Origin of the sequence: Enterobacter quasiroggenkampii, from assembly GCF_043972695.1 — a bacterium.
GTDB lineage: Bacteria > Pseudomonadota > Gammaproteobacteria > Enterobacterales > Enterobacteriaceae > Enterobacter > Enterobacter quasiroggenkampii.
Window position 1 is genome coordinate 2469069 of record NZ_CP143745.1, and the last position, 112359, is coordinate 2581427.

At 55.3% G+C, this 112359-nt stretch carries 115 protein-coding genes, 2 tRNA genes, 1 other RNA gene and 1 other annotated feature (1 of these 119 cut by a window edge); of the genes, 64 read left to right on the forward strand and 54 right to left on the reverse strand.

Annotated elements, in window-relative coordinates:
- Positions 1 to 41 precede the first annotated feature (41 nt).
- Positions 42 to 974: a 6-phosphofructokinase II gene (gene pfkB / locus V1572_RS11795; protein WP_395299988.1), complete on the reverse strand. Its 933-nt coding sequence runs from the start codon at positions 972 to 974 to the stop codon at positions 42 to 44.
- Positions 975 to 1269: 295 nt separating this feature from the next.
- Here pfkB and V1572_RS11800 point away from each other — a divergent pair, with 295 nt between their 5' ends.
- A complete protein-coding gene (locus V1572_RS11800) occupies positions 1270 to 2028 on the forward strand; it encodes a YdiY family protein (protein ID WP_021241081.1) in 759 nt (252 codons plus the stop codon).
- Positions 2029 to 2108: 80 nt separating this feature from the next.
- On the opposite strand, the gene yniD is transcribed toward V1572_RS11800, so the two are convergent.
- Both yniD and yncL read right to left on the reverse strand, forming a co-directional pair.
- On the reverse strand, positions 2109 to 2216 hold the full coding sequence (yniD, locus tag V1572_RS11805; RefSeq protein ID WP_008500658.1) for a small membrane protein YniD: 108 nt from the start codon (positions 2214 to 2216) through the stop codon (positions 2109 to 2111).
- A gap of 98 nt (positions 2217 to 2314) precedes the next feature.
- Positions 2315 to 2407, reverse strand: a complete 93-nt coding sequence (gene yncL / locus V1572_RS11810) for a stress response membrane protein YncL (protein ID WP_021241082.1) — start codon at positions 2405 to 2407, stop codon at positions 2315 to 2317.
- A 324-nt stretch (positions 2408 to 2731) separates the two neighbouring features.
- On the opposite strand from yncL, the gene thrS reads away from it, so the two are divergent.
- The 14 genes from thrS to selO all read left to right on the forward strand — a co-directional run bounded on the left by thrS (position 2732) and on the right by selO (position 15369).
- Entirely contained in the window at positions 2732 to 4660 is a 1929-nt protein-coding gene (gene thrS, locus V1572_RS11815; protein WP_008500657.1) for a threonine--tRNA ligase, read from the forward strand.
- 3 nt (positions 4661 to 4663) lie between these two features.
- Complete coding sequence (gene infC, locus V1572_RS11820) at positions 4664 to 5206, forward strand: translation initiation factor IF-3 (protein ID WP_023616141.1); 543 nt, start codon at positions 4664 to 4666, stop codon at positions 5204 to 5206.
- Between the two features lie 97 nt (positions 5207 to 5303).
- A complete protein-coding gene (gene rpmI, locus V1572_RS11825; protein WP_001124225.1) occupies positions 5304 to 5501 on the forward strand; it encodes a 50S ribosomal protein L35 in 198 nt (65 codons plus the stop codon).
- A 49-nt stretch (positions 5502 to 5550) separates the two neighbouring features.
- Entirely contained in the window at positions 5551 to 5907 is a 357-nt protein-coding gene (gene rplT, locus V1572_RS11830; protein WP_000124850.1) for a 50S ribosomal protein L20, read from the forward strand.
- A 117-nt stretch (positions 5908 to 6024) separates the two neighbouring features.
- Positions 6025 to 6149 (forward strand) — a sequence feature (Phe leader region).
- Positions 6030 to 6074, forward strand: a complete 45-nt coding sequence (pheM, locus tag V1572_RS11835) for a pheST operon leader peptide PheM (RefSeq protein WP_001386830.1) — start codon at positions 6030 to 6032, stop codon at positions 6072 to 6074. (Overlaps the previous feature by 45 nt.)
- Before the next feature lie 62 nt (positions 6150 to 6211).
- A complete protein-coding gene (pheS, locus tag V1572_RS11840; RefSeq protein WP_021241084.1) occupies positions 6212 to 7195 on the forward strand; it encodes a phenylalanine--tRNA ligase subunit alpha in 984 nt (327 codons plus the stop codon).
- Between the two features lie 15 nt (positions 7196 to 7210).
- Positions 7211 to 9598: a phenylalanine--tRNA ligase subunit beta gene (pheT, locus tag V1572_RS11845; RefSeq protein WP_111966868.1), complete on the forward strand. Its 2388-nt coding sequence runs from the start codon at positions 7211 to 7213 to the stop codon at positions 9596 to 9598.
- A gap of 4 nt (positions 9599 to 9602) precedes the next feature.
- Positions 9603 to 9902, forward strand: coding sequence for an integration host factor subunit alpha (ihfA, locus tag V1572_RS11850; protein WP_003857805.1), 300 nt, complete (start codon positions 9603 to 9605; stop codon positions 9900 to 9902).
- Positions 9903 to 10005: 103 nt separating this feature from the next.
- Positions 10006 to 10986, forward strand: a complete 981-nt coding sequence (gene btuC / locus V1572_RS11855; RefSeq protein ID WP_395299131.1) for a vitamin B12 ABC transporter permease BtuC — start codon at positions 10006 to 10008, stop codon at positions 10984 to 10986.
- Between the two features lie 22 nt (positions 10987 to 11008).
- The gene (locus V1572_RS11860) at positions 11009 to 11560 is read left to right on the forward strand and encodes a glutathione peroxidase (RefSeq protein WP_048027541.1); all 552 of its coding nucleotides are present in this window, start codon (positions 11009 to 11011) and stop codon (positions 11558 to 11560) included.
- Positions 11560 to 12315, forward strand: a complete 756-nt coding sequence (gene btuD, locus V1572_RS11865) for a vitamin B12 ABC transporter ATP-binding protein BtuD (protein ID WP_045910266.1) — start codon at positions 11560 to 11562, stop codon at positions 12313 to 12315. Before V1572_RS11860 ends, btuD begins: the two co-directional genes overlap by 1 nt.
- A 74-nt stretch (positions 12316 to 12389) precedes the next feature.
- A complete protein-coding gene (locus V1572_RS11870) occupies positions 12390 to 12854 on the forward strand; it encodes an NlpC/P60 family protein (RefSeq protein ID WP_008500650.1) in 465 nt (154 codons plus the stop codon).
- A gap of 294 nt (positions 12855 to 13148) precedes the next feature.
- Positions 13149 to 13865: an EAL domain-containing protein gene (locus V1572_RS11875; protein WP_048027544.1), complete on the forward strand. Its 717-nt coding sequence runs from the start codon at positions 13149 to 13151 to the stop codon at positions 13863 to 13865.
- Positions 13866 to 13926: 61 nt separating this feature from the next.
- The gene (gene selO / locus V1572_RS11880) at positions 13927 to 15369 is read left to right on the forward strand and encodes a protein adenylyltransferase SelO (RefSeq protein ID WP_395299132.1); all 1443 of its coding nucleotides are present in this window, start codon (positions 13927 to 13929) and stop codon (positions 15367 to 15369) included.
- Between the two features lie 42 nt (positions 15370 to 15411).
- Here the strand turns inward: selO and V1572_RS11885 are convergent, their stop codons facing one another.
- From V1572_RS11885 to V1572_RS11905, 5 genes are read right to left on the reverse strand one after another with little or no spacing between them, the layout of a single operon-like run.
- Positions 15412 to 16182, reverse strand: a complete 771-nt coding sequence (locus V1572_RS11885; protein ID WP_111966866.1) for a 3-hydroxybutyrate dehydrogenase — start codon at positions 16180 to 16182, stop codon at positions 15412 to 15414.
- A gap of 10 nt (positions 16183 to 16192) precedes the next feature.
- A complete protein-coding gene (locus tag V1572_RS11890) occupies positions 16193 to 17587 on the reverse strand; it encodes a GntP family permease (RefSeq protein ID WP_176252831.1) in 1395 nt (464 codons plus the stop codon).
- A 41-nt stretch (positions 17588 to 17628) separates the two neighbouring features.
- The gene (locus tag V1572_RS11895; protein ID WP_395299133.1) at positions 17629 to 18810 is read right to left on the reverse strand and encodes an acetyl-CoA C-acetyltransferase; all 1182 of its coding nucleotides are present in this window, start codon (positions 18808 to 18810) and stop codon (positions 17629 to 17631) included.
- 9 nt (positions 18811 to 18819) lie between these two features.
- Positions 18820 to 19476 carry a CoA transferase subunit B gene (locus V1572_RS11900; RefSeq protein WP_395299134.1) on the reverse strand — a complete coding sequence of 219 codons (657 nt, stop codon included), beginning with the start codon at positions 19474 to 19476 and terminating at the stop codon, positions 18820 to 18822.
- 2 nt (positions 19477 to 19478) lie between these two features.
- Entirely contained in the window at positions 19479 to 20186 is a 708-nt protein-coding gene (locus V1572_RS11905; protein ID WP_045910273.1) for a CoA transferase subunit A, read from the reverse strand.
- A gap of 140 nt (positions 20187 to 20326) precedes the next feature.
- Between V1572_RS11905 and V1572_RS11910 the strand changes: the two genes are divergently transcribed.
- Positions 20327 to 21220, forward strand: a complete 894-nt coding sequence (locus tag V1572_RS11910) for a LysR family transcriptional regulator (protein WP_032645461.1) — start codon at positions 20327 to 20329, stop codon at positions 21218 to 21220.
- Here V1572_RS11910 and V1572_RS11915 read toward each other — a convergent pair.
- The 8 genes from V1572_RS11915 to ppsR form a co-directional block, all read right to left on the reverse strand.
- Complete coding sequence (locus tag V1572_RS11915) at positions 21217 to 21996, reverse strand: heme ABC transporter ATP-binding protein (RefSeq protein WP_395299135.1); 780 nt, start codon at positions 21994 to 21996, stop codon at positions 21217 to 21219. The two genes, V1572_RS11910 and V1572_RS11915, sit on opposite strands and share 4 nt — an antisense overlap.
- The gene (locus V1572_RS11920; RefSeq protein ID WP_395299136.1) at positions 21989 to 22981 is read right to left on the reverse strand and encodes a FecCD family ABC transporter permease; all 993 of its coding nucleotides are present in this window, start codon (positions 22979 to 22981) and stop codon (positions 21989 to 21991) included. Before V1572_RS11920 ends, V1572_RS11915 begins: the two co-directional genes overlap by 8 nt.
- Positions 22981 to 23802 carry a hemin ABC transporter substrate-binding protein gene (locus V1572_RS11925; RefSeq protein ID WP_045910276.1) on the reverse strand — a complete coding sequence of 274 codons (822 nt, stop codon included), beginning with the start codon at positions 23800 to 23802 and terminating at the stop codon, positions 22981 to 22983. Before V1572_RS11925 ends, V1572_RS11920 begins: the two co-directional genes overlap by 1 nt.
- Complete coding sequence (chuS, locus tag V1572_RS11930; protein WP_353143842.1) at positions 23799 to 24827, reverse strand: hematinate-forming heme oxygenase ChuS; 1029 nt, start codon at positions 24825 to 24827, stop codon at positions 23799 to 23801. Before chuS ends, V1572_RS11925 begins: the two co-directional genes overlap by 4 nt.
- A gap of 47 nt (positions 24828 to 24874) precedes the next feature.
- On the reverse strand, positions 24875 to 26857 hold the full coding sequence (locus V1572_RS11935) for a TonB-dependent hemoglobin/transferrin/lactoferrin family receptor (RefSeq protein ID WP_196364716.1): 1983 nt from the start codon (positions 26855 to 26857) through the stop codon (positions 24875 to 24877).
- A 77-nt stretch (positions 26858 to 26934) separates the two neighbouring features.
- The gene (gene hemP, locus V1572_RS11940) at positions 26935 to 27117 is read right to left on the reverse strand and encodes a hemin uptake protein HemP (RefSeq protein WP_045910279.1); all 183 of its coding nucleotides are present in this window, start codon (positions 27115 to 27117) and stop codon (positions 26935 to 26937) included.
- A gap of 196 nt (positions 27118 to 27313) precedes the next feature.
- Complete coding sequence (gene aroH / locus V1572_RS11945; RefSeq protein WP_008500645.1) at positions 27314 to 28360, reverse strand: 3-deoxy-7-phosphoheptulonate synthase AroH; 1047 nt, start codon at positions 28358 to 28360, stop codon at positions 27314 to 27316.
- Between the two features lie 152 nt (positions 28361 to 28512).
- Positions 28513 to 29346: a posphoenolpyruvate synthetase regulatory kinase/phosphorylase PpsR gene (gene ppsR, locus V1572_RS11950; RefSeq protein ID WP_008500644.1), complete on the reverse strand. Its 834-nt coding sequence runs from the start codon at positions 29344 to 29346 to the stop codon at positions 28513 to 28515.
- Between the two features lie 335 nt (positions 29347 to 29681).
- On the opposite strand from ppsR, the gene ppsA reads away from it, so the two are divergent.
- The 3 genes from ppsA (at position 29682) to V1572_RS11965 (ending at position 36073) form a co-directional block, all read left to right on the forward strand.
- Complete coding sequence (gene ppsA / locus V1572_RS11955) at positions 29682 to 32060, forward strand: phosphoenolpyruvate synthase (protein ID WP_045910280.1); 2379 nt, start codon at positions 29682 to 29684, stop codon at positions 32058 to 32060.
- Between the two features lie 233 nt (positions 32061 to 32293).
- Positions 32294 to 33694 carry an MFS transporter gene (locus tag V1572_RS11960; RefSeq protein WP_395299137.1) on the forward strand — a complete coding sequence of 467 codons (1401 nt, stop codon included), beginning with the start codon at positions 32294 to 32296 and terminating at the stop codon, positions 33692 to 33694.
- 3 nt (positions 33695 to 33697) lie between these two features.
- Positions 33698 to 36073, forward strand: a complete 2376-nt coding sequence (locus V1572_RS11965; RefSeq protein ID WP_395299138.1) for a glycoside hydrolase family 3 N-terminal domain-containing protein — start codon at positions 33698 to 33700, stop codon at positions 36071 to 36073.
- Positions 36074 to 36078: 5 nt separating this feature from the next.
- Here the strand turns inward: V1572_RS11965 and rprA are convergent.
- An RNA gene (rprA, locus tag V1572_RS11970) (antisense sRNA RprA) lies at positions 36079 to 36186 on the reverse strand.
- Between the two features lie 209 nt (positions 36187 to 36395).
- Positions 36396 to 37511, reverse strand: coding sequence for an AI-2E family transporter YdiK (gene ydiK, locus V1572_RS11975; RefSeq protein WP_045910283.1), 1116 nt, complete (start codon positions 37509 to 37511; stop codon positions 36396 to 36398).
- A 325-nt stretch (positions 37512 to 37836) separates the two neighbouring features.
- Here ydiK and V1572_RS11980 point away from each other — a divergent pair, with 325 nt between their 5' ends.
- The 3 genes from V1572_RS11980 to V1572_RS11990 all read left to right on the forward strand — a co-directional run bounded on the left by V1572_RS11980 (position 37837) and on the right by V1572_RS11990 (position 41580).
- Entirely contained in the window at positions 37837 to 40893 is a 3057-nt protein-coding gene (locus V1572_RS11980; protein ID WP_395299139.1) for an FAD-binding and (Fe-S)-binding domain-containing protein, read from the forward strand.
- Complete coding sequence (menI, locus tag V1572_RS11985; protein ID WP_021241102.1) at positions 40890 to 41300, forward strand: 1,4-dihydroxy-2-naphthoyl-CoA hydrolase; 411 nt, start codon at positions 40890 to 40892, stop codon at positions 41298 to 41300. Before V1572_RS11980 ends, menI begins: the two co-directional genes overlap by 4 nt.
- 85 nt (positions 41301 to 41385) lie before the next feature.
- Positions 41386 to 41580, forward strand: a complete 195-nt coding sequence (locus V1572_RS11990; RefSeq protein ID WP_003857766.1) for a YdiH family protein — start codon at positions 41386 to 41388, stop codon at positions 41578 to 41580.
- Positions 41581 to 41625: 45 nt separating this feature from the next.
- On the opposite strand, the gene V1572_RS11995 is transcribed toward V1572_RS11990, so the two are convergent.
- On the reverse strand, positions 41626 to 42255 hold the full coding sequence (locus V1572_RS11995) for a helix-turn-helix domain-containing protein (RefSeq protein WP_045910285.1): 630 nt from the start codon (positions 42253 to 42255) through the stop codon (positions 41626 to 41628).
- Between the two features lie 77 nt (positions 42256 to 42332).
- Entirely contained in the window at positions 42333 to 42992 is a 660-nt protein-coding gene (locus tag V1572_RS12000; protein WP_048027559.1) for a winged helix-turn-helix transcriptional regulator, read from the reverse strand.
- A 422-nt stretch (positions 42993 to 43414) separates the two neighbouring features.
- Here V1572_RS12000 and V1572_RS12005 point away from each other — a divergent pair, with 422 nt between their 5' ends.
- Genes V1572_RS12005 through V1572_RS12030 form a run of 6 tightly spaced genes read left to right on the forward strand, consistent with a single transcriptional unit; the run spans position 43415 to position 49467 of the window.
- A complete protein-coding gene (locus tag V1572_RS12005) occupies positions 43415 to 43945 on the forward strand; it encodes a fimbrial protein (RefSeq protein ID WP_395299140.1) in 531 nt (176 codons plus the stop codon).
- Positions 43946 to 44002: 57 nt separating this feature from the next.
- Positions 44003 to 44680, forward strand: coding sequence for a molecular chaperone (locus V1572_RS12010; protein ID WP_262796121.1), 678 nt, complete (start codon positions 44003 to 44005; stop codon positions 44678 to 44680).
- Between the two features lie 42 nt (positions 44681 to 44722).
- On the forward strand, positions 44723 to 47260 hold the full coding sequence (locus V1572_RS12015; protein ID WP_395299141.1) for a fimbria/pilus outer membrane usher protein: 2538 nt from the start codon (positions 44723 to 44725) through the stop codon (positions 47258 to 47260).
- A gap of 1 nt (position 47261) precedes the next feature.
- Complete coding sequence (locus V1572_RS12020; RefSeq protein WP_111966852.1) at positions 47262 to 48209, forward strand: fimbrial protein; 948 nt, start codon at positions 47262 to 47264, stop codon at positions 48207 to 48209.
- Positions 48210 to 48220: 11 nt separating this feature from the next.
- Positions 48221 to 48733 carry a fimbrial protein gene (locus V1572_RS12025; RefSeq protein WP_277718641.1) on the forward strand — a complete coding sequence of 171 codons (513 nt, stop codon included), beginning with the start codon at positions 48221 to 48223 and terminating at the stop codon, positions 48731 to 48733.
- Positions 48734 to 48774: 41 nt separating this feature from the next.
- Positions 48775 to 49467, forward strand: coding sequence for a helix-turn-helix transcriptional regulator (locus V1572_RS12030; protein WP_395299142.1), 693 nt, complete (start codon positions 48775 to 48777; stop codon positions 49465 to 49467).
- Here V1572_RS12030 and V1572_RS12035 read toward each other — a convergent pair.
- Both V1572_RS12035 and V1572_RS12040 read right to left on the reverse strand, forming a co-directional pair.
- The gene (locus V1572_RS12035) at positions 49432 to 50070 is read right to left on the reverse strand and encodes a winged helix-turn-helix transcriptional regulator (RefSeq protein ID WP_072061296.1); all 639 of its coding nucleotides are present in this window, start codon (positions 50068 to 50070) and stop codon (positions 49432 to 49434) included. The genes V1572_RS12030 and V1572_RS12035 overlap by 36 nt on opposite strands.
- An 88-nt stretch (positions 50071 to 50158) precedes the next feature.
- Positions 50159 to 50821: a winged helix-turn-helix transcriptional regulator gene (locus tag V1572_RS12040; protein WP_048027568.1), complete on the reverse strand. Its 663-nt coding sequence runs from the start codon at positions 50819 to 50821 to the stop codon at positions 50159 to 50161.
- Positions 50822 to 51229: 408 nt separating this feature from the next.
- Here V1572_RS12040 and V1572_RS12045 point away from each other — a divergent pair, with 408 nt between their 5' ends.
- The 8 genes from V1572_RS12045 (at position 51230) to V1572_RS12080 (ending at position 58460) form a co-directional block, all read left to right on the forward strand.
- Positions 51230 to 51748: a fimbrial protein gene (locus V1572_RS12045; RefSeq protein WP_045910295.1), complete on the forward strand. Its 519-nt coding sequence runs from the start codon at positions 51230 to 51232 to the stop codon at positions 51746 to 51748.
- Positions 51749 to 51809: 61 nt separating this feature from the next.
- Positions 51810 to 52487, forward strand: a complete 678-nt coding sequence (locus V1572_RS12050; RefSeq protein ID WP_395299143.1) for a molecular chaperone — start codon at positions 51810 to 51812, stop codon at positions 52485 to 52487.
- A 40-nt stretch (positions 52488 to 52527) separates the two neighbouring features.
- The gene (locus V1572_RS12055) at positions 52528 to 55068 is read left to right on the forward strand and encodes a fimbria/pilus outer membrane usher protein (RefSeq protein WP_395299144.1); all 2541 of its coding nucleotides are present in this window, start codon (positions 52528 to 52530) and stop codon (positions 55066 to 55068) included.
- An 8-nt stretch (positions 55069 to 55076) separates the two neighbouring features.
- Positions 55077 to 56000 carry a fimbrial protein gene (locus V1572_RS12060; RefSeq protein ID WP_262805512.1) on the forward strand — a complete coding sequence of 308 codons (924 nt, stop codon included), beginning with the start codon at positions 55077 to 55079 and terminating at the stop codon, positions 55998 to 56000.
- 11 nt (positions 56001 to 56011) lie between these two features.
- Positions 56012 to 56521, forward strand: coding sequence for a fimbrial protein (locus tag V1572_RS12065; RefSeq protein WP_045910298.1), 510 nt, complete (start codon positions 56012 to 56014; stop codon positions 56519 to 56521).
- Between the two features lie 54 nt (positions 56522 to 56575).
- Positions 56576 to 57085 carry a fimbrial protein gene (locus tag V1572_RS12070; RefSeq protein ID WP_196346182.1) on the forward strand — a complete coding sequence of 170 codons (510 nt, stop codon included), beginning with the start codon at positions 56576 to 56578 and terminating at the stop codon, positions 57083 to 57085.
- Between the two features lie 43 nt (positions 57086 to 57128).
- The gene (locus V1572_RS12075; RefSeq protein ID WP_395299145.1) at positions 57129 to 57815 is read left to right on the forward strand and encodes an EAL domain-containing protein; all 687 of its coding nucleotides are present in this window, start codon (positions 57129 to 57131) and stop codon (positions 57813 to 57815) included.
- A 3-nt stretch (positions 57816 to 57818) separates the two neighbouring features.
- Positions 57819 to 58460 (forward strand): LuxR C-terminal-related transcriptional regulator, encoded by a 642-nt coding sequence (locus tag V1572_RS12080; RefSeq protein WP_395299146.1) that lies wholly within the window; start codon positions 57819 to 57821, stop codon positions 58458 to 58460.
- A 66-nt stretch (positions 58461 to 58526) separates the two neighbouring features.
- Here V1572_RS12080 and fdhF read toward each other — a convergent pair whose 3' ends face one another.
- The 4 genes from fdhF to ycgZ form a co-directional block, all read right to left on the reverse strand.
- On the reverse strand, positions 58527 to 60677 hold the full coding sequence (fdhF, locus tag V1572_RS12085) for a formate dehydrogenase subunit alpha (protein WP_262805516.1): 2151 nt from the start codon (positions 60675 to 60677) through the stop codon (positions 58527 to 58529).
- A 190-nt stretch (positions 60678 to 60867) separates the two neighbouring features.
- Positions 60868 to 61146 carry a biofilm development regulator YmgB/AriR family protein gene (locus tag V1572_RS12090; protein WP_023327185.1) on the reverse strand — a complete coding sequence of 93 codons (279 nt, stop codon included), beginning with the start codon at positions 61144 to 61146 and terminating at the stop codon, positions 60868 to 60870.
- A gap of 29 nt (positions 61147 to 61175) precedes the next feature.
- On the reverse strand, positions 61176 to 61496 hold the full coding sequence (locus V1572_RS12095) for a hypothetical protein (RefSeq protein WP_048222719.1): 321 nt from the start codon (positions 61494 to 61496) through the stop codon (positions 61176 to 61178).
- 4 nt (positions 61497 to 61500) lie between these two features.
- The gene (ycgZ, locus tag V1572_RS12100; RefSeq protein ID WP_008500634.1) at positions 61501 to 61740 is read right to left on the reverse strand and encodes a regulatory protein YcgZ; all 240 of its coding nucleotides are present in this window, start codon (positions 61738 to 61740) and stop codon (positions 61501 to 61503) included.
- A gap of 339 nt (positions 61741 to 62079) precedes the next feature.
- On the opposite strand from ycgZ, the gene V1572_RS12105 reads away from it, so the two are divergent.
- The 9 genes from V1572_RS12105 (at position 62080) to V1572_RS12145 (ending at position 71159) form a co-directional block, all read left to right on the forward strand.
- Complete coding sequence (locus tag V1572_RS12105; RefSeq protein ID WP_045910304.1) at positions 62080 to 63300, forward strand: diguanylate phosphodiesterase; 1221 nt, start codon at positions 62080 to 62082, stop codon at positions 63298 to 63300.
- A gap of 188 nt (positions 63301 to 63488) precedes the next feature.
- Positions 63489 to 64217, forward strand: a complete 729-nt coding sequence (locus V1572_RS12110) for a MerR family transcriptional regulator (protein ID WP_039266180.1) — start codon at positions 63489 to 63491, stop codon at positions 64215 to 64217.
- 313 nt (positions 64218 to 64530) lie between these two features.
- Positions 64531 to 64899, forward strand: coding sequence for a Fe-S cluster assembly scaffold SufA (gene sufA, locus V1572_RS12115; protein ID WP_008500631.1), 369 nt, complete (start codon positions 64531 to 64533; stop codon positions 64897 to 64899).
- 8 nt (positions 64900 to 64907) lie between these two features.
- Positions 64908 to 66398, forward strand: a complete 1491-nt coding sequence (gene sufB / locus V1572_RS12120; protein ID WP_021241107.1) for a Fe-S cluster assembly protein SufB — start codon at positions 64908 to 64910, stop codon at positions 66396 to 66398.
- Positions 66399 to 66407: 9 nt separating this feature from the next.
- Positions 66408 to 67154: a Fe-S cluster assembly ATPase SufC gene (gene sufC, locus V1572_RS12125; protein WP_048027583.1), complete on the forward strand. Its 747-nt coding sequence runs from the start codon at positions 66408 to 66410 to the stop codon at positions 67152 to 67154.
- Positions 67129 to 68400: a Fe-S cluster assembly protein SufD gene (gene sufD / locus V1572_RS12130; protein WP_262796128.1), complete on the forward strand. Its 1272-nt coding sequence runs from the start codon at positions 67129 to 67131 to the stop codon at positions 68398 to 68400. The genes sufC and sufD overlap by 26 nt, the downstream gene beginning before the upstream one ends.
- The gene (gene sufS / locus V1572_RS12135) at positions 68397 to 69617 is read left to right on the forward strand and encodes a cysteine desulfurase SufS (RefSeq protein WP_111966839.1); all 1221 of its coding nucleotides are present in this window, start codon (positions 68397 to 68399) and stop codon (positions 69615 to 69617) included. Before sufD ends, sufS begins: the two co-directional genes overlap by 4 nt.
- Positions 69618 to 69631: 14 nt before the next feature.
- Complete coding sequence (sufE, locus tag V1572_RS12140; protein ID WP_104948772.1) at positions 69632 to 70048, forward strand: cysteine desulfuration protein SufE; 417 nt, start codon at positions 69632 to 69634, stop codon at positions 70046 to 70048.
- Positions 70049 to 70145: 97 nt separating this feature from the next.
- Positions 70146 to 71159: a L,D-transpeptidase family protein gene (locus V1572_RS12145; RefSeq protein WP_126534380.1), complete on the forward strand. Its 1014-nt coding sequence runs from the start codon at positions 70146 to 70148 to the stop codon at positions 71157 to 71159.
- Between the two features lie 60 nt (positions 71160 to 71219).
- Here the strand turns inward: V1572_RS12145 and lpp are convergent, their stop codons facing one another.
- The 4 genes from lpp to V1572_RS12165 all read right to left on the reverse strand — a co-directional run bounded on the left by lpp (position 71220) and on the right by V1572_RS12165 (position 76083).
- Positions 71220 to 71456: a murein lipoprotein Lpp gene (lpp, locus tag V1572_RS12150; RefSeq protein ID WP_010430241.1), complete on the reverse strand. Its 237-nt coding sequence runs from the start codon at positions 71454 to 71456 to the stop codon at positions 71220 to 71222.
- Between the two features lie 309 nt (positions 71457 to 71765).
- On the reverse strand, positions 71766 to 73178 hold the full coding sequence (gene pykF / locus V1572_RS12155) for a pyruvate kinase PykF (protein WP_045284943.1): 1413 nt from the start codon (positions 73176 to 73178) through the stop codon (positions 71766 to 71768).
- Between the two features lie 377 nt (positions 73179 to 73555).
- Positions 73556 to 74701: a trans-sulfuration enzyme family protein gene (locus V1572_RS12160; protein WP_395299989.1), complete on the reverse strand. Its 1146-nt coding sequence runs from the start codon at positions 74699 to 74701 to the stop codon at positions 73556 to 73558.
- Positions 74702 to 74712: 11 nt separating this feature from the next.
- On the reverse strand, positions 74713 to 76083 hold the full coding sequence (locus V1572_RS12165; RefSeq protein WP_024909384.1) for a cystathionine beta-synthase: 1371 nt from the start codon (positions 76081 to 76083) through the stop codon (positions 74713 to 74715).
- Positions 76084 to 76483: 400 nt separating this feature from the next.
- Between V1572_RS12165 and V1572_RS12170 the strand changes: the two genes are divergently transcribed.
- The 4 genes from V1572_RS12170 (at position 76484) to fumD (ending at position 79323) form a co-directional block, all read left to right on the forward strand.
- Positions 76484 to 77506: a methionine ABC transporter ATP-binding protein gene (locus V1572_RS12170; protein ID WP_048222736.1), complete on the forward strand. Its 1023-nt coding sequence runs from the start codon at positions 76484 to 76486 to the stop codon at positions 77504 to 77506.
- Positions 77499 to 78167 carry a methionine ABC transporter permease gene (locus V1572_RS12175; protein WP_008500617.1) on the forward strand — a complete coding sequence of 223 codons (669 nt, stop codon included), beginning with the start codon at positions 77499 to 77501 and terminating at the stop codon, positions 78165 to 78167. The genes V1572_RS12170 and V1572_RS12175 overlap by 8 nt, the downstream gene beginning before the upstream one ends.
- Positions 78168 to 78190: 23 nt before the next feature.
- Complete coding sequence (locus V1572_RS12180; protein WP_008500616.1) at positions 78191 to 79003, forward strand: MetQ/NlpA family ABC transporter substrate-binding protein; 813 nt, start codon at positions 78191 to 78193, stop codon at positions 79001 to 79003.
- Between the two features lie 110 nt (positions 79004 to 79113).
- Positions 79114 to 79323 (forward strand): fumarate hydratase FumD, encoded by a 210-nt coding sequence (gene fumD / locus V1572_RS12185; RefSeq protein WP_023343959.1) that lies wholly within the window; start codon positions 79114 to 79116, stop codon positions 79321 to 79323.
- Here the strand turns inward: fumD and V1572_RS12190 are convergent.
- The 4 genes from V1572_RS12190 to V1572_RS12205 are packed head-to-tail and all read right to left on the reverse strand — an operon-like array spanning position 79304 to position 82398.
- A complete protein-coding gene (locus tag V1572_RS12190) occupies positions 79304 to 79990 on the reverse strand; it encodes an amino acid ABC transporter permease (protein ID WP_048030750.1) in 687 nt (228 codons plus the stop codon). The two genes, fumD and V1572_RS12190, sit on opposite strands and share 20 nt — an antisense overlap.
- On the reverse strand, positions 79974 to 80750 hold the full coding sequence (locus V1572_RS12195) for an amino acid ABC transporter permease (protein WP_048030749.1): 777 nt from the start codon (positions 80748 to 80750) through the stop codon (positions 79974 to 79976). The genes V1572_RS12190 and V1572_RS12195 overlap by 17 nt, the downstream gene beginning before the upstream one ends.
- Complete coding sequence (locus V1572_RS12200) at positions 80750 to 81565, reverse strand: amino acid ABC transporter ATP-binding protein (RefSeq protein WP_048222746.1); 816 nt, start codon at positions 81563 to 81565, stop codon at positions 80750 to 80752. Before V1572_RS12200 ends, V1572_RS12195 begins: the two co-directional genes overlap by 1 nt.
- A gap of 2 nt (positions 81566 to 81567) precedes the next feature.
- A complete protein-coding gene (locus V1572_RS12205) occupies positions 81568 to 82398 on the reverse strand; it encodes an ABC transporter substrate-binding protein (protein ID WP_080347292.1) in 831 nt (276 codons plus the stop codon).
- A 246-nt stretch (positions 82399 to 82644) separates the two neighbouring features.
- Here V1572_RS12205 and V1572_RS12210 point away from each other — a divergent pair, with 246 nt between their 5' ends.
- On the forward strand, positions 82645 to 82812 hold the full coding sequence (locus V1572_RS12210; RefSeq protein ID WP_032666818.1) for a hypothetical protein: 168 nt from the start codon (positions 82645 to 82647) through the stop codon (positions 82810 to 82812).
- 92 nt (positions 82813 to 82904) lie between these two features.
- On the opposite strand, the gene V1572_RS12215 is transcribed toward V1572_RS12210, so the two are convergent.
- The gene (locus V1572_RS12215) at positions 82905 to 83045 is read right to left on the reverse strand and encodes a hypothetical protein (protein ID WP_008500607.1); all 141 of its coding nucleotides are present in this window, start codon (positions 83043 to 83045) and stop codon (positions 82905 to 82907) included.
- A gap of 125 nt (positions 83046 to 83170) precedes the next feature.
- Here V1572_RS12215 and V1572_RS12220 point away from each other — a divergent pair, with 125 nt between their 5' ends.
- Both V1572_RS12220 and V1572_RS12225 read left to right on the forward strand, forming a co-directional pair.
- Positions 83171 to 83953, forward strand: coding sequence for an MBL fold metallo-hydrolase (locus tag V1572_RS12220; protein ID WP_395299147.1), 783 nt, complete (start codon positions 83171 to 83173; stop codon positions 83951 to 83953).
- Positions 83954 to 84025: 72 nt separating this feature from the next.
- Positions 84026 to 84661, forward strand: a complete 636-nt coding sequence (locus tag V1572_RS12225) for a carbonic anhydrase (protein ID WP_109844381.1) — start codon at positions 84026 to 84028, stop codon at positions 84659 to 84661.
- 28 nt (positions 84662 to 84689) lie between these two features.
- Here the strand turns inward: V1572_RS12225 and V1572_RS12230 are convergent, their stop codons facing one another.
- The 4 genes from V1572_RS12230 to mdtK all read right to left on the reverse strand — a co-directional run bounded on the left by V1572_RS12230 (position 84690) and on the right by mdtK (position 88090).
- A complete protein-coding gene (locus V1572_RS12230) occupies positions 84690 to 86285 on the reverse strand; it encodes an FAD-NAD(P)-binding protein (protein ID WP_262796131.1) in 1596 nt (531 codons plus the stop codon).
- 120 nt (positions 86286 to 86405) lie between these two features.
- Positions 86406 to 86482, reverse strand: a tRNA-Val gene (locus V1572_RS12235).
- 4 nt (positions 86483 to 86486) lie between these two features.
- A tRNA-Val gene (locus V1572_RS12240) sits at positions 86487 to 86563 on the reverse strand.
- Positions 86564 to 86716: 153 nt separating this feature from the next.
- Positions 86717 to 88090 (reverse strand): MdtK family multidrug efflux MATE transporter, encoded by a 1374-nt coding sequence (mdtK, locus tag V1572_RS12245; RefSeq protein WP_032622812.1) that lies wholly within the window; start codon positions 88088 to 88090, stop codon positions 86717 to 86719.
- Positions 88091 to 88315: 225 nt separating this feature from the next.
- Here mdtK and V1572_RS12250 point away from each other — a divergent pair, with 225 nt between their 5' ends.
- The gene (locus tag V1572_RS12250) at positions 88316 to 88957 is read left to right on the forward strand and encodes a riboflavin synthase (protein ID WP_008500602.1); all 642 of its coding nucleotides are present in this window, start codon (positions 88316 to 88318) and stop codon (positions 88955 to 88957) included.
- 31 nt (positions 88958 to 88988) lie between these two features.
- On the opposite strand, the gene cfa is transcribed toward V1572_RS12250, so the two are convergent.
- Positions 88989 to 90137 (reverse strand): cyclopropane fatty acyl phospholipid synthase, encoded by a 1149-nt coding sequence (gene cfa / locus V1572_RS12255; RefSeq protein WP_008500601.1) that lies wholly within the window; start codon positions 90135 to 90137, stop codon positions 88989 to 88991.
- 298 nt (positions 90138 to 90435) lie between these two features.
- Positions 90436 to 91635, reverse strand: a complete 1200-nt coding sequence (gene punC, locus V1572_RS12260) for a purine nucleoside transporter PunC (protein WP_045910322.1) — start codon at positions 91633 to 91635, stop codon at positions 90436 to 90438.
- A gap of 114 nt (positions 91636 to 91749) precedes the next feature.
- Between punC and punR the strand changes: the two genes are divergently transcribed.
- Entirely contained in the window at positions 91750 to 92661 is a 912-nt protein-coding gene (punR, locus tag V1572_RS12265) for a DNA-binding transcriptional activator PunR (RefSeq protein ID WP_039266192.1), read from the forward strand.
- 17 nt (positions 92662 to 92678) lie between these two features.
- On the opposite strand, the gene purR is transcribed toward punR, so the two are convergent.
- On the reverse strand, positions 92679 to 93704 hold the full coding sequence (gene purR, locus V1572_RS12270; RefSeq protein ID WP_008500597.1) for an HTH-type transcriptional repressor PurR: 1026 nt from the start codon (positions 93702 to 93704) through the stop codon (positions 92679 to 92681).
- Between the two features lie 297 nt (positions 93705 to 94001).
- Between purR and V1572_RS12275 the strand changes: the two genes are divergently transcribed.
- Both V1572_RS12275 and V1572_RS12280 read left to right on the forward strand, forming a co-directional pair.
- Positions 94002 to 94091, forward strand: a complete 90-nt coding sequence (locus tag V1572_RS12275; protein WP_008500596.1) for a YnhF family membrane protein — start codon at positions 94002 to 94004, stop codon at positions 94089 to 94091.
- Between the two features lie 163 nt (positions 94092 to 94254).
- The gene (locus V1572_RS12280; RefSeq protein WP_048030744.1) at positions 94255 to 95421 is read left to right on the forward strand and encodes an MFS transporter; all 1167 of its coding nucleotides are present in this window, start codon (positions 94255 to 94257) and stop codon (positions 95419 to 95421) included.
- Positions 95422 to 95459: 38 nt separating this feature from the next.
- On the opposite strand, the gene sodB is transcribed toward V1572_RS12280, so the two are convergent.
- Both sodB and V1572_RS12290 read right to left on the reverse strand, forming a co-directional pair.
- Positions 95460 to 96041, reverse strand: a complete 582-nt coding sequence (gene sodB / locus V1572_RS12285) for a superoxide dismutase [Fe] (protein ID WP_023292633.1) — start codon at positions 96039 to 96041, stop codon at positions 95460 to 95462.
- A 122-nt stretch (positions 96042 to 96163) separates the two neighbouring features.
- Positions 96164 to 96937 (reverse strand): C40 family peptidase, encoded by a 774-nt coding sequence (locus V1572_RS12290; RefSeq protein ID WP_023327204.1) that lies wholly within the window; start codon positions 96935 to 96937, stop codon positions 96164 to 96166.
- 338 nt (positions 96938 to 97275) lie between these two features.
- Here V1572_RS12290 and grxD point away from each other — a divergent pair, with 338 nt between their 5' ends.
- Positions 97276 to 97623: a monothiol glutaredoxin 4 gene (gene grxD, locus V1572_RS12295; protein WP_003832760.1), complete on the forward strand. Its 348-nt coding sequence runs from the start codon at positions 97276 to 97278 to the stop codon at positions 97621 to 97623.
- A gap of 75 nt (positions 97624 to 97698) precedes the next feature.
- Here the strand turns inward: grxD and rnt are convergent, their stop codons facing one another.
- The 5 genes from rnt to eptA form a co-directional block, all read right to left on the reverse strand.
- Positions 97699 to 98358, reverse strand: coding sequence for a ribonuclease T (gene rnt / locus V1572_RS12300; RefSeq protein WP_023618191.1), 660 nt, complete (start codon positions 98356 to 98358; stop codon positions 97699 to 97701).
- A gap of 94 nt (positions 98359 to 98452) precedes the next feature.
- Positions 98453 to 98860: a lactoylglutathione lyase gene (gloA, locus tag V1572_RS12305; protein WP_008500591.1), complete on the reverse strand. Its 408-nt coding sequence runs from the start codon at positions 98858 to 98860 to the stop codon at positions 98453 to 98455.
- A gap of 99 nt (positions 98861 to 98959) precedes the next feature.
- Positions 98960 to 100057 (reverse strand): alkene reductase, encoded by a 1098-nt coding sequence (locus tag V1572_RS12310; protein ID WP_039023853.1) that lies wholly within the window; start codon positions 100055 to 100057, stop codon positions 98960 to 98962.
- A 54-nt stretch (positions 100058 to 100111) separates the two neighbouring features.
- The gene (locus V1572_RS12315) at positions 100112 to 100711 is read right to left on the reverse strand and encodes a TetR/AcrR family transcriptional regulator (protein ID WP_262779453.1); all 600 of its coding nucleotides are present in this window, start codon (positions 100709 to 100711) and stop codon (positions 100112 to 100114) included.
- A 41-nt stretch (positions 100712 to 100752) separates the two neighbouring features.
- Positions 100753 to 102378 carry a phosphoethanolamine transferase EptA gene (gene eptA / locus V1572_RS12320; RefSeq protein ID WP_353145279.1) on the reverse strand — a complete coding sequence of 542 codons (1626 nt, stop codon included), beginning with the start codon at positions 102376 to 102378 and terminating at the stop codon, positions 100753 to 100755.
- 149 nt (positions 102379 to 102527) lie between these two features.
- On the opposite strand from eptA, the gene V1572_RS12325 reads away from it, so the two are divergent.
- The 3 genes from V1572_RS12325 to sodC all read left to right on the forward strand — a co-directional run bounded on the left by V1572_RS12325 (position 102528) and on the right by sodC (position 104311).
- Positions 102528 to 102767 (forward strand): DUF1289 domain-containing protein, encoded by a 240-nt coding sequence (locus V1572_RS12325; protein WP_008500587.1) that lies wholly within the window; start codon positions 102528 to 102530, stop codon positions 102765 to 102767.
- 48 nt (positions 102768 to 102815) lie between these two features.
- A complete protein-coding gene (locus V1572_RS12330) occupies positions 102816 to 103712 on the forward strand; it encodes an aldo/keto reductase family oxidoreductase (protein WP_021241132.1) in 897 nt (298 codons plus the stop codon).
- Between the two features lie 80 nt (positions 103713 to 103792).
- Positions 103793 to 104311: a superoxide dismutase [Cu-Zn] SodC gene (gene sodC, locus V1572_RS12335; protein ID WP_048030739.1), complete on the forward strand. Its 519-nt coding sequence runs from the start codon at positions 103793 to 103795 to the stop codon at positions 104309 to 104311.
- Here the strand turns inward: sodC and V1572_RS12340 are convergent.
- The 3 genes from V1572_RS12340 to V1572_RS12350 are packed head-to-tail and all read right to left on the reverse strand — an operon-like array spanning position 104290 to position 107422.
- The gene (locus V1572_RS12340) at positions 104290 to 106323 is read right to left on the reverse strand and encodes an FUSC family protein (RefSeq protein ID WP_048222777.1); all 2034 of its coding nucleotides are present in this window, start codon (positions 106321 to 106323) and stop codon (positions 104290 to 104292) included. The two genes, sodC and V1572_RS12340, sit on opposite strands and share 22 nt — an antisense overlap.
- Positions 106323 to 107183, reverse strand: coding sequence for an HlyD family secretion protein (locus tag V1572_RS12345; RefSeq protein WP_048030737.1), 861 nt, complete (start codon positions 107181 to 107183; stop codon positions 106323 to 106325). Before V1572_RS12345 ends, V1572_RS12340 begins: the two co-directional genes overlap by 1 nt.
- Before the next feature lie 2 nt (positions 107184 to 107185).
- Complete coding sequence (locus V1572_RS12350; protein WP_024909360.1) at positions 107186 to 107422, reverse strand: DUF1656 domain-containing protein; 237 nt, start codon at positions 107420 to 107422, stop codon at positions 107186 to 107188.
- Between the two features lie 186 nt (positions 107423 to 107608).
- Here V1572_RS12350 and slyA point away from each other — a divergent pair, with 186 nt between their 5' ends.
- On the forward strand, positions 107609 to 108049 hold the full coding sequence (gene slyA / locus V1572_RS12355) for a transcriptional regulator SlyA (RefSeq protein ID WP_021241135.1): 441 nt from the start codon (positions 107609 to 107611) through the stop codon (positions 108047 to 108049).
- Between the two features lie 35 nt (positions 108050 to 108084).
- On the opposite strand, the gene V1572_RS12360 is transcribed toward slyA, so the two are convergent.
- A complete protein-coding gene (locus V1572_RS12360) occupies positions 108085 to 109446 on the reverse strand; it encodes a GGDEF domain-containing protein (protein ID WP_063621460.1) in 1362 nt (453 codons plus the stop codon).
- A gap of 196 nt (positions 109447 to 109642) precedes the next feature.
- On the reverse strand, positions 109643 to 110110 hold the full coding sequence (slyB, locus tag V1572_RS12365) for an outer membrane lipoprotein SlyB (protein WP_008500578.1): 468 nt from the start codon (positions 110108 to 110110) through the stop codon (positions 109643 to 109645).
- A gap of 255 nt (positions 110111 to 110365) precedes the next feature.
- Between slyB and anmK the strand changes: the two genes are divergently transcribed.
- The 3 genes from anmK to pdxH all read left to right on the forward strand — a co-directional run.
- Positions 110366 to 111490: an anhydro-N-acetylmuramic acid kinase gene (gene anmK / locus V1572_RS12370; RefSeq protein WP_045910332.1), complete on the forward strand. Its 1125-nt coding sequence runs from the start codon at positions 110366 to 110368 to the stop codon at positions 111488 to 111490.
- 93 nt (positions 111491 to 111583) lie between these two features.
- Positions 111584 to 111907 (forward strand): C-type lysozyme inhibitor, encoded by a 324-nt coding sequence (gene mliC, locus V1572_RS12375; RefSeq protein ID WP_025758348.1) that lies wholly within the window; start codon positions 111584 to 111586, stop codon positions 111905 to 111907.
- Positions 111908 to 111964: 57 nt separating this feature from the next.
- Positions 111965 to 112359 carry the 5' portion of a pyridoxamine 5'-phosphate oxidase gene (gene pdxH, locus V1572_RS12380; protein ID WP_008500575.1) on the forward strand. 262 nt of this gene lie beyond the right edge of the window, so the window shows 395 of its 657 coding nt (coding positions 1-395); its start codon is at positions 111965 to 111967; its stop codon lies off the right edge, out of view.

Here is a 112359-nt window from a genome sequence, read left to right on the forward strand (position 1 = left end):
GTGATGACATTCCCCTCCATAAGGATGAAGGGGAACAGGGGTTAATTTCGGGACAGATAATCGACAATTTTTTGCGTATCGGCCAGCGAACAGAGACGCGTGCCCTGGTTGATGGTAGCGGCGCTACCCGCCGCCACGCCGTAGCGCGTCATCTCCAGCAGTGACGCGCCCTGCGCCAGCTTAAGCGTCATCGCGCCTACCATGCTGTCACCCGCGCCAACCGTGCTCTGGCTCTTCATTGGCGGAGGAACAACCTGAACGGACGACGTTTCATCGACGGCCAGTGCCCCCTGCGGACCAAGGGAAACCACCACGCGCCGCGCTTTGCCGCTGCGCACCAGCTCCTGCGCGGCGGTGCGCACATCGTCAGGCTGCGTCAAGTCGCGGTTGACCAGCGCGCTTAACTCTTTCTGGTTGGGTTTGACCAGTTCAAGATTGCCCGGCACTAAGGCCGCCTGCAGGGCCTCGCCGCTGCTGTCAACGATGCAGCGGATACCGCGTTGCTGCGCCGCCTGAATAAGCGCGGTTAATTTTTCCGTGCTGACGCCGGGGGGCAGGCTGCCGCTTACCACCAGCAGCGCGCCGCTTTCAATGGTCAGTACTTTCTCTTCAAGCTGACGAAACTCGTCATCGGTGAGTTTCGCGCCCGGCATGACAAACCGGTACTGCTCGCCGCTGGATTCAACGTGGACATGCAGGTTTTGCCGCGTCCAGTCTTTCGCCTCGACGGTCTCTACGGCAACCTGTTCATCTGCCAGCAGAGAGACCAGGTGTTCGCCGGTGGCACCGCCTGCGGGAAAAATGGCCGTGGCCTTGCCGCCGAGATAGGTAATGGCGCGCGCCACGTTGATACCGCCACCGCCGGGCTCAAAGACCGGGGCGCTACAGCGCAATTTACCTTCCGGGTAAATCTGCGGCGTCAGGGTGGCGGAATCAAGGGAAGGGGAGAGCGTCAGGGTGTAGATAGAAACCATCATTACCTCCTTTTAGCATGGGTTCCTTTTAGTCTGGCACCATTTGTCAGGAAGGCAACGTAAATAACAGTATGATTTTAAATATGAATACTGAATAAAAGTTAGACCGGAGATATATAAAATAAAACGCTTTTTGGGATCGTTCTTATTCAAAAAATGAAATAAGAAAACATTGCTATGTTATTTGCGGCTTTTTATAATTTGTTACCTTTCTCTGGACGCCTTGTCATTGATCCTCAAGAAAGATTCCGGGACCGTGTGGTCTCTTTTTTTGTTGTACGGACTCCTTAATAAAATGAAGCTTTTAAAGACAGTTCCCGCTGCACTGATGCTGGCGGGTGGCGTGTTTGCGGCTATGAACGCGACCGCCGATGATTCCGTTTTTACTGTCATGGACGATCCCTCCACCGCGAAAAAACCGTTTGAAGGTAACCTGAACGCTGGGTACCTGGCACAATCCGGTAACACGAAAAGCTCTTCTCTGACGGCGGACAGTACGCTTACCTGGTACGGTAATACCACCGCCTGGTCTCTGTGGGGTAATGCCAGCAATACGTCCGCTAATGACGAACGCTCTTCCGAGAAATATGCGGTAGGCGGACGTAGCCGTTACAACATGACCGACTATGATTACCTGTTTGGTCAGGCAAGCTGGTTAACCGACCGTTACAATGGTTATCGCCAGCGTGACGTGTTCACCGCGGGTTATGGTCGTCAGTTCCTGAACGGTCCGGTACACAGCCTCCGTTTTGAATTCGGTCCGGGTGTGCGTTATGACGAGTACACCAATGGCGATACCAAAACCCAACCGCTCGGTTACGCTTCCGGCACCTACGCCTGGCAGATGACTGACAACACCAAATTTACCCAGGGTGTTTCTGTATTTGGTGCCGACGATACGACGCTGAACTCTGAGACGGCGCTGAACGTGGCCATTAACGAACACTTTGGTCTGAAAGTCGCCTACAACGTGACCTGGAACTCTTCACCACCCGAGTCTGCACCGGATCATACCGACCGCAGAACCACTGTTTCACTGGGTTATAGAATGTAATGAAAACGGGCCGATGATCATGTCGGCCCGTTTATTCTGTCTGGTCTTGTGACGTCCCTTCTGATGAGCTGTATTCGCCCCTAACCCCAAATCATTGCCGCCCAACGGAGTAACAGCATTGCGCCGCAGATGGCGATCAGCACCAGCACCATTTTCCAGTGTTTTACGGCAAATCGTTTTGTTGGCATAACCTAATCCTTGTTCGTTGATACCCACAGTCTACCAAACAGGGCCGAAATATGCCCCTACTCAGGAACGATTGGGTTATGCCAGCGCAGAGTTCGGCTCAGAACCAGTGGAATCGTTCGGCGAGAATCAACAATAAACCGGTGGCGGAAAGGATGTTTAAAATCACAACCGTTCTACTGGATACGTTCATAGTATGCACCTTTGGGTTTAAAGACCTGTTCAAGATTAGCCCAGCATCTTTGAAATGCGAGCACCGGGATCATGCGACCTGCAAATTCATGCGAAAGTGCCAGCACATCAATCTGCCAGCAGAGGGTGCAATCTCCCTTTTGTTAGTGTTAACATTGCAAGGCTTGCCGTATATCCGGCGTTGTCTGATTTTCCGGCAGGTGAATGATGACGAACCAATTTGACGATTGTTGGTCAGATGGTGTCGTAATCTATTGTCAAATCACGATTATTTTCTTTGTATATGCTCTTATGTGTGGGGCATCACTGCAAATAAGGATATAAAATGCCTGTAATTACTCTTCCTGATGGCAGCCAACGCCATTTCGACCGTGCTGTTAGCCCAATGGATGTTGCCCTGGACATCGGTCCTGGTCTCGCGAAAGCGACTATCGCCGGCCGCGTTAACGGTGAGCTGGTAGATGCCTCCGATCTGATCGAAAACGATGCGACGCTTGCGATCATCACCGCAAAAGATGAAGAAGGTCTGGAGATCATTCGTCACTCCTGCGCGCACCTGTTAGGCCATGCCATCAAACAGCTGTGGCCAAACACCAAAATGGCGATCGGTCCGGTTATCGATAATGGTTTCTACTACGACGTTGACCTTGACCACACCCTGACTCAGGAAGATATCGACGCGCTCGAAAAACGTATGCACGAGCTCGCCGAAACAAACTATGACGTCATCAAGAAGAAAGTCAGCTGGCACGAAGCGCGTGAAACCTTCGTGAAGCGTGGCGAGAGCTATAAGGTCTCGATTCTTGACGAAAACATTTCGCATGATGACAAGCCTGGCTTGTACCATCACGAAGAATACGTCGACATGTGCCGTGGACCGCACGTGCCGAACATGCGCTTCTGTCATCACTTTAAGCTGATGAAGATCGCCGGCGCCTACTGGCGTGGCGACAGCAACAACAAGATGTTGCAGCGTATCTATGGTACCGCGTGGGCCGATAAAAAAGCCCTGAACGCCTACCTGCTGCGCCTGGAAGAGGCGGCGAAGCGTGACCACCGTAAAATCGGTAAGCAGCTTGACCTGTACCACATGCAGGAAGAAGCGCCGGGTATGGTGTTCTGGCATAACGACGGCTGGACCATCTTCCGTGAACTGGAAACTTTCGTACGCTCCAAGCTGAAAGAGTACCAGTATCAGGAAGTGAAAGGCCCGTTCATGATGGACCGTGTGCTGTGGGAAAAAACCGGCCACTGGGACAACTACAAAGATGCGATGTTCACCACCTCGTCTGAGAACCGTGAATACTGCATCAAGCCAATGAACTGCCCGGGGCACGTTCAGATCTTCAACCAGGGTCTGAAATCCTACCGTGACCTGCCGCTGCGTATGGCGGAGTTCGGTAGCTGCCACCGTAACGAGCCATCAGGTGCGCTGCACGGTCTGATGCGTGTGCGTGGCTTTACGCAGGATGACGCGCATATCTTCTGTACCGAAGATCAGGTTCGTGACGAAGTTAACGCCTGTATCCGTATGGTCTACGATATGTACAGCACCTTTGGCTTCGAGAAGATCGTGGTCAAACTCTCAACGCGTCCGGAAAAACGTATCGGTAGCGATGAGACCTGGGATCGCGCAGAAGCGGATCTCGCCGTGGCGCTGGAAGAGAACGGCATTCCGTTCGAATACCAGCTGGGCGAGGGCGCATTCTACGGTCCGAAAATTGAATTTACCCTGTATGACTGCCTCGATCGCGCATGGCAGTGCGGTACTGTACAGCTGGACTTCTCCCTGCCGCAGCGTTTAAGCGCCTCTTATGTTGGCGAAGACAACGAGCGTCAGGTGCCGGTAATGATTCACCGTGCCATTCTCGGTTCTCTGGAGCGCTTCATCGGCATCCTGACCGAAGAGTTCGCCGGCTTCTTCCCAACCTGGCTTGCGCCGGTGCAGGTGGTGGTGATGAACATTACCGATTCTCAGGCAGATTACGTTAAAGAATTGACGCAGAAACTACAAAATGCGGGCATTCGCGTAAAAGCAGACTTGAGAAATGAGAAGATTGGCTTTAAAATCCGCGAGCACACTTTACGTCGTGTCCCGTATATGTTGGTCTGTGGTGATAAAGAGGTGGAAGCAGGCAAAGTTGCCGTTCGCACCCGCCGTGGTAAAGACCTGGGCAGCCTGGACGTAAGTGAAGTGATTGAGAAGCTGCAACAAGAGATTCGCAGCCGCAGTCTTCAACAACTGGAGGAATAAGGTATTAAAGGCGGAAAACGAGTTCAAACGGCACGTCCGAATCGTATCAATGGCGAGATTCGCGCCCAGGAAGTTCGCTTAACAGGTCTGGAAGGCGAGCAGCTGGGGATTGTGAGTCTGAGAGAAGCAATCGAAAAGGCTGAAGAAGCTGGAGTAGATTTAGTTGAAATCAGCCCTAACGCCGAACCGCCAGTTTGTCGTATCATGGACTACGGCAAGTTCCTTTATGAAAAGAGTAAGTCTTCTAAGGAACAGAAGAAGAAGCAAAAAGTTATCCAGGTTAAGGAAATCAAATTCCGTCCTGGTACCGACGATGGCGATTATCAGGTAAAACTCCGCAGCCTGATTCGCTTTCTGGAAGATGGCGATAAGGCCAAGATCACACTGCGTTTCCGCGGTCGTGAGATGGCCCACCAACAGATTGGTATGGAAGTGCTTAACCGCGTCCGTGACGATCTGAGTGAACTGGCAGTAGTCGAATCCTTCCCTACGAAGATCGAAGGCCGCCAGATGATCATGGTGCTCGCTCCTAAGAAGAAACAGTAAGGCCTTCAAGCAGCAAAATCTGTGGAGCCTTCGGGTTTCATAGGTTTTGTTCGCCTATGTTTCGTTTATTTAACAATGCGAAGTGGAAGTTATTAAAATGCCAAAAATTAAGACCGTACGCGGTGCTGCTAAGCGCTTCAAAAAAACCGGTAAAGGTGGTTTTAAGCACAAGCACGCTAACCTGCGTCACATTCTGACTAAGAAAGCTACCAAGCGTAAACGTCACCTGCGTCCAAAAGCCATGGTTTCTAAAGGCGATCTGGGCCTGGTCATCGCGTGCCTGCCGTACGCATAAGTCGTTTCGTTTAACTTTTTTAACTTAGAATAGATACAGGAGAGCACACATGGCTCGCGTAAAACGTGGTGTAATTGCACGTGCACGTCACAAGAAAATTTTGAAACAAGCTAAAGGCTACTACGGTGCGCGTTCACGCGTATACCGCGTTGCCTTCCAGGCTGTTATCAAAGCAGGTCAGTACGCTTACCGTGACCGTCGTCAGCGTAAGCGTCAGTTCCGTCAACTGTGGATTGCGCGTATCAACGCAGCAGCACGTCAGAACGGTATTTCTTACAGCAAATTCATCAACGGCCTGAAAAAAGCCTCTGTTGAAATCGACCGTAAGATCCTGGCTGACATCGCAGTATTCGACAAAGTAGCGTTCACCGCTCTGGTCGAAAAAGCGAAAGCAGCACTGGCATAAGCCAGTTGAGAGAGGGGGCCTGGCTCCCTCTTTTCATATAACCCTGTAAGAAGATTGACATTTACCCGTGCAGGCTTTTCAATAAGGTCTCAACGGTTTTTACCCAACAAGGTAACGCAAGCATGAATGCTGCTATTTTCCGCTTCTTCTTTTACTTTAGCACCTGACTTCAGGGGGCTAGCGCGTGAAAGATGAAACGAAAAACAGCGCCAGATAAGCCTCCCGATGGAGGCTTTTTTTGTGCCTGAATTTGAGAGAATAACTCCACCAAATCGGTGTCTGCACCGACATAATGAGGAAAATCATGTCACATCTCGCAGAGCTGGTTGCCAGTGCAACAGCCGCCATTAATCAGGCCTCAGATGTTGCCGCGTTAGACAATGTCCGCGTCGAATATCTTGGGAAGAAAGGGCACTTGACCCTTCAAATGACAACCCTGCGTGAGCTGCCGCCAGAAGAACGCCCGGCAGCGGGGGCGGTGATTAACGAAGCCAAAGAGCAGGTACAGCAGGCGCTGAACGCACGCAAAGCCGAGCTGGAAAGCGCGGTGCTGAATGCGCGTCTGGCCGCAGAGACGATCGACGTCTCTCTGCCGGGTCGCCGCATCGAGAACGGCGGTCTGCACCCGGTTACCCGTACCATCGATCGCATTGAAAGTTTCTTCGGTGAGCTCGGCTTTACCGTGGCGACTGGCCCGGAAATCGAAGATGATTACCACAACTTCGATGCCCTGAACATTCCTGGCCATCATCCGGCACGCGCTGACCACGACACTTTCTGGTTCGACGCGACGCGTCTGCTGCGTACTCAGACCTCCGGCGTTCAGATCCGTACCATGAAGGATCAGGCACCGCCAATCCGTATTATCGCGCCGGGCCGCGTCTATCGTAACGACTACGATCAGACCCACACCCCAATGTTCCACCAGATGGAAGGCCTGATTGTTGATAAAAACATCAGCTTTACCAACCTGAAGGGTACGCTGCACGATTTCCTGAACAACTTCTTTGAGGAAGATCTGCAGGTTCGTTTCCGTCCGTCCTACTTCCCGTTCACTGAACCGTCTGCGGAAGTTGACGTGATGGGCAAAAACGGCAAATGGCTGGAAGTGCTGGGCTGCGGCATGGTGCATCCAAACGTACTGCGTAACGTGGGTATCGATCCGGAAGTTTACTCCGGCTTTGCCTTCGGTATGGGCATGGAGCGTCTGACCATGCTGCGCTACGGCGTGACAGACTTACGTGCATTCTTCGAAAACGATCTGCGTTTCCTCAAACAGTTTAAATAAGGGCAGGACAGAACAATGAAATTCAGTGAACTGTGGTTACGCGAGTGGGTGAACACCACGCTGGACAGCGACGCGCTTTCTAACCAGATCACCATGGCAGGTCTGGAAGTGGACGGCGTTGAGCCGGTTTCCGGCGCATTCAACGGCGTGGTCGTCGGCGAAGTGGTAGAGTGCGGCCAGCATCCTAACGCGGACAAACTGCGCGTAACAAAAGTAAACGTAGGCGGTGACCGTCTGCTGGATATCGTCTGCGGTGCGCCAAACTGCCGTCAGGGGCTGAAAGTGGCCGTGGCGACCGTCGGTGCGGTACTGCCGGGCGATTTCAAAATCAAAGCGGCTAAGCTGCGCGGCGAGCCGTCTGAAGGCATGCTGTGTTCCTTCTCCGAACTGGGTATTTCCGACGATCACAACGGCATCATTGAGCTGCCGCTGGATGCGCCAATCGGCACCGATATCCGTGAGTACCTGAAGCTTGATGACAACACCATCGAAATCAGCGTTACGCCAAACCGTGCCGACTGCTTAGGGATCATCGGCGTGGCGCGCGACGTTGCCGTGCTGAATCAGACCGAACTGAACGCGCCGGACATTGCGCCGGTTGAAGCGACCATCAGTGACGTGCTGCCTATTCAGGTTGACGCTGCGGATGCCTGCCCGCGCTACCTCGGTCGCGTGGTGAAAGGCATCAACGTTAAGGCGCCAACCCCGCTGTGGATGAAAGAGAAGCTGCGCCGCTGCGGTATCCGCTCTATCGACGCCGTGGTTGACGTGACCAACTACGTTCTGCTGGAGCTGGGCCAGCCAATGCACGCGTTCGATAAAGATCGTATCGAAGGCGGCATTGTGGTGCGCATGGCGAAAGAGGGTGAAACCCTGGTTCTGCTGGACGGCAGCGAAGCGAAACTGAACGCCGACACCCTGGTGATTGCTGACCACAGCAAAGCGCTGGCAATGGGCGGTATCTTCGGTGGCGAGCATTCTGGCGTCAACGACGAAACCCAAAACGTGCTGCTGGAGTGCGCGTTCTTCAGCCCGCTCTCTATCACCGGTCGCGCACGCCGTCATGGTCTGCACACCGATGCGTCTCATCGCTACGAGCGTGGCGTTGACCCGGCGCTGCAGTACAAAGCAATGGAGCGTGCCACCCGCCTGCTGATCGACATCTGCGGGGGCGAAGCGGGCCCGGTGATCGACGTCACCAACGAAGCCACGCTGCCGAAGCGTGCGACCATCACCCTGCGCCGCAGCAAGCTGGATCGTCTGATTGGGCACCATGTTGCCGATGCGCAGGTGACCGATATCCTGAAGCGTCTGGGCTGTGAAGTGACCGAAGGCCAGGACGAGTGGAAAGCCGTTGCGCCATCATGGCGTTTCGACATGGAAATTGAAGAAGATCTGGTGGAAGAAGTGGCCCGTGTTTATGGCTACAACAACATCCCTGACGAGCCTGTACAGGCCGGTCTGGTGATGGGCACCCACCGTGAAGCCGACCTGTCCCTGAAGCGTGTGAAAACCATGCTGAACGACAAAGGCTACCAGGAAGTGATCACCTACAGCTTTGTTGATCCAAAACTGCAGCAGCTGATCCACCCGGGTCAGGAAGCGCTGATCCTGCCAAGCCCAATCTCCAGCGAAATGTCCGCGATGCGTCTGTCCCTGTGGACGGGCCTGCTGGGCACTATCGTTTATAACCAGAATCGCCAGCAAAACCGCGTGCGAATTTTCGAAAGCGGTTTGCGCTTTGTACCGGATAATCAGGCAAATTTAGGCATCCGTCAGGATCTCATGCTGGCTGGCGCCATCAGCGGTAACCGCTATGAAGAACACTGGGACCTGGCAAAAGGCACGGTTGATTTCTACGATATGAAGGGCGATCTGGAAGCGATTCTGGATCTGACCGGTAAATTATCTGAAATTGAATTCCGCGCAGAAGCCAACCCGGCCCTGCATCCAGGCCAGAGCGCTGCCCTCTATTTAGACGGCAAACGCATTGGTTTTATTGGGGTTGTTCACCCTGAACTGGAGCGTAAACTGGACCTGAACGGCCGTACCATCGTGTTCGAGCTGGAATGGAACCTGGTGGCAGACCGCGTGATTCCTCAGGCTCAGGACGTCTCCCGCTTCCCGGCAAACCGCCGTGATATCGCGGTTGTGGTCGCGGAAAATGTGCCCGCAGCAGATATTTTGGCCGAATGTAAGAAAGTTGGCGTAAATCAGGTAGTTGGCGTAAACTTATTTGACGTGTACCGCGGCAAGGGCGTAGCAGAGGGCTTTAAGAGCCTGGCTATCAGCCTGATCCTTCAGGATACCAGCCGTACACTCGAAGAAGAGGAGATTGCCGCTACCGTCGCCAAATGTGTAGAGGCATTAAAAGAGCGATTCCAGGCATCATTGAGGGATTGAACCTATGGCGCTTACAAAAGCTGAAATGTCAGAATATCTGTTTGATAAGCTTGGGCTTAGCAAACGGGATGCCAAAGAGCTGGTAGAGCTGTTTTTCGAAGAGATCCGTCGTGCTCTGGAAAATGGTGAGCAGGTAAAACTCTCCGGTTTTGGCAATTTTGATTTGCGCGACAAAAACCAACGTCCGGGCCGCAACCCGAAGACGGGGGAAGATATTCCCATTACAGCCCGCCGCGTGGTGACCTTCAGACCCGGCCAGAAGTTAAAAAGCCGTGTCGAAAACGCAACGCCCAAAGCAGAGTAATATGAACTAACTAAAAAGGCCGCCCACGCGGCCTTTTTTCTTTGCGCTCTTTGGTAAACCCGCCGTAAAATCAATTACATCTCACGCTACTAAAACCGTACACATGCTTGATTATGCCCATCACCAGCACCGTTCCGATCGGCGTCGCCTGCTTTTGCTGGCGCTGCTGCTCATTATTGCCGCAGGCGTTAGCCTCTGCGCCGGTGACCGATGGATAGGGCCCGAAAGCTGGTGGGGGCCTGACGGACAGCTATTCGTCTGGCAAATTCGTCTGCCGCGGACCGTCGCGGTGATGCTGGTGGGCGCCGCGCTGGCGCTGTGCGGCACCATAATGCAGGCATTGTTTGAGAATCCCCTGGCGGAGCCCGGGCTGCTCGGCGTGTCCAACGGTGCGGGCGTGGGGCTGATTGCGGCGGTAATGCTGGGCGGAGGCGAACTCTCCGGATGGCGTATTAGCCTGAGCGCGATCCTTGGCGCATTACTGATAACGCTCATCCTGCTTCGTTTTGCCAGACGGCATTTATCGACCAGCCGTCTGCTGCTTGCCGGCGTGGCGCTGGGGATCATCTGCAGCGCGCTGATGACCTGGGCGGTCTACTTCTCGACCTCCTTTGACCTGCGGCAGCTCATGTACTGGATGATGGGCGGCTTTGGCGGCGTCGACTGGCAGCAGGGCTGGCTGATGGCGCTGCTGGTGCCGGTCATCGTGTGGGCTGCCCTGCAGGCGCAGCCGTTGAATATGCTCGCGCTGGGTGAAACCTCAGCCCGCCAGCTGGGCATGCCGATTGGGTTCTGGCGTAATGCGCTGGTGATCGCCATTGGCTGGCTGGTCGGCGTCAGCGTGGCCCTGGCGGGCGCGATTGGCTTTATTGGCCTGGTGATCCCGCACATGCTCCGTCTGTGTGGCCTCACGGACCATCGAACCCTGCTTCCGGCCTCGGCGGTTGCCGGGGCCGTCACGCTGCTGGTGGCTGATATCATCGCCCGGCTTGCCCTGACGGCTGCAGAGTTGCCTATCGGCGTGGTGACCGCCACGCTGGGCGCGCCGGTCTTTATCTGGCTACTATTAAAAACTGGACGTTAAATCGACAACCTGAGGAAATGCTATGCAGTCAGATATCCTGAATACTGAAGTGACCACCATTGATGGCGATAAAACCACGCTGGAAGGCTACAAAGGCAACGTGTTGCTGATCGTTAACGTGGCATCCAAATGCGGCCTGACGCCGCAGTACGAGCAGCTGGAAAACATTCAGAAGGCCTGGGAAAAAGACGGTTTCACCGTACTGGGCTTCCCCTGCAACCAGTTCCTGGGCCAGGAGCCGGGCAGCGAAGAGGAGATTAAAACCTTCTGCAGCACCACTTACGGCGTGACGTTCCCGCTGTTCAGTAAAATCGATGTCAACGGGGAAGGCCGCCATCCGCTGTATGCGAAGCTGATCGCTGCCGCACCGAAAGCCGTTGCGCCGGAGGGCAGCGGTTTTTATGAACGCATGGCCAGCAAAGGCCGCGCGCCGCTTTACCCGGACGATATACTCTGGAACTTCGAAAAATTCCTGATTGGTCGCGACGGCCAGGTCGTTCAGCGTTTTTCACCGGATATGACCCCTGAAGATCCGATCGTCATGGAATCTATCAAGCTGGCGCTGGCAAAATAATGTCGCTGCTGATGCAGCTCACGGACGTTGCCGAGAAGGGACGTCTGGAGCCGATAACCGGCACCGTCAATGCGGGAGAAATCCTGCATCTTGTCGGGCCAAACGGCGCCGGAAAGAGCACGCTGCTGGCACGGATGGCGGGCATGACTGCCGGAGAAGGGCAGATAACGTTGCTGGAGCATACGCTGGCCGACTGGTCGCCGGTCTCACTGGCGCATCGGCGCAGCTATCTCGTGCAGCAGCAGGTGCCGCCCTTTGCGATGCCGGTCTGGCAGTATCTGATGCTGCATTTGCACGACAAACACCGTACGGCGCTGCTGGCGGACGTGGCCGCGGCGCTGGGGCTGGAAGATAAACTCTCCCGGCATGTCAGCCAGCTATCCGGCGGCGAATGGCAGCGGGTGCGTCTGGCGGCTGTCATCGTCCAGATCCACCCGGCCGGTAACCCGCATGGTCGGATGCTGCTTCTCGATGAACCGATGAGCGGTCTGGATGTGGCGCAGCAGGCGGCCCTGGATACGCTGCTAAGCGCGCTGAGCCGAAAAGGCATCGCCGTGGTGATGAGCAGCCATGACCTCAACCACACCTTGCGACATGCCCATCGGGTGTGGCTGCTGGCGAAGGGGAAGATGATCGCCAGCGGCACGCGGGATCAGGTTCTGACGCCGCCCAATCTTGCCCGCGCGTACAACATGTCGTTCCGCAGGCTGGATATCGAGGGCCATAAGATGCTGATTTCGACCGGGCAGGAGTAAGCGTTTCTTGCCTGTGAGTACAGTTGCACGCTAAATTACGAAAAGAACAAAAAAAGCAGAGGATTCGTCTGAAAATGCGATTCTGGTTTCTCCTGATGGCCGCACTTTTTCTTGCGGGATGCAGTAGCCATCGTGCACCGCCGCCTAACCCACGGCTTTCAGATTCGATCACCGTCATCGCCAGCCTCAACGATCAGCTGAGCAACTGGCGCGGCACGCCTTATCGCTACGGCGGTATGAGCCGTGGCGGTGTGGATTGCTCCGGCTTCGTTCTGATGACCTTCCGCGACAAGTTTGATTTACAGCTGCCGCGCGAAACGCGCAAACAGGCAGAAATCGGCACGGAAATTGATAAAGACGATCTTCTGCCCGGGGACCTGGTTTTCTTCAAAACCGGATCGGGGGAAAGCGGTCTTCATGTGGGCATTTATGACACTGACAACCAGTTCATTCACGCGTCAACCAGCCGCGGCGTGATGCGCTCTTCCCTGGATAATGTCTACTGGCGTAAAAATTTCTGGCAGGCACGACGTATATAGTCTTCGTCGTATACCTCTCTTATGACGGCATGGAAACGAATAAAACATGCCGTTTTTTCTCAAATAAGATGATTAAAGTTAAATTTATCTAAAATTAGCGAATCCCGCATGTGTCTGTTTTATCTAAAACTGGCTATTATTCTGCAACCAGGATAAGATTATTTTAGATTCAGGGATAAATCTGAAAATTAATACGGAACTAATGAAATTAATCTTATTAAAATCAAGACAGTGGAATTGTGTCGGCAATTGCTCCAGGATGTCCTCTCTCATCTTTAATGCGGGGCGAGTGCAATGATAATTACGCTAGATAATGCTTACCAGTCTGAACTGCTGCTTCTGCCTGCCCGTAATAGCGCAGGGGAGCTTAAAGGTTTAGAAATTCTGGTTAACTTTACTGGCGTCGGCAGCGATGTGCGGATCCCCACTGAGCTTGTTATCCCACGACTTTCAGCGGCTGAAGAGTTAACGCTGTTTAACGAAAAATTGCAATTGCTTGATACCTGTAAACTGTTTTTTATTCAGCATCAGTTAATTGCATGGATCAATATTACACCTGCAATAGTTGAATTTTTATTAAGTAATGGAAACGCTGTTTCAATTCTTGAGCGTTATCCGTTTCTTGAGTTTACTGTTAATGAGAATTATCCAGGTTTAAATAACGGAAAGGACGATCTTCAGCTGGCGAGAATGGCGATCCATTTTCCGTTGGTGCTGGCAAACTTTGGCGCAGGCGCGGCATCGCTCAAGGCGGTCTACGATGGATTATTTAAACGGGTCATTCTGGATAAAGGCTTCATTCAGCAGCGTGCGGCGGAACTCTCTTTTGAGCCCTTTATGCGCGCCATCCTCTGGCAAATCACGCCGCACTGCCAGTCTGTGATTGTCTCAGGCATTGATGACCACGGCCTCTTGCAGCGCGTGCTGTCCTTTAATTTTGGCGCCATGCAGGGAACACTCTGGCCTGCCGTCTCGGCGGAACACGTCACTACGCTGGTTCAGCAGCGATAACCCTTGCTTTCGCCCGTGTTTAAGTCCGGGTAAACCCTCTACACTAAAAGCAGGAGGACTTATGACCCTGTCTTTTACTGCTCGCTGGCATGACGAGTTGCCGGGATTTTATACCGCACTCAAACCCACACCATTACAAAATTCACGTCTTATCTGGCATAACGATCGGCTGGCAGAAGAGTTGGCCATTCCGCCTGAGCTGTTTCAGCTTTCAGAGAGCGCTGGCATCTGGGGAGGCGAAACGCTTCTCGCCGGTATGCAACCCCTGGCTCAGGTCTATAGCGGACATCAGTTTGGCGTCTGGGCAGGACAGCTGGGCGACGGCAGGGGGATCCTGCTCGGTGAACAACAGCTTCCCAACGGGGAGACGGTTGACTGGCACCTGAAAGGCGCGGGCCTGACGCCGTATTCGCGGATGGGCGACGGGCGTGCGGTTCTGCGTTCAACGATTCGCGAGTGCCTGGGCTCCGAGGCGATGCATGCCCTGGGTATCCCCACCACCCGAGCGCTGTCGATCGTGACCAGCGACACGCCGGTTGTGCGCGAAACCGTGGAAAAGGGCGCTATGCTGATGCGTATCGCGCAAAGCCATCTGCGCTTCGGCCATTTTGAGCACTTTTACTATCGTCGCGAGCCGGAAAAGGTGCGCCAGCTGGCAGACTTTGCCATTCGTCACCACTGGGCGCACTGGCAGGACGAGGCGGATAAATACGTTCTCTGGTTCCGGGACGTGGTGGCCCGTACCGCCACCCTGATTGCCCGCTGGCAAACGGTAGGCTTTGCCCATGGCGTCATGAATACCGACAACATGTCGCTTCTCGGGTTGACCTTTGACTACGGCCCGTTTGGTTTCCTGGATGATTATCAGCCAGGGTATATCAGCAACCACTCCGACTATCAGGGGCGCTACAGTTTTGACAATCAGCCCGCGGTGGGCCTGTGGAACCTGCAGCGGCTTGCGCAAACCCTGTCGCCGTTTATCGACGTTGATGCCCTGAATGATGCGCTCGACAGCTATCAGGAGATCTTACTGCGGGAATATGGCACGCTGATGCGCAATAAGCTGGGGCTGGTGACGCAGGAGAAGGGCGATAACGACATCCTCAATGGCCTGTTTGCCCTGATGGCGCGCGAGGGCAGCGATTACACGCGCACCTTCCGAATGCTGGGGCAGACGGAGCAGCACAGCGCCGCCTCGCCGCTGCGCGATGAGTTTATTGACAGACAGGCGTTTGACGACTGGTTTGCATCCTACCGCGTGCGGCTGCAGCAGGAGCAGGTGGATGACGCGACCCGTCAGACGCAGATGAACGCCACGAACCCGGCGATGGTGTTGCGCAACTGGCTGGCGCAGCGGGCGATTGAGCAGGCAGAGCAGGGCGAGTACGACGAGTTACACCGTCTGCACGTGGCGTTGCGCACGCCGTTTGCCGACCGGGATGATGATTACGTCAGCCGCCCGCCTGACTGGGGCAAGCGGCTGGAGGTCAGCTGCTCAAGCTAGTCTTTTGGCCGGGGGGCGGATTCGCCTTACCCGGCCTGAACATCACTGCGCGACCCAGCCGCCGTCCATATTCCACGCGGCGCCGCGAACGTTAACGGCGCTGTCGCTGCACAAAAACAGCGCCAGTTCGCCCAGTTGCTCCGGAGTAACAAACTCGCCCGAAGGCTGTTTTTCCGCCAGAAGCTGTTCGCGAGCGTGCTCCGGCGGTACGCCGTCAGCGATACGTTTGTCAATTTGCTGCTGCACCAGCGGGGTCATCACCCAGCCGGGACAGATCGTATTGGCGGTAATGCCGGTGCGCGCGGTTTCCAGCGCCAGCGATTTCGTAAAGCCCACCACGCCGTGCTTGGCTGCCACGTAGGCCGACTTCTCTTTTGACGCGACCAGCCCGTGAACGGAGGCGATATTAATGATGCGCCCCCAGTTTTTCTCGCGCATGGCAGGGAGCGCCAGCCGGCTGGTGTGAAACACCGACGAGAGGTTAATGGCGATAATGTCGTTCCATTTCTCCACCGGAAACGCGTCAACCGGCGCCACGTGCTGTATGCCTGCGTTGTTGACGAGAATGTCCACGCCGCCAAACTGCGATTCGGCGTAGCGCATCAGGGCTTCAATTTGCAGGACGTCACGCAGGTCCGCATCGTGATAGCCCGGCTTTTTGCCCAGTTGCGCAATCTCAACAATTGCTGATTCGCTGTCGCCGAAACCGTTGAGGATCAGCTGCGCCCCGGCCTTCGCCAGCACGCGGGCGATCCCAAGGCCAATGCCGCTGGTCGAGCCGGTGACCAGGGCGGTTTTACCGTTCAGATTCATCTTTCTCTCCTTACACAATGCCGGTCAGATAGAACACGGCAATGACAAAAAGCACTGCCAGACTTTTAATAATCGTGATAGCAAAAATGCCGCCGTAGGCCTGGCGATGGCTCAGGCCAGTGATAGCCAGCAGGGTAATCACCGCCCCGTTATGGGGTAGGGTATCCATTCCCCCGCTCGCCATTGACGCCACGCGGTGCAGTACCTCAAGCGGGATATTGGCGGCGTGCGCGGCGGCGACAAACGTGTCGGACATGGCGGCGAGCGCAATACTCATCCCGCCGGACGCCGAGCCGGTGATCCCCGCGAGAACGGTCACGCTGATGGCTTCATTCAGCAGCGGATTCGGAATGGCCGCCAGCGCGTGGGATAACACCAGAAAACCGGGCAGGGCGGCGATAACCGCCCCGAAACCGTACTCCGAGGCGGTATTCATCGCCGCCAGAATGGCACCGCTCACCGCCGTCCGGCTGCCTTCTGCCAGGCGTCCCCGGATGTTGCGGAAGCCAAAAATCAGCACCAGCACGATACCGGCGATCAACGCCGCCTCCACGGCCCAGATGGCGGTGATCTTGCTCACCTCGGTCACGATCGGTTTCGCCAGACCGGGCAGGGTCAGCTCGTGGCTCGTGCCGTACCAGCCGGGGATCCAGCGGGTAAATAGCAGGTTGAGTATGCCCACCACCAGCAGCGGGGCGATGGCAATCAGCGGATGCGGAAGGTTAATGTTGTCCGGTGTCTCCGGTTCATTTTTCAGATCCGTGCCGTAACCCTCATTGTTGCTGAGCGCCTTGCGCCGCTGGCGTTCCAGCCAGAGCAGGCCAAAGACGATAATGAACAGAGAGCCGATAAGCCCCAGCCACGGCGCGGCCCAGGCGTTGGTACCAAAGAAGCTGGTGGGAATGATGTTCTGGATCTGCGGCGTGCCGGGCAGGGCATCCATGGTAAACGAGAATGCCCCCAGCGCTACCGTGGCCGGGATCAGCCGTTTAGGGATGCCGCTCTGGCGGAACAGTTCCGCGGCGAACGGGTAAACCGCAAACGCCACCACGAACAGCGACACGCCGCCGTAGGTTAACAGCGCGCACACCAGGACAATCACCGGGATGGCGTGGCGACGGCCGAGGATCTGAATCGCGGCGGCGACGATGGAGCGCGAGAAGCCGGAAAGCTCAATCAGTTTGCCAAACACCGCCCCCAGCAGGAACACCGGGAAGTAGAGCTTGACGAAGCCCACCATTTTTTCCATGAACAGACCGGTAAACGTCGGGCCAACGGCGCCCGGATCGGTCAGCAGTACCGCACCGAGCGCCGCAATCGGCGCAAACAAAATCACGCTATATCCGCGATAGGCCGCCAGCATCAGCAGCGCCAGCGCCGCCAGGGCAATTAATACACTCATCACGACTCCTCACTGTCATTATTATTCGGGTACCAACGAGATGTTTAACGCTCGACGGTGAGGGCAATGCCTTGCCCGCCGCCTACGCACAGGGTGACGAGCCCCTTTTTGACGTCACGGCGCTGCATTTCGTACAGCAGCGTCACGAGGATGCGGCAGCCGGAGGCGCCAATCGGATGACCGAGGGCGATCGCGCCGCCGTTAACGTTCACCCTGCGTTCATCCCAGCCGAGCTGCTGGCCCACCGCCAGCGCCTGGGCGGCAAAGGCTTCATTGGCTTCGATGAGGTCCACGTCATCGAGCGTCCAGCCCGCCCGCGCCAGCGCCGTCTGGCAGGCGCTGACCGGCCCGATGCCCATCACCGACGGGTCAACGCCCGTCACGGCATAGCTCACGATGCGCCCCAGAATCGGCAAACCGCTCTCCCGCGCCTTTTCGCCGCTCATCAGCAGCACCGCCGCGGCGCCGTCGTTGAGCGTGGAGGCATTTCCCGCCGTGACCGTGCCTTCCTCCTGCAAAAAGGCGGGGCGCAGCTGCGCAAGCTGCTCGGCGGTGGTGCCTGGCCGGGGCTGCTCGTCACGGCTGACAATAAGTGGCGGCTTTTTACCCTGCCTCACCGTCACCGGGGCTATCTCGGCATCAAACCGGCCCGCTTCGGCGGCGGAGGCCGCTTTTTGCTGCGACCGGGCAGCGAAGGCGTCCTGCTGCTCGCGGGAAATGCCGTACTGCCGGGCGACGTTTTCAGCGGTGATCCCCATGTGGTAATCGTTGAACGCGTCCCACAGACCGTCCGTGATCATGCAGTCCTGCAGGCCCGTATGGCCAAAACGCAGCCCTGAACGCGCGCCGTCCAGCAGATAGGGGGCGTTGCTCATGCTCTCTTGTCCGCCGGCAATCACTACCTCAGCGTCGCCGCAGCGGATCGCCTGCGCGGCGAGCTGCACCGCTTTTAATCCCGCGCCGCACACCAGGTTGACCGTTGTCGCTGGCGTGCTGACGGGTAACCCGGCGGCGATGGCCGTCTGACGCGCAGGGTTTTGTCCGCATCCCGCCGTCAGCACCTGGCCGAAAATCACCTCATCTATCGTCTCAGCAGGAAGACCGCTGTTTTCAAGCAGACGATGAACCGCGACGGCCCCCAGTTCAGCCGCAGAGAGGGGCGCGAGCGATCCGCGAAAACTGCCAATGGGGGTCCGCATTGCCCCGACAATCATGACCTCTTTCATACTGAGTCCTCAGCTAAAGCGCATCTCGCGAACGTCGTCCGCCACAATCATTTTTCCGGCCGTCTTGACCGCTATTTCGTCGATACTGACGCCGGGGGCGTATTCCCGCAGGATGAACGCGCCGTCCGCGACCTCGAGCAGCGCGAGGTCGGTTAAGACCCGGCGGATGCAGCCCGCGCCTGTAAGCGGCAGCGTGCAGCGCGACAGCAGCTTTGACTCACCGCTTTTTGACGCGTGGGTCATCACCACGATAATGTTCTGCGCCCCGGCGACGAGATCCATCGCGCCGCCCATCCCCTTGACCATCTTTCCGGGGATCATCCACGAGGCGATATTGCCTTCGACGTCCACCTCAAACGCGCCCAGCACCGTCAGGTCAACATGGCCGCCGCGGATCATGGCAAACGACTGGGCCGAGTCGAAAATGGCCGCGCCCGTCCGTGCGGTCACGGTCTGTTTACCGGCGTTGATCATGTCGGCGTCGAGGCTCTGCTCGTCAGGGAACGCGCCCATCCCCAGCAGCCCGTTTTCCGACTGAAGCATCACGTCCATTCCTTCCGGAATGTAGTTCGCCACCAGGGTAGGAATGCCGATCCCCAGGTTGACGTAATATCCGTCGCGCAGCTCGCGGGCGACGCGCATGGCCATCTGTTCACGGGTTAACATCGTCACACTCCTTCCGCGCGCAGCGTGCGCTGTTCAATGCGTTTTTCAAACTGGCCAACAATCAGCCTGTCGACGTAAATGCCCGGGGTATGAATGGCCGACGGGGGCAGCTCACCCGGCGCAACAATCTCCTCCACCTCGACGACCGTTATCCGGCCCGCCGTTGCCATCAGCGGATTAAAGTTTTGCGCGGTATGCCGGTAGACGACGTTGCCGTACCAGTCCGCTTTCCAGCCCTTGATCAGCGCGAAATCCCCCGTAATGGCCTCTTCGAGGATGTAATGCTTACCGGCAAACTGGCGCACGTCTTTGCCCGCAGCCACGGGCGTGCCGTAGCCGGTGGCCGTGTAAAATGCCGGAATACCCGCGCCGCCCGCGCGCACCTTTTCCGCCAGCGTGCCCTGAGGCGTGAGTTCAATCTCCAGTTCACCGCTCAGTACCTGCTGCTCGAACAGCGCGTTTTCGCCGACGTAAGAAGCCACTACCTTACGAACCTGCCGCGTCTCAAGCAGGAGCCCGAGACCGAAGCCGTCCACGCCGCAGTTGTTTGATACCACCGTCAGATCTTTCACCTGACGGCGTCTGACCTCTGCAATCAGGTTCTCCGGAATACCGCACAGGCCGAAGCCGCCCGCCAGCAAAGTCATCCCGTCCGTCAGCCCATCCAGCGCCTGCGCATAGCTGTCGACGCGCTTATCCAGTCCCGCCATCGTCATTCCTCCTCTTAACCGTGGCGGTATCATTAGGGGCGGCAACTCATTTGTTAATTTTGAATTTGTGACCCACTCATTTGGTTTTTTTATTAATTTTCTGTTAACTAAATTTTTTCAATTAGATAACAGGATGAAAAATGAGAATGAGTGTCAAACAGTTACGCGCGTTTTTAGCGGTAGCTCACACTCTGAATTTCGCCCACGCCAGCGAACGGCTGAATCTCTCCCAGCCAGCTCTGAGCCTGACGATTAAAGCCCTGGAGGACGCGCTCGGCGGACCGCTGCTGCAGCGGAGCACGCGCAAGGTCGCGCTGACGCAGGAGGGCGAGACGTTTTTGCCGATGGCGCGGCAGCTGCTTGCCGACTGGGATAATGTCGAAGAGGCGATGCACCAGTGCTTTACCCTGCAGCGCGGTAAAATCTCGGTCGCGGCGATGCCGTCGTTTGCCGCGAATGTCCTGCCCGAGGTGCTGAAAGCGTTTCGCGATCGCCATGCCGGGATCAACGTCACCGTGCATGACGTGATTAACGAGCAGGTGATTGAGATGGTGCGGGAAGGGCGGGTCGAGATGGGCATCGCCTTTGAGCCCGCTCCCACACACAACCTGCTGTTTACCCCGCTGGGTCTCGACCGCTTTGTTGCCATTGTGCCGAAAGATTCCCCGCTGGCGGGCAAAAAACGCCTGACATGGGAAGCGCTGCTGACGCTGGATTTCATCACCCTGCAGCGCCCGTCGGCGGTGCGTCTGATGATGGAAGAGGAGCTGGCGCGAAGCGGCAGAAAGCTGGACGTCGCGCTTGAAAGTCATCAGCTGGTGACGGTCGGGCGGATGGTCGCAAGCGGGCTGGGCGGCAGCGCCGTACCGGCGCTCTGCAAGACGCAGATGGCGTCGCTGGGCGCGGTCTGTATTCCGCTGGACAGTCCGCCTATTGAAAAGTGTATCGGGGTGATCCATCCCGGGCACACGCAGCTTTCAAAAGCGGCGCATGCCCTGCTGGAAACGCTGAAGGATTTTTACCAGCCCGATTAAGGGGCAAGAAACACCTGCGGCGCGGCGTGAGCCGGGTGCCTGCCGACATGAACCTGTGCGCCGTACCAGTGCGCCAGCGCATCGGCCTGCAAAACGGTTTCCGGCTCTCCCTGGGACACGATCCTGCCGCTGTGCAGGAGCAGGAGGCGATCCGCCCACAGCGCTGCGAGGTTGAGGTCGTGCAGCACCGCGCAAACGTGCAGATGTCCCCGGCTGGTCAGGGATTTCAACAGGCGCAGCAGATGCTGCTGGTGATAGAGATCGAGCGCAGAGGTGGGTTCATCAAGAAACAGCCAGCCGCGCGGCGCACCGTCGCACCAGAGCTGAGCCAGCGCGCGGGCGAGCTGAACGCGCTGCTGCTCGCCGCCGGAGAGCGCGGCAAACTGCCTGCCCGCCAGCGGTAAACAGCCTGTGATGGCCATGACCGCCTCAATCACCGCCGCTTCAGGCGTGCGGGTCCAGGGCGCTCGGCCCATACCGACGACCGCCTCAACCGGCCAGTCAAATCCGAGCTGCGTGTTCTGGCGCATCACCGCCCGGTAGCGGGAGAGCTTGTCCGGCGACCAGACCGCAAGCGGTGTGCCCGCCAGGCTGCACCGTCCGCCCGCAGGTTTAAGGTAGCCGGTAAGCAGCCGCAACAGCGTCGATTTCCCGGCGCCGTTGGGGCCAATCAGCGCCACCAGCTCGCCCTGAGATAAGGTCAGCGACACGTCGTGAATCAGCGTGCGTTGCCCGGCGCGAAAAACAAGGTTTTCTGCACAATAGCGTTCAGCCATGCGCACCTCCGCGACGAAAGATAAGCCACAGGAACCACGGCGCGCCGAGAAGGCTGGTCAATAAGCCGACCGGCATTTCCGCCGGGGCGACCAGGCTACGCGCCAGCGTATCGGCCACCATCAGGAGCAGCGCACCGGCCAGCACCGAGCCGGGGAGCGCGGCCCGGTGGTCGGCTCCCAGCCACATGCGCACCAGGTGCGGTACCACCAGGCCGACAAAACCGATCACGCCGCTGACCGCAACGGCGGCAGCCACCAGCAGGGCACTGCACAACAGCAGGATCCGCTGCACGGCGGCAACCTCCACGCCGAGATAGTGCGCCTCTTCATCGCCCAGCTGCAGCAGGTTGAGGGGCCCTGCCAGACGCCAGATCGCCAGCAGGGTGGGGATCATCAGCGACGCGACGGCCAGCAGCGTCGACCACTGCGCCTGGCCGAGGCTGCCCATTCCCCAGAGGGAAAGCTGGCGAAGCTGGGCATCATTGCTGAGCCATGACAGCACGCCGACGGCGGCGCCGCACAGGGCGTTGATGGCAATCCCTACCAGCAGCAGGCGCGACAGGGAAGCGTCACGCTGTCGGCTGAGCAGGAAAATCACGACGGTGGCGGCCAGCGCGCCGAGAAACGCCGCCAGCATCGGGGCATACAGCATCACCAGCGCTGGCAGCGAGAGCGGAAGCACCACCCACAGGGCGACGGCAAGCGCCGCGCCGCTGCTGATGCCGAGCAGGCCCGGATCCGCCAGCGGGTTGCGAAACAGCCCCTGCATCACGCACCCAGCCAGCGCCAGCGAACCGCCGATCGCCAGCGCCAGCAGCACGCGAGGCAGGCGGATCGTCAGCCAGATTTGACGCAGGGCCTCGTCGGTGCCATTCCACAGCAGGCTGACCGGCAGGCGCAGCGCGCCAATACCGCTGGCCGTCAGCGTCGTGACGACCAGCAGCGCGGCCAGCATCCATAATGACAGGGCGGCTCGCCGGGACATCAGGGCAGTTGCTCCGCTTTGGCACGCAGCTCCCGGATGGCTTCCGGCGTTCGCACGCTGAAGCCCAGCAGCGCCATGTCATCAATAGCCAGCACCTGCCTGTTCCGTCCTGCCGGGGTTTGCGCCAGGCCGGGCAGCGCCCACAGATTCGCTTCCCCACCCAGGGCGTTGATGCCGTCCTGCGAAATCACCACCAGATCGGGTCGGCTGGCAATCGTACCTTCCTGAGACAGCGGCTGATAGCGGGTGAACCCCTGCATCGCGTTCTGCAGCCCCGCCGCACGAATGGCCGCGTCCGCGCCGGTCTGTTGTCCGGCAGCCATAGCGGTCATCCCGCCGTGGTTGAGAATAAACAGCACCCGCTTATTGAGCGGTGACGCGGGAAGTGCCGACAGCGCCTGACGCAGCGTGTTGCGCAAGGCTTCCCCCTCGGCCTCGCGGTGCGTCGCTTCAGCGACGATCCGTACCTTTTCGTCAATGACGCTCAGATCGTTACCGGCAGGAATTGCGATGACCCTGACGTGGCTTTGCTCAACCTGCTTGAGCGCCAGAGACGGCTGCGCCTGGGCGCTGGCCAGCACCAGCGTAGGGCGCATGGATAAGATCCCTTCCGCGTTGAGCTGGCGCAGATAGCCCACGTCCGGCAGTGCGGTTGCCGCCTGCGGCCACTGGCTGGTGCTGTCGCGGGCCACGAGGGAAGAAGCCGCGCCGAGGGCGTAGACAATCTCGGTGACGTCGCCGCCGAGCGTGATGATTTTCTCCTGCGGCGCAGCAAACGCCAGCAGGGGCAGGGCGCTGAACAGGGCAAGCCACCGTTTCATGCGGCCAGCCCTTTCGCCGTTAAGGCGTCAATCTGGCTGCGCCACTGGCTCTGCTCCGGCTCGCCTTCCGTACGCTGGCCGTACAGCTGGGCGATTTGCGTCCCGTCGGCGGCAAACAGCTCCAGGCTGGTGACATGCCCGTCCGCGGTCGGTTTGCGCGTGACCCACGTCTCCGCAATGGCGTCTTCAAGCAGGTGCAGGGTAAAGGTTGGGTTGAAGATGTTCAGCCAGCCTTTCATCGGCGCCAGCTTTTCCACCACGCCGGTGAAAATCTGCACGCAGCCGCGGTTGCCGACGAAGACCATGATTTCATTGCCGTCCCGACGCGCCGTCTCCAGCAGCTGCGCCAGCGCGCTGTTCTCTACCCGACAGGCCAGATCGTCCCCCACCAGGCGAAACGCCTGCTGGCGGCTGAGGTTATGACGTTTCAGCAGGCTGAAGAACTGATGCACGTCGGTCATGGCGCGCCACTCTTTGTCCACGAGGGCGGCTTGCGGACTTTCCGCGTGAGCAGGCGCGTCGGGCGCCTTTAACGCCAGCGGTGGATTATCGGCAAAGATAAAACGGGTCAGCACGTCGCCCCAGGCGGAAAGGTCGGTGTTGTCCGTGGCGTAGACCTTCAGCAGGGCATCGCCCTGATGGTCGAAGAACTGAATGCTTTGCCGCTCGCCGCGGGTGGTGGCTTCACTGATGTGAAACGCGCTTGCCCACTGGTTGAGGAACAGGCGCAGATCCAGCGCGCGCGGGTTCAGCACCAGCCCTGCATGGCCGTTCAGGTGCTGGTTGGTGAAGTTCCCGACCTGCTCGTGAACGGCGTAGTCGTTGCGGCAGATACATTTGGTTTCGCCCACCGCCTCCAGCGCGCCCAGGATCTCGCGGACTTCACCGTGCAGTCGCCAGGCGTCGTGGCCCACGCGGGCAAAGGTCAGCTCCGCTTCGCTGATGTTCATTAGCCCTGCAAGGTCGCGCGCGTACTTACCCGGATTTTCTTCTTTTAGCTCAAGCCAGCGTGTGTAGTGATTCATTGTCTCTTCCTTTCAAAGCAATGCCCCGGTCAGCCGGGGCGAAGGGATTACCATTGATAACTGACGAAAATCTTCCCGTTACGGCCGTCCTGCGGAATGCCCTGAGGTGACCAGTACGCTTTGTCGAAGGCGTTGCCGAGTACCAGTGTCGTGGTCACGCCTTTGAGCCGTTCCTGGCCCTTATAGCTGACATAGAAGTCATTGACCGCATAGCCCGGCTGCTCGCTGTAGCTGCTGCTGATATGCGTTGAGCGATCGACAAAGGTGCCAATCCAGCCGACGGAAAAACCGCTCTGTGCCACCGGAATGTCCAGCTTGCTGGTGACAGTATCCGGGTTGATGCTGGAGATGTACTCGCCCGTATCGGTATCTTTCCCGCGCGTGCGGTTGTAGGCCAGGTCGAGGTTGAAGAGGTCGGCAGAGTATTTTGCCATCATGTCCCAGCCCCAGATTTTGGCGTTCGGGACGTTATACGACATGGTGGTTGCCGCCGCGAAATTGACGGTGGTGGAGATGTAGTCTTTGGCTTTGGTATCGAAATAGCTGGCTTTAAACTCCAGCGCATCGTTGGCAAGCAGCAGATCGTCAAAGCGCAGACCGAAACCAAACTCCTGCGTTTCGTTGGTTTCCGGGCGCAGGTTCGGGTTCGGCACCCAGTAGTTGGTATAGAAGCGGCCAATAGAGAAGTGTTTGGCGTCGTTGTACATCTCACCCATGGTGGGCGCGCGGAACGCCTGTGCGTAAGAGCCAAACAGCATCAGCCAGTCGGTCGGGCTGACGGTTAACCCGGCGCGGGATGACCACTTGTCGGCATCGACATCGTCGTAGCCATTGCTGCTGCCGCGGTAGTTGTCATACCGTGTGCCGCCCAGCAGGGTGACCGGCAGATCGCGCAGGGTAATTTCGTCCTGCAGCCAGCCGGAACTGAAGTCGATTTTCGCCTCCGGGAAGCCGGTGGTTGCCCCGCCCGGATGCTGCTCCTGACGATAATATTCCCCGCCGTAGGTCAGAAGGTGTGATGCTAAGGTGTCGCTGAACAGGCGGGTGCGGTTTTCCACCTTGCCGCCTTTGGTGGTCTGCTTGCGGAACTCGCCGCTGTTGTCGATATTCTGGGCATTAATGCGCGCTTCGGACCAGTAGACCTTCGCGTCGGCGTTCAGCCAGTCGTTACCTTCCGGGGCGATGTGATAGCCCACCTGCGCGTCACGCTGAATGGTGGAGCGATCGGTCATCGGGTTGCTGCTGTCCGCCCCGGGGGTTTGCGGGTTTTTCGGTTCCTGAGCGTCGTTATTGTAGTAGCGCAGGGAGCCGCTCAGGGTCTGGGCCGGGTCGATTTTCCAGCTGCCTTTCGCCAGCATGTTATTGATGGATTCGTCGTTAGGGGCGGTGGCTCCGTCGCTCTGGCGAATATCACCGCGATCCCGGCTGGACCAGGCCACCAGACCGTCCAGCGTGTCGGTGCGGCCATAGGCGCTGGCCCCCATGCCAAGACTGTGATCGCCCGTCGCGCCCGTCCCAAACACGCGGTAGCCGCTGTTTTTACCCGGCTCCAGCAGATCTTTCGCATCGGCGGTATCATAGGAAATCACGCCGCCCAGCGCGCCGCTGCCGTACAGCAGGGCCGACGGGCCGCGAACCACTTCGATACGTTTAATCAGCGCCGGATCGAGGAACGTGCTGTTCAGGTGACCGGTGTCGGTGCCCTGACGCACGCCGTCAACCAGCACCAGCACGCCGCGACGGTCATAGCCGCGCAGGTTCACGTCCTGCCCGTTGGTGCGCCCGGTGCCGTCCAGCGTCAGGCCGGGGACGCTACGCAGCAGGTCGGCCGCCGAGCTGGCGGTTTGCTTCTCCGGCGCGCTGGCGTCAATCACGCTCACCATCATGGGGGCTTCAAAGGCGCTGCGGGCGTTGCCCGTGGCGGTGACGGTAATGTCATCTGTGGCAGCAAACGCCGCGGTCGGCAGGGCGCTGACAATCGCCAGCGTCAGAAGTGACGGGCGTAAAGACGCGGAAGGCAGGTGTGGCATAGCAACTCTCCATTAGAATTGAAAAGCGCTGGCTGCCTGGGGTTTACCTGGGTGGCTGGCGTAGTTTTTTGTGTTGTTTATTTTGTGAGGATCAGTTTTCCGGCATGGGTCTGGCGCAGCAGATAGCGCTGGCCGTCATGCTCGATAATGACCCGGCCCTCATCGCCGAGCAGGGTTTTGCTGTCAATCCGACGCTCGATAGGGGCTGGTGCTGTGTCTGTTTTTGCTGGCGTTGCCGCGCTGTTATCCGTACGTGACATAATGTTTATAAATAACAATCAATGTAACAATGATAATCATTATCAATAAACTGCAAATTCACGGCAAGCGTTTTTGTGAAAAAAGGGTGAGAGGATCAATATTGTGCAATGAAAAGCCCGGTGGCGGCTTCGCCTTACCGGGCCTACAACGGCAAGAATCGTAGGCCGGGTAAGCGCAGCGCTACCCGGCAGGATGTTAAAAGCGTGTGTCCACGGCTGCTGCGAGTTTCTCCAGCAGCAGCTCACTGTCTTCCCAGCTCAGGCACGGGTCGGTGATCGACTGGCCGTATACCATCTGCTGGCCAGCAACGATTTTCTGCGTGCCTTCTTTGATAAAGCTCTCCGCCATAATCCCTGCAACGGCGGTTGAACCGCTGCGGATCTGCTGGCAGATCTCATCGCAGACGTCCAGCTGGCGGCGATGCTGCTTCTGGCAGTTGCCGTGGCTGAAGTCCACCACCAGATGTTCCGGCAGGTCGAACTCGGCCAGGGTTTCACAGGCTGCCGCAATATCTTGTGCATGGTAATTGGGTTTCTTGCCGCCGCGCATAATGATATGCCCGTACGGGTTACCGCTGGTCTGGTAGATGGTCATATGACCGCTCTTGTCCGGCGACAGGAACATGTGGCTGGCACGGGCAGCGCGGATGGCATCAACCGCAATACGGGTATTGCCATCGGTCCCGTTTTTAAAGCCGACCGGACAGGAGAGGGCGGAGGCCATCTCGCGGTGGATTTGGCTTTCGGTGGTGCGTGCGCCAATCGCGCCCCAGCTGATCAGATCGGCGATAAACTGCCCGGTCACCATATCAAGAAACTCGGTGGCGGTCGGCACGCCCAGCTCGTTGACCTGCAAAAGCAGCTTACGTGCCAGCTCAATGCCGTGGTTCACGCGATAGCTGCCGTTCAGGTCAGGGTCGGAAATCAGCCCTTTCCAGCCCACCACGGTCCGCGGTTTTTCAAAGTAGGTTCGCATCACAATCTCAAGGCGGTGCTGATACTTATCCCGCAGGCCCTGAAGCCGTTTTGCATAATCCATCGCGGCATCCAGATCGTGGATGGAGCAGGGACCAATCACCACCAGAAGACGCTTGTCTTCACCATTAAGTATTTTTTCAATGCGGCGGCGGGAGGCCGTCACGTGTTCCGCAACGGCAGCGGAAACAGGATGCCGCTGGGCCAGTTCAGCCGGCGTAACCAGGCTGTCAATGCGCGCAGTGCGGAGTTCATCGGTTTTATTCATGGAATGTCTCAGAAAATTTTTGCTTCATCGGCAGACTACCGGGAAGTGATGGGCATCACCTTAAACCAATCCCTGCTGATTTCAAGTTCGGGGCGACACCGCCCCGTGGTTACCGATGATGATACCTGAATCTGAGCTAATGTACTAGCATATTAGTACATGCGGCGGTTAAGCCCCATGATGTCGAGAATTTTGGTGGCAATTTCTTCCACAGAGTAGTTGGTGCTGTTCAGCCACGGGATCTGATTTTTGCGGTACAGGGCTTCCACTTCGGAGACCTCCATCCGGCACTGGCGCATGGAGGCGTAACGGCTGTTCTCGCGGCGCTCTTCGCGGATGGCAGCAAGGCGTTCCGGATTAATGGTCAGCCCGAACAGTTTGTGCTGCAGCGGCTTAAGGGCGGCGGGCAGCACCAGGTTATCCATATCGTCAGCAATAAACGGGTAGTTGGCGGCGCGAATGCCGAACTGCATCGCCAGGTAGAGGCTGGTCGGCGTTTTGCCGCAGCGCGACACGCCAAGCAGGATCACCTGCGCCTGGTCGAGATTACGCAGAGAGATACCGTCGTCGTGCGCGAGGGTGTAATCGATGGCGGCGATACGTGCGTCGTACTTGGTCAGGTTGCCGGGGTTCAGCCCGTGGGTACGGTGGGCGATAGGCGTCGGGTCGAGCTTCAGCTCGCTTTGCAGCGGAGCCACCAGCGCCTGCACGATATCCTGACAGAAGCCTTCACTCTGCAGAATGATGGCGCGAATCTCTGGGATCACGATGGAGTAGAACACCAGCGGGCGGACGCCGGTCTGCTGGTAAATGGCGTCGATCTGGTCCTTCACCGCTTTGGCGCGGCTCTCATTTTCGACAAACGGCAGCGTAATGCTGTTGATCGATACGGGAAACTGCGACATCACCGCGTGGCCCAGCACCTCGGCGGTGATCGCCGTACCATCAGAAATATAAAAAACGTGACGATCGACAGCACTATCCATTTTACCCACCCTGAATATCAGACGTAATTGTCTGAAAGCATAAATTAAAAAAGTAATTTACACAGCAAAGAACTTATCCTAATTATGAATGAAACGCTGTTTTTGATTTTCCTGAAAAGTGGATTTCATTTTTCAAATAGCGACTTTATTTTTGGGGTTTCTGGCTGAATATAGAGGAATCATCGGGTTAATCGTTGATGGGAAAGTATCCGAAAAGTTGAAATTTTAAATTGCTTACACGATTCACCGTTTTTTTAGCGGAAATAAATATGCCAGTATAAATACGTAGTCAGGTGTTACTTACTCCGATCAAATATCACAAAAGGATTGTTTCGATGTCCAACAATGGCTCGTCACCGCTGGTGCTTTGGTATAACCAACTCGGCATGAATGATGTAGACAGAGTTGGGGGCAAAAATGCCTCCCTGGGTGAAATGATTACAAACCTGTCGGGTATGGGTGTCTCCGTACCGAACGGGTTTGCCACCACCGCCGATGCCTTTAACCTGTTTTTAGACCAGAGCGGTGTTAACCAGCGCATTTACGACCTGCTGGATAAAACGGATATTGATGACGTCACCGAGCTTGCCAAAGCCGGGGCGCAGATCCGCCAGTGGATCATCGACACACCTTTCCAGCCGGAACTGGAAAAAGCCATTCACGACGCATACAACCAGCTCTCTGCTGACGATGCGCAGGCCTCCTTTGCCGTGCGTTCCTCTGCGACCGCGGAAGACATGCCGGACGCCTCGTTTGCCGGGCAGCAGGAAACCTTCCTGAACGTCCAGGGTTACGATGCGGTGCTGGTGGCCGTGAAGCACGTGTTTGCTTCCCTGTTTAACGACCGTGCCATCTCCTATCGCGTGCACCAGGGCTACGACCATCGCGGCGTGGCACTTTCCGCTGGCGTGCAGCGCATGGTGCGCTCGGACGTAGGCTCATCCGGCGTGATGTTCTCCATTGATACCGAATCCGGCTTCGACCAGGTGGTGTTTATCACCTCCGCGTGGGGTCTGGGTGAGATGGTTGTGCAGGGTGCGGTAAACCCTGACGAATTCTACGTTCACAAGCCTACGCTGGCCGCTGGCCGTCCGGCGGTGGTGCGCCGCACCATGGGCTCGAAAAAAATCCGCATGATCTATGCCCCGACCCAGGAGCATGGCAAGCAGGTTAAAATTGAAGACGTACCGCAGGAGCAGCGCGACCGCTTCTCCCTGACCGACGCCGAAGTGCAGGAGCTGGCGAAGCAAGCGGTGCAGATTGAAAAACACTACGGCCGTCCGATGGATATCGAATGGGCGAAAGACGGGAACACCGGCAAGCTGTTTATCGTGCAGGCGCGCCCGGAAACCGTCCGCTCTCGCGGCCAGGTGATGGAGCGTTACACGCTGCACGCCCAGGGCAAAATCGTGGCGGAAGGCCGTGCTATCGGTCACCGCATCGGTGCTGGTCCGGTGAAAGTGATCCACGACATCAGCGAGATGAACCGTATTGAGCCCGGCGACGTGCTGGTGACCGACATGACCGACCCGGACTGGGAACCGATCATGAAGAAAGCGGCGGCTATCGTCACCAACCGCGGTGGCCGTACCTGTCACGCGGCGATCATTGCACGCGAACTGGGTATTCCTGCGGTTGTCGGCTGCGGTGATGCTACCGAGCGCATGAAGGACGGACAGAACGTGACCGTCTCCTGCGCCGAAGGCGATACCGGCTACGTGTATGCCGATATCCTCGACTTCAGCGTGAAGAGCTCCAGCGTGGATACCATGCCGGACCTGCCGCTGAAGATCATGATGAACGTCGGTAACCCGGACCGCGCGTTCGACTTCGCCTGCCTGCCGAACGAAGGCGTAGGCCTGGCGCGCCTGGAATTTATCATCAACCGTATGATCGGCGTTCACCCGCGTGCGCTGCTGGAGTTTGACGACCAGGATCCGAAGCTGCAGAACGAAATCCGCGAGATGATGAAAGGCTATGACTCGCCGAAAGAGTTCTACGTCGGCCGTCTGACCGAAGGGATCGCGACGCTGGGTGCCGCTTTCTATCCGAAACGCGTGATTGTGCGTCTGTCTGACTTTAAGTCTAACGAATACGCCAACCTGGTCGGCGGCGAGCGCTACGAGCCGGAAGAAGAGAACCCGATGCTGGGCTTCCGCGGGGCCGGACGCTACGTGTCCGACAGCTTCCGCGACTGCTTCGCGCTGGAGTGTGAGGCGGTGAAGCGCGTGCGCAACGACATGGGGCTGACCAACGTGGAGATCATGATTCCGTTCGTACGTACCGTGGATCAGGCGAAAGCGGTTGTGGACGAGCTGGCGCGTCAGGGGCTGAAGCGCGGCGAGAACGGGCTGAAGATCATCATGATGTGTGAAATTCCGTCTAACGCCCTGCTGGCCGAGCAGTTCCTCGAGCACTTCGACGGCTTCTCTATCGGTTCGAACGACATGACGCAGCTGACGCTGGGTCTGGACCGCGACTCCGGCGTGGTCTCCGAGCTGTTCGATGAGCGTAACGAGGCGGTGAAGGCGCTGCTCTCCCTGTCCATCCGCGCGGCGAAGAAGCAGGGCAAATACGTCGGGATTTGTGGTCAGGGTCCATCCGACCATGAAGACTTCGCTGCCTGGCTGATGGAAGAGGGGATTGATAGCCTGTCCCTGAACCCGGATACGGTGGTGCAAACCTGGCTGAGCCTGGCGGAACTGAACAAGTAACGTCACGCTGACCCGAAAAGGCGAGGATATTATTCCTCGCCTTTTTTATTTTCCCTCTTATTTGCTCCCCATCACAAATAAAGTAAAAAACCAAATATCATAATTTGTCTGTCAATTTAGACAATTGTTAGCGCGCAACGCGTTGCTAATACTTGAGCCTTACTGCGCATTTCCCTTTCAGTGATGCGCAACTGGTTCAAATACGTTTTAACCTGATAAAAAGGCAAATAACAATGACACTCTCCTCTGTATTGCGTACCAAAGATAAAATAGGTTATGGCTTAGGTGATATGGCCAGCGCGCTGGTCTGGCAAACGGCAACCTTATTTCTCGCTTATTTCTATACGGACGTTTTTGGACTGCCCGCCGCCATCATGGGCACCATGTTTTTAGTGGTGCGCGTGGTTGATGCGTTTGTCGACCCGTGCATTGGCGCCCTGGTGGATCGCACCCAGACGCGTCACGGTCGTTTCCGTCCCTGGCTGCTGTGGTTCGCCATTCCGTTTGGCGTAAGCTGCCTCATCACCTTCTATGTACCGGACGTGGGGCCGACGGCGAAAATCGTTTATGCCTGTGTGACCTACGCGATCTTAAGCCTGATTTACTCCGCCATTAACGTACCTTACTGCGCCATGCCCGGCGCGCTGACGCTGGATCCGCGCGAGCGTCACTCCCTGCAGTCGTGGCGCTTTGGCCTGTCGTTTATCGGCGGGTTGATTGTGACGGTGATTGCCCTGCCGCTGGTCTCGCTGTTAGGCCAGGGCAACGTGCAGAAAGGTTATTTCTATGCCATGAGCCTGATGGGGCTGCTGGGCATTGTGCTCTTTTTCTGCTGTTTCCTCATGACCCGAGAGCGCTATTCGCCGCGCAATGATACCTCCGGCTCCATGCTGACCGATTTAAAACTGCTGGCCGGTAACAGCCAGTGGCGCATTGTTTTCCTGTTTAATATTTTGCTGTTAACGGCGGTGGTAACGCGTGGTTCCGCCACGATGTATTACGTGAACTATGTGCTGTTGCGCCCGGAGCTGGTTTTTGCCTTTATTGTTTCCGGAATGGTTGCCTCCTTAAGCGGCGCATTATTATCTGAACGGCTGCTGGGGAAATTTGACCGCGTGCGCGCCTACCAGTGGACCATTATTTCCTTCGTTATTTTCGGCGCGCTGATTTTCTTCCTGCCGCCTTCGCAGGTGTGGCTGATTTTTGGCCTCAACATCGTCTTTAGCTTTGTGCAAAACCTGACCACGCCGCTGCAGTGGACCATGTTCTCCGATGTGGTCGACTACGAAGAGCATCGCAGCGGCCGCCGCCTGGACGGGCTGGTCTTTTCCACCGCACTGTTTGCCATCAAATTCGGCCTGGCGCTGGGTGGCGCGGTGGTCGGCTGGGTGCTGGGCATGGTGGATTACGCCCCGGGACAGGCAACTCAGGCGCCCCACGTACTCTCTACGATTAACGCGCTGTTCACCCTTATCCCTTGCGCGCTGTTCCTTTGCATGGTCGCGCTGCTTGCTATCTACAAGCTCAACAGTCGGCTGGTGGATTCCATCGCCCGGGAGTTGGCCAGCAAGCGTGAGGTGAGACCCGACGCGGGGCAGCTCAACCCAACAATCCCTTCCGCACTACAGGAGTAAAACATGACAGCTATCTATAAGGACGCGGGACGTCCCGTGCACGAGCGCGTAGACGATTTACTGGCGCGTATGACCCCGGAAGAGAAGTTTGCCCAGATGCATGCCTACTGGCTGATCCTCGATGAAAACGGCAACCACCGCGAACGCAGCGATCTCAGCGATGAATTCGCCGGCGTGAGCGAGCAGGCAGCGCTGAGTGAACGGCTAAAGCTGGGCGTCGGGCAGATCACCCGTCCGCTGGGTACCCATATCGTTGACGCGAAAACCGGGGTGCGCGCTGCTAACCGCCTGCAGCGCATGATGATGGAAGAGACGCGCCTCGGCATTCCGGCATTGTTCCATGAAGAGTGCCTGGTGGGGCTGCTGTGCAAAGACGCCACGCTGTTCCCGTCGTCGCTGAACTACGGCTCTACCTGGGATCCTGAACTGGTACAGCGCGCGGCAGAGCAGATCGGTAAAGAGGCGCGGTCCGTCGGCTGTCAACAGGGGCTGGCGCCGGTGCTGGACGTTTCCCGCGACGTGCGCTGGGGGCGAACCGAAGAGACCTTCGGGGAAGATCCCTGGCTGGTGGGGGTGATGGCAACCGCCTACGTGAAAGGGTTGCAGGGCGAGAGGCGTGACCTGCTGGCGACGCTCAAGCACTACGTGGGCCACTCGTTCAGCGAAGGGGCGCGCAACCATGCGCCGGTACATCTGGGCTTTAGCGAACTGAACGACACCTTCCTGCTGCCGTTTGAAATGGCGGTGAAGCTGGCCAATGCCGGGTCGGTGATGCCGGCCTACCACGATATCGACAATCAGCCGGGGCACAGCGACAGCTTCCTGCTGACCACCGTCCTGCGCGAACAGTGGGGCTTCGACGGGATTATTGTCGCGGATTACGGCGGCGTCAGCCTGCTGCACCAGCATCATGGTGTGTCCCACGATGCGGCCGAATCCGCCGCGCTGGCCTTTAACGCCGGGCTGGACGTCGAGTTGCCGAAAGATGACTGCGCGCGCCATCTGGCGGACGCCGTTGAGCGCGGGCTGATTTCTATGACCAGGGTGGATGAGATCGTGGCGCGCGTGCTGACCGAAAAATTCCGCCTGGGCCTGTTTGAAAACCCGTACGCGGATGAAAATGGTATCGATCTGCAAAATGACACCACCCGACAGGTTGCGCGGGAGGTGGCGACGAAATCGGTCACGCTGCTGGAAAACAACGGTATTTTACCGCTCGGCGGTAAGCCTCGCGTGGCGGTGGTGGGGCCGACGGCAGACGATCCGCTGGCGCTGCTCAGCGGCTACAGCTTCCCGGTGCATCTGATCATCAGCGATATGGTGGAAGAGACCTCGCAGGTAACGACCCCGCGCGCGGCGCTGGAACATTACCTCGGCGCGTCGCAGGTCCGTTACGCCAAAGGGTGTCACATCATCGAGAAACGGATGGCGGGTGCGCCGGTCTTCCCGGGCGACAGCGGCGGTAAGCCGATGCAGCAGTCGCCGGTCTCGCAAAGCACCGCGCTGATCCCCGAGGCTGTGAACGCGGCGCAGGAGAGTGACGTGGTGGTGGCCTGTGTGGGCGATCTCGCCGGGCTGTTCCAGAGCGGAACCGTGGGGGAAGGTTCCGACACCGACTCCCTGAATCTGCCGGGCGTGCAGCAACAGCTGCTGGAGGCGCTGGTGGCGACGGGCAAACCGGTGATTGTCGTGATGACCGGCGGGCGCCCGTACAACCTGCAGGGGCTGGAGGATAAGATCGCAGCGCTGCTGGTGGCGTGGGCGCCAGGGCAGGAAGGGGGCTGGGCGATCGCGGACGTGCTAACGGGACGCGCAGAGCCGCAGGGGCGTCTGGTGGTGAGCGTGCCGAAAAGCGCCGGGGCAATGCCGTATTACTACAATCACAAGCTCAAAAGCGGCGGCACGCCGTTTGCGTTCCACTTCGGTTCACGTTATCCGTTTGGCTTCGGCCTTGGCTGGACGACGTTTAGCTGGGGGGCTGCCCGCGTAGCTGAAAGCAGCGTGCCGGTCGACGGCGAGGTGACGCTGAGCGTGGATATCACCAATGCCGGGGAACGCAGCGGCAGCGAGGTGGTGCAGGTTTACGTCAGGGATAAGGTCGCCACCCAGGTGCGACCGCTTCAGGAGCTGAAAGCCTTCCAGCGCGTCACGCTCTCGCCGGGCGAAACCGCCACGCTCAGCTTTACGCTACCGGTTGAGATGTTCAACTTTACCCGTCGGGACGGGAAACGCATCGTTGAGCCGGGCGAGTTTGAACTGCAGGTTGGCGCATCGTCGGCGGATATTCGCGAGGCGGTGACGGTTAATGTGACAGGGGAAACGCGGGTGCTGCCTGCTGAGTGGCGGATGCTCAGTACCTGTGAGGTTAAGCGCGCGTAGTCAGGATAAAAAAAAGCCCATCGTGGGAGATGGGCAAAGACTACACACAGCAATTCGTTGTTTCACTCAGGGGATTTCCATGCTTATAAATCAAGGTGTTGATCTATAACCGTGTCCTAATAGTAGGCATGTCATCTTTTAGCGTCGATCGGATTCGTCTCAATAGTTAAAGAGACGTAAATATTTTTTAAGGTGAATAGCGGACTTAGAGCAAAAAAGGCGGGTCTGACCAGTGAACAACGAATAAATACTTTAGCAGCGTTAAAGTATTATGAGGGGGAATGTAGGCCGGGTAAGCGTTAGCGCCACCCGGCAAAAAAACTTAATGCGTGTTCTTCTCTTCCAACTCTTCCAGTTCGCTCAAAATCACGTCCGGGTCTGTTCCCGGAGGCGGAATTTCATGCACCCAGGCGGAGAACAGACGCCAGGTGACGGCGAGCAGCACCGGGCCAATAAACAGGCCTATCATGCCAAAGGCAATCAGTCCGCCAATGACCCCGGAGAGGATCAGGATCAACGGCAGGTCAGCACCCATGCGGATAAGTATCGGACGAATGACGTTATCCATGGTGCCGACCACGCAGCTCCAGACCAGCAGCACCGTTCCCCACGTGGTATCACCCGTCCAGTATAGCCAGATAATACTAGGGACCAGCACCAGCAGCGGTCCCAGTTGCGCAAGACAGGTCATCAGCATGACCACGGTGAACACGGTGGCGTACGGTACGCCGGAAATCGCCAGACCGATACCACCCAGCACCGCCTGCACCAGCGCGGTCACCACCACGCCCAGCGCCACCGCACGCACGGCCTGCGCAGCCAGTAAAACCGCCGCGTCACCCCGTTTGCCCGCCAGGCGGGTGGCAAAGTGACGAACGCCTAAAGCCACCTGCTCGCCGCGCCAGTAGAGCAGGGCGCTGAAGAGCAGCATCAGGGTACAGTGCATCATAAACCGGCCGATATGCGCCGCCTGACCCACAAACCAGGTCGTGGTCGTGCCTATATACGGGCGGACTTTTGCCATCAGCGCGCTGCCGCCCATCTCCAGCAGGCTATGCCAGCCGCTGTAGAGCTTGGCGCCCACCACCGGAATGCTGTTCAGCCAGGCGAGATCCGGCAGCGTCAGGTCACCGCTGCTAATAGCGCGAATAACGGGGCCACTGGAATCCACCAGGCTATTCACCAGCAGGGCAATCGGAATAATAAACAGCAGGAACAGCAGGAGCGTCATGACCAGCACCGCTAACCCGCGGCGGCCGAACAGCAGCTTCTGCAAACGCAGCAGCAGAGGCCACGTGGCAACGACAACGGTCGCGGCCCAGGCGAAGCCGAGAATAAAGGGTTGAACAATCCACAGACACGCAATAATCATGAGGGCCAGGAACAGCACCGACAGCAAAATTTGCGCAACATCCCTGGGCTGGCGAAGATTGACCATAAATGAAACTTTCCTTAAAAGAACGCCAGCATGGCTGGCGGGAACGGAAAACCGCGTCTCTCTAATCATTGATGATCTCAGCGGTTTTTGACAGGCGGATTTTGCCTGTAATTCGGCAGAGATTATAAGAAAAAAATGTGATAAAACTTTCCAGACACAACGCAAACGATTTTATACACAAAATCATTCGAGTTGCATCAAGGCGGCAAGTCTGAGAATCCCCAGGAGCTTACTGAAGTAAGTGACTGGGGTAAGCAGACGCAGCCAACGCAGAGGCAGCTCGAAGGATGACGTGTATATACAACTCTAATTAGGGTCGACAGTCATGATCCCACAGATTTCTCAGGCACCTGGCGTCGTTCAGCTGGTGCTTAATTTTTTGCAAGCACTGGAGCAACAGGGTTTTACAGGTGATACCGCCACGAACTATGCCGACAGGCTGACGATGGCGACCGATAACAGTATTTACCAGCTTCTTCCCGATGCCGTCGTTTTCCCTCGTTCAACGGCCGACGTCGCGCTGATTGCCCGGCTGGCCACGCAGGAGCGCTTCGCCTCGCTGGTCTTTACGCCGCGCGGCGGCGGCACCGGGACCAATGGTCAGGCGCTGAACCAGGGCATCATTGTTGATATGTCGCGCTATATGAACCGCATCATTGAGATCAACCCGGAAGAGGGGTGGGTGCGGGTCGAAGCGGGCGTTATCAAAGATCAGCTTAACCAGTACCTCAAGCCTTACGGTTACTTTTTTGCCCCGGAGCTTTCCACCAGTAACCGCGCGACCCTCGGCGGGATGATCAACACGGATGCTTCCGGTCAGGGCTCGCTGGTCTACGGCAAAACCTCCGATCACGTGCTGGGCGTGCGTGCCGTTCTGCTGGGCGGTGATATTCTCGATACGCAGCCGATGCCGGTCGAACTGGCGGAAACGCTGGGCAAAGATAACACGGCCAGCGGACGCATCTATCGTATCGTGCTGGAGCGCTGCCGCGACAACCGCCAGCTTATTCTCGATAAGTTCCCCAAACTGAACCGCTTCCTGACCGGGTACGACCTGCGTCACGTCTTTAACGACGACCTGACCCAGTTTGATTTAACCCGCGTGCTCACCGGCTCCGAAGGGACGCTGGCGTTTATCACCGAGGCGCGGCTGGATATCACCCGCTTGCCGAAGGTGCGTCGGCTGGTGAATGTCAAATATGACTCCTTCGATTCCGCGCTGCGCAATGCGCCGTTTATGGTGGAAGCGAAAGCGCTGTCGGTGGAAACGGTTGACTCCAAAGTGCTCAACCTGGCGCGGGAAGATATTGTCTGGCACTCCGTCAGCGATCTCATTACCGACGTGCCGGATAAAGAGATGCTCGGTCTTAACATCGTGGAATTTGCCGGCGACGATGCGGCGCTGATTGAGAGCCAGGTCACCACGCTCTGCCAGCGGCTGGATGAGCTGATTGCGCAGGGCGAAGGCGGCGTGATCGGCTGGCAGCTCTGTAACGATCTGGCCGGGATTGAGCGTATCTATGCGATGCGTAAAAAAGCCGTGGGCCTACTCGGCAATGCGAAAGGGGCGGCGAAGCCGATTCCCTTTGCCGAAGATACCTGCGTGCCGCCTGAGCATCTGGCGGATTATATCGTCGAGTTTCGCGCCCTGCTGGACAGCCACGGCCTGAGCTACGGCATGTTCGGCCACGTCGATGCCGGGGTACTGCACGTGCGTCCGGCGCTGGATATGTGCGACCCGCAGCAGGAGATCCTGATGAAGCAGATCTCCGACGATGTGGTGGCCTTAACCGCCAAATATGGCGGTCTGCTCTGGGGAGAGCACGGGAAAGGATTCCGCGCGGAATACAGCCCGGCATTCTTCGGCGAACAGCTCTATGCGGAGCTGCGCAAGGTGAAGGCGGCGTTTGACCCGCATAACCGCCTCAACCCGGGCAAAATCTGCCCGCCTGAAGGCGTGGACGCGCCAATGATGCAGGTGGATGCCGTCAAGCGCGGCACGTACGACAGACAGATCCCGATTGCGGTGCGCTCCTCCTGGCGCGGCGCGATGGAGTGTAACGGCAACGGCCTGTGCTTTAACTTTGATGTGAAAAGCCCGATGTGTCCGTCGATGAAAATCACCAGCAACCGTATCCACTCGCCAAAGGGGCGGGCGACGCTGGTACGTGAATGGCTGCGTCTGCTGGCCGATCGCGGGGTTGACCCGCTCAGGCTGGAGCAGCAGATTCCGGAAAAACGGGCCAGCCTGCGCTCGTTGATTGAACGCACCCGCAACAGCTGGCATGCCAACAAGGGCGAGTATGATTTCTCCCATGAGGTGAAAGAGGCGATGTCCGGCTGTCTGGCCTGTAAAGCCTGCTCAACCCAATGCCCGATTAAAATCGACGTACCGGAATTCCGCTCGCGCTTCCTGCAGCTGTATCACACCCGCTACCTCCGCCCGGTGCGCGACCATCTGGTGGCAACGGTGGAAAGCTACGCGCCGCTGATGGCGCGCGCGCCGAAGACCTTCAACTTCTTTATCAACCAGCCGCTGGTGCGCAAGCTCTCCGAAAAACATATCGGCATGGTCGATCTGCCGCTGCTGTCGGTGCCGTCTCTGCAGCGCCAGCTCGTCGGGCATCCCTCGGCGAATATGACCCTGGAGCAGCTGGAGGCACTCACGCCTGAGCAAAAAGCGAAGGTGGTGCTGGTGGTGCAGGATCCGTTTACCAGCTACTACGATGCCCAGGTCGTGGCGGATTTCATCCGCCTGACCGAAAAGCTGGGGTATCAGCCGGTGGTCCTGCCGTTTTCACCCAACGGTAAGGCGCAGCACATTAAAGGCTTCCTGACGCGCTTTGCGAAGACCGCGCAGAAAACCGCTGACTTCTTAAACCGCGTGGCGCAACTCGCGATACCGATGGTCGGCGTCGACCCGGCGCTGGTGCTGTGCTATCGCGATGAGTACAAGCAGACGCTGGGCGACAAGCGCGGTGATTTCCACGTCATGCTGGTGCACGAGTGGCTGCCGATGGCCCTGGAAGGCAAAGCTGTACAGGACGTCAGCGGCGAACCGTGGTATCTGTTCGGACACTGCACGGAAGTCACCGCGCTGCCGGGCGCCCCCGCGCAGTGGGCGTCCGTCTTTGCCCGCTTCGGCGCGAAGCTGGAGAGCGTCAGCGTGGGCTGTTGCGGCATGGCCGGCACCTACGGACACGAAGTGAAAAACCACGCCAACTCGCTCGGCATCTATGAGCTGTCCTGGCATCAGGCGATGCAGCGTTTGCCGCGAAACCGCTGTCTGGCAACGGGCTACTCCTGTCGAAGCCAGGTGAAACGGGTAGAAGGTAACGGTGTACGTCACCCATTGCAGGCTTTACTGGAGATAATTGGATGATCTGGAAACGTGCCGTGACGCTGCAGGCGCTGAACGCCATGGGCGAGGGGAATATGGTGGGGCTGCTGGATATCCAGTTCACCCGCATTGGCGACGATGATATCGAGGCCACCATGCCCGTCGATCGTCGCACACATCAGCCGTTTGGTTTATTGCACGGCGGGGCGTCCGTCGTGCTGGCCGAAACTCTGGGCTCGGTGGCGGGATATCTCTGTACCGAAGGGGAGCAGAAGGTGGTCGGACTCGAGGTGAATGCTAACCATATCCGCTCGGTACGCAGCGGACGCGTGCGCGGAGTTTGCCGCGCGCTGCACGCCGGTAGCCGCCATCAGGTATGGCAGATTGACATTCTCGACGAGCAGGATCGCCTGTGCTGCTCGTCGCGGCTGACGACGGCGGTCGTGTAAAGTTTTCAGATGTTTTGCCTTTGGTCAAAAACTAGTCAGTGGGTTGTGATATACTGGTCAGGTTTTGTACATAAGCGAGGACATCATGGATACTGAAATAACCCCAACACAGCTGGCAATTGAATATTTACGTCGCGATAAGAGCAATCTGTCCCCGGCGCAGTACCTGAAAAAGCTGAAACAGCTTGAGCTGGAATTTACAGATTTGCTGGCGCTCTCTTCGAATGAGTTGAAAGAAGAGATTTACTTTGCCTGGCGGTTGGGCGTTCACGTCCATTGAGAGAGTAAAAAAGGCCGCAAGAGCGGCCTTTTTTGTGTCTGACGTTCAGTATTTAGCGGGGAGCTTGTTGATTTTAATAAGCCTGCCTTCTTCCATTTCGATAAATCCGCCGGTTTTTAAATCCGCCAGAATGCGCATCACGCCGCTGCGGGAGAGCTGGGTTTTCTCCCTGATATACCTTTCCGCCGTCACGCTGCCGCGATAGCTCTCATCTTCATCCATCAGTTTTATGAGCTGCTGGCGAATCATCTCATACGCCGTGGGCGCGCCCTGCGGCATCACGTTGTTATAAAGACGGCTATAGACAAACATGAGCTGTTGAGAGAGCAGTCCCCATAGCCCTTTTTCTTTAATAATGTCAGCTACCTGTTCAGTAGGGATACTGCCAATCAGGCAAGGGCTCACAGTGATGAGGTAATCATTAAAATAGATGTCTGTCAGGTTAGCCAGACCAAACAGGGTAGGGCTGCGGGAGGTCGAGAGCATCATGTTATCGCTGCTGCGGTAGATGGCAATCGTTCCCTCAAGGATTAAATAACAGATCCCCTGACCGTCAACCTCAAGGTTAAGTCGTTCGCCGCGGCCTGTTCGACGCACGGTGCAATAGGGCTCCAGATGCGCGATCAGTTCCTGGGCGTAAGGGGAGCCGCGAGACGATTTATCTGTATAGGACATAGCCGTAAACCTGGAAGATAATCTTATGCTTATAGTTTCGCTCTTCTCTCGTGCTATCTCCAGATATTATTGTGATTTCAGTACTTCCGAGGTAAATGATTAATCTCTATCAGCACGCCACGTTCCATGGTGATGTATTTCCCCGTACGCAGTTCTGCCAGAATCCGCATAATCCCGCTGCGGGAAAGATAGGTACGGCTCTTAATATAGGCCGCTGCGGTGATGTTTTGTCTAATTGTCTCAGGTTCCTGCATTAATTCAACCAGCTGAAAGCGGATGATATCGTATGCGGACATCTGTGAAATTTGCGCGCAGTGCTCGTACACCCGCGATGCAGTATAAATCAGCAATTTAGAAAAGTGTTCCCAGAGATCGTGCTGTGCAACCACTTTATTAAACGCATCCAGCGACACGCAAGCGAGTTCTGATGTCTCCAGTGCCCTGACGTAAAGATGTTCCGATGAAAACTGACTGCTGACACCCAGTATAAAGGGAGCCGATTCCGAATTTAACACAATACCGTCGCCGCGGCGGTGCAATGCCACGCTGCCGTGTAACAGCATAAAACAGTGGCGTTCGTCATTTCGGTAATACTGTACGACTTCACTTTTCGAAAGAATGATCTTCTCTGCGCCAGGAAGGACATTATCAATTAAACGCTCTATGTGTCTTAAGGGTTTTAATCCCAGCACCAACGATTTCTCATTGTCTAATACGGCTGCAATTCGCGTGTTCATAATATACCTCACGTCAACAGATGCGATCGTTTTCCAATCGACATGGAGAATTATCTTAAAAAGCTGCGAAGCAGGGAATAACACTCAAAAGTCTAATAATAGACCGGAGGTGTTGAGAATCTTAACGTTATGAATTTTATCGTTAAACGGTGAAGGTCTAAAAGTAGACTGGCGATAAAACACGCAATCAAAATGTTTATTATTTGTTAAACCCCAGTCTACAGCTAGACCTGAAAAAAGATTGTTTCGTAGAAAAGTGTTGTATAAATTTTGACTCGTCGACAGAAACACAAATCTGAAACGCTCGACACGATGAGAGCTATATTTTGTTTCTGATGGCCTCTGAAAAAGAATGGCAGAATGAGGAACGTCTGTTTTGCCTGAATATCAGTAATAAATAAAGTAATACAGGAAATGGCTTTATGAAAAAGAAAATTATTGTTGCCATCTTTACGGCAGGCTCTGCATTGACAATGACTCAGGCTTTCGCGGCGGCAGGTACGGTTAATTTTAACGGTAATATTTTGGATAATGCCTGCGATGTAGATGTGGCATCTCAGAATCAGGTCGTGGTTCTCGGCGATTATTATAAAACGGAATTTCCGACAACGGGTTCCAGAACCGCAGCGACGCAGTTCGATATCGTACTGAAAAACTGCCCGGTGACCGTTACCTCCGCGAAGGTGCGTTTTGACGGCACGCCAGATTTAACCGACGCAAACCTGCTGGCGATTGATTCCTCCGTTGTGGGAGCAGCAACGGGCGTGGCCATCAACCTGATGACGGCCGATAAGTCCGATCTGCCGCTGCATGGTAGCAACAGCTATTCCTATGTGTTGAGCAGCACCGCTGATAATACGCTCAATTTCTATGCTCAGTATATTTCAACTGCGGCATCAGTGACCGCGGGCCCGGCTAACTCGGTTGCTAACTTCTCTGTGGTTTATAACTAAGTCTTTTGCAGTAATCAGTATGGGGCCACCCGGCCCCTTTGTTTTATGAGGTATTCAATGCGTTTTATCACAACAATCGGCCTGGCCGCGGCAGCGTTACCGCTGACATTTTCAATGGCCCATGCTGGCGTCATTATTGGCGGCACACGCGTTATTTTCGACGGTGCAAAAAAAGAAGCATCCATTAGCGTGGACAATGCCGATAGCGTGCCCTTTTTAATTCAGTCGTGGATTGACGTGCCGGAGGGGAAAACAGATAAAGCGCCTTTTATCATTACGCCTCCGCTTTATCGACTGGATGGTGGCCAGAAAAATATCGAACGCATTGTCATGACCGGGTCACTCCCTCAGGAACAAGAAAGTTTATTTTGGCTCAATATAAAAGCCATTCCTTCTGCAACGAAACAGGCTAATTCACTGCAAATTGCAGTTAAAACGCGTATCAAGTTGATTTATCGCCCGGCAAGTCTTCACGCGTCAACGCCCGAAGATCAGGCCGGAAAATTAACATGGCAACGCAACGGGAATGAAATTCAGGTAAAGAATCCGACTCCCTATGTCATCAATTTTAATGAAATATCCGTGGGCGGAAAAAAACTGGACGATGTTTCGTATGTATTACCCGGCGCGTCGGCCCGATTCCCGTTATCTCATGGAACCCGCGGAAATACGCTGACGTTTAAAGTTATCAACGATTATGGAAGCCCCGGCGCGTTGCATCAAGCCAGTTTGTGATTTTGGCAAACGGTAATACCCGCATTACTCAGGTCATCCGCAATGAAAATACAACATCATAAAGTACGACGCCTGGCGACACTCATCGCTCTGGCGATGACGGGGTCTTCTCCCACGCTTTATGCCAGCGAAACGTTTAATACTGAACTGGTTGAGCTGGATAACCCAGGCATGGGGAAAGCCGATTTATCCGCGTTTGAAGCAGGCTCTCAGGCGCCGGGTACGTACCATGTTGATATTATTCTTGACGATCGGCTCATTGAGACCCGGGATATTACCTTTGACGCAGCGAAAACGCCCGACGGAAATGACGTATTACAGCCGTGCCTGAGCATTGAACAATTAAAACAGTGGGGCGTGAAGACAGCGCTGTTTCCTCAGCTGGCCTCGGCGAAAAGCACCTGTGCCGATCTTATGGCCATTCCGCTGTCCTCGACGGATTTCCAGTTCAACGCGCAGCGTCTGGTTATCAGTATTCCGCAGGCCGCTATCGATATACCGGCGCGTGGCTATGTGCCGCCGGAAATGTGGGACGAGGGTATCAATGCCGCCATGCTCAATTACAGCCTGAGCGGGGCCAATACCTGGGCGAAAACCGGTGAGGCTGCCAGAACTGACAGCCAGTATGCCAACCTGCGTCCGGGGATCAACATTGGGCCGTGGCGCCTGCGCAACTACACAACCTGGTCCCGGGAGGCGTCGGGTCAGGATAAATGGGACACCGTATACACCTATGCGCAGCGGGCTGTTATTCCCCTGAAGGCGCAGTTGACATTCGGCGACAGCTCTTCCCCGGCTGACGTGTTTGACAGTATACCTTTTCGCGGCGGTCAGTTGGCATCCGACGATGACATGCTGCCGGATTCTCTGAAGGGCTACGCGCCCGTGGTTCGCGGTATTGCGCGCACGAATGCGCAGGTGGTGGTGCGCCAGAATGGCTATCAGATCTATCAGAGCTACATCGCCCCGGGGGCGTTTGAGATTACCGACATGTATCCGACGGGCGGTGCCGGGGATCTTGACGTGACAATCAAAGAGGCGGATGGAAGCGAACAGCATTTCACACTGCCTTACGCCTCACTGCCGGTGCTGCAGCGCGAAGGACGTCTGAAGTATGCCATCACGGGCGGTCAGTATCGCGCCTACAACAGCAGCGTGGAAAAGACGCCTTTCGGGCAACTGACAGGTATTTATGGTCTCCCGCATGGCCTGACGCTATACGGTGGCGTGCAGGGATCGGGCAAGTACCGCTCGTTCGCCGTTGGCGGGGGGACAAACATGGGGGATTTTGGTGCGCTCTCCACCGACGTCACCCAGGCCTGGTCTACACCGGATAACACGGCAAAAACCAGCGGGCAGTCCTGGCGCGCGCGGTATAGCAAGAACTTTATCGATACCGGAACGAACTTCTCGATTGCGGGGTATCGCTATTCGACCAGCGGCTACTACGGGATGCAGGAAGTGCTGGATTCCTGGGGAGACAGTGCCGCGCTGCAGGACAGGAGGCGTAACCGCGCCGAATTGACCATGAGCCAGACGCTGGGCGGGGATTTAGGTTCCCTGACCCTCAGCGCCGCGCGGGAAGACTACTGGAATTCGGGTAAATCGATGGCGTCCTGGAGCGTCGGGTATAACAACTACTGGCATAACATCAGTTATGGCGTGACCTGGACATACAGCAGAAACGCTAGCACAGCCTCTTATGGTACCGGGAGCAGCAAAACGTATGACCACGATCAGCTTCTGGCATTTAACGTCAGTGTGCCGTTGGATAAATTCCTCCCGCAGACGTGGGCAAACTATGGCATGAACGCCAGCAAGAATAATGGCACCACGCACAACTTGGGTATGAACGGCGTGGCCCTGGAAAACCATGCCCTGAACTGGAACGTGCAGCAGGGCTACGGTACGGACGGCGTCGACTATACCGGCAACATGAACGGTGACTACAAAGGTACCTACGGCGAAGTGACTGCGGGCTATGGCTACGACAGGAGCAGCGAGCGCCTGAACTACGGCCTGCAGGGGGGGATCCTGGCCCACGCGGACGGTATCACCTTTTCCCAGCCGCTGGGGGAAACCAATGCCCTGATTAAGGCACCCGGCGCCCACGAGGTGGATATTCGAAACCAGTCCGGCATACGAACGGACTACCGGGGCTTTACGGTAGTCAGCAATCTCTCCGTGTACCGTAAAAACGACCTCACGCTCGATCCAGAAAATATGCCTGACGACGTTGAGCTGGAGATCAATACGCGTACGGTCACGCCGACGCGAGGGGCGGTCGTCAGGGCTGATTACCTTTCCAAAGTGGGGCGCAAGGTGCTGATGACCCTGATGGACAACGGCCGCTTCGTTCCGTTTGGGGCGGTGGTGACGCTCGCCGAAGACGGTCGCGGTGGCTTTATCGTTGGCGATCGAGGACAGGTCTATTTAACCGGCATGAGCGAGCAGGGGACACTGATCGTGGCATGGGGAAATCAGTCCGCCCAGCAGTGTCGCGTGGATTTCACCCTGCCGAAACAGGCCACCTACGGTGGCGTCACCCTCATTAACGCCCTTTGCCGTCAGGAACTTTAAGATGAAAACGATGAAATTTATGCTGTTGCTCTGTTTTTTTGCGGGCTGGAATTATGCCCACGCCGGGACGTGCACGACGATCGTACCGCAGACGTCTACGCTGTCGGTAGGTACCCTCACCGTGCAGCGCGATGCGCCTGTGGGAACGGTGATATTTTCCGGGGCAGCGTCAAACACGGGATCCTATCTGACCGGCTGCAGCAATCCATTAATGCTAGGTTTTAGCATGCGTTATAACGGCGCCACGCTCAGTACCTATGGGAATCATGTTTACAACACCAACGTCAGCGGGATTGGGATCCGATTTTCATCGAATAATTATTTCGAAAACCCGAGCAATACCTTCTCATATAACGCACAAACCTCATACGTCGACTGGTATGGCGGAAAAATTGAACTGGTGGTGACCGGGCCGGTTTCCTCAGGGGCGCTCACGCCCGGCGTAATCGGTGTGGTAACCCTTCAGGGCAGCGACGCTATTTATCGCGATGGTCTGATAACGCAGTTGAGCAGCGGAACGATCAATGCCCTGGCGTGCACGATCAATACGCCACAGTTGACCTTCGCCATTGGAAATATACCTGCCTCTTCCTTTAACGCAGGCGTGGGAACGTCGCCGGCAGGGGCGCAAAATACGCAGAATCTCGGATTAAACTGCAGCGCCGGGACCAATATCAACGTCACGTTAAGCGGCATCCAAAACCCGGATATCAGCAATACCAGCGTGATGGCCCTTACGGGGCAGGGTAATACCGGAACGGCAAAAGGGGTGGGCGTTCAGCTCCTCTATAACGGTACTCCGCTAGCCATGAACAGCCGCCTGCTATTAAAACAGTCCGCGGGTGGGGTCGAAACACTCCCATTAACGGCCCGTTATTATCAAACGCTGGGGACCGTTCAGTCGGGAACGGCAAACGCCTCGGCCACGCTTAATTTAACCTACCAGTAGCCGGTGAGAAGATGAAAATATCGCACAAAAAAACTCTCCTGCTTGCCCTGTTGAGCTGGAAGGCGTTTTCCGCCGATGCGGTCAATATCGGCGTAACGGGAAATATCGTTGCGTCGCCCTGCGTATTTAACGGGGGGAATACGAATCTGGATATCAACCTCGGCAATATTCAGGCTTCCAATATGGTGACGCCAGGGTCCACGTCAGACCCGGTTGCGTTCGATCTGCTCTTTACAGGCTGTCCGCTGGGAACCCGCAGCGTCACGGTGACGTTCGCAGGAACCCCTGATCCCGCAACAGGCGCGGACTACTACATGAACAGCGGCTCGGCCACCGGCGTTGCCGTCGCCATGAGTGACGCCGCAACCGGCTCGCTTAAAGGGACGGGCTCCAGCATCACAAAGGCCATTGCGGCAGACAGCACTGCAACGATGCCTATGCAGGCCTGGGTAAAATCCGCTTCAGGCGGTACTACGCCTGGAAGCATCAGTGCCGTTGTCGTGATGACGATGCAGTACAACTGAATGTCAGTGATACCTGTTTATTAAAGATGTTGGTATGAACTATGTTAAATATTCTGATTCAGGAAACGGATCTGTTTTTTCAGGCTGGGCTGCAGGACTTTTTAGAGAGTTTTTTTAAGCATAACTTTCATCGCACTATCACATTTAATCCTGGCTTAACCCATGAAAATGTCAGTCAGGCCGATATTATTATCCTGTCATTATGTCAGGGTGAGACACTGACCTGTTTTCCCGAGTTACTGGCCCGGCAAAAAGGGATTGTGATAGGGTTCGTCGACGATGAGCAGCCGGTTTCGGCGTTGCCCTCCTGCTTTCAGGACATCATTTTACTTCCTCGCCGTGCATCGATTGATCGTATCAGTGGCGAACTGTTTATCGCGTGGTTCAGGACGCGACTACCGGGTTACACGTGGACTAATAGGAACTGTTTCAACTGCCAGCATAAAAGTTTATCCCGGCAACAAATTCGTATTATGGTGAATTTTTACAGAGGGCTGTCGGTTATGCAGACCGCTCACGCGCTTGATATGAGCGAGAAAACGGTCTTTACCCACAAATATATGATGATGCAAAAATTTAATCTGCGAAACGATTACGAGATGATCGCATTGCTGAGAAGGTTGATGGAGAAAAAGAGCCGGCCGAACCTGCTTCGCGAATTGCTGGAAAACAATGATGCACGACCAAGCAACTTTCTATCAAAATCTATCAGGCAACTTAACAATATTGAGTAACACTCCTCTTTGCATTTCGATATAGCCGCCTTCTTTTAATGCCGACAGTATGCGCATCACGCCACTACGGGAGAGGTGAGTTTTATCTCTGATATAGCTTTCTGCAGTAACGTTGAGTCTGAATGAGGATTCTTCGTTTGAGAGGGCATAAAGTTGTGCGCTTACAATGTCATAAGCGGAAGGTCCCGTTAAATCTTCATAACTGTGAAATAGCTTACCTGCCAGGCCCATCAGATGATATGCCAGGGGCTCCCAAAGGTTATGATTCTTAATTGTCTCATTAACAAAATCCGTTTTGAGGGTAACGATGTCACAGTTATTAAACGTTTTGATATAGCCGCGCATCTGGGTCTGATGCAGATTACTGAGGCCGATCACCGCGGGTCCTTGAACCGTTGCCATCGCTAAATCGTCGTTGCCGCGGTGAATCATGACGCGTCCTTTGAGTAATACATAACAGAGACGTTCATTGCCAACCACAAAATTTAATCGACGGCGTGGCAGCACTTTTTTCAAATCTGAACCGTGTTTAAGATAATCGATCAGCAATTTTGTCGCTGATGAAGGATCACATACCCATTTTGTGGAGAACTCATCGAGCATAAGTGCGCCTGTCCGTCAAACCTTCCAGTAGTCATGGGATTCAGTATAGCGTGGATCCTGCTGAGTCTTCCTGAGGCGCCAATTTTGTTCAGTATTTCAGCGGTAAGTGATTGATAGAAATCAAAATTCCGCGTTTAAGCTCAACGCATCCGGCATCCCGAAGATCTGCAAGAATCCGCATTATACCACTACGAGACAGGTAGGTTCTGCTTTGGATGTAATTCGCTGCGGTAATATTGCTGCGAATTCGCTCCGATTCGTTCATCAGCTCAAGCAACTGGAACCGGATTATCTCATATGAGGACATCTGCGATATCAACGTGCAATGCTCGTAAACGCGAGAAGCGGTGTAAATCACTAATTTGCATAAGCTTTCCCACAGTCCAAAACTCTCGATAAGCAGATTGAATCGTTCCAGTGGAAGGCGACTCATCACAGCATTTTCATTCACTCGGACGTAAAGGTTTTCGGTCTGAGAGAACTGATTACTGATCCCCATAATGAAAGTCGCTTGTTCAGAGTTAAGCACCATACCATCGCCTCGACGATTCAGCGTGACGCCGCCTTGATGAAGTATATAGCAGGTTCTTTTTTTACCGGAATGATAGCGCAGGATTTCGCCTTTATTCGCATTAAAACGTGTGGCAAAGGGAGCGATTTGTTCAATCATTTTATCGATATCACTCACGGGCTTGAATGCATGTGCAGGTGTAACCTCAGTAAATTCCCCCGTTGAAATTTTAGTATTCATATTAATCACTCCAGACGCTCTTTGAGTCAGTCAAAAAGATGTGTCAGGGATTATCTAACCGCGAAGAGTGTAAATAAATAATAGGTTGGTTTCATAATGGACCTAGCCATTAACAAATATTTAATATTCTGGCGAGGGGCGTTTAAAAGAATTTTTTCGCGTTAAGGAAATGTTAACATTAAAGTCTACGGTTGGGCTAAAAAGCATTTGTCGGGAAAATTAAACTTCTGTAAATTTCGCCTCAGCAAGTGAGAGGATGAAAACAAAGTTATCGAATAAATATCTTTGCGTTCTGCTTACTGCACGTTGGAAATGAGATATCTGGCGCAAAAAATAAATGGTCTAAATCCATCTGGATGTTGCCGCCTAAATTTCGGTAATTTATAAAGTTATTAAGGAAATTAAATCATGAAAAAGAATATTATTGCTGCTGCTTTCGCTGCGACTGCTGCTCTGACCATGTCTAATGCTTTCGCTGCTGCTGGTACCGTTAATTTCACCGGCGAAATCATCGATGCAGCGTGCACCGTTGACGCGGGTTCTGTAAACCAGACCGTTGATCTGGGCCGTTACAGCAAATCTGAATTTACCGCTGCTGGCGATAAAACCGCTGCGACTAAATTCTCTATCGTTCTGACCGACTGCCCGGCAACCGTAACAGGTGCAACTATCAAGTTTGACGGTTCTGCGGACCCAGCAAACTCCAACCTGCTGGCTGTAACCGGTGGCGCAACGGGCGTTGCTATTAACCTGATGACGGCTGATAGCCAGGATCTGCCGTTGGCGGGCGTAAACAGCCACGTATACAGCCTGGCTGAAACTGTACCAAACACACTGGACTTCTTTGCTCAGTACGAAGCAACGTCTGCAACTGTCGGCGTAGGTCCAGCAAACGGTGTAGCTAACTTCTCCGTTAGCTACCAGTAATCTTCCTGACCGGAAACATATATGAGGGCCGGTATACGGCCCTTTTTTATCGAGGTGTAAAATGAATTTTCTTAGCAAAACTTTAATTGCCTGCGCAGTAATTTCAGCAAGCGTGTCCTTTGCCAATGCGGGTGTCATTATTGGCGGAACGCGTGTCGTCTATGATGGCAATAAAAAAGAAGCTTCCATTGATGTTAACAACCCGGATAAGACGCCGTACCTTATTCAGTCGTGGGTTGAAACATTATATGGTGGCGCTGAGAAAGCTCCTTTTATTATCACCCCTCCGTTGTATCGACTCGATGGTGGCCAGCAAAATATTGAGCGTGTCGTAGTGACCGGCAACTTGCCACAGGATAAGGAAAGTCTTTACTGGCTAAATATTAAAGCGATACCGTCAGCGCCCAAAAAAGATAATACGCTGCAAATTGCGATCAAAACGCGCATTAAGCTGATTTATCGTCCGGCAGGATTAAAATCTCAGCAGCCGCAGGAGCTGAGTCACAAGTTAACCTGGCGCCGCAATGGAAACCAACTTCAGGTTACCAACCCAACCAGCTATGTCATTAACTTCAATGAAATCAGTCTGGGCGGTAAAAAAATTGAAAATGTTTCGTATGTACTTCCTGGGGAATCAATGAATTTCACGCTGCCTGCTGGCGCTAACTCAACCTCTATTAATTATAAAGTCATTAATGATTATGGGGCGGTGAGTGACATGCAAAGCGCAAGCTTGTGAAAATAATTGGTTTTGGAATGTCGTTTCCAAGGTGACGTGAATGATGATAGTAAGGGAATATAATAATTTTAAACCTGCGCGATTGGCTTTATTAATTGCATTTGCCCTTGCTGGCTCAATGCAGAATGCCATGGCGCGTGATTACTTCAACCCGGACCTGGTTGAACTCGATAATCCGCAAAATGGGGGTAAAGCCGATCTCGCTGCGTTTGAAGCGGGCTCGCAGGCGCCGGGAACCTATCACGTCGATGTGATGCTGGATAACGAACTCGTTGATACGCGAGATATCGAATTCAAAACCTCAGGTGCTCCCAATGATGAGGGGAAATTAGAACCTTGTCTGACCGTGGAGCAGCTTAAAGAATGGGGCGTAAAAACCGAGCTGTTCCCGGCGCTGGCAGTGGACAACGAGCGTTGTGCGAACCTGCACGCGATACCTTCCGGATCCACTGAATTTCAGTTTGGCGCGCAGCGTCTGCTTATCAGTATCCCTCAGGCGGCAATTTCTCGTCAGGCCCGCGGATACGTTCCACCGGAACAGTGGGATGACGGAATCACGGCTGCACTGCTCAACTACAGCCTGAGTGGGGCCAATAACCGCTCGCGCAACGGGAGCAGTGATACCAGCAACACGCAGTACGCTAATTTGCGTCCGGGAATCAACATCGGGCCATGGCGTCTGCGCAATTACACGACCTGGTCACGAGACGAAGATGGCAAGGACAAATGGGATAGCGTTTATACCTACGCCCAGCGCGCGATCGTACCGCTAAAAGCACAGATGACGCTCGGGGACAGCACTGCGCCTGCTGATGTTTTCGACAGCATGCCGTTCCGCGGTGCGCAGCTGGCCTCCGATGATGATATGCAACCCGATTCACTCAAAGGGTACGCACCCGTCGTCCGCGGTATCGCGCGTACCAATGCGCAGGTTATTGTCCGTCAGAATGGGTATGAGATTTATCAGACCTACGTTGCGCCTGGCGCCTTCGAGATTACGGATATGTATCCGACAGGGGGGGCTGGCGATCTGCAGGTCACGATAAAAGAGGCCGACGGTAGCATTCAACAGTTTACCGTTCCCTTTGCGTCACTGCCTGTACTGCAACGAGAAGGGCGATTCAAGTACGCCGTCACGGGTGGGCAATATCGTTCCTACAACAGTAGTGTAGATAAGACGCCGTTTGCGCAAATTACGGGCATCTATGGCTTACCGTATGGCTTAACGGCTTACGGCGGTGGTCAAACGTCCAGCCACTACCAGTCGGTCGCTGCCGGTATGGGTAAGAACATGGGAGATCTCGGCGCAGTTTCTGTCGACGTCATTCAGGCATGGTCCACCCCACAAAATCTGCCGAGCGATAGCGGCCAGTCCTGGCGCGCGCGCTACAGTAAAAACTTTGTCGAAACTGGTACTAACTTTGCTATTGCAGGCTACCGCTATTCGACCAAAGGCTTTTACGGAATGCAGGAAGTGCTTGATTCCTATGGCGATAACGGTGTGATGCAAAACAGACGTCGTAACCGTATGGAACTGACGATGAACCAGTCTCTGGGCGGTTCATTAGGTTCGATCATGGTGAGCGCCGTTCGCGAAGATTACTGGAATTCCGGGCGAGCAATGGAGTCCTGGAGTCTGGGGTATAACAATTTCTGGAACGGCATCAGCTACGGCCTGACGTATACCTCCACGCGAAACGGCACGCCAGGCACCTATGGTAACCCGACAAGCTATGACAAAGACCGGATGGTGGCCTTTAACATTAGCGTGCCGCTGGATAAATTCCTGCCGCAGACGTGGGCAAACTATAGCGTCAGTAACAGTAAAAATAGCGGAACGACCCATACGGTTGGCATCAACGGGACCGCGCTGGATAACAATGCCCTGAACTGGAACGTTCAACAGGGGTACGGCAGTGACAATGTCGGATACAGCGGCAACGTGAACGGTGATTACAAGGGTACCTATGGTGAGGTGACGGCCGGATACAGCTACGACCAGAATAATGAGCGTCTGAACTATGGTATTCAGGGCGGCGTCATCGCGCATGCTGACGGCGTGACGTTATCGCAACCGCTGGGAGAAACGAACGTCCTGGTAAAAGTCCCGGGGGCGAAAGGTCTGACGGTGCGAAACCAAACGGGCGCGAAAACGGACTATCGGGGATATACAACGGTAAATAACGTCAACGTCTACCGTAAAAACGATATTGTAATCGATCCAGAAAGTATGTCCGATGATGTAGAACTGGATCTCACGACCCGAACCGTTGTGCCAACGCGTGGGGCTGTTGTTCGCGCTGAATACACTGCCAACGTCGGTCAACGTGCATTATTTACGTTATTGCGTGGTAACGGAAAGCCTGTTCCATTTGGGGCGATTGTCAGCGTCAATGGGATTAAAAACAGTGGCTTTATTGTCGGTAATAATGGACAGGTTTATCTCACAGGCTTAGGCGAAAATATCGACCTTATCGCTCAGTGGGGGGAGGGTAGTGATAAACAGTGTAAAGCCTCATATATTTTAAAACCTACCGATGTTAAAAATAACATTGCGGTTGTCAGTACTGTCTGTCGATAGGAAAGAAAATGAATGCATTTAAATATTATTTGCTGTTGCTTTTGACATTAATATCCGTAGAAAGCTTTGCAGGCTGTACGAACAATATCTCTGCGCAAAACTTTAATTTGAATTTTAGTACAATTACTGCGCAGCGCGATGTGGCGCCGGGAACGGTTGTCGCTGCACAGTCGGGTATTTACAATGTGAATTTCTCATGTACTGATTCCACGAATAATTATCAGGAAGCGATGAGTGGTAGTTCCCTTGGGAATAGCCTCTATGATATAGGCGTAAGTGGATACGGCATTCGTGTGTCAGAAAATGATTCAGGCGGCGGTTTCCACCATTACTTTCCGATGTCATTTACTATTGGCAGCTATAGTGCTTCTTATATGTATAAAGTTGAGTTGGTCAGGACTACCGCTCCAGCTGTATCGGGTGCACTTCGCAGTGGACAAATTGCTAACATATCTATTTCAAACCAATTTTTCATTGCGACATGGAACATTACTGGAGGAAGCATTACGACACTTGCCTGCAGTCTTTCTTCGGGCTCGCTGAGTTTTCCGATAGGTAATATCCCTGCGACAAGCTTTGGCTCAACAGTGGGTACAACGCCAGCCAATGCTCAGGTTGCCCAGAATCTCGGATTGAGCTGCAATCCTGGCGCAAATATCAACATTTCTTTAAGTGGACAGCAAAACCCTGATGTGGCCAATACCAGCGTTTTAGCCTTATCGGGCCAGGGCGGTCCGGGGGTGGCACAGGGAGTGGGGGTGCAAATATTATATGGTGGCACACCTCTCAATCTTAATAATACCGTTTTCCTTAAGCAATCTGGCGGTGGGCTGGAGTCATTCCCAATCGTAGCCCGTTATTATCAAACTAAGACGGCAGTGAGTCCAGGTACGGCGAATGCAACCGCAACATTAAATATTACTTATCAATAGGAGGGTAAATCATGAATTTTAAACTTATGGCTATTGCGGCGATGGTATCTTTTTCATCCATGGCGGCTGATACGGTAAATATTAACGTTACGGGTACTATTGTTGCTTCTCCTTGCGTAATCAATGGAGGAAGTGCCAACCTGAACGTGGATTTAGGTTCGACTATTCAGGCCTCTACACTTGCCAGTGCGGGAGCAACCTCTACCCCCGTGGCATTTACTCTTCCGATAACAGCATGCCCTGTAGGAACGAGTAGTGTGCAAGTAACCTTCAGCGGAACGCCGGACCCTGTCGCAGGTGCCAACTATTATAAGAGCACAGGGACCGCGACTAACGTAGCGGTGGGGCTGTATCAGGCCAGCAATGGCAATCTGTTGGGGAACGGGAGTTCTGTGACCCAAACCGTTCAAGGCGATCGTACCGCCTCGTTAGCTATGCAGGCAAAAGCTTATTCTGCATCGGGTAGCGTCATGCCGGGAACCATTAATTCCGTTATTGTTGCCACCATGCAATATAACTGATTAATTATGATTAAAGCTGAACGCCCGCTTATAAGCGGGTGCCAGAGGTGTGCTATGTTTATAAAAAATTATTCGGTCGTATTGGTTTTTTTAACCTTACCGCTAATGGGTAGAGCGGACTCCAATATTAATATTTCCGGCCAGGTCATTGCCAGCCCGTGTGTCGTTGACACGGGCACCGTTTCTAAAGTGGTCAATCTGGGGGAAGATACCAAGCAGAATCTCATTAATGCCGGTGATGGGGGCGTCTGGTCTGACTTTGATCTGCTGGTGCAAAGCTGCCCTGCAGGCACCAGCAGCGTAACGGCCAAATTTACCGGTAATGCCGATACGCAAGATCCCACCGCATGGAAAAACAGCGGGACCAGCAACAATGTTGCATTACGTATCGCCAGCAGGGATCATGCGACAACATATAGCGTAAACAGCACAATGCAGGTGAATGTCGATAGCAGCACGCGCAGTTCAACATTTCCGCTGTCAGCGAGAATGTTTACGCCGCAAGGAAATTCCACTGCCGGAACGTTCCTGTCGGTAATGAACGTTGATTTTACCTATCAATAACGGCTGAAATATCTTTTCCAAGAAAAATAAGTTTGAGACTTCCATGCTGATAAATTCCTTGCTTGAGCATGCTATATGTGGTGTTCGGTTCCAGCCTATCTATTCTTCACAGGAAAAAAAGATAAAGGCATGGGAAATGCTAAGTGCCTTACGCCAGGGGATCGACTGCGAAACCTTTTTTGAAAAGATGTCTTTAAATGCTAGCTTTCGTTTATTACGCTGGCAGTTGCGTATAGCTTCTCTGTGTGTAGACAGTGAAGCCTATTTTATTAATGTGCCTGCGAAATTACTCTGCCGTTCAGTTTTGATTGATGAACTATTGCCCAGCCTGCACTCTGGCATTGTTATTGAGATACAAGATCCCTGTAATTTTATTTCATTGTCAAAAAAAGAACAGGAGGTTTTTTACTCCATGCATCAAAAAATAAAAAATACAGGTGCAAAGATATGGCTGGATGATATTAAACATGAGCATTTGTCACTGCTGGGTGAACGCATTTGTTTATTTGACGGTGTCAAGGTAGATAAAATGAGCCTATGGGAAAACAGAGGTTCCCCATGGATATTAAAGTCAATGATTGCCTACTGCTCGTTGATGGTAGAGCAGGTGCTTATAGAGGGCATCGAAGATAACGAGCTACTTGCATTGGCTCAGGGTACAGGATGCAATTTAATGCAAGGATTTCTTTGGCCTGAGAAAAGGTTCAGTATTGATTATGTCCCGGTCTGATAAATGATAAATGTTTTAATTAAAGAAGAAGATTTTTTATATCACCATAGCCTTAGGTCATTTATTGGCGATTTTTTTAAAAATGAATATGCGAAAAATGTCCATTTTCTCAACGGCTATGTGCCTGAGGATATTGCCCGGGCGGAAATTATCGTTTATGCGTTCAGTAAGGGTGAACACCATACCTGCTTTCCAGAATTAAAAAGTGCGCGTAAATGCGTCATCATTGGTATTACTGAAGCGGAAGAACCGTCATCATCATTTTTACCGTTCTGCATTCAGCAGACTTATTTTGTATCACGCTCAGCACCACTCTATCTGTTGAAAAGGGTATTCCGTCAGGCATGGGTGGCCTACAGTGCGTCAGCTATCCCTGTCTTTTTAAAATCCTGTGAAAGCTGTAAGCATAAAACGTTATCACAGCGCGAACTCAATATTATGGCCGGTCTTTACAAGGGGGAATCCGTCAAAAACATAGCCAGAGAGATGATGCTCACGCCAAAGACGATCTATGCCCATAAGTATGCTGTTATGCATAAGTTCAACCTGAGCAGTGAACACGAGTTGCTTGAGCTCCTGAACCGCTTACTGGAAAAACGCTGTAACCCCAATTTGTTTCGCGAAGCATTAGAGCAGTTTCGTTAGTGTTTACCCGGCTCCAAAAACACTTATCCTTGGGCCGGGTAGACCAGAAGCTACAGGGTGTTTCCCTTAGATATTCACCGCGTTAATCAGCCGCGACTTCATGGACTGATACGCCGACGCGGCATAGTCCTCCGCCCAGCGCTGGTCCTCAATCGCCTCCAGCTGCACCGCGCAGTACTTCGTTTCCGGGGTTTTGGAGATGGGATCGAGGTTGTCCTGGGTCAGCTCGTTGCAGGCACCAATCCACCACTGATAGGTCATATAGACGGCCCCGGCGTTGATACGCTCGCTGATGCTGGCGCGGGTAATCACTTTTCCGCGACGTGAACGTACCCAGACCAGCTGCCCGTCAGTAATGCCCAGCTTTTCTGCATCGGCAGGGTTCATTTGCACCCGACCCGGCTCGTCGGCCAGGCTTTGCAGCGCGGCGCAGTTCCCGGTCATGGAGCGGCAGGAGTAGTGTCCCACCTCGCGTACCGTACACAGCACCAGCGGGAAATCCGCATCCGGGGTTTCCGCCGGCGCGCGCCACGGTGCGGCAAAGAGTTGCCCTTTACCGCTCGGCGTGTCGAACTGATTGTCTTTGTACAGGTACGGCGTACCGGGGTGATCCAGCGTCGGGCAGGGCCACTGCACGTGGCCCATCTCGCCCATTTTTTCATACGTCACGCCGTAGAAGAGTGGGCACAGCGCGCGCATCTCATCCCAGATCTGCTGGTTGGAGTCATAATGCATCGGGTAGCCCATCTCGGTGGCGAGCAGGCTGATGATCTCCCAGTCGCGCTTCACGTTGCCGCTGGCGTCGATGGCTTTGCCAAAACGCTGGAAGCCGCGATCGGCACAGGTAAAGACGCCGCCGTGTTCACCCCATGAGGTGGCCGGGAGCAGAACGTCCGCCACCTCTGCCGTTTTGGTCATAAAGATGTCCTGAACCACGACAAAATCGAGCGCCTCAAAACCGCTGCGCACCAGGCCGAGATCGGCTTCGGTCTGAAGCGGGTCTTCCCCCATGATGTAATAGGCTTTGACCTTGCCTTCCAGCGCAAGGTGCGGCACTTCGGTAATGCGCGTCCCGACGCGATCGTCCATCGCATTGACGTCAATTCCCCAGGCGTCGGCGAACTTCTGCCTGACCGCCGGATCGGTCACATCCTGATAGCCGGGGAACATATTCGGCAGAACGCCCATATCGCAGGCACCCTGGACGTTGTTTTGACCGCGCACCGGCCCGACGCCGACGGCGGGGCGACCGAGATTCCCGGTCAGCAGCGCCAGGCTGGACAGCCCTTTGACCACATCCACAGCCTGTCCAAACTGGGTCACGCCCATCCCCCACATCACGGTGGCGGAAGGGGCCGCCGCGAAGGTGCGCATTGCCTGGCGGACGTCACGGGCGGGGATGCCGGTAAGATGTTCGACCTTTTCCGGCGCATAGTCTTTTACCGTTTGCCGGTAGGCCTCAAGCCCCTCCGTAAAGCGCGCCACGTAGCTTTTATCGTACAGCTCCTCTTCCAGCAGCACATAGCCAAAGGCGTTCACCAGCGCCATGTTGCTGCCATTTTTCAGCTGCAGATGTTGGTCGGCAATACGCGCCGTTTCAATACGCCGCGGATCGCAGACGATAATTTTTGCGCCGTTTTCACGCGCTTTCAGCACGCGGCGGGCGACGATAGGGTGGGAGTCCGCGCAGTTATAGCCAAAGACCAGCAGGCATTTTGAGTTTTCAATATCGCTAATGGAGTTGCTCATCGCGCCGTTACCGAGCGTTTCCTGTAAACCGGCGACGGACGGGCCATGACAGACGCGCGCACAGCAGTCCACGTTGTTGGTGTTCAGCACTGCGCGGGCAAACTTTTGCATCACGTAGTTGGTTTCATTGCCGGTTCCGCGCGACGAGCCGGTGGTCATGATCGACCGCGGCCCGTGCTGCGCTTTAATACTGCTGAGCCTGTGGGCGGTGTAGCGGATCGCCTCTTCCCAGGTAACGGGGGTGAAGGCTTCGCCTTTGCGGTAGCGGATCATGGGCTGGGTGAGGCGAGGGGTGAGCAGACGGGTATCGTTAAGGAAGTCCCAGCCGTAAAATCCTTTCAGACATAAGGTGCCCTGGTTTGTGACTCCCGCTGCTGCTTCGGCACGGATGATACGGTTATTTTCAACGACAAGGTTCAATTTACAGCCTGCACCGCAGTACGGGCAGACGCTGGCGATCTTTTTCATCAATAACAGACCTGTTAAGAAATGAAGCAAAGTTGACTGGAAACCCAGTCCCGTATGCGGAGGTAAGCAGGAACCGTGCCAGGTTGATTTAGCGTGGATTACAGGGCGTTATGCGGGGAGGGCGCGTGTCATCGTCAGGCCGATCGTCAGTTTTGACGATGACACGTTAGGGGGCGTGGCGAGCAGGAACTCAGAGATCGTCCATCGTGTAACCCACCACGATTTCCAGCGTCTTGCGAATCACATCCGCCTGAACCACGTCGTTGGTGGCTTCCAGCGTCTGAATGAGCCAGAGGATGATCGCCTTATTGGACAGATGCCCTTCGGAGGCCAGAACACAGCGTACTGCAGTAGAAAAAATAGCGGACTCTTCAGCAAAACGATCGCCTGCATGGCGGAAATACTCCGCCAGCGCACTGTCTAAAAAAGCAGAGTGGTATTCGGGTTGAAGCTGAATATTTTGTCTCATTTGTTCTCACCGTAGCTGTTAAATTGCAGTCAATGTATTTTTTTGGGATCGGACGGTTTTCCACTTCCAAATAACGGCACAACATTGTCTCGGTTATCGTTGAGAGATCCCTCTCTTTTCGTTCGTCCTTGCGCGGTTCTGCGACGTGTAAAGGCGGTGCTGTTTGAGCCGATCTCGGCAATCACCACCGCAAGTGTCTCCCGCCGCTGGGGATCCTTTTCATGTTCTTTCATGACCCGCAGACGCTGTAGCAAGCCTTCAGTTGTCACCGGTCCCCGCTCTTTTAGAAGAGAGAGAACGGCTTCACCGATAAGCTGGTCTATTAGTCGGTCTGCGTTACTGCTATTCATATCCTTACCGTTCGAAGAGCAGACCAAGCAGCATGTGGTAATGCTCTTCCTCTTCCGGGCCGTCGGCTTTTTCGAGGCGACTCAGCAATTTTGTACAAAGCGATTTGCGATTAAGGTTTCGCCCGTCGCTGAGAATTTCAACCACCACCTGGCCCAGCGTTTCCTGCTGGGTAGGAAGCGCGGCTTTTTCGAAGTACTGTGCGATTGCTGCTGCGGAATCTGCGACGTAACCTTTCTGCTGCATGTTTCGCTCCTGTAAAATTTTGTAATCAGTAACGTTACATTTAAGGTATACATAATTTTCAAATCTGTACATCTAAAATGTACAATTTTTTAGATTTTTTACGATATATCTTATAAATCATTTATTTTTCATTGCGTTGGGTTAGCGTTGTGATGGGGGTGGAGTGCAGGATATATTGTACAAAAAGCGTATGTGCTGGTAAGTTGTACAGCCGAGTCAAAAGGTCTCATTAACTGCCGTAAATGGTTGAGATGTAAATTATTTGTCAGGCAATTAATGTGCTATAAATGAACATTACCCACGTCTTTCGTGGCCAAAACCCTAACCCCCAGGAATAGCATGCTCACAACCATCATTTACCGCAGTCATATCTGCGAGGACGTTCCAGTGAAAGCGCTGGAAGCAATGGTCGCTGCTGCAAATCGTAAAAATCGGCAATCCAATGTCACGGGGATCTTGCTGTTTAACGGCACACATTTTTTTCAACTGCTGGAAGGGCCGGTTGAGCACGTTTCGGCTATCTATGAGCAGATCTGCAACGACCCGCGCCACCATAACGTGGTCGAGTTAATGCGCGATCACGGGCCTGTCCGGCGTTTTGGCAACGTGGGTATGGAGCTTTTTGATTTGCGCCACTTCGACAGGGACGAAGTACTGCAGCAGGTGCTCAATAAGGGGACGACACGCTACCAGTTGACGTATAACGACCGCCCTCTGCAGTTTTTCCGCACCTTTGTCGAGGCCACGGAAAAAGCGAACTATTTTGAACTGCCGCCTGCGGACTCATGGGAATTCGTTCGCGAAGAAACGCGCTTGTCCGCGCAACCTGAGGTGGTCGCGAAGGGGGCGGATTGCAGCTTCGCGTTCCAGCCGATAGTCGATCCATTTATGCAGCAGGTTGTCTCCTGGGAGGCGCTTCTCCGCACCCCGTCCGGCGACTCGCCGGGGGCTTATTTCGCCAGCCTTCCGCATGAGGAAGTGTACGCGTCTGATTTGCAAAGCAAGCAGGTGGCGCTCTCCATGGCCAGCGCGCTGGGGTTACAGGACCAGACGTTATCCCTTAACCTGCTGCCTATGACGCTGGTTAACATTCCCAACGCCGTGGATTTTCTGCTCACCGCGATCGAAGCAAACGGTTTTGTACCTGAGCAAATCGTGGTGGAGTTCACCGAGAGCGAAGCCATTTCCCGTTTTGATGAGTTCACGGATTCGGTCAGGCAGTTAAAAAGCGCGGGTATCAGCGTGACGATCGATCACTTTGGTGCCGGTTTTGCCGGGCTGCAGCTACTGGCCCACTTCCAGCCTGACAGAATTAAGATTAATCGTGATTTGGTCGCGAACGTGCATAAAAGTGGCCCCCGACAGGCCATTATTCAGGCCATCATCAAATGCTGTTCCTCGCTTGAAATCCAGTTCTGCGCGGTGGGAGTAGAGAAGGCTGAAGAGTGGATGTGGCTGGAATCTGCGGGGATTTCCCAGTTCCAGGGGCATCTTTTTGCCAGCCCCCGGCACGGCGGGATTCCAGCCATTGCGTGGCCGGAGAAAAAGTTCGAATTGTGATAAAGCTGTACACAATCGGACAGACGTAACTGTACGAACGGTAAATTTTATACAACAATGTATTAACAGGTGAATGGCGTCGTAAGCCATTCACCCTTTCAAAATGCGGTCTTAGTTATACAAATGGTGTGTACAATCTGATAAGGTTGGTGCAGTTAGGTATGGAAGTTCTGAGCGTGAGGGAGTTAATGGCCTATTACAGTATCGGCGAAGTGGCCGAACGATGCGGTATCAACCCCGTTACGCTGCGTGCCTGGCAGCGCCGTTATGGATTGTTGAAGCCGCAGCGCAGCGAAGGGGGTCATCGTCAGTTTGACGATGAAGATATCCTGCGTATCGAAGAGATCAAACGCCTGATGAAGAGCGGCGTTTCGGTCGGGAAAGTAAAAGCCTTGCTGGAAAACAAGGAAGTTCTGACTCAGGGTAACTGGGTCTCGTTCCAGGAAGAGATGATGACCGTTCTGCGCTATGCCAGCCCGGCAAAGCTGCGCGCCAAAGTCGGTGAGTTCCGCCGCGATCACCCGATAGATGCCCTGATTGACAATATTATTTCTCCCGTCCGTCAGCGGATGAACCAGGACCAAAATACCGTGCGTCACATGGCGAGCCTGTTTGACGGGGTCCTGATCGAATTCGCGATCGCAAGCCTGGCGGAGTCTCGCAAAAAAGCCGGTAAAGATGCGCTTCTGATTGGCTGGGAGTGTGATGACCGCACCCATCTGTGGCTTGAAGCCGCGCGCTTATCGCAGAAGGGCTGGCACATTGATGTCCTGGCAGAACCGATTGATTCGCCGCGTCCCGAGCTTTTCCCGGGGCAGAAAATCTTCGTCTGGACGGGGAAATCGCCAACGCCTCGACAGCAGGAACAGCTCGACCACTGGCGTGAGCAGGGTTTTGCTGTCTCATTCCATCATTGAGTGTAAGAGGCCTTGAGGGCCTTTTTTTGTTTTTGTCACTTTCCTTGCAAAGGCTATCTCAAAAATAGGCATTTCCGATGCATATTTTACTTTTCACCTCTCCGCCACAAACCCCACGACGAAATGCATTATTAATCAAAGCATTGAACAATTAAATCCATCCTGCCTGCATCCTGCCACAGGGTCTATGCTTAATAAAAGTAGGCAAAAAGGGCGGTTTAGCCGAATGCCCCTGCTGACAGAGGGTTGAAGTGATAATCGTTATCACTAACATGGTGTTATGCCCTGATGGCTTATCAGATGAGGTGGACCTATGGAACTGCATTCAGAAACCTTTAATCCTGCCGATTTCGCCTGGCGCGGGTTAACGCTCACGCCAGCGGCGGCGGCACATATTCACGAGCTGGTGGCGAAAAAGCCCGAGATCCTTGGTGTGCGTTTAGGTGTCAAACAGACCGGCTGCGCAGGTTTCGGTTACGTGCTTGATACCGTCACCGAACCCGAGAAAGATGACCTTGTGTTCGAGACCGACGGCGCAAAATTGTACGTCGCGCTGCAGGCCATGCCCTTTATCGATGGCACCGAAGTGGATTACGTCCGCGAAGGCTTAAATCAGTTATTCAAATTTCATAACCCGAAAGCCCAGAACGAATGCGGCTGCGGCGAAAGCTTTGGGGTATAGGCGGAACTATGTCTCGTAATACTGAAGCAACGAGTGAAGTAAATACCTGGAGCGGCGGGCACCTCAACTATAAAGAGGGGTTCTTCACCCAGCTGCAGACCGATGAGCTGGCAAAAGGCATCAACGAGGATGTCGTGCGGGCGATTTCGGCGAAACGTAACGAGCCCGAGTGGATGCTGGAGTTTCGCCTGAGTGCCTACCGCGCCTGGCTGGAGATGGAAGAGCCGCACTGGCTGAAAGCGCATTATGACAAGCTGAACTACCAGGATTACAGCTACTACTCCGCGCCGTCCTGCGGCAGCTGTGATGACACCTGCGCCTCGCAGCCCGGCGCGGTGCAGCAAACCGGCGCGGAGAACAGTTTCCTCAGCAAAGAGGTGGAAGAAGCCTTTAACCAACTGGGCGTACCGGTGCGCGAAGGGAAAGAGGTGGCGGTGGACGCTATCTTTGACTCGGTCTCGGTGGCCACCACCTATCGCGAGAAGCTGGCAGAGCAGGGGATCATTTTCTGCTCCTTCGGCGAAGCGATTCACGATCATCCGGAACTGGTGAAAAAGTACATCGGGACCGTAGTGCCTTCAAACGATAACTTCTTTGCGGCGCTTAACGCGGCGGTGGCCTCGGACGGTACCTTTATTTACGTGCCGAAAGGCGTGCGCTGTCCGATGGAGCTTTCCACCTATTTCCGTATTAATGCCGAAAAAACCGGCCAGTTCGAACGTACCATTCTGGTGGCCGATGAGGGGAGCTACGTCAGCTACATCGAAGGGTGCTCTGCCCCGGTCCGCGACAGCTATCAGCTGCACGCGGCGGTGGTGGAGGTCATTATCCATAAAGACGCCGAGGTGAAATACTCGACGGTGCAAAACTGGTTCCCGGGCGACGGCAATACTGGCGGTATCCTGAACTTCGTAACCAAGCGTGCGCTGTGCGAAGGGGAAAACAGCAAAATGTCGTGGACCCAGTCCGAAACCGGTTCGGCCATCACCTGGAAATACCCGAGCTGCATCCTGCGGGGGGATAACTCCATCGGCGAGTTCTACTCGGTGGCGCTCACCAGCGGCCATCAGCAGGCCGATACCGGCACCAAGATGATCCACATTGGTAAAAACACCAAATCGACCATTATCTCGAAAGGTATCTCCGCCGGACACAGCCAGAACAGCTATCGCGGGCTGGTGAAAATCATGCCGACGGCCACCAATGCGCGAAACTTTACCCAGTGTGACTCGATGCTGATTGGCGCAGACTGCGGCGCACATACCTTCCCGTACGTCGAATGCCGCAATAACACGGCCCAGCTGGAGCACGAGGCGACCACGTCACGGATTGGGGAAGATCAGCTCTTCTACTGCCTGCAGCGCGGGATTAGCGAAGAAGACGCCATCTCGATGATTGTCAACGGCTTCTGTAAGGACGTGTTCTCTGAACTGCCGCTGGAATTTGCCGTTGAAGCCCAGAAACTCCTCGCCATAAGTCTTGAACACAGCGTCGGTTAAGGAAAGCACATGTTAAGCATTAAAGATTTACAGGTCAGCGTAGAAGATAAAGCCATCCTGCGTGGCCTCAATTTTGACGTTAAGCCGGGCGAAGTCCACGCCATCATGGGGCCGAACGGTTCCGGGAAAAGTACGCTTTCTGCGACGCTGGCCGGGCGCGAAGATTATGAGGTGACCCACGGCTCGGTCGAGTTTAACGGCAAAGATCTGCTGGAGATGTCGCCGGAAGATCGTGCGGGAGAGGGCATTTTTATGGCCTTCCAGTATCCGGTCGAAATTCCCGGCGTCAGCAACCAGTTCTTCCTGCAAACGGCGCTGAATGCGGTGCGCAAGTATCGCGGGCTGGAGGCGCTGGACCGCTTCGACTTCCAGGATCTGATGGAAGAGAAGATCAGGCTGCTGAAAATGCCGGAAGATCTGCTGACCCGCTCGGTGAACGTCGGTTTTTCCGGCGGCGAGAAAAAGCGTAACGACATTCTGCAGATGGCGGTACTCGAGCCCGAGCTGTGCATTCTGGATGAGACCGATTCCGGTCTGGATATCGACGCCCTGAAGATTGTCGCTGACGGCGTCAACGCCCTGCGCGACGGCAATCGCTCGTTTATTATCGTCACCCACTACCAGCGCATTCTGGACTACATCAAGCCGGATTACGTCCACGTGCTTTACCAGGGGCGCATTGTGAAATCCGGTGATTTTACGCTGGTTAAACAACTGGAGGAGCAGGGTTATGGCTGGCTTACCGAACAGCAGTAATGCGCTCCAGCAGTGGCACCGGCTGTTTGAAGCCCAGGGCGGCACGCGCTCGGCGCAGGCGCAGCAGCATCTGCAGCAGATGCTGCGTCTTGGCCTGCCGACGCGTAAGCATGAGAACTGGAAATATACCCCGCTCGATGGCCTGCTGAACGCCGAGTTTGTTACCCGTCTGGCGGATCTCACCCCAGCGCAGCGCGACGCGTTGGCCTTGCGTGTCGATGCCGTGCGCCTGGTGTTTGTCGATGGCCAGTTCCGTCCAGAACTGAGCGACACGCTCCAGGAGAGCGGCTTTGAGATTGAGATAAACGACGATCGCCAGCGCCTGAGCGCCCCGGTTCAGCCCGAGGTTTTCCTGCACCTGACCGAGAGCCTGGCCCGCAGCGTGACGCATATCGCCGTGAAGCGTAACCAGCGTCCGTCAAAGCCGCTGCTGCTGATGCATATCACTCAGGGTCTGGACGGCGATGAAATCAATACCGCGCACTATCGTCACCATCTTGAGCTGGCGGAGGGCGCGGAGGCCACGGTCATCGAACATTACGTCAGTCTCAATGAGACGCGTCACTTTACCGGGTCGCGTCTGACGATGAACGTGGCGGCGAATGCCCAGCTACACCACATCAAGCTGGCGTTTGAGAATGCGCAGAGCCATCACTTTGCCCATAACGACATTGTCCTGGGACAGGATGCCGCCGCGTACAGCCACAGCTTCCTGCTCGGCGGGGCGGTGCTGCGCCACAACACCAGCACGCAGCTTAACGGGGAAAACACCACGCTGCGCATCAACAGCCTGGCGATGCCGGTTAAATCGGAAGTGTGTGACACGCGCACGTGGCTGGAGCACAACAAAGGCTACTGCAACAGCCGCCAGCTGCACAAAACCATTGTCAGTGATAAAGGGCGTGCGGTGTTTAACGGCCTGATTAACGTGGCGCAGCACGCCATTAAAACCGACGGGCAGATGACCAACAACAATCTTCTGTTAGGGCGACTGGCGGAGGTGGACACCAAACCGCAGCTGGAAATCTACGCGGATGACGTCAAATGCAGCCACGGTGCGACGGTCGGGCGAATCGACGACGAGCAGATGTTCTACCTGCGCTCCCGCGGCATCGGCAAGCAGGCGGCGCAGAAAATGATTATCTACGCGTTTGCCGCCGAACTGACGGAAGCGCTGCACGATGGTCAGTTAAAACTGCAGGTGCTGGATCGGATCGGTCAGCGCCTGCCTGGAGGCGAAGCATGAGTTTTCCCGTCGAGAAAGTACGGGCAGATTTCCCGGTTCTGACCCGTGAAGTAAACGGTCTGCCGCTGGCCTACCTGGACAGCGCGGCCAGCGCGCAGAAGCCGAATCAGGTGGTGGATGCCGAAGCCGAGTTCTATCGCCACGGCTATGCCGCCGTGCATCGCGGTATTCATACCCTGAGCGCCGAGGCGACCCAGCGGATGGAAAACGTGCGCACGCAGCTTGCCGCCTTCCTTAACGCCCGCTCGCCGGAAGAACTGGTCTTTGTTCGCGGGACCACCGAAGGGATTAACCTTGTCGCTAACAGCTGGGGCAACGCGCAGGTTCACGCGGGCGATAACATCATCATCACCCAGATGGAGCACCACGCCAATATCGTGCCGTGGCAGATGCTCTGCGAGCGTGTGGGCGCCCAGCTGCGGGTGATCCCGTTAAATGCGGACGGGACGCTTCAGCTTGAGCAGCTTGACGTCTTGCTGGATGATCGTACGCGGCTGGTGGCGGTTACCCAGGTCTCCAACGTGCTGGGGACAGAAAACCCGGTGGCAGAGATCGTCGAAAAGGCCCATCAGGCGGGCGCAAAGGTCCTGATTGACGGTGCCCAGGCGGTGATGCACCACGCGGTTGACGTCCAGGCGCTGGACTGTGATTTCTACGTCTTTTCAGGCCACAAGCTCTATGGGCCGACCGGGATCGGCGTGCTGTATGTGAAAGAAGACATCCTGCAGGCGATGCCGCCGTGGGAAGGGGGCGGGTCGATGATCGCCACCGTCAGCCTGACGGAAGGCACGACCTACGCGCGCGCGCCGTGGCGTTTTGAGGCGGGCACGCCCAACACCGGGGGGATTATCGGGCTGGGGGCGGCGGTCTCCTACGTCTCTGCCATCGGCCTGGATGCCATTCAGGAGTACGAACAGCTGCTGATGCACTACGCGCTGGCGGAACTTGCCAGCGTGCCGGATTTGACCCTCTACGGGCCTGCCGATCGGCAAGGGGTGATTGCGTTTAATCTCGGTAAACACCACGCCTATGACGTGGGCAGTTTTCTCGATAACTACGGCGTTGCGGTCCGTACCGGGCACCACTGTGCCATGCCGCTGATGGCGTTTTACCAGGTACCGGCAATGTGCCGCGCATCGCTGGTGATGTACAACACGACGGAAGAGGTCGACAGGCTGGTGGCGGGGCTTAAGCGCATTCACCAGTTGCTGGGCTAACGGAGAGGCGAAAGATGGCAGAGCTGCCGGACAAAGATAAATTACTGCGCAACTTCTCGCGTTGCGCAAACTGGGAAGAGAAGTATCTCTATATCATTGAGCTGGGACAACGCTTACCACCGCTCGGTGAAGAGGCGCACAGCGCAGAGAACAGTATTCAGGGCTGTCAGAGCCAGGTGTGGATTGTGATGGCGCAGTCTGATGACGGCACGATCGAATTGCGCGGCGACAGCGATGCCGCCATTGTAAAAGGGCTTATTGCCGTCGTCTTTAGCCTTTACCAGCAGATGTCGGCGCAGGATATCGTCGCGTTCGATGTCCGTCCGTGGTTTGAAAAAATGGCCTTAACCCAACACCTCACCCCGTCCCGTTCTCAGGGACTGGAAGCGATGATTCGCGCCATCCGCGCCAAAGCTGCAATCCTTAGCTAGACTTACAGAACTGCATTCATTCTGTTTCGCGAGGTGGTTCCCGCCTCGCTGGTTTTTCAGCTTTCTGGCGTTCTGTCAGTGAATAAGGAATCTCAGCATGAAGCGCGCGTCTCTCATTACTCTATTACTCCTCAGTTCGCTCGGTGCCCTTAATTCGGCCCGTGCGATGGACTATCCGTTGCCGCCCGCAGGCAGTCGTCTGATTGGGCAAAATCAAACCTACACGATACAGGAAGGGGATAATAAGCTGCAGACCATTGCCCGTCGGTTTAATACGGCGGCGCAGGTGATCCTGGAAACCAACAATACCATTGCGCCGGTAAATCCTGCGCCGGGAACCGTGATAACCATTCCGTCGCAAATGCTGTTGCCGGATACGCCCCGCGAGGGAATTGTGGTGAATCTCGCTGAGCTTCGGCTCTACTACTTCCCGCCGGGGCAAAACATTGTTCAGGTTTTCCCCTTGGGCATTGGTCAGCTGGGGCTGGAAACGCCGGTGACGACCACGCGGGTGAGCCAGAAAATCCCTAATCCGACCTGGACACCCACGCCGGGCATCAGAGCACGCTCTCTGGAACAGGGCATTAAACTGCCTCCGGTGGTTCCTGCCGGGCCAAATAACCCGCTGGGACGCTTCGCGCTGCGTTTAGGCGTGGGGAATGGGGAATATCTTATCCACGGTACCAGCGCGCCGGACAGCGTCGGCCTGCGGGTCAGCTCTGGCTGTATGCGGATGAACGCCCCGGACATTAAGGCCCTGTTCGAACAGGTGCGGGTGGGCACCCGGGTGCAGATTATTAATGAACCCGTGAAGTTTTCCGTTGAGCCGGATGGTAAACGCTATATTGAGGTCCACCGTCCGCTGGCGCAGGTAGAAGGGGAAAATCCACAGGTCTCGCCCATTACCCATTCCGCCGAGTTTGCGACCTTTGTTTCCCAGGCGGGAAGCGATAAGGCGCTAATTGATAAAGCGCTGTCACGTCGCGCCGGGATCCCGGTTATCGTGTCGGCCGGTAGCGGCCCGTCAGCCAGCAATAGCGTGTTGTCGGTACAGAACAGCCGGATATCTGCTGCGGTAGCGGAAGATGAAGGGGAGAAGGTGACGCAGTAGCCGTTTGACGCAGGCAAAAAAAATGGCGCACAATGTGCGCCATTTTATTAACAGGTACTATTACTTACGGTATTTAGTAGCCTGGTTGTCCAGACGCTGGTTAGCGCGAGCTGCGTCGTCTTTAGCAGCCTGAACGTCGGAACGGATTGCGTTCACGTCGTTGCTCAGCTGGTCAACTTTAGCGTTCAGAGTCTGAACGTCAGAAGACAGCTGATCGATTTTAGCGTTGCTGGAGCAACCAGCCAGCAGAGTAGAACCCAGGATTACCGCGCCCAGTACCAGTTTAGTACGATTCATTATTAATACCCTCTAGATTGAGTTAATCTCCATGTAGCGTTACAAGTATTACACAAAGTTTTTTGGGTTGAGAATATTTTTTTGATGGGAATACACCTATTTTTGATCGTTCGCTCAAAGAAGCATCGAATCAGCCGGTTTCGGGTAAAAATCTAAGGAAAAAAAGGCATTTATCATCGGATTCATCTTAGATAATTCGCAATTAAATAGAAAAACCCGATTTGCATTTTGAATGACTTTGGCTAATGCCAGGAATAAAAAAAGCGCCCGACGGGCGCTTTTTATCCAAATTAATTCGTTCGGGAATTATTACAGCACGTGAACAGATGCGGTATTGGTGGTGCCGCTTGGTACCAGCGCGCCAGAAACCATGACCACAACGTCACCTTTCTGTGCCAGACCGCTTTCCAGAGCCAGTGCTTTACCCTGAATGTAGAAATCGTCAGTAGAGGCGATCTCTTTAACCAGATGCGCAACGACGCCTTTGCTCAGCACCAACTGACGAGCGGTGGTTTCGTTGGTGGTCAGGGCCAGGATGGTCGCATCCGGGAAGTATTTACGCACGGCGCGCGCAGATTTACCGCCCTGAGTGGCAACCACGATCAGTGGGGCTTCCAGTTTCTCAGCGGTTTCTACTGCACCGCGGCATACTGCTTCGGTGATACGCAGCTTGCGGCTGTCGTTATTGAAGTCCAGACGGCTGGTCATCACGCGGTCAGTACGTTCACAGATGGTCGCCATGATGCCGACCGCTTCCAGCGGATATTTACCTTTCGCGGATTCGCCGGACAGCATAACCGCATCAGTACCGTCGAGGATGGCGTTTGCCACGTCGCCAGCTTCAGCGCGGGTTGGGCGTGGGTTTTTGATCATGGAGTCCAGCATCTGCGTTGCGGTGATAACCACTTTACGCGCGCGCACACACTTCTCGATCATCATCTTCTGCGCGAAGATCACTTCTTCAACCGGGATTTCAACGCCCAGGTCGCCACGTGCAACCATGATGCCGTCAGACGCTTCGAGGATTTCGTCGAAGTTGTTCAGGCCTTCCTGGTTTTCGATTTTGGAGATGATCTGGATCTTCTCGCCGCCGTGCGCTTTCAGGTGCTCACGGATTTCAACCACGTCGGAACGCTTACGGATGAAGGAGGCCGCGACGAAGTCAACGCCTTGCTCGCAGCCGAAGATCAGGTCCTGTTTGTCTTTTTCAGCCAGGGCTGGCAGCGCGATGGAGACGCCCGGCAGGTTAACGCCTTTGTTTTCGCCCAGGTCGCCGTTGTTCAGCACTTTACAGATAACTTTGTTGCCTTCGATAGCGGTGACTTCCATACCGATCAGGCCATCGTCGACCAGCACGGTGTTACCGACGGACAGATCGCTGGTGAAGCCTTCGTAGGTCACTGCAACGATTTCGCTGTTGCCGACGACGGATTTGTCGGTGGTGAAGGTGAAGGTCTGGCCCGCTTTCAGAGAGACGTCGTTACCGCCTTCCAGTTTGATGGTACGGATTTCTGGACCTTTGGTATCCAGCAGGATGGCCGCTTTTTTACCGGTCTTGCTCATCACGTTGCGCAAGTTCTGGATGCGCTGGCCGTGCTCTGCGTAGTCACCGTGGGAGAAGTTCAGACGCATCACGTTCATGCCGGCGTCCAGCATTTTGCTCAGCATCTCTTCAGATTCGGTTTTCGGGCCGATAGTACAAACAATTTTCGTCTTTTTCATGACAGTCTTAGTCTTTAAGTTGGGAAGGATATGGAAATCTCGCTCCGGGGGCGCACCGCCGCGGAGTCAAACCTGTGTTGCAAAAGAGTATATGACACGCACTAAGGATAGGAGACATCAAATGAGCGTGCAGAAGAAAGTGTGCCTGAGTGACAGCCCAACGAAGGAGAGGAGAAGTTGTACGTTGTTTTTTGTATTCCAAGCGCTGAAACCATTCACCAGGGATTTGGCGCGCATTATACGCTGATTTTAAGATAAAAGGAAAATGGAAACGGTGTTTCAGAAATAATCAATGCGGTTTCACATAATATTGTTATCAAGGCGTTAAGCCATGATGACAACTTGTGGCGGCAGGTGAGTAACCTGCCGCCGTTTGCTTATTTTTGCAGCGCCTGGCTGAGGTCCGCAATCAGGTCTTTAGGATCTTCAATCCCCACCGACAGGCGGATCAGCTGCGGCACAATGCCGTTTGCCAGGCGTTGTTCCAGCGGAATCGAGGCGTGCGTCATACTGTAAGGCTGGCTTACCAGACTCTCCACGCCGCCCAGACTTTCCGCAAGAGTGAACAACTTCAGGTTGCGAATCACCTCGGTGGCGCGTTGCGCATCGCCTTTTACCACGACGGAAATCATGCCACCGGGCAGCGCCATCTGCGTGCGGGCCAGCTGGTACTGTGGATGTGATTCCAGGCCAGGATAGAATACCTTTTCGACCAGAGGATGCTGATCAAGCCATTGCGCAATCGCCAGCGCGTTGGTGCTGTGCTTTTCGACCCTCAGCGCAAGCGTGCGAATACCGCGCAGTGTCAGGAAGCTGCTGAACGGATCCAGGACGCCGCCCACCGCGTTTTGCAGATAGCCCAGCTTGTCCGCCAGTTCCTTGTTGTCCCCGACAATCGCCAGCCCGGCCACCACGTCAGAGTGGCCGTTAAGGTATTTGGTGGCAGAGTGCACCACGATATCGAAACCGGACTCCAGCGGACGGTGGATCACCGGCGACGCGAAGGTGTTATCCGCCACGCTGATGACGTTATGACGACGGGCGATTGCCGCGATGGCCGCCAGATCGGCCAGCTTCAGCAGCGGGTTGGTCGGCGTTTCAACCCATACCATGCGGGTATCCGGGCGAATGGCGGCCTCGAGCCCGGCCAGGTCGTCCGGTTTAACCCAACTGACCTGCAGCCCGGTGCTGCGCTTGCGCACATTTTCGATCAGGCGGTACGTCCCACCGTAAACGTCATCAATGGCGACAATATGGCTGTCTTTATCCAGCAGTTCGAGCACCGTGGAGATGGCCGCCAGACCGGAGGCAAAAGCGTAGCCGCGCGTGCCGCCTTCCAGTTCGGCAATCGCCGTTTCCAGCGCATGGCGGGTAGGGTTGCCGCTGCGGGAGTACTCATAACCGGTATGCTCCCCGGGCGAGGGTTGCGCAAACGTCGAGGTGGCGTAAATCGGCGGCATGACGGCGCCGTGCTGGTCGTTGAATTCGCCGCTGTGTACGCTGAGGGTGGCCAGATTTTTCATCATTGATTCCTTTATTGCTGTAGACGGTTGCGCCATGCGGTCAGAACGTCGCTGCGCGTAATCAGACCGAGAAAACGGTCGTTGTCATTAATGACGGCCACCAGGCCGCGGTCGAAGATGGCGTTCAGGGCGCTTTCCGGCGCGTGTTTATCAAGGAATTCGACCTGACGCGTCATGGCTGCCGTCACCGGCAGCGCGAAGCGATCGCCGTCGCCGCCGATATGCCGCAGAAGATCCCACTCGTCGATAATGCCCACCACCTTGCCGTTCTCCAGCACCGGCAGCTGGGAGATGTCATACAGACGCATGCGCGCCAGGACGGTGGAGAGCGTGTCGTCCGGGGCGGCGGTGACGGTGGCGCCTTCATCGTGGCGCAGGGCGATGTAGTCAGAGAGATCGCCAGCCTGCGGACGCGTGATGAGCCCCTGCTGTCGCATCCAGTCGTCGTTGAACATCTTCGAGAGATATTTATTGCCGCTGTCGCAGGCGAAGGTCACCACCCGCTTCGGCGTGGTTTGCGCCTGGCAATACTTCAGCGCGGCCGCCAGCAGCGTGCCGCTGGAGGAGCCCGCCAGAATGCCCTCCGTTTTCAGCAGCTCGCGCGCGGTGGTGAAGGCCTCGCGGTCGGTGATGCGCCAGGCGCGATTCACCCCTTCAATGTGGGCCAGCGGAGGAATAAAGTCTTCGCCAATTCCCTCAACCAGCCAGGAGCCCGCGTCGTGGTAGCGTCCGGTTTCCACCTGGTCGGCGAGAACGGATCCTGCCGGGTCAGCCAGGACAAATTCCGTGTGCGGAGAGTGCTCGGCGAACCACGCCTGCAGGCCGCCCAGCGTGCCGCCTGAGCCGACGCCCACCACGATGGCGTCGATTTTGCCGTCAAGCTGTTCATACAGTTCCGGCGCCGTGGTGGTGCGGTGCGCCAGCGGGTTGGCTTCGTTGTTGAACTGGTCGATGTAAAACGCGCCGGGCAGTTCGTTCGCCAGACGCTGGGCGTAATCCTGGTAATAGGCAGGATGGCCCTTGTTGACGTCGGAGCGGGTCAGCACCACCTGGGCACCCAGCGCGCGCAGGTGGAAAATCTTCTCGCGGCTCATTTTGTCCGGCACCACCAGGATCAGCGAGTAGCCTTTCTGGGCGGCGATCAGGGCCAGGCCGAGACCGGTATTGCCCGCCGTGGCCTCAATAATTGTGCCGCCTGGCTGCAGCTGGCCGGTACGTTCTGCTTCGTTAATCATCGACAGCGCAACGCGATCCTTAATCGACCCGCCCGGATTTTGGTTTTCCAGCTTCAGGAACAGCGAGCAGGGACCGGTATCAAGCTTATGCAGCTGGATCAGCGGGGTACGACCAATCAGTTCGGTGACGGAGTGATAAATCGTCATGATGTTTTCCTTTCTTGATGTCATGACGGGATGATAGGGCGATGAAATTTTCTCAATAAAGAACCATTCACTGCCGTTTAGAACAGAAAGGAATATAAATGCCATTTCTGGATGGAAGGACAGCAAGACGTAAAGTTGTCTGGATGTGAGGATGGCTATATCGGGATAAAATGCTGCAAAAATGACCGTTTTTTGCGCCCGTCCGCCAGCGGATATGCATCCGGCAGATAATCATTGCTGAAATTGGTTTAAATGCTTCGCACCCGGTAAATCCGCTGTTTATTGCCGAAAGTTATAACACATTCTTTTTTGTTCATTTAAAAGCTGATAACGCCTGTTTACTATCGTTTGGACATCCATACTGCTAAACCGCCACGGGCGGCACGGATAACGAATAAGAATGATTGTACTGAGCAATATTTCGAAGGTTTTTGACAACGGAAAGGTGGCACTCACAGCCGTTGATAATGTCAATTTGACGATAGCACAGGGACAGATATACGGGATCATTGGTTACAGCGGCGCAGGTAAAAGTACGCTTATCCGCCTGCTGAATGGTCTGGAAAAACCGAGCAGCGGCAGCGTAACCATCAACGGGCAGAACATTTCTGCCGCAAAAGGTGAAGCACTGCGCCAGGCGCGGCTGAAGATCAGCATGGTGTTTCAGCACTTCAACCTGCTGTGGTCGCGCACGGTCAGCGAGAATATTGCGTTCTCGATGCAAATTGCTGGCGTACCAAAAGCCGAAATAAAGGCCCGCGTAGCCGAGCTTATTGAACTCGTTGGCCTGAAAGGTCGCGAGCATGCTTATCCGTCACAGCTGAGCGGTGGGCAAAAGCAGCGCGTGGGCATTGCGCGTGCGCTGGCTAATCGCCCGGATGTGCTGCTCTGCGATGAAGCCACCTCCGCGCTTGACCCGCAGACCACCGATCAGATCCTCGATCTGCTGCTGGATATTAACCGTAGGTTCAAGCTGACCATCGTGCTGATCACGCACGAGATGCACGTGGTGCGCAAAATCTGCGACCGCGTGGCAGTGATGGAGAACGGTAAAGTGGTGGAAGAGGGCGACGTGTTGAGCGTCTTTACCCATCCGCAGCAGCCGATTACGCAGCAGTTTGTCCGTCAGGTGAGCCAGTACGCTGAAGAAGAAACCTTCAATACCGAACTGGCAAACGATCTGGAAGGTACGGTTATCAGGCTGACCTTTACCGGGTACAGCACGCACAAACCGATTGTGGGCGAACTGACGCTGCGCTACGGCCTGCCGTTTAACATCCTGCACGGAAAAATGACCCAAACCGCACACGGCGTGTTTGGTCAACTCTGGGTGCACGTCGTGGCATCTGATGAACAACTGAACAATATCCTCGCCGACCTGCAGCACAGCGATATTGAAGGCGAGGTGATTAAACATGGCTGAGAATCTCTTTCCGCATCTCAAGTGGGATCAGCTCTGGGCGGCGACGCTGGAGACGCTGTACATGACCGCGCTTTCCGGCGTGGCGACCTTTGTATTAGGCATCGTGCTGGGTCTGGCGCTGTTTTTAACCGCGCGCGGCGGATTGTTCCACAACCGCACGGTGTATAGCGTCATTTCGATTGTGGTGAACGTGTTCCGCTCGATTCCGTTCATCATTTTGATTGTGCTGCTGATCCCGTTCACCAAGACCGTTGTCGGCACCATTCTTGGCGCCAACGCGGCGCTGCCGGCCCTGATTGTGGGGGCCGCACCGTTCTACGCACGCCTGGTGGAAATCGCCCTGCGTGAAGTGGATAAAGGCGTGATTGAAGCGACGCGTTCGATGGGCGCACGACTGAGCACGCTCGTATTTCGGGTTTTACTGCCGGAATCATCACCTGCACTGGTATCGGGTATTACGGTAACGCTGATTGCGCTGGTGAGCTACAGCGCAATGGCGGGGGTGATTGGCGCCGGTGGTTTGGGAAATCTGGCTTATCTGGAAGGATTCCAGCGCAACCATGGTGACGTCACGCTGGTGGCAACGGTGACCATTCTGATCATCGTTTTCATTATCCAGTTCTGCGGCGATGTCATTACTTCACTGTTAGATAAACGCTAATAAATACACACAGGAACCACATCATGAAAAAGACACTGACACTGATCGCCGCTGCAACCCTGAGCGCCCTGAGCTTCGCCTCCTGGGCCGACACCCTGACCGTGGGCGCATCCAATACGCCGCATGCGGAAATTCTGGAGCAGGCAAAGCCGATTCTGGCGAAGCAGGGTATCGACCTGGAGATTAAACCGTTCCAGGACTACATTCTGCCGAACACCGCGCTGGCGGGTCATGACATCGATGCGAACTATTTCCAGCACATTCCTTACCTGAACAGCGTGCTGAAAGATCATGCGGGCGATAAGGACTACGATTTTGTCAGTGCGGGCGCGATCCACATTGAGCCAATCGGCATCTACTCCAAAAAATACAAGTCGCTGAAAGACCTGCCGGAAGGTGGCAAGATCATCATGCGTGACGCGGTTTCTGAAGAGGGTCGTATTCTTTCCATCTTCGAGAAAGAGGGCGTGATCAAGCTGAAGCCGGGCATCGATAAAGTGACCGCGCGCATCAGCGACATCGTCGAGAACCCGAAAAAGCTGAAGTTCACGCCTAACGTGGAAGCGTCTCTGCTGCCGCAGATGTACAACAACAACGAAGGCGATGCGGTGGTGATTAACGCCAACTACGCGATTGACGCCGGTCTGGATCCGGTTCACGACCCGATTGCGGTTGAGAGCGGTGAAAACAATCCGTATGCCAACATTATCACCGTGCATCGCGGTGACGAGAAGAAGAAAGACATCGTCGCGCTGGTGAACGTGCTGCACTCGAAAGAGATTCAGGACTGGATCCGCACCAAGTACAAAGGCGCGGTCATTCCAGTAAACAACTAATTATCTGATTTTACAGATGAAGCCCGGCGAGTTCCTCGCCGGGCTTCTTTTTTGTATCCGGCAGGAGAATCATTTAAGCTCAACGTTTAACAGGCAATGGAGTGATGACGATGGGTAACGTGACCAAAGATGAAGCGCTGTATCAGGAGATGTGCCGGGTGGTCGGGAAGGTCGTGCTTGAGATGCGTGATTTAGGGCAGGAGCCAAAGCATATTGTCATTGCCGGGGTACTGCGTACCGCGCTGGCGAACCAGCGCGTGAAACGCAGTGCATTGACAACCGAGGCAATGGAAACGGTGGTTAAAGCGCTGGCCGGGTAAGGCGCCAGCGTTTTGCAAGCTGCTCGAGCGAGCAGCAGAGCAGGTAGTAGACCACGCCCGTAAAGATAAAAATGGCCGCCGGGTAGATTTGCACCCGGTTGTTGACCTGTCCCGCCACCGTGGTCAGCTCCGGGACGTTCACGATAAACGCCAGCGACGTATCCTTCAGCAGGCTGATAAAAATCCCCACCAGCGACGGCAGAATATTTCTCAGCGCCTGCGGCAGCAGCACGCGCCACAGGGTTTGCTGCGTGCTGAATCCCTGTGACAGCGCGGCTTCGAACTGCCCGGTCGGCAGCGCGCTCAGTCCGGCCAGCACTGAGTGCATCACGGTGGCCGCCGTAAACCAGGCCAGCGCCAGCGTGACGGTCAGCGCCCCGGGCAGATCGCCCCCGGTCATGAGCGGCAGGAGATACCACATCCAGAAAATCACGAAGATGAGTGGGATCCCGCGAATCAGCTCTGCCCATAAAAAGAGGACTTTTCGCACGAGCCCGGTAAAGCGCCAGGCCAGGCACGCGAGCAGTATCCCTCCGGGCAGAGCGATAACCGCAGCGCCTGCTGCCATCATTAACGAAAGCAGCACGCCTCCCGGTTCACCGGCTGCCGCGCGTCCCCACAGCAGATAATCGAGGTTATCGGTGATGACATTAAGTCCGGCAATCATGTTTTTCACTCCCTGTGGTGGCGACGATCGGGCGTTTACGTTTCGCCTGCGGCCCAAGGCGGACCAGCACCATTCCCATGACCAGACCAGTCAGCAGATAGAGTGCAGTACCGAGGGTAAATGCCTCCAGCGCGTGTGCGTTAAAGCTTTCGATCTGCCTGACCTGGTAGGTGAGCTCGGCGAAGCCAATCCCGCTGGCGAGCGAGGAGAGCTTCATCAGGTTGAGATACTGGCCCACAACGGGCTGCCAGGCGTTAGCCAGCCCCTGCGGCAGCAGGATGTAGCGAAATACGCGCCATGCTGAGAATCCCTGGGCCAGCGCCGCCTCCCGTTGCCCGACTGGCACAGAACGCAACCCGGCTTCCACTTCTTCGATTAAAAACGCCGAGGTAAAAACGCCCAGCCCCCAGGCAGAGCATAAAAATTCGGGCGTAAACCACCAGACGTCGCCGGGCAGAATGGACCAGCTGTGATCGGCGTTGACCACGTCGCGAAACGCCTGCGGCAGCCCGTTCCAGGCGGCAAAATACCAGAACAGCAGCTGCACCAGCAGCGGCGTATTGCGAAACAGCGATACCCAGCCGCTGACGATCGCTTTCCCGACGCGTCCACCGGACAGGCGCAGGAGCATAAAGAGCAGTGCGAGCAGGCTGGCCAGCGCGATCCCCGCCAGCGTCACCCACAAGGTGGTGAGAAATCCGGAAAGTATCCACTGCAGAGGCTGTCCGGTCAGTACCCCCTGCCAGTCGAGCGCGGGCATTACAGATGCTCCTGATGCAGCGGATCCAGCACCTTTTGCAGGAAACGCTGCGCGCGCGGATGCGCTGGCTGGCTGAAAAACTGCGCTGGCGGCGCGGTTTCCAGAATTTGCCCGCCGTCGATAAAGACAATCCGGTCGGCGATTTCCCGGGCAAACTGCATCTCATGGGTCACCACGATCATCGTGATCCCGCTGTGGGCGAGGGCTTTCATCACGAACAGCACTTCACCAATCATCTCCGGATCCAGCGCGGAGGTGGGTTCATCGAACAGAATGATTTGCGGTGAAGAGGCGAGGGCGCGGGCTATCGCCACGCGCTGCTGCTGTCCGCCGGATAGCTCTGCCGGGAAATGGTGGGCCTTTTCCAGCATCCCCACTTTCTCCAGCAGGGCCAGCGCGCGCGCCTGGGCTGGCTGTGGCTTCCAGCCGTGAACGTGCTCCAGTGCCAGGGTGATGTTCTGGCTGGCGGTGAGATGGGCATAAAGATTGAACTGCTGGAATACAAACCCCACGCGGCTTCGCAGCTGGCGCAACCCGCTACCGGAGAGCTTTCCGGTAGGCTTGTTGTCGACCAGGATCTCTCCGCCGCTCAGGGGTTCAAGCTGGTTGATAAGACGAATCAGGGTGGATTTACCGGAACCCGACGGGCCGAGGATAGCAACCACTTCACCGGGCGTGATGGTGAGGTTAATGTCGTTCAAAACCTGATGGTCACCGTAGCGTTTGTCCACATGACGAAACTCGACGCTGGCCTGTTCCAGATGTGAAAAATCCGCGGCACCGGCCGCGGAGTGTGAAAATAAACCTGAGAGCATAATTACCTGGCTTCTATTTTAAAGCCGCGAGGCTGTGGAGCAGGGGTGCCAGGACCAAACCAGACATCATAGATTTTTGCCGCCTGACCGGTCTTCTCGAGATTAACCAGCTCGTCGTTGACGGCTTTCAGCAGTGCCGTTTCACCTTTCTTCACCCCCACGCCGATCTCTTCTTTACTGAGCAGGTCAGGCAGGATTTTGAAGTTGGCTTTGTCCGGCGCCTGCGCCAGCAGACCGGCCAGAATGGTGCTGTCCTGAGTGATGGCCTGTACGTTGCCGTTGCGCAGTGCGGTCAGCGCCAGGGGAATGTCGTCATAAGAGAGGACACGGGACTGCGGGAAACGCTGGTGCAGCGCCTGCTCGCCTGTTGTGCCTTTGACTGCGCCAATGCGCGCCCGGCTATAGTCATCGAGCTTGTCCGGTGATTTCGCCGGAACCAGGAACTGCTGGCCAGTGACGAAGTAAGGCGTCGAGAAATCAATGACCTGTGCGCGTTCCGGGGTGATAGTAATATCCGCCACGATCAGGTCGGCTTTGCCGGACTGCAGCAGCGGAATGCGGTTGGCCGGATTGGTGGCAACCAGTTCAAGCTTCACGCCGAGCGATTTTGCCAGCGCTTTGGCGAAGTCCACGTCGTAACCCACGATCTCATGCGTTTTGGCATCAATCGAGCCAAACGGCGGGTTGGCATCAAACGTGGCCACTTTCACCACCCCTGCTGCCTTGATATCCGCCAGCTGATCGGCCTGCGCCTGCGCTGAAAACAGGCCCCAGGCTGCCACTACGCCCAGAGCCAGCGTCCGTTTTTTAAACCCTTTCATTTTTGCTGCCATAGTCATTCGCTATCCCGTTGTTTTTGTTTTACCCCGTTACGCTCCCATAAGGGAAAGCTATCGCCAAATAAGAAATCGTTCTTTGCTATGAGCAAAAAAGCATTAGTGAACAAGGTGTTAATGAAGAGTGAAAAGGGCGAGGGTGCTATTTGCAGATCCTGCACATCGACAGTGGATTTTGGTATTTCCCCTGCACGGGATTGGGGTGCTTAACTGAAGGCAGATACGGCGAGAGAGGGTAAGACGATGAAAAAATGGATCAGCACGTTACGGCGGTTTTTTGCGGCCCGGCCAGCGAATGCGGAGAACAGCGCGCAACGTGTTCTTGAGTCGATACTGCCTGTCGCCAGCCTGTATGGCGTAGACGTTGCCAACATTGACCCGGAGTGGTTCCATGATAAAACGCCACGCTGAACTGCGCCGCACGCGTGAAACGTACTGGAACGAAGTGTGCGTGACGTTTAACGAGTGAAATAAAAAAGCACCGGTTTCCCGGTGCTTTTTTATTAGATCTTGCAGGCGTCGCCGCAGTCGTCGTCGGCGATAATCGCCTGCGCTTTTTTATCCGCGTCGTCCAGACGTTCTGCATTACGCTCTTCTGCTTCATCCAGACCGTTAAACACTAAGTTATCGAGATCAATTTCCATGTTGCACCTGCTCTGTTCAGTTTTCGATACTGGCACAGTATAGGGCAAAAAAAGCCAGCAATGTACCTCGCAGCACATAAGGATAATCCCTGCCATACTCAGTGCTTTATCGCTGAGGAGAGCACATGATTACACTCTGTAAAACCTGTGGAACCGCCTACGATACGCAGCCGGACAGATGCCCAATTTGTGAGGATGAACGCCAGTATGTGCCCATCACGGGGCAGGCGTGGACCGATCTCGATACCGTCAACGCGACGCACAGCAACAAATGGCAGCAGCTGGAGCCGGGATTGTTCGGTATCAAAACCGTTCCGGCGTTTGCTATCAACCAGCGGGCGCTGCTTTTGCAAACGCCGCACGGCAATATCCTCTGGGACTGCATCGCCAACATTGACCCGGCAACCAAAACGCTTATTAACGCCCTCGGCGGCATCAGCGCGATTGCGATTTCACACCCGCACTATTACACCACGATGCAGGAGTGGGCTGCGGCGTTTGACGCGCCGGTGTACCTGCACGCCAGCGACAGAGAGTGGGTGATGCGCGACAGCCCAGCCATTCATTTCTGGGAAGGCGATGCGCTGGAGATTTTCCCGTCTGTTACCCTGCTGCGTCTGGGCGGGCATTTTGCCGGGGGAACGGTGCTGCACTGGCAGGAGGGGGACGGGGTGCTGCTGGTGGGCGATATTCTGCAGGTCACGCCGGGTAAAGACGCCGTCTCGTTTATGTGGAGCTACCCGAACTATCTTCCGCTGCCGGCCCGCGCCGTGGCGTCCGTCGTAAGTCATCTGGAAGGCAGGACGTTTGAACGTCTGTACGGCGCGTTCGAAGGGCAGAACATCCTCGCTAACGCGGACGAAATTGTGCAGCGGTCGGGCCAGAAATATATTGCTTGTCTGAAGTAAACCACGATGGGTAAACTTTACGAGTGTGATCTCGATCATACCTAAACTAAAACAGATAAAAGAGACATTGCTATGCAACATATCATTGAAGGTTTTCTCAGCTTTCAAAAAGAGATTTTCCCGCAACGTAAAGAACTCTTCCGCAGTTTAGCGTCCAGCCAGAATCCCAAAGCGCTGTTCATCTCATGCTCCGACAGCCGTCTGGTCCCGGAACTGGTCACCCAGCAAGAGCCAGGACAACTCTTTGTCATTCGTAATGCTGGCAACATTGTGCCGCCGTTCGGACCGGAGCCAGGCGGTGTGTCCGCTACCATCGAATACGCCGTCGTGGCGCTGGGCGTCACGGATATCGTGATTTGCGGTCACTCCAACTGCGGCGCGATGAAGGCGATTGCCGATAACGCGAACCTGGAGCCGATGCCTGCCGTGTCACACTGGCTGCGCTATTCCGACGCGGCAAAAGCCGTGGTAGAGAAGAAAACCTGGGATAAGCCGATCGATAAAGTGAATGCGATGGTGCAGGAAAACGTCTTTGCGCAACTGAGCAACATCAAGACCCATCCGTCCGTCGCGGTGGGCCTGCGTAATAACTCCATCCGACTGCACGGCTGGGTGTACGACATTGAAAGCGGCGAAATCCTCGCGCTGGATAAAGCGACGAAAAGCTTCGTCTCGCTGTCGGAAAACCCGGAAGTCTTCTTCGAGTAACCCGCAACAGCAGGGCACGGATGCCCTGTCAGTATTCAAAATAGGGTAATCTCCGCCGCACGCGTGACGCGGGTTTTTCCGCCGCTTTCGCCATCGCCTCTGCAATCTCTGCACACTCCACCAGCCCCTGAACGAAGGGACGATCGTGCATCAGCCACGGTATCGCACCGAAGGCGATGCGCCCGCGAACGGTGTCAGGTGCTTTTAAGGTGTAATCCTCGCCGATATCGGGTATCTCATCGCCGGTCGCTTCCAGCTGTTTTCGCAGCGTCGGGAAGGGCAGATCTTTCGTCTTGAGCGGCTTTTGTCCGCGTGCGTCAATAAATACGTCGAAACGATAGACGGTCTCTTTTGTGGTTATCACCGTTCGATCGCTGCCAACGTCGAGCGTGTAGTCGTCACCGAGCGCGGCCACGCTGATGATGCCGGCTTCGCGAAGTGCGAGCAGCCTGCGGATAGACTGCGGAGGGATGGCGGCATAGTTGTCGATAAATACCCGAGCCAGGCCCTGCTTAAAGCGTTTTCTGTCCTGCTCGCTGAGATGGGGAACGATCTCCTGAACGACCTCATGCAGCCGCAGCACGGTGTAGCGCCACGCCACGGTACGGCGTTCGCGTTTATTGCGTTCAACCTCGTTGAGATTCTCTTCCGCCCAGGTAAAGGGGCCGTGGCGTTGACGATCCTCAAACCAGGCCTCACGAACAGTGTCCGCATTCAGCGTATGCAAAGACATCTTCTCGCACCACGCCGGATCGGCAAGCTGAAGCTCTTTGACCATCAGGGCAAAAATGCGGTCAAGCAGGCCATCCGGTCCTTTGGCTATCTCGCTTTCCACCACGAATTCGGTCATTACCGACAGCGGCTCGTAAGGAATAGGGCAGTAAAAATCGGCTTCCGGCAGAATGCCCGTCCGGGACATCAGCGTAATGTGTAACCCTTCGCTGCTTTTGTCGAGGATGAATTTACCGTCACGAAACGCACCGTGCTGCATCACCACCGCCATAGCCGCGTCCAGGCCGCTCAACGAGGTGCCCATAATGCCCACGCGGCAAGGGGGAATGCGGGCGTCCATCAGACCGGACCACGGGCTTGGGAAGAACGTGCGCGTGGCTTCATCCTCCTCTGGCCAGACGTGGCCGGTGGCAATAACCGCCAGGTCGAATTGAACCGGTAAGGTGTGGTCGTTGACCGAAATCGTCACGCCGGTTGTCGAAGGGATGATGTCGGTGACCTTCGCGGATTCATGGACTTTAACCTCGAACCCCAGCTTTTTCGCCTCTTTTACGATTGAACGAAAGCTGTCGCGAAAGTACTCTCCCAACAGAAGCCTGGGCAGGAACTGTCGGTCATGCAGGCTGGCTTTATCCACCTTAAAGCGTGCCAGATGGGCGTCGCTCTGTTCCTTAAGCCAGTCGAGGTAGGTCATAAAAATAGGCGGGATTTCAATGCTCGCAATGTTCGCCAGCATCAGCCGGGAATTATCGTCGTCGTTATAGGGCATGCCCACGCCAGCTTCATCGGCCTGTTCGAAAACGGAAACGGAGAGCGGCGTGCTGTTTTGAAGCAGGTGATAAAAGGTGTAAATCCCTGTGGGGCCGGAGCCGATAATCGCGATCTTCTTCATCAACACGTTTCCTGTGTTTTTTTTCCATAGGAAAAGCGTAGCAGGAGAATAATGATGAAAATAAGGGATTAAGAAAATTCAGGCTATCAGAGGAGAATTTGCACCATTTCAGGACTGAAATGGTGCGTCCGAGTGGACTCGAACCACCGACCCCCACCATGTCAAGGTGGTGCTCTAACCAACTGAGCTACGGACGCAGAATGGTGCGTTCAATTGGACTCGAACCAACGACCCCCACCATGTCAAGGTGGTGCTCTAACCAACTGAGCTATGAACGCAACGTGTTGTCGGTGACAACGGGGACGAATATTAGCGGCACAGCACCGAGGTGGCAAGAGGGAAAATGCAATTTTCTCTCTGATTTCACGCGATTGCTGTATTACCGCGCAAAGTGAAGAGAAAGTAGCCGCCGGGTGGCGGCTACTGCGTATTTAACGTGCAGCGCGTTGCAAAATGATCGTGGATGGCTGGCGCTGCAGGAAGCGCATGCGCATCATCATCATAATCGCCGCCGACGTCAGGCCGATGATAAAGCCCATCCAGAACCCCGCCGGTCCCATGCGGTCCACCACCAGGTCGGTCAGGGCCAGAATATACCCACACGGCAGACCCAGCACCCAGTAGGCGATGAAGGTGATAAAGAAAATGGAGCGCGTGTCTTTATAGCCGCGCAGCACGCCGCTGCCAATCACCTGAATGGAGTCCGAAATCTGGTAAATCGCGGCCAGCAGCATCAGGTGCGATGCCAGCGCGACGACTTCCGGATTGTCGTTATAGAGCAGGGCAATTTGCTCGCGCAGCGCGACGGTAAAAAGCGCCGTGCAAATGGCCATGCAGACGCCGACGCCCAGTCCGGTGCGCGCGGCGGTTTGCGCGTCGAGCGTCGAGCCTTGTCCCAGGCGGAAGCCCACGCGGATCGTCACTGCCGCAGCCAGCGACATCGGCAGGACGAACATCAGGGAGCTGAAGTTCAGCGCAATCTGGTGCCCGGCGACGTTCACAATGCCCAGCGGGGAGACCAGCAGGGCGACCACGGCAAACAGGGTCACCTCAAAGAACAGCGCAAGGGCAATCGGCAACCCTAGCTGCACCAGACGCGTCATGATGCTCCAGTCCGGCGTGCTGAATCTGTTCTCGTTACGAATATCGCGCATTGAGCGGGCGCGCTTCACGAAGGTAAGCATCGAGAAGAACATGACCCAGTAAACGGCTGCCGTCGCCACGCCGCAGCCGACGCCGCCCAGCTCCGGCATCCCGAAATGACCATAAATAAAGACATAGTTAACCGGGATGTTGACCAGCAGCCCGATAAAACCCATCACCATGCCGGGCTTGGTTTTCGCCAGGCCTTCACACTGGTTACGCGCCACCTGGAAAAAGAGGTAGCCCGGCGCGCCCCAGAGCAGCGCGCGCAGATAGCCCACGGCTTTGTCCGCCAGCGCCGGGTCAATATTATGCATAGCGCGAATGATATGGCCCGCGTTCCAGAGCACCACCATGATCAGCACGGAGACAAACCCTGCCAGCCAGAAACCCTGGCGAACCTGATGGGCGATGCGCTCTCGACGGCCTGAGCCATTGAGCTGAGCGATAACAGGCGTGAGCGCGAGCAGCAGACCGTGACCGAACAGGATGGCCGGAAGCCAGATTGACGTGCCGATAGCCACGGCCGCCATGTCGGTGGCGCTGTAGCCACCTGCCATTACCGTATCCACAAATCCCATTGCGGTCTGGGCCACTTGCGCGACGATCACTGGTATAGCCAGTGCCAATAACTGGCGCGCTTCATTCATGTACTTCTGCACGTGAACACCTTTATTTTGTAGTTATTTGAGAGACTAAAAAAGCCGCCGAAACGGGCAGCAAGAAGAAAATGCAGGGGGGTGCCAGCTATTGTAGCGGGCTTTAGCTATTTATCTAGTGAAAAAATCGCCAGAAAATGCGCTCCGCTGGCAACCTGTTTTTCCAACTGTTATTGTGGAGGGATTAAACGGTGTCATCACCGTTCGGAAAAAACAGGAGTTGTAAGCATGTTTACTGGTATTGTGCAGGGCACTGCCAAAGTGGTGTCCATTGATGAAAAACCTAATTTCCGTACTCATGTTGTTGAGCTGCCGGAATATATGCTTGAGGGCATCGAAACCGGCGCCTCGATTGCCCATAACGGCTGCTGCCTGACCGTGACCGAAATTAACGGCAACCAGATTAGCTTTGATTTAATGAAAGAGACGCTGCGGATCACTAACCTGGGCGAGCTGGTGGTAGGCGATACCGTCAACGTTGAGCGCGCGGCAAAGTTCAGCGATGAGATTGGCGGCCATTTGATGTCGGGGCATATCATGACCACTGCCGAAGTGGCGAAAATCGTGACCTCGGAAAATAACCGTCAAATCTGGTTTAAAATGCAGGACCCGTCATTAATGAAATACATCCTCTATAAAGGATTTATTGGCATTGACGGGATTAGCCTGACGGTGGGAGAAGTGACGCCAACGCGTTTTTGCGTGCATTTAATTCCTGAAACGCTGCAGCGCACCACGCTGGGCGCCAAAAAACTGGGGCATCGTGTGAATATCGAAATCGATCCGCAAACCCAGGCGGTGGTGGATACGGTTGAACGCGTGCTGGCAGCTAAAGAAGCCGCAATAATAAAGACCGCAGAAGAAGAATAAAAAATAACCCCGGCTATCCGGGGTTATTTTTTTAGCGTGCGACACGCAGTCCGTGTTCAATCCCCCGGCTGAATACCACCTGCCAGAGCTGAATATCCCGTGCGCGAAACGCCCCCGCGCAGGCATTCAGATAATAGCTAAACATCCGTTTGAATCGTTCTGAATAGTTGTCCGCAATCTCGGGCCAGGCTTTCTGGAAACGTTCATGCCACGCCATTAAGGTGGTGTCGTAGTCCGCGCCAAAGTTATGCCAGTCTTCCATCACGAAATGGGATTCACTGGCGTTGGCGATCTGGCGAACGGACGGTAAACAGCCATTCGGAAAGATGTATTTATTGATCCACGGGTCAACGTTATTGTCGGTCCGTTTAGAGCCGATGGTGTGCAGCAGGAAGAGCCCGTCCGGTTTCAGATTACGATCCACCACCTCAAAGTAGGTATCGTAGTTTTTTGGCCCCACGTGCTCGAACATGCCGACGGAAACGATCCGGTCGAACTGCTCGTTCAGGTCACGGTAGTCCTGCAGCCGGATATCCACATCGAGACCCTGACAGCGCTCTCGCGCCATTTTTTGCTGTTCCGCTGAGATCGTCACGCCGACCACGCTGACGCCATAGTGCTTCGCCATAAAATACGCCAGCCCGCCCCAGCCGCAGCCGATATCCAGCACGCGCATGCCGGGCTGTAGCTGCAGTTTTTCACTGATCAGACGCAGCTTGGCCTGCTGTGCTTCCTCAAGCGTCGACGCGTCTTTCCAGTAGGCGCAGGAGTATTGCATGAAAGGGTCCAGCATGCGGCTGAACAGGTCATTGCCGAGATCGTAATGCTCTTTGCCGACGATCCAGGCGCGTTTTTTACTTTGCAAGTTAAACAGTCGGGCAGAGGCGACACGCAGAGTGTCTTTCAGATTGCGGGGGAGTTGATTTTCCAGACCGGCACGCAACACGCTGGCAAAAAAGATATCCAGCCGTTCACATTCCCACCAGCCGTCCATATAACTTTCTCCCAGGCCTAACGACCCTTCCCGCAACACGCGTTTAAAAAAGTCGGGATGTTTAACCTGGGGATCGGATGGCGAAGATCCGTTGATAGTGATGCCTGCTCGACCTAACAGTTCACTGACGATCCGGGACCAGTTGTCGTCCGGAACGCTGACTTCTTCTATACACGATGAACTCATAGCTTCTCCATCACCCTGATGTGATCAGAACCTTCAAACAGCGTAGACGCTTTTTTTGGTTTGTGAGAAATCTCACGGTAAATACCGCGAGGCTAGTATCCGACGTAGAACAGAGGAAGGGAGATAACCCTTGCCGAAATGCCTTCCATGGTAAAACGGGAGCACTCCGGCTCCCGTTAACACTTAATATTTATCGTATTTAATCGAACCAAATTTAGTATAGGCCTCAAAATTTGGTGATTCAATAGAAAATTGTTAGCAACCTAATCACTGAAATGTAACATGATTTCTGGCGCAATCAGGCATGCGAGGTTTCCACCTGCGCACCGCTATCCTGCTCACGTTGCGCGGAAGCCTGCATGCGGTAACCCAATACCGCCAGCGCAACGGTGACCAGCATCACGCTGGTGGTGGTTAACAGCGGCGTCGCAATCAGCGCCGAAACCACCAGGCTTGCCAGGAAGCACAGACCCAGCTGCAGGGTATTTTGCAGCGCGGCGGCGCGGCCAGTCGCCTGCGGGAACGGACGTAACGCCTGTGCCACCACGATCGGGTAAATCGCCCCGTTCGCCACGGCCATCACGCAGAAGGGAATCAAAATTTCAGCCAGGCCCGCGCCCGGAATAAACCCGACGGCCCAGGTACCGATGACGCTCAGCGCATAGAGCACCAGCAGCCATGGCAGCATCTGCTGGCCTTCCCATTTTTGCAGCGCCGCGCGGCAGCCGTACCCGCCCACCAGGAACGCGATGGTCTGCGGAACATAGCTCAGACCGATGGCCGCCGGGCTGTAGCCCATATCGTGCAGAATAAACGGCGAGCCGGTGAGCCACGCGAAGAAGCTGGCCGAACAGGCGGCATAAATCAGGACATTCCCGCGATACGCTTTGGCGCTCAGCAGGGAGGTAAAGGTAATCGGCTTCGCGTCGGCATGCGCCTCTTTTTTATGCGCGGGTTTAAGGGCAAACGCCGGCAGCATCAGCACCAGCGTGATGGCAAACAGCGTGGCAAAAATGGCCTGCCAGTCAAAGTGCGCGAGGATCCAGCTGCCCAGCAGCGGAGCCAGGGCAGGGGAAAGACCCACCAGCGGCATAATAGTGGCGAAAATACGGTTTGTGCGGTTAGCCGGATAGTAGTCGGTCACCAGCGCCTGCCAGGTCACCGCCGCAGCACAGACGCCCACGGCCTGAATAAAGCGCAGCACCAGTAGCCAGGTAGCATCGCGCACCCACAACATCCCCAGACAGCCCACGGCAAAAATGGCCAGACCCAGCAGCAGTACCGGTTTACGGCCAAAGCGATCCGAGAGCGGTCCCCACAGGAGCTGCGCGAAAGCAAAACCGGCAAGGAACAGACTCAGGCTGGCGCTGATGGCCGCCGCAGGGGTTTGCAGGTCTTCCTGCATCGCGGCAAACGCGGGCAGGTACATGTCGGTGGCCAAAAAGCCCAGCACGCTTAAGCCGCCGAGCCAGACTAAAAATCCTTTCCTGGGTTGCATTCTCTTATTCTCCTGAGGAGGCAGGTGTACGTTGGCGCAGAGTGTAGGGAGTGCAAAGCGGCTTGTGAAACGCTAATATTTGGCGGGTGCATTCAAATTTTTTGCAGGCAGAAAATGTGGTCAGATTATTCTCTTGAAGTGGTCGATGCTGTTGCGCGTAACGGCAGCTTTAGCGGTGCAGCGCAGGAGTTGCACCGCGTCCCTTCGGCCATTAGCTACACGGTGCGTCAGCTTGAGGAATGGCTGGCGGTTCCGCTGTTTGAACGGCGGCATCGCGACGTGGAATTAACGCCCGCAGGCGCGTGGTTTTTGAAGGAAGGGCGTTCTGTTATCAAAAAAATGCAGATCACCCGCGAACAGTGCCAGCAGATCGCCAACGGCTGGCGGGGACATCTCGCCATCGCGGTGGATAACATCGTGAAGCCGGAACGCACCCGGCAGATGATCGTGGATTTCTATCGTCATTTCTCTGACGTTGAGCTGCGGGTCTCGCAGGAGGTGTTCAACGGGGTGTGGGATGCGCTGGCGGACGGCAGGGCGGAGATGGCGATTGGCGCCACGCAGGCGATCCCGGTTGGGGGACGTTACGCCTTTCGCGACATGGGGATGCTGAGCTGGAAATGCGTGGTGGCACGCGATCATCCCCTGGCGGCGATGGACGGGCCGCTGAGCGACGATACGCTGCGTAACTGGCCCTCGCTGGTGCTGGAGGATACGTCCCGTTCACTGCCCAAGCGTATCACCTGGCTTCTGGACAACCAGCGGCGAGTGGTGGCTCCTGACTGGGAATCGTCGGCGACGTGCCTCAGCGCCGGGCTGTGCGTCGCGATGGTGCCCGTTCATTTTGCGCGTCCGCGCATCGATACCGGAGAATGGGTTGAACTGACGCTGGAGAATCCGTTCCCGGACGCGGCCTGCTGCCTGACCTGGCAACAAAATGATGTCTCGCCCGCCATGGCCTGGCTGCTGGATTATCTGGGAGACAGCGAAACGCTAAACCGGGAATGGTTACGGGAGCCAGCGTAGCTGGCCCCGTCAAGGGATTAACGACGGTAGTCGCGGAACGGACCATCCGCAACGGAACGGCGTTCAATCAGGCGTGGGTGAACTTCAATGGACTGCGACTCTTCGCGTTTGTTGACGATTCTGTCCAACAGCATATTGAAGGCCGTTTCGCCCAGCGAATCTTTTGGCTGGTGAATGGTTGTCAGCGCCGGGGTGAAGAAGCGCGCGTTACGCACGTTGTCATACCCGATCACGGAAATATCCTGCGGTACGCGCAGACCCAGCTCATCGGCGGCGCAGAGCGCACCCATGGCCATGATGTCACCCCCGCAGAAAACGGCGGTCGGGCGGTGCGGCTGGGAAACGATCTGCTGCATTGCGCGGTAGCCTGATTCCGGCTCAAAGTCGCCCTGCACGATCCAGTTTTCCGGCACGGTGATCAGCGCTTCTTCCATCGCTTTCATAAAACCGGCCAGACGGCCCGCGCCGGTGTTACGCTCCAGCGGACCCGGGATCACGCCAATCTCGCGGTGACCGCGTTCGATCAGGTAACGACCCGCCATGTAACCGCCTTCAAAGGCGTTGTCGATAACGGAGTCGGTGAAGTCCGCGCGCGCTTCACCCCAGTCCATGACCACCATGGGGATATGGCGATACTCTTCGAGCATCGACAGCACGGATTCCGGGTACTCGGAACACATCACCAGCAGGCCATCCACGCGCTTCTGCGCCATCATCGACAGGTAGGCACGCTGTTTTTCTATGCTGTTCCATGCGTTGCCCAGAATCAGGGTATAGCCTTTCTGGAAGCAGTTCTTCTCTACCGCTTCAATGATCTCGGCAAAATAGGCCGCTTCACTGCTGGTGGCCAGCAATCCAATGGATTTGGTGTGATTAACCTTGAGGCTGCGCGCAACCGCACTTGGCGAATAGTGCAGCTCTTTGATCGCTGCCCAGACGGCGTTGCGCGTCTCTTCCGCCACGAAGCGGGTTTTGTTAATTACATGTGATACGGTTGTAGTGGAAACGTTTGCGCGTTTTGCTACGTCTTTAATTGTTGCCATTAAATGTCACTCCAGACCATATCCTAAACTCCTGAAAAACTTGAAGGTAAACGTTTGCCTTCTCTCACCCTTATCACGCAATCTTGAATTGCGGCACGCCGGGAAAACGACACGGGACGTCAGGAGGGGGTCAATGGCCGGTACGCTAATAAATTTAGCGTGGAATTTTGTCCTATCTTGATGAAAAGGGGAAGAGGTAAAGTGTTTATCAGCCTAAATCCAGGAAGATTTTTGACGTAAATTATGCAAAAATGAGCAGGCTCACTTTTCGTGGGGGGATTAAAAGGAGAAAAATTGATGAGTTCCGATCTGAAGTTTTCGCTGTTCACCACCGTTGTTGTGCTGGCTCTGATTGTCGCGGCGGGTCTGACGGCCGCACTGCACTGATTTACGCGGAGGGAGAGCCTTCTCCCTCCCGCTCACCCCGATTGTTACTCCTAAGGCAAAAATCTTTTGCCATTTTGTTAACTTCTCATTTTTTGTGATTGATGTCATGCTTTCCGCTTCTTTGTTCTGTGTCACCACATGACACGGCATCCGGAGTTGACGCATGAAAATCAATTTTCCCCTGCTGGCCCTGGCGATTGGCGCTTTTGGGATTGGCACCACTGAATTCTCCCCGATGGGGTTACTGCCCGTCATCGCCCGCGGCGTGGACGTCTCGATCCCTGCGGCAGGCATGTTAATCAGCGCCTACGCTATCGGCGTGATGGTGGGGGCGCCGCTAATGACGCTTCTCCTTTCGCACCGCGCGCGCCGCAATGCGCTCATTTTCCTGATGGCGATTTTCACCCTCGGTAACGTGCTTTCGGCCATTTCGCCGGACTACACCACGCTGATGCTGTCGCGTATTCTGACCAGCCTCAACCACGGCGCGTTCTTTGGGCTGGGGTCGGTTGTGGCGGCAAGCGTGGTGCCAAAACATAAGCAGGCCAGCGCCGTGGCCACCATGTTTATGGGCCTGACCATTGCTAACATTGGCGGCGTTCCTGCGGCAACCTGGCTGGGCGAGGTCATTGGCTGGAGGATGTCCTTCCTGGCGACGGCCGGACTGGGCGTAGTCGCGATGGTGGCGTTGTTCTTCTCCCTGCCAAAAGGCAGCGCGGGTGAACGCCCTGACGTACGCAGAGAGCTGTCGGTGCTGGTGCGCCCGCAGGTGCTCTCTGCGCTGCTTACGACCGTGCTGGGGGCAGGGGCGATGTTTACCCTCTACACATATATTTCACCTGTGCTGCATGACATCACCCACGCAACGCCTCTCTTTGTGACCGCGATGCTGGTGCTAATTGGCGTGGGCTTCTCGATTGGCAACTATCTCGGCGGGAAATTTGCCGACCGTTCGGTGAGCGGAACGCTGAAGGGCTTCTTAACCCTGCTGATTGTTATCATGATCGCCATTCCGTGGCTGGCGCGTAACGAGTTTGGCGCCGCGGTGGCGATGGTCGTCTGGGGGGCTGCAACGTTCGCTGTGGTGCCACCGCTGCAGATGCGCGTGATGCGCGTTGCGCATGAAGCGCCGGGCCTCTCATCCTCGGTCAATATTGGTGCCTTTAACCTGGGCAATGCGCTCGGTGCGGCGGCCGGTGGGGCCGTGATTTCAGGGGGGCTGGGGTACAGTTTTGTGCCGGTGATGGGGGCGATTATTGCCGCGCTCGGCCTGCTGCTGGTGATGATGTCGGGTCGTAAACAGCCAGAAGCAGCCTGCGCTGCGGAATAAACCAAAAACGCAGAAGGGCGAACCCTTCTGCGTGTCTCTTACGCGGCGAAGTTCTTCGCCACAAAGTCCCAGTTAACCAGTGCCCAGAAGTGCTCCAGGTAGTTAGGGCGCGCGTTACGGTAATCGATGTAGTAAGCGTGTTCCCATACGTCCACGGTCATCAGCGGCTTAGCGCTGGTGGTCAGCGGGGTGCCCGCGTTAGAGGTGGACACGATAGCCAGTTTGCCATCCGCCTCTTTGACCAGCCACGTCCAGCCTGAACCGAAGTTCTTGATGGCGGCATCGGTGAACTTCGCTTTGAATTCCGCGAAGCTGCCAAAGGCGGCGTTAATGGCGGTAGCCAGTTCACCGACAGGTTCGCCACCGGCGTTTGGCGCCAGGCAGTGCCAGTAGAAGGTGTGGTTCCACACCTGAGCGGCGTTGTTGAATACGCCACCCTCAGAACTGCGCACGATCTCTTCCAGCGTTTTGCCTTCAAAATCGGTGCCCTTAATCAGATTGTTCAGGTTGGTGACGTACGTCTGGTGATGCTTGCCGTAGTGATATTCCAGGGTTTCCGCAGAAATGTGCGGGGCCAGGGCGTCTTTTGCATACGGTAGTGCAGGTAATTCGAACGACATTGCTTCTCTCCTTATTGTATTTTGTGTTGTCAATAACCACACAGACAACAAGGACAGGATAGCAAATTGAAAGGGTATGCAAAAGAGGAACTTACCCTGCCACGGGTGTGGCAGGGCAGGGGTTAGCGAATGGTTTTCGGCGTCATCACGCGGCGTGCGCCGACGTAATGGCGTACCCAGTAGTCTTCACTGAGAGAGGTGATCTGAATATCCTGGCCGCTACGCGGTGACTGGATGAATTTTCCGTTGCCGACATAGACGCCAACGTGGTCAGCTGTCCCGCGGCCCTGCGTGCGAAAGAAGACCAGATCGCCGTTCTCCAGCTCTCCACGGTTGACCGGGGACGCGTCGCGCAGGTGGTACATTTCGTTGGCGGTGCGCGGAATGCGGAACTTGACCAGATCTTTATAGGCGTAATAGACGAGGCCGCTGCAGTCAAAACCGGTACGCGGCGAAGTCCCGCCCCAGTGATAAGGTTTGCCAATCTGCCCCATCAGCTTGTTCATTGCGGTTTTTTGCGCTTTCTGGACGCGCACTTTATGCACTTCCGCTATTTTAGTGACCTTGGTGCATTTCGCCTTATGGCCTTTACGCGCGATGCATTTTTCAGTCACGAGGTTAGCGGCGGTTTGCGAAGCTTTACTTTTGGCGGTGTGGGCAGTGCGGGAAGAAGTGGTTTTCGTCTTGCTGGAAGCGGTTTTTTTAGTCTGTGTGTTTGTCTTTTTCTTGTCGTTTTTAGCGGTGGTTTTTTTCTTACGTTCTGTGGCTTTCACCAGATGGTTTTTTTGTACAGCAGAATGCCGCGCCTGCTGAGAGGCGTTTGCCACTGGCGTGAAAGTGAGTGAAGTAAACAGTAAAGCACAGAGCGTGATCGAGATTTTATTTATCCGCGCCACTGGGCAGTCCCCTGATAAATGCAGGTCATCAATAATACCCGCGTGTGATTTACAAAGCCCGTCGATTCTAATCCATAAAAAGCCAGAAAGTTAATACCATTTTTCAATCTCTAATCCTGTTTCGTTAGCAAGTGCAAAAAAATTCATCGTTCTGTCTTACATTTGCCCATTCCCTAAGCAAAACCCTGGCCGCCGCAGGGGTAAACACCATTTGCAATGCAACTTTTCGTGACTCGGGGTAGAATGTCTATACGTGACAAAAATGTTATTTTCCGATGCCAGTCTGAACCGCTACAATGTCAGACGAATGCCGTAACAGAAGTTAAAGGAAGCAAGACATGAGCACCACTATTGAAAAAATCCAGCGCCAGATCGCTGAAAACCCGATTCTGCTGTATATGAAAGGTTCTCCAAAGCTGCCAAGCTGCGGCTTCTCCGCGCAAGCGGTTCAGGCGCTGTCTGCCTGTGGTGAGCGTTTTGCTTACGTTGATATCCTGCAGAACCCGGACATCCGCGCTGAGCTGCCGAAGTACGCGAACTGGCCGACGTTCCCACAGCTGTGGGTAGACGGTGAACTGGTTGGCGGTTGCGATATTCTGATTGAAATGTATCAGCGCGGTGAACTGCAGCAGCTGATCAAAGAAACCGCGGCGAAGTACAAAACGGAAGAGCCGGACGCAGAGTAATTCTCTGCGGAAATAAAAAAGCGACCTGCTATGTGGTCGCTTTTTTTTTGTCGGGTGGCGCTGCGCTTACCCGACCTACGATTGGCGCTCGGCCTCATCGCCCATCGGCAGCGGCCAGCCGCCCAGACGCTTCCAGCGGTTGACGATCTCACAGAACAGCTCTGCGGTACGCTCCGTGTCATACAACGCGGAGTGCGCCTGCGTGCCGTCGAACGGAATGCCAGCTGTAATACAGGCCTTTGATAACACCGTTTGTCCCAGCGCCAGGCCGCTCAGCGCGGCGGTGTCGAAGGTGACAAAAGGGTGGAAGGGGTTGCGTTTGAGCGACGCGCGCTCCGCGGCAGCCATGGTAAAGCTGTGATCGAAGGTGGCGTTATGGGCCACCATAATGGCGCGGCTGCAGTTGCTCTCTTTCATGCCTTTACGCACCATTTTAAAAATGGCGTGCAGCGCGTCATATTCACTGACGGCACCGCGCAGCGGATTATGCGGATCGATACCGTTAAACGCCAGCGCTTCCGGCTGTAAGTTTGCCCCTTCGAAAGGTTCAACGTGGAAATGCAGCGTGGTGTCCGGTGTAAGCCAGCCCTGTTCATCCATCTTCAGCGTGATGGCGGCAATTTCGAGCAGCGCATCGGTTTTAGCGTTAAATCCGGCTGTTTCTACATCAATCACAACGGGATAAAAACCACGAAAACGGTCGCACAGACCGCTAAATTGAGCGTTATCGGACATCAGGGTCTCTTACATGGGAAAAAGCAGAGCGCATTATGGCAAATTTTGCGGGGTGATGCAGTAAAACTACGGGCGCACGTTGCGCCCTGAGGGATCAGTTGCCCAGACCGCGACCGGCGTCTTTGGCTTCAATCAGCTCGATTTTGTAACCGTCCGGATCTTCCACAAACGCAATCACGGTGGTGCCGCCTTTTACCGGGCCCGCTTCGCGCGTGACGTTACCGCCATTTTTGCGAATGCGTTCGCACGCGTCGGCCGCGTTATCCACTTCCAGCGCGATATGGCCGTAGGCCGTGCCCAGCTCATAGCTGTCAACGCCCCAGTTGTAGGTCAGCTCGATCACGGCTTCATCCGTTTCCGGGCCGTAACCCACGAATGCCAGTGAGTATTTATATTCCGGGTTTTCGCTGGTGCGCAGCAGTTTCATGCCCAGGACGTTAGTGTAGAAATCGATAGAACGTTGCAGGTCGCCAACGCGCAGCATGGTGTGAAGTAGGCGCATAATTTCCTCATTAACCAATGGAATAAAAAAGCTTTTGATCAGAAACGATGTTTTAGTATAGCGGCGAACTGTCGCCGCTATCAATGAACAATGGCGAGATTACAGTGAAGGGTAGTCGGTGTAGCCTTCCGCGCCGCCGCCGTAGAAGCTTTCCGGACGCTGCGGGTTGAGCGCCGCTTTTTTCTGCAGGCGAGCAACCAGATCCGGGTTGGCGATGTAGTCGCGGCCAAACGCGACGGCATCGATCAGCCCTTTATTAATCAGATCTTCGGCTTTCTCAGGCGTATAGGCACCTGCACCGATGATCACCCCGTGGAAGCGCTCGCGCACTTTCTGGCGGAAGGCTTCAGTGTAAGGCTTACCGCCAGCCCAGTCAGGCTCAGACATGTGCAGATAGGCAATACCGCGTTTGGCCAGCTCTTCAATCAGATAGAGCGCATCTGCTTCCTCGTTCGGGCCGTTGTCGACGTTCTGGAAAGACCCGATTGGGGAGACGCGGATCCCGATACGGTCCGGACTCCACTCCTTGCAAACCGCATCCACCACTTCCAGCACCAGACGGGCGCGGTTTTCGACGCTGCCGCCGTACTGGTCGGTGCGATGGTTAGACGACGGTGACAGGAACTGGTGCAGCAGATAGCCATGCGCGGAGTGCAGCTCAATCAGGTCAAAACCGGCTTCACGGGCGTTGGCCACGGCCTGACGGAAGTCGTTAACAATCCCCGGGATTTCGTCCAGCTCCAGCGCGCGCGGCATAGAGGTATCCACGCGGATCGCGTTGCCGTTTTCATCGCGCAGGGAAGTACGGGTATTGGCGCTCAGGGCTGACGCGGAGACCGGTGCCTGACCGCCAGGCTGGATACTGCTGTGTGAGATACGACCGGTATGCCACAGCTGGACCGCAATACGACCCTCTTCAGCGTGAACGCCCGCGGTGATTTTTTGCCATGCCGCGATCTGTTCCGGGCTGTGAAGGCCCGGCGCACCGGCGTAACCTTTCGCCTGCGCAGAGATCTGCGTGGCTTCGGTGATGATCAGACCAGAGCTTGCGCGTTGACGATAGTATTCGCCCATCAGCGGGGTGGGGATGTCACCCGGCTCAATGCTGCGCAGACGGGTCAGCGGAGCCATGAACACGCGGTTTGGCGCCGTGACGGCACCCACTTTCAATGGGGTAAACAATTTTTCAGCTGACATAAAGACTCCTGAGTAGACCAGTCGACTAGTAATAAGGTAAATAAAAAGCGCCCGTTATACGCCAGGCGCAGTAATGCTGTTTTTCACATGTGCCAGCGCGCTTTCCAGCGGCACGGCACTGCGCGAAATTTTTGCCTGCAGGTTGGCGCCTAACCACAGGGAGTAGAGCACCTGAGACTGCATTAAGGGGTCGCCGGAAAAGGCCAGCGTTTTTTCGTCGCGGCCTTTTTCCAGCGCCTGGGCCAGCAGGGCGATCACGCCGCGGGCACCCTTATCCATCGCCGAGCGCATATCTTCGGAAAGATCGCACACCTCGGCAGACAGCTTGACCGTCAGGCATCCGCTGATAATGCCCTGCTGACAGAACTGGTTCAGCGTTTCCTGATAGTAGTTCAGAACACGATCCCGATAGTTTCCTTCACCCGACGCAAAGTGGGTCGCCAGACGCTGGTGGTAGCTCGCGTAATGACGCTCCAGCATTGCCACGCCAAAGGCCTCTTTGGACCGGAAGTAGTGATAAAACGACCCCTTCGGTACCTCAGCGGTTTTTAATAACTCGCTCAACCCCATACCGGTAAACCCGCGATGCATGCAAAGACGCTCGCCGGTTGCCAGTAGATGTTCGCGGGTATCGTGTTCAGTATTTCTGCTCATGACCGCACTCTAATAGACCGTTCGGTCTAATGCAAGCGAGTTTATTGACGACATGCGTTCAGAATATCCAGCTGCTGTTGATAAACCGTTGATTTAACGTCCATCATACCCAATACGGTTGAGAATAAATTGTCCTGGGAGACCGCATTTTTTGCTGCATGGTCGCGTAAACACTGTTCATTGATGCCAAAGTTTTTCGCGTAGTCCGGTGACAGCCAGAACATAAACGGAATGTGCGTTTGCTGCTCCGGCGCCAGCATGTACGGCGTCCCGTGCAGATAAATGCCGCTTTCACCCAGTGACTCACCGTGATCTGAGAGATAAATCAGCGCGGTATTCATGCTTGCCTGGCGAGCTTTCAGCGCATCAATGGTTTTGCTGACCATGCTGTCGGTATACAGGATGGTGTTGTCATAGGTATTCATCAGCGCCTGATGATCGCAATCCTGAATCTCGTTGGTGTCGCAGGTTGGGGTGAATTTCCGGAAAGTGTCCGGGTAACGGCGATAGTACGCCGGACCGTGGCTTCCCATCAGGTGGATAACCAGCACCGTGTCCTGCTTCAGACCATCCAGCACGTTGTCCAGACGGTAGAAATTCACATCATCAATACAGGATTTATCTTTGCAGAACTGATCCAGATTCCACTGCGTCATATCGGTATGCGGCACGCGATCGCAGGCGCCTTTACAGCCGCCGTCGTTGTCGCGCCACAGCAGGTTGATACCCGCATGCTTCAGCACATCGAGCAGACCTTCCTGATGGTGCGCCAGGTCGGCATCGTATTTGCTACGCGTCATGCCCGAGAACATGCACGGAACGGAAACGGCGGTTTCAGTGCCGCATGAGGAGGCCTGCGGGAAGTTAATGACATCCTGCTTTTTCAGCTCCGGGTTCGTTTCACGATCGTAACCATTCAGGGAGTAGTTCGCCGCGCGAGAGGCTTCCCCAACGACCAGTATCAGAACGGTTTTCTTTTGTTGACCTGAAATCAACGGCCCTTTATGGGCATCTTCGCCAATCCGTACCAGCGTTTGATCGCCGGCAAACCAGCGCATTTTGCTGTACTTCACCACCGCGCTGACATAGTTGGCCGGGGTCACCATTTTGACGATGCTTTTGTTGTTGCGAAACAGCGAGGCGTAATCTTTATAAAACACTGCCGCAATCAGGATAATCACCAGCAGGGCGCCAAGCATCGCGGCAACGCGCGTCAGCAGGGCATACCACCATTTCCCGGTACGAATGCGGGTCAGCGCCAGCACCACGGAAGGCACGAGGCCAGCAATAACAATCCACAGAATCATCTGCGGCGTCACCAGGGCTGTCGCTTCCTGAGAGTTGGTTTCGAACACGTTCACAATCATGTTCTGATCGATCACCGCGCCGTAGGTGTACATAAAGTAGGTTGCCGCGGCGCATCCGATCGTCAATACAATCAGCAGCGGCTTGCGGATATAGGGGATATTCAGCAGGCTAAACACAATCACCCAGCCGCAAAACAGCACCAGCGGTACGGACGCGGCAAAGAGGATGTCGTGCAGGTGCGCAGGGGCAATAATGGCCCAGCTGCGCTGGATAAACAGCCCGTTGATTAGCGTAAAGAAGAGTGCACAGCCCAGAGTAAATTTAATGTCGTTACATTGTAACTTTTTGATTAACCACATCGATCGGTAAACCTGTCATTGTCATGATGGGCCGAGTATAAAGAGGGAAGATTAGTGAAACCTTAATGCCACAAATCTGTGGTATAGGCCTTGCACGTGGCGCGTTTAGCGTCTTCACTGTAGGTGAGAGTAGTTATCCGGAGGTGAGTGTGGCAGAGCAGCTGGAGTTTTTCCCCATCCAGAGCCCGTGCCGGGGGATTTGTCAGGTGGATGAACGCGGATATTGCCGCGGGTGCATGCGTACCCGTGACGAGCGTTTTAACTGGCAAAACTTTAGCGACACGCAAAAGCAGGAGGTGCTACGCCTCTGCCGACAGCGTCTACTGCGCAAAATACGCGCAAACAAAGCCGGTGAGACCGAAGAACCCCAGCAACCTTCACTTTTTTAACACGGTAATTGCGTATACTCATGACATCACGTCCTTGAGGAAAATGTTATGGTTCAGCGAATTACCCTTGCCCCCCAGGGGCCAGAATTCTCCCGTTTTGTAATGGGCTACTGGCGCCTGATGGACTGGAATATGTCCCCCCTCCAGCTGGCGAGCTTTATTGAAGAGCATATCGATCTGGGCGTTACCACGGTCGACCATGCGGACATTTACGGTGGTTATCAGTGTGAAGCCGCATTCGGCGAGGCGCTCAAGCTGGTTCCGGCACTCCGCGACCGCATGGAGATCGTCACGAAGTGCGGGATTGCCACCACGGCAAAACCGGAACACGCCCTTGGGCATTACATCACCGACAGCGCGCATATCATCAAGAGCGCTGAGCAGTCGCTGGTCAATCTGGCGACCGACCGTATCGACCTGCTGTTAATCCACCGTCCGGATCCGCTCATGGATGCCGATGAGGTGGCAGAAGCCTTCCTGAACCTGCATCAGAGCGGCAAAGTGCGTCACTTTGGCGTTTCCAACTTTACCCCGGCGCAGTTTGCACTGCTTCAGTCTCGCCTGCCGTTTACCCTGGCCACCAACCAGGTGGAGATCTCCCCGGTACACCAGCCGCTGCTGCTGGACGGTACCCTCGACCAGCTGCAACAGCTGCGTATTCGCCCGATGGCCTGGTCGTGCCTGGGAGGTGGACGCCTGTTTAATGATGATGAATTCCAGCCGCTGCGCAACGAACTGGACACTATCGCCCGCGAGCTGAACGCGGAGAGCATCGAACAGGTGGTTTACGCCTGGATCCTGCGTCTGCCGTCAAAACCGCTGCCCATTATTGGTTCCGGCAAAATAGAACGCGTGCGTTCTGCACTGGCCGCTGAAGAGCTGCAGATGACCCGCCAGCAGTGGTTCCGCATCCGCAAAGCCGCGCTGGGTTACGACGTGCCATAAACCGCCAGAAGGTGACTTTCCGGTGAAATCTTTGCCCCTGGTATACACTTAAGGGGCAAAAAATAACCAGCGGAGGTCATATGAAGCGTTTTGCTCTGGCAATGGTCGCGCTGGTTGTTTGCGCAGGGGCGCAGGCAGCCAGCGACGAAGTGGAAATGAATCTCGTCACCTCTCAGGGTGTGGGTCAGTCCATCGGTACGGTGAAAATCACGGAAACCGACAAAGGGCTGGAGTTCGCTCCCAACCTCAAAGCACTCCCTCCCGGTGAGCATGGTTTCCATGTTCACGCCAAAGGAAGCTGTCAGCCCGCATTAAAAGAGGGTAAAGCGTCAGCGGCGGAAGCGGCAGGGGGGCATCTGGATCCCCAGCATACCGGCAAGCATGAGGGCCCGGATGGAATGGGACACCTGGGCGATCTGCCCGTGCTGGTGGTCAATAACGACGGTAAAGCCACCGATCCCGTTGTCGCGCCGCGTCTGAAAAAGCTGGATGAGGTAAAAGGTAAAGCGCTAATGATTCATGTCGGCGGCGACAATATGTCCGATCAGCCTAAACCGCTTGGCGGCGGCGGGGCGCGTTATGCCTGCGGCGTGATCTGATCCCCAATGGTACCAGGCGGTGGTGCTTGCTCCAGCTGTGACAGCGAGCAGTGCAGCCGCCAGATTATCGAGGCCAAATCACGGGCGGCGGGGAGATGATGTCGTGCAAGCGTATCGCAGATCCGCTGCAGTTCATTCAGCGTGGTTGCCAGCGGTCGCTGCTGGACACCGCGTTCGCTCATCACATCGCGAAGCAGAGAGATGCACACATCGCGAACCTGCGACAGCGGGTCGGAACGTGTTTCCCACCCGCGAAGCTGCCAGACCACATGCGAACAGTTCAACAGCACCACGCCCCAGCGCAGCAGCCAGCGCCGGGAAAGCGCGTCCTGGCTGTTATTGAGCTGGCTCACGTGATGATAAACCAGCGATTCATACTCGTTTTCACGAAGATGCGGTTTACGGCTGAGCTGGTCCACAAATCCCCGGCGTAACTCCCGGATATGCCTGCGGCTTTTGCGGGCATCGGAGCCGGGGCGCAACACCGCGAAAGCCAGCCACGCCAGCCCCACGCCAAGGATTTTCGCCAGATTGTCATTAAGAAAATCGGCGTAATCATAAACCGGCGGATTGGTCACGGAGATAAACGAGCCCATAAAGACAATCAGTTGCCCCCACAGGCCCGCCTGTTTTGGCATTTGCAGCTTGAGTAGCTGCATGGTGGTCAACAGCGGAAACAGAAACAGCAGGAACTGCCACAGATCGCTTATCTGCACCATCAGGCCAAACTTCACCACAAAACTGAACAAAGACAGCAGCACCAGGGTGCGTAGCAGGAGCGTCAGCGAGTTGAACGGCGAGGCCGCGACGGAGTAAAGCACGCAGCTGATGGCAGCAAGCGTCAGGGCCGCCGTACCGGACTCCCACTGCGTGGTGATGCTCCACGCCCCCACCAGCATCAGCGCGCAGAAGGTGCGAAAACCGCTCCACAGCGCTTCCAGGTAGTCGGTATGGCGGGCGAGAGCCGGACTCCCGGGCACGTTGAACTCCGTGACCGGCGTGGCATTCTCAACCGCGTTAATCCAGCGGCTGCTGCGCAGGTAGAGTCGGCAAAAGTAATTCAGACGCTGCCAGAAGGCGCGATGGCGATAGTCGTACTCATCAACCGGGGCGAGCGGGGCGATGATCTTCGCAACGGTGTAGATGTCCGCATCCGGGCGCGCAAGAGCCGCGAGCAGCGTTTCGATGACGGCACGGGTGTTTTCCGGCGGCGTCGGCCAGTTGAGCAGCATTCTGCGCAGGCTGGAGATGGCGCTGGTCATACGCAGCTGCTGGTGCAATAAATAATTAAGCAGGGTGTTCTGACGCCGAAAGCGATAGTGGCTCCAGAACGCCTGAATACGCAACAGATTCATCGTCAGGATCTGTCCGATCACCTTTTCATGCGCGAGGCGGATCTCATCGCTGGTATCCGGTTGCCACAGCAGGCTCGCGTGCTCAAGCAGCCGGGTATGCATGGTCTTGAGGGCGGTGATAAGCGCGGTGCCGTCGGAGGTGCTGGGGAGGATCATCATCATGAAGCCACCGCTGAGGATCCCGACAATGACTTCACAGACGCGCGCCTGCGCGATATCCCACAGTTCGGTGGTGTCGAGCACGTTCACCACCGGGAAGGCGATAATGGCGGCGGTATAGCCCGCCAGCTGGAAAGCGTAGGCGACGTTATTGGTAAAATGGGCGCAGGCCCAGGTACAGCACCCCAGCCACGCCGCCATGCTCAGCAGGAACATCCACGGATCGTTCAGCGTATGGCCGGCAATAATTAACGCCGCCGTGGCCCCCAACAGGCTGCCGGCGATGCGCCCAAGGCTCTTACTGATCACCCCGCCGACCGTAGGAAAACTCACCACCGCGGCAGAGGTCATCGCCCAGTAGGGTTCATCCAGGTTCAGGTAATAGGCGACGGTCAGCGCCAGACACATGGCAATGCCGTTACGCAGCGCGTAGCGCCACTGAGGGCGCGTCGCTTTGATCCACGGCGTGTTTTGCCAGGAGAGTGCCGGCAGCTTCATCACCGGTTTCCGATGGAGACAGTACAGGTGGTGCCGGAGACCAGCGTGATGTCCTGCGGTAAATGGTCAAACTCCACGCGAACCGGCACGCGCTGAGCGAGACGCACCCAGGGCACGTTCGGCTTGATGTCCGGCACCAGGCCAGAATCCGTTTCGACGCTTTGATCGTAAATGGCGCGGCCAATGCTGGATACGTGACCCTGTAACTTCTGCGAGCCACTGTAAAGCGTAATGGCGGCGGGCGATCCCTCGCGAATATGGCGAAGCTTGGTCTCTTCAAAATAGCCCACCACGTAGAAGGAGTGGCTGTCGACGAGGGCAAAAACGGGTTGTCCCGTGGTGGCATAATTCCCCACGCGAGCGGAAAGGTTGGTGACCCACCCGTCAACCGGCGCGGTAATCACCGTTTGGGTCAGCTCCCACTGGGCCTGCTTCAGCGTGGCTTCGGCCACGTTGACGTTCGCCTGCATGGCCTTCACGTTGATGTTGGCAGTGTCTAAATCTTCCGCTGAGATGTAATTTTGCGATAGATGCCGGCGGCGGTTGGCCTCGTTATTCGCTTTCGCTAAGTCTGACTGGGCTTTCGCCAGCTGCGCCTCGGCGTTCAGAATCGCGATGTGGTACGGGGTATCGTCGATCCGGAAGAGTACCTCACCCTTTTTAACGTACTGGTTATCCTTAACGAGCAGCGTCGTGATGCTTCCCGACACCTGCGGAGTGATGCTGACCTGTTCAGCGCGAATTTTGCCGTCACGGGTCCAGGGGGACTGCATATAAAAATTCCACATCCACCAGCCTGCAACCAGCGCGAGGGCGAGAACAAAGAGGGTGGAAAAGTACTTCAGCGTTTTCAGAGGCATAGTCACCACACCATCAAGACAGCAAGGCCCAGACATACGGAGAGGGCAAACAGGGAAAGATCCATCAGCATGGGATGCCAGATTTCGCCGGAGTACATCCAGTCGCGAAGCAGACGATGCGCGATGAGCCAGAGAATAAAGCCCACCAGCACGGCTTTAAACAGGGGAGGAAAGTAGACTGACGCACCGAAGATCAGATCCTGAAGGGGTAACCCCTCTGAGCGATGAAAAAACGTCACGGGCAGAAATCCTTTGCAGTGAACAGAATGCCGCGTTGGCTTGTCTTAGTATGATGAAGCATCACAATTCAGTGTAAGTCATACTTTTAAGTTCGATGAATGCAGTATTGCATTTGTTTTGGCAATACAAATGCTGCACACTATTCTAAAATCAGTATAATAACTTAGCAAGCTAATTATAAGGAGATGAAATTGGAATCGCCATTAGGTTCTGATCTGGCAAGGTTGGTACGCGTCTGGCGTGCTCTGATTGACCATCGCCTGAAACCTCTGGAATTAACACAGACGCATTGGGTCACGCTGCACAACATTCATCAGCTTCCGCCCGATCAGTCGCAAATTCAGCTGGCAAAAGCGATAGGCATTGAGCAACCGTCGCTGGTGCGCACGCTTGATCAGCTGGAAGAGAAGGGGTTGATCTCCCGACAAACCTGCGCCAGCGATCGTCGTGCTAAGCGGATTAAACTCACTGAGAAAGCGGCGCCTATCATCACCGAAATGGAAGCCGTCATCACCAAAACGCGCGGTGAAATCCTCTCAGGCGTTTCACCGGCGGAGCTGGAAATGCTCATCAGCCTCATTGCTCGCCTTGAGCAAAATATCCATGAGCTGCAGTCTCGCGACTGATAAACACGAAGGCCTTGCACCAGCAAGGCCTTTTTTTACTTAAAGACGACCACACGATTACGACCCGTCTCCTTCGCTTCATACATCGCCTTGTCGGCACTTTCCACGCACGCTTCTGCGGTTATCGTTGATGACGTTGCCGTAAACACCCCCATACTGATGGTGATGGGCTCCGGCAACTGACCGCCGCTGCTGGTTTTATCAAAGCTGCTTAGCTTCAGACGTATGCGCTCGGCCACCTGGTACGCGGAGTCTGACGACGTGTTGGCCAGCATCAGTACAAACTCCTCGCCGCCGATACGGGCCGCGATGTCCTGCGGGCGCACGGAATCCATCAGCAGGTTGGCGACAAACTGCAGGACTTTATCGCCCTGAAGATGACCGTAGGTGTCGTTAATGCGCTTGAAGCGATCGAGATCGCTGACAATGACGGAAACGGGGCGGTTGGGTCTGGCAATATCCAGCGCCTGGTTTAACGATTCATAAAAATAGCTGCGGTTATAAAGGCGCGTGAGCGGATCGCGGATCGAGTTCTGATAGGACTGCTGATATTTTACGTGCGAGTCGCGATACAGTCTGAAGACATCGTAAAGCAGAACAAAAATAATCAGCAGCGTGGCGACAGTTTCAAATAAACGGGCGCGATACCAGGAGATATCTTCGGCATGTCCACCCGCTAACAGCATTGAAAGCGTGACGATATAGCAAACGCACAGAAAATTTCCGCCTACCCAGAATAAGTTGCGCACGCGCGTGACAAACATCAGCGCTACTAATGTTATCACCCAGAAAACAATTAAAGAGATATTAATGCAATGGCTCCAGAGGACCATAAACTGCCGGGTTTCATTATCAACCAGGTCAATCGATAACAAGGGCGAGTGGCTGGAATATATCCAGGCCAGTCCCACTGCACAGGCGGTAAAAAGAGACGCCCCGCTCACAATTGAGATATGCGCCAGCCGTGAAAGAGGGTATTTGCGCATGGGATAGAGTATTGCCGCCACGATGAACAGCACCGCCATTAAAAAGTGGCGGAACATATAGTAGATCATCGCATCGTTGTAGTTCACGACGTTGAACTGATAGAGATCCAGCCAGGCGGGGAAGCTGGTCAGCGTTCCGACCATCAGCAATGCGGATCCGGCAAAGGCAAAGGCGATTGCGACCAGATACAGTCGTCTTTTGTCACACCCGTATTTCATCGCCATAAAACAGGCAATAAACAGGTGAAACACCAGAAGAAAAATGGTGAGCGTAGGGAATAAAAGCGGTGAAAAGGACGGAACCCATTCAACGAGTTTTAAAAACAGCGCGTGTAATATCCCGATAACAACAAGGCAACCGAGACAGAACGCGATATAACGGCTCGTTAGAGCACGACGATTCGCAAGCATAGAATTTTTACAAATTATAATGAATAAAGAGAAGGTGATTGCGAAGAGTCTAATCAATTAGTGCAATAAATACTTTGCGCAGAAACAATATAAGGGGTGATTAATAATGGATGGTGTGAATGTATTTTGTAATTATATTTGTGAGAGTGATATATATTGTAAATGGATGTGGCCCGAGGACCACATCCACTTTTAATTAACGTGGAGAAACGGTCACCTGGCTTCCGTTGCTCGCCAGTACAACGCGCTGGCCTGCAGAGAAGCGGGTGCTGCCCTGTTTCTGAACAACCATGATTGTGCTGCCGTCGTCTTTACGAATTTCCAGCTCTACGCCCTGAGTTTTGTTCATCGCACCCTGAACGCCCTGGCCGGCTACGCCACCTGCAACGGCACCTGCGGCTGTCGCCAGAGAGCGTCCCGTACCACCGCCGACGGTATTACCCAGGAAACCACCCAGAACGGCACCGCCGATTGCGCCCATCACGTTGTTTTCATCACCACCCTGAATCTGTACAGGGCGTGCGTTAACAACGGTACCGTAAGTCACGTTCTGAACCTGTTTCGCTTCAGAAGCGCTGTAAACGTCGCCAGAAAGTGAACTGTCATTCACACAGCCAGCCAGAGTTAAACCAATCAGCGAAACGCCCAGTACACGTAAAATCATTTGAATCTCCTGTTCACCAAAAACGCCCGATTGGGGGCATCCGTTATGGCTAAATTATATGGCATAAGGAGCCATAATTCATATCTTTGCACTAACAATAGGAAAATTGTACTTGAATTTGACTTAACGAGACATAAACAGGATCCGTCCGCGCTACCCGTCTGACATTGTTAAAAAATATTATTGCCGGATGGCAAAGCGACGCCGTTTATGGTTGAGTGGATATCCTTAGCCCACGCAACGTAAGGAAAGCGCATGAAATCGGGTCGCTACATTGGTGTGATGTCAGGCACCAGTCTGGATGGGGTAGATGTCGTTCTGGCCGCCATTGATGAAAACATGGTGGCACAGCAGGCGAGCCTGACCTGGCCAATCCCCATTTCACTGAAAGAGGATATTCTCAGTATTTGTCAGGGGCAGCAGCTGACCCTCTCCCAGCTTGGGCAGCTGGATGTCCGCCTCGGGGCGCTGTTTGCGGATGCGGTGCAGGCTTTGATGCAAAAAGAACATCTTCGCCCGCAGGATGTGGTCGCCATCGGGTGTCACGGACAAACGGTCTGGCATGAGCCCATTGGAGAGGCCCCGCATACTCTGCAAATCGGCGATAACAACCAGATTGTGGCGAAGACGGGCGTCACGGTGGTCGGCGATTTCCGTCGTCGCGATATTGCCCTTGGCGGACAGGGCGCACCGCTGGTGCCCGCGTTTCATCAGGCGCTGCTGGCGCACCCTTCAGAACGGCGTATGGTGCTCAACATTGGTGGGATCGCCAATCTGTCGATGCTTATCCCCGGGCAGCCGGTCCGTGGCTACGATACCGGCCCGGGCAATATGTTAATGGATGCCTGGATCTGGCGTCAGTGCGGTCAACCGTACGATAAAAACGCGGAGTGGGCGAGCGAGGGTAAGGTGATTATCCCGCTGTTGCAGTCCATGCTGAGCGATCCTTATTTTGCCTTACCGGCACCGAAAAGCACGGGGCGTGAATACTTCAACTTTGGCTGGCTTGAGCGCCAGCTGGCGTCATTCCCGGCGCTCGCGCCTCAGGATGTTCAGGCGACGCTTGCCGAGCTTACGGCCGTGTCGATTTCCGAACAGGTGCTCCTCAGCGGCGGATGTGAACGCCTGCTGGTGTGCGGCGGGGGAAGCCGTAACCCGCTGGTGATGGCGCGTCTTGCCGGGCTGCTGCCGGGCACCGAAGTGTCGACGACCGACGAGGCCGGCATCAGCGGTGATGATATGGAGGCGCTGGCCTTCGCCTGGCTTGCCTGGCGCACCATTGCCGGGCTGCCGGGCAATTTACCGTCGGTAACCGGCGCGCGCGAGGCGAGCGTCCTTGGGGCGATTTTCCCGGCAAATCCGCGTCATAATCAGAGTTAACTGAAATTCAGCGCGGCGCGTCGTCGTTAAAATGGAACGAAACAGGAGGGCAGCCATGCCCTCCAGGACCAGGAAAGTCTTCGGAATACGCCCATGAAAAAACTTCTTCTTATTGCCGCCCCTTTGTTGCTGTCAGGATGCAGCGTCTACAACCAGCTCCTTGAGCGCATGCAAACCGATACGCTTGAGTATCGCTGCGACGAAAAACCGCTGACCGTGAAGCTGAACAATCCACGCCAGGAAGCCAGTTTTGTTTATGACAATAAACTGCTGACGCTGAAGCAGGGCATTTCAGCCTCGGGCGCGCGTTACACCGACGGAATCTATGTCTTCTGGTCGAAAGGCGACAGCGCCACGGTCTACAAACGTGACCGTATTGTGCTGAACAATTGCCAGCTCGAAAATCCGAAGCGTTGAGATTTTTACAGGGGCGGCGCACAATAGCGCCACCCACTCTCAATGTCAGCTAACGCCATGTCAGATAACGACGAACTGCAGCAAATTGCGCATCTGCGCCGTGAATACACCAAAGGCGGCCTGCGTCGCCAGGATCTTCCCGCTGAACCCCTCGTGCTTTTTGAACGCTGGCTGAAACAGGCCTGCGAAGCGAAACTGGCCGACCCCACGGCCATGGTCGTCGCGACGGTGGATGAAAACGGTCAACCGTATCAGCGCATCGTATTGCTCAAGCATTATGACGAGAAAGGACTGGTGTTCTACACCAACCTCGGCAGCCGCAAAGCACACCATCTGGAAAACAATCCGCGTATCAGCCTGCTGTTCCCCTGGCACATGCTGGAACGTCAGGTCATGGTGACCGGCAAAGCGGAACGTCTCTCGACGCTGGAAGTGGTGAAGTATTTCCACAG

Excerpts from the sequence above, each read along its gene's own strand:
- pfkB (WP_395299988.1), bottom strand. The coding sequence starts at position 974 with ATGGTTTCTATCTACACCCTGACGCTCTCCCCTTCCCTTGATTCCGCC.
- V1572_RS11800 (WP_021241081.1), top strand. The coding sequence starts at position 1,270 with ATGAAGCTTTTAAAGACAGTTCCCGCTGCACTGATGCTGGCGGGTGGC.
- yniD (WP_008500658.1), bottom strand. The coding sequence starts at position 2,216 with ATGCCAACAAAACGATTTGCCGTAAAACACTGGAAAATGGTGCTGGTG.
- yncL (WP_021241082.1), bottom strand. The coding sequence starts at position 2,407 with ATGAACGTATCCAGTAGAACGGTTGTGATTTTAAACATCCTTTCCGCC.
- thrS (WP_008500657.1), top strand. The coding sequence starts at position 2,732 with ATGCCTGTAATTACTCTTCCTGATGGCAGCCAACGCCATTTCGACCGT.
- rpmI (WP_001124225.1), top strand. The coding sequence starts at position 5,304 with ATGCCAAAAATTAAGACCGTACGCGGTGCTGCTAAGCGCTTCAAAAAA.
- rplT (WP_000124850.1), top strand. The coding sequence starts at position 5,551 with ATGGCTCGCGTAAAACGTGGTGTAATTGCACGTGCACGTCACAAGAAA.
- pheS (WP_021241084.1), top strand. The coding sequence starts at position 6,212 with ATGTCACATCTCGCAGAGCTGGTTGCCAGTGCAACAGCCGCCATTAAT.
- pheT (WP_111966868.1), top strand. The coding sequence starts at position 7,211 with ATGAAATTCAGTGAACTGTGGTTACGCGAGTGGGTGAACACCACGCTG.
- ihfA (WP_003857805.1), top strand. The coding sequence starts at position 9,603 with ATGGCGCTTACAAAAGCTGAAATGTCAGAATATCTGTTTGATAAGCTT.
- btuC (WP_395299131.1), top strand. The coding sequence starts at position 10,006 with ATGCTTGATTATGCCCATCACCAGCACCGTTCCGATCGGCGTCGCCTG.
- V1572_RS11860 (WP_048027541.1), top strand. The coding sequence starts at position 11,009 with ATGCAGTCAGATATCCTGAATACTGAAGTGACCACCATTGATGGCGAT.
- btuD (WP_045910266.1), top strand. The coding sequence starts at position 11,560 with ATGTCGCTGCTGATGCAGCTCACGGACGTTGCCGAGAAGGGACGTCTG.
- V1572_RS11870 (WP_008500650.1), top strand. The coding sequence starts at position 12,390 with ATGCGATTCTGGTTTCTCCTGATGGCCGCACTTTTTCTTGCGGGATGC.
- V1572_RS11875 (WP_048027544.1), top strand. The coding sequence starts at position 13,149 with ATGATAATTACGCTAGATAATGCTTACCAGTCTGAACTGCTGCTTCTG.
- selO (WP_395299132.1), top strand. The coding sequence starts at position 13,927 with ATGACCCTGTCTTTTACTGCTCGCTGGCATGACGAGTTGCCGGGATTT.
- V1572_RS11885 (WP_111966866.1), bottom strand. The coding sequence starts at position 16,182 with ATGAATCTGAACGGTAAAACCGCCCTGGTCACCGGCTCGACCAGCGGC.
- V1572_RS11895 (WP_395299133.1), bottom strand. The coding sequence starts at position 18,810 with ATGAAAGAGGTCATGATTGTCGGGGCAATGCGGACCCCCATTGGCAGT.
- V1572_RS11900 (WP_395299134.1), bottom strand. The coding sequence starts at position 19,476 with ATGTTAACCCGTGAACAGATGGCCATGCGCGTCGCCCGCGAGCTGCGC.
- V1572_RS11905 (WP_045910273.1), bottom strand. The coding sequence starts at position 20,186 with ATGGCGGGACTGGATAAGCGCGTCGACAGCTATGCGCAGGCGCTGGAT.
- V1572_RS11910 (WP_032645461.1), top strand. The coding sequence starts at position 20,327 with ATGAGAATGAGTGTCAAACAGTTACGCGCGTTTTTAGCGGTAGCTCAC.
- V1572_RS11915 (WP_395299135.1), bottom strand. The coding sequence starts at position 21,996 with ATGGCTGAACGCTATTGTGCAGAAAACCTTGTTTTTCGCGCCGGGCAA.
- V1572_RS11920 (WP_395299136.1), bottom strand. The coding sequence starts at position 22,981 with ATGTCCCGGCGAGCCGCCCTGTCATTATGGATGCTGGCCGCGCTGCTG.
- V1572_RS11925 (WP_045910276.1), bottom strand. The coding sequence starts at position 23,802 with ATGAAACGGTGGCTTGCCCTGTTCAGCGCCCTGCCCCTGCTGGCGTTT.
- chuS (WP_353143842.1), bottom strand. The coding sequence starts at position 24,827 with ATGAATCACTACACACGCTGGCTTGAGCTAAAAGAAGAAAATCCGGGT.
- V1572_RS11935 (WP_196364716.1), bottom strand. The coding sequence starts at position 26,857 with ATGCCACACCTGCCTTCCGCGTCTTTACGCCCGTCACTTCTGACGCTG.
- hemP (WP_045910279.1), bottom strand. The coding sequence starts at position 27,117 with ATGTCACGTACGGATAACAGCGCGGCAACGCCAGCAAAAACAGACACA.
- aroH (WP_008500645.1), bottom strand. The coding sequence starts at position 28,360 with ATGAATAAAACCGATGAACTCCGCACTGCGCGCATTGACAGCCTGGTT.
- ppsR (WP_008500644.1), bottom strand. The coding sequence starts at position 29,346 with ATGGATAGTGCTGTCGATCGTCACGTTTTTTATATTTCTGATGGTACG.
- ppsA (WP_045910280.1), top strand. The coding sequence starts at position 29,682 with ATGTCCAACAATGGCTCGTCACCGCTGGTGCTTTGGTATAACCAACTC.
- V1572_RS11960 (WP_395299137.1), top strand. The coding sequence starts at position 32,294 with ATGACACTCTCCTCTGTATTGCGTACCAAAGATAAAATAGGTTATGGC.
- V1572_RS11965 (WP_395299138.1), top strand. The coding sequence starts at position 33,698 with ATGACAGCTATCTATAAGGACGCGGGACGTCCCGTGCACGAGCGCGTA.
- ydiK (WP_045910283.1), bottom strand. The coding sequence starts at position 37,511 with ATGGTCAATCTTCGCCAGCCCAGGGATGTTGCGCAAATTTTGCTGTCG.
- V1572_RS11980 (WP_395299139.1), top strand. The coding sequence starts at position 37,837 with ATGATCCCACAGATTTCTCAGGCACCTGGCGTCGTTCAGCTGGTGCTT.
- menI (WP_021241102.1), top strand. The coding sequence starts at position 40,890 with ATGATCTGGAAACGTGCCGTGACGCTGCAGGCGCTGAACGCCATGGGC.
- V1572_RS11990 (WP_003857766.1), top strand. The coding sequence starts at position 41,386 with ATGGATACTGAAATAACCCCAACACAGCTGGCAATTGAATATTTACGT.
- V1572_RS11995 (WP_045910285.1), bottom strand. The coding sequence starts at position 42,255 with ATGTCCTATACAGATAAATCGTCTCGCGGCTCCCCTTACGCCCAGGAA.
- V1572_RS12000 (WP_048027559.1), bottom strand. The coding sequence starts at position 42,992 with ATGAACACGCGAATTGCAGCCGTATTAGACAATGAGAAATCGTTGGTG.
- V1572_RS12005 (WP_395299140.1), top strand. The coding sequence starts at position 43,415 with ATGAAAAAGAAAATTATTGTTGCCATCTTTACGGCAGGCTCTGCATTG.
- V1572_RS12010 (WP_262796121.1), top strand. The coding sequence starts at position 44,003 with ATGCGTTTTATCACAACAATCGGCCTGGCCGCGGCAGCGTTACCGCTG.
- V1572_RS12015 (WP_395299141.1), top strand. The coding sequence starts at position 44,723 with ATGAAAATACAACATCATAAAGTACGACGCCTGGCGACACTCATCGCT.
- V1572_RS12020 (WP_111966852.1), top strand. The coding sequence starts at position 47,262 with ATGAAAACGATGAAATTTATGCTGTTGCTCTGTTTTTTTGCGGGCTGG.
- V1572_RS12025 (WP_277718641.1), top strand. The coding sequence starts at position 48,221 with ATGAAAATATCGCACAAAAAAACTCTCCTGCTTGCCCTGTTGAGCTGG.
- V1572_RS12030 (WP_395299142.1), top strand. The coding sequence starts at position 48,775 with ATGTTAAATATTCTGATTCAGGAAACGGATCTGTTTTTTCAGGCTGGG.
- V1572_RS12035 (WP_072061296.1), bottom strand. The coding sequence starts at position 50,070 with ATGCTCGATGAGTTCTCCACAAAATGGGTATGTGATCCTTCATCAGCG.
- V1572_RS12040 (WP_048027568.1), bottom strand. The coding sequence starts at position 50,821 with ATGAATACTAAAATTTCAACGGGGGAATTTACTGAGGTTACACCTGCA.
- V1572_RS12045 (WP_045910295.1), top strand. The coding sequence starts at position 51,230 with ATGAAAAAGAATATTATTGCTGCTGCTTTCGCTGCGACTGCTGCTCTG.
- V1572_RS12050 (WP_395299143.1), top strand. The coding sequence starts at position 51,810 with ATGAATTTTCTTAGCAAAACTTTAATTGCCTGCGCAGTAATTTCAGCA.
- V1572_RS12055 (WP_395299144.1), top strand. The coding sequence starts at position 52,528 with ATGATGATAGTAAGGGAATATAATAATTTTAAACCTGCGCGATTGGCT.
- V1572_RS12060 (WP_262805512.1), top strand. The coding sequence starts at position 55,077 with ATGAATGCATTTAAATATTATTTGCTGTTGCTTTTGACATTAATATCC.
- V1572_RS12065 (WP_045910298.1), top strand. The coding sequence starts at position 56,012 with ATGAATTTTAAACTTATGGCTATTGCGGCGATGGTATCTTTTTCATCC.
- V1572_RS12070 (WP_196346182.1), top strand. The coding sequence starts at position 56,576 with ATGTTTATAAAAAATTATTCGGTCGTATTGGTTTTTTTAACCTTACCG.
- V1572_RS12075 (WP_395299145.1), top strand. The coding sequence starts at position 57,129 with ATGCTGATAAATTCCTTGCTTGAGCATGCTATATGTGGTGTTCGGTTC.
- V1572_RS12080 (WP_395299146.1), top strand. The coding sequence starts at position 57,819 with ATGATAAATGTTTTAATTAAAGAAGAAGATTTTTTATATCACCATAGC.
- fdhF (WP_262805516.1), bottom strand. The coding sequence starts at position 60,677 with ATGAAAAAGATCGCCAGCGTCTGCCCGTACTGCGGTGCAGGCTGTAAA.
- V1572_RS12090 (WP_023327185.1), bottom strand. The coding sequence starts at position 61,146 with ATGAGACAAAATATTCAGCTTCAACCCGAATACCACTCTGCTTTTTTA.
- V1572_RS12095 (WP_048222719.1), bottom strand. The coding sequence starts at position 61,496 with ATGAATAGCAGTAACGCAGACCGACTAATAGACCAGCTTATCGGTGAA.
- ycgZ (WP_008500634.1), bottom strand. The coding sequence starts at position 61,740 with ATGCAGCAGAAAGGTTACGTCGCAGATTCCGCAGCAGCAATCGCACAG.
- V1572_RS12105 (WP_045910304.1), top strand. The coding sequence starts at position 62,080 with ATGCTCACAACCATCATTTACCGCAGTCATATCTGCGAGGACGTTCCA.
- V1572_RS12110 (WP_039266180.1), top strand. The coding sequence starts at position 63,489 with ATGGCCTATTACAGTATCGGCGAAGTGGCCGAACGATGCGGTATCAAC.
- sufA (WP_008500631.1), top strand. The coding sequence starts at position 64,531 with ATGGAACTGCATTCAGAAACCTTTAATCCTGCCGATTTCGCCTGGCGC.
- sufB (WP_021241107.1), top strand. The coding sequence starts at position 64,908 with ATGTCTCGTAATACTGAAGCAACGAGTGAAGTAAATACCTGGAGCGGC.
- sufC (WP_048027583.1), top strand. The coding sequence starts at position 66,408 with ATGTTAAGCATTAAAGATTTACAGGTCAGCGTAGAAGATAAAGCCATC.
- sufD (WP_262796128.1), top strand. The coding sequence starts at position 67,129 with ATGGCTGGCTTACCGAACAGCAGTAATGCGCTCCAGCAGTGGCACCGG.
- sufS (WP_111966839.1), top strand. The coding sequence starts at position 68,397 with ATGAGTTTTCCCGTCGAGAAAGTACGGGCAGATTTCCCGGTTCTGACC.
- sufE (WP_104948772.1), top strand. The coding sequence starts at position 69,632 with ATGGCAGAGCTGCCGGACAAAGATAAATTACTGCGCAACTTCTCGCGT.
- V1572_RS12145 (WP_126534380.1), top strand. The coding sequence starts at position 70,146 with ATGAAGCGCGCGTCTCTCATTACTCTATTACTCCTCAGTTCGCTCGGT.
- lpp (WP_010430241.1), bottom strand. The coding sequence starts at position 71,456 with ATGAATCGTACTAAACTGGTACTGGGCGCGGTAATCCTGGGTTCTACT.
- pykF (WP_045284943.1), bottom strand. The coding sequence starts at position 73,178 with ATGAAAAAGACGAAAATTGTTTGTACTATCGGCCCGAAAACCGAATCT.
- V1572_RS12160 (WP_395299989.1), bottom strand. The coding sequence starts at position 74,701 with ATGAAAAATCTGGCCACCCTCAGCGTACACAGCGGCGAATTCAACGAC.
- V1572_RS12165 (WP_024909384.1), bottom strand. The coding sequence starts at position 76,083 with ATGACGATTTATCACTCCGTCACCGAACTGATTGGTCGTACCCCGCTG.
- V1572_RS12170 (WP_048222736.1), top strand. The coding sequence starts at position 76,484 with ATGATTGTACTGAGCAATATTTCGAAGGTTTTTGACAACGGAAAGGTG.
- V1572_RS12175 (WP_008500617.1), top strand. The coding sequence starts at position 77,499 with ATGGCTGAGAATCTCTTTCCGCATCTCAAGTGGGATCAGCTCTGGGCG.
- V1572_RS12180 (WP_008500616.1), top strand. The coding sequence starts at position 78,191 with ATGAAAAAGACACTGACACTGATCGCCGCTGCAACCCTGAGCGCCCTG.
- fumD (WP_023343959.1), top strand. The coding sequence starts at position 79,114 with ATGGGTAACGTGACCAAAGATGAAGCGCTGTATCAGGAGATGTGCCGG.
- V1572_RS12190 (WP_048030750.1), bottom strand. The coding sequence starts at position 79,990 with ATGATTGCCGGACTTAATGTCATCACCGATAACCTCGATTATCTGCTG.
- V1572_RS12195 (WP_048030749.1), bottom strand. The coding sequence starts at position 80,750 with ATGCCCGCGCTCGACTGGCAGGGGGTACTGACCGGACAGCCTCTGCAG.
- V1572_RS12200 (WP_048222746.1), bottom strand. The coding sequence starts at position 81,565 with ATGCTCTCAGGTTTATTTTCACACTCCGCGGCCGGTGCCGCGGATTTT.
- V1572_RS12205 (WP_080347292.1), bottom strand. The coding sequence starts at position 82,398 with ATGGCAGCAAAAATGAAAGGGTTTAAAAAACGGACGCTGGCTCTGGGC.
- V1572_RS12210 (WP_032666818.1), top strand. The coding sequence starts at position 82,645 with ATGAAAAAATGGATCAGCACGTTACGGCGGTTTTTTGCGGCCCGGCCA.
- V1572_RS12215 (WP_008500607.1), bottom strand. The coding sequence starts at position 83,045 with ATGGAAATTGATCTCGATAACTTAGTGTTTAACGGTCTGGATGAAGCA.
- V1572_RS12220 (WP_395299147.1), top strand. The coding sequence starts at position 83,171 with ATGATTACACTCTGTAAAACCTGTGGAACCGCCTACGATACGCAGCCG.
- V1572_RS12225 (WP_109844381.1), top strand. The coding sequence starts at position 84,026 with ATGCAACATATCATTGAAGGTTTTCTCAGCTTTCAAAAAGAGATTTTC.
- V1572_RS12230 (WP_262796131.1), bottom strand. The coding sequence starts at position 86,285 with ATGAAGAAGATCGCGATTATCGGCTCCGGCCCCACAGGGATTTACACC.
- V1572_RS12250 (WP_008500602.1), top strand. The coding sequence starts at position 88,316 with ATGTTTACTGGTATTGTGCAGGGCACTGCCAAAGTGGTGTCCATTGAT.
- cfa (WP_008500601.1), bottom strand. The coding sequence starts at position 90,137 with ATGAGTTCATCGTGTATAGAAGAAGTCAGCGTTCCGGACGACAACTGG.
- punC (WP_045910322.1), bottom strand. The coding sequence starts at position 91,635 with ATGCAACCCAGGAAAGGATTTTTAGTCTGGCTCGGCGGCTTAAGCGTG.
- punR (WP_039266192.1), top strand. The coding sequence starts at position 91,750 with ATGTGGTCAGATTATTCTCTTGAAGTGGTCGATGCTGTTGCGCGTAAC.
- purR (WP_008500597.1), bottom strand. The coding sequence starts at position 93,704 with ATGGCAACAATTAAAGACGTAGCAAAACGCGCAAACGTTTCCACTACA.
- V1572_RS12275 (WP_008500596.1), top strand. The coding sequence starts at position 94,002 with ATGAGTTCCGATCTGAAGTTTTCGCTGTTCACCACCGTTGTTGTGCTG.
- V1572_RS12280 (WP_048030744.1), top strand. The coding sequence starts at position 94,255 with ATGAAAATCAATTTTCCCCTGCTGGCCCTGGCGATTGGCGCTTTTGGG.
- sodB (WP_023292633.1), bottom strand. The coding sequence starts at position 96,041 with ATGTCGTTCGAATTACCTGCACTACCGTATGCAAAAGACGCCCTGGCC.
- grxD (WP_003832760.1), top strand. The coding sequence starts at position 97,276 with ATGAGCACCACTATTGAAAAAATCCAGCGCCAGATCGCTGAAAACCCG.
- rnt (WP_023618191.1), bottom strand. The coding sequence starts at position 98,358 with ATGTCCGATAACGCTCAATTTAGCGGTCTGTGCGACCGTTTTCGTGGT.
- gloA (WP_008500591.1), bottom strand. The coding sequence starts at position 98,860 with ATGCGCCTACTTCACACCATGCTGCGCGTTGGCGACCTGCAACGTTCT.
- V1572_RS12310 (WP_039023853.1), bottom strand. The coding sequence starts at position 100,057 with ATGTCAGCTGAAAAATTGTTTACCCCATTGAAAGTGGGTGCCGTCACG.
- V1572_RS12315 (WP_262779453.1), bottom strand. The coding sequence starts at position 100,711 with ATGAGCAGAAATACTGAACACGATACCCGCGAACATCTACTGGCAACC.
- eptA (WP_353145279.1), bottom strand. The coding sequence starts at position 102,378 with ATGTGGTTAATCAAAAAGTTACAATGTAACGACATTAAATTTACTCTG.
- V1572_RS12330 (WP_021241132.1), top strand. The coding sequence starts at position 102,816 with ATGGTTCAGCGAATTACCCTTGCCCCCCAGGGGCCAGAATTCTCCCGT.
- sodC (WP_048030739.1), top strand. The coding sequence starts at position 103,793 with ATGAAGCGTTTTGCTCTGGCAATGGTCGCGCTGGTTGTTTGCGCAGGG.
- V1572_RS12340 (WP_048222777.1), bottom strand. The coding sequence starts at position 106,323 with ATGAAGCTGCCGGCACTCTCCTGGCAAAACACGCCGTGGATCAAAGCG.
- V1572_RS12345 (WP_048030737.1), bottom strand. The coding sequence starts at position 107,183 with ATGCCTCTGAAAACGCTGAAGTACTTTTCCACCCTCTTTGTTCTCGCC.
- slyA (WP_021241135.1), top strand. The coding sequence starts at position 107,609 with ATGAAATTGGAATCGCCATTAGGTTCTGATCTGGCAAGGTTGGTACGC.
- V1572_RS12360 (WP_063621460.1), bottom strand. The coding sequence starts at position 109,446 with ATGCTTGCGAATCGTCGTGCTCTAACGAGCCGTTATATCGCGTTCTGT.
- slyB (WP_008500578.1), bottom strand. The coding sequence starts at position 110,110 with ATGATTTTACGTGTACTGGGCGTTTCGCTGATTGGTTTAACTCTGGCT.
- anmK (WP_045910332.1), top strand. The coding sequence starts at position 110,366 with ATGAAATCGGGTCGCTACATTGGTGTGATGTCAGGCACCAGTCTGGAT.
- mliC (WP_025758348.1), top strand. The coding sequence starts at position 111,584 with ATGAAAAAACTTCTTCTTATTGCCGCCCCTTTGTTGCTGTCAGGATGC.